Source organism: Micromonospora sp. NBC_01638, from assembly GCF_045209745.1.
Classification (GTDB): Bacteria; Actinomycetota; Actinomycetes; order Mycobacteriales; family Micromonosporaceae; genus Micromonospora.
This window is the reverse complement of record NZ_CP109273.1, coordinates 3657041-3772383: the sequence shown is the minus strand read 5'-3', so window position 1 is coordinate 3772383 and position 115343 is coordinate 3657041. Positions and strand designations below refer to the sequence as shown.

Sequence of the window (115343 nt, the reverse complement as noted above, 5' to 3'; positions counted from 1 at the left end):
GGCTCGCCGCCGAGGTCGAGGAGCGCACGGCCGCGCACTGGCGGGCAGCTCTGGCGTCCACCACCGGCGCCGACCGGGACCAGGCGCTGGCCGCCCTGGTCGAGTACGCCGTACGGGCCACCAGGTGGCGAAAGACGGGCGGGCTGACCCCGCTGACTGTCCCGTTTCCCGGTCGACCAGCCTGAACCGGTCCGCTCCGGTTGCGGTGCGCATACCAGGTATGCATACTCCCTTGCCATGTCCATCCGTCACGGGTTGCTCGCCCTGCTCGAACGCGGCCAGATGTACGGCTACCAGCTACGCGCCGCGTTCGAGGAGTCGACCGGCTCGACCTGGCCGCTGAACATCGGGCAGGTCTACACCACGCTGTCCCGGCTGGAACGGGACGGTCTGGTGCGCCCGCTGCCGGAGAGCGAGGCCGGACAGCGCCCGTACGAGATCACCGACGCGGGTCGGGCGGACCTGGCGCTGTGGTTCGCCACCCCGGTCAGCCGTACCGACCGGCCCCGCGACGAGCTGGCGATCAAGCTGGCGTTGGCGCTGACCACCCCCGGCGTGGACGTCCGCTCGGTGGTGCAGGCCCAGCGCAGCGCGACGATGCGGGCGCTGCAGGAGCTGACCCGGTTGAAGTACGGCAGCAACGGATCGGAGGACCTCCCCTGGCGTCTCGTGCTGGACTCGATGGTGTTCCAGGCCGAGGCGGAGGTGCGCTGGCTGGACCACTGCGAGACCAGTCTGGTGCGGCACCAGCCCAGCGGCCCGGCACCTCCCGCACCCCGACCGGATGACGCCGCCGCGCGTGACGCGGTGCGATGGACCGGCGAGGAGGCACGACGGTGAGCGGGTCGGACGACGCGGTGCTGGAGCTCCGCGCCGTCCGCCGCACCCATGGCGCAGGACCGGCGGCGGTGCACGCGCTGCGGGGCGTCAGCCTGGTCGTTCGGCCCGGCGAGCTGGTCGCCGTCATGGGCCCGTCCGGCTCTGGCAAGTCGACGTTGCTGGCCCTCGCAGGTGGGCTGGACCGCCCGACCGACGGCGAGATACGGGTCGAGGGGCAGACGCTCGGGGAACTGGACCGGCGCGGGCTGGCCCAGCTCCGCCGCCGCCGGATCGGTTACATCTTCCAGCAGCTCAACCTGCTGGGCAGCCTCAGCGCACTGGAGAACGTGGCGCTCCCGCTGGAACTCGACGGTGTCAGCGGACGCCGGGCCCGGGCGCTGGCCATGGCCGCGCTCACCGAGGTGGGCCTGCCCGCGCTGGGCGACCGCTTCCCCGACCAGCTCTCCGGCGGGCAGCAGCAGCGGGTGGCCATCGCCCGCGCGCTGGTGGGCGAGCGCCGACTGGTGCTCGCCGACGAGCCCACCGGGGCACTGGACTCGCAGACCGGTGAGGCGGTGCTGCACCTGCTGCGCCGCCGGATCGACGCGGGCGCCGCCGGGGTGCTGGTCACCCACGAGGCGCGGCACGCCGGCTGGGCCGACCGGGTGGTGTTCCTCCGCGACGGCGTGCTGGTCGACACGACGGCACCGCTGAGCAGCGTCGAGCAGCTGCTGTCCGGAAGCGACCGGTGATCATCCGCCGTGTCCTGCGGGCACCTGGCCGGGTCGACACCTCCCCGGCGCGGCCGGTCGCGTCACCCACCCACCTCGGCCGGCGGCGGCTCGCCGAGCTGACCGGCTCCTGGCGCACGGCGCTGCGGATCGCCCGACGGGAGTCACGCCGGGCCCGGCGACGGACCGCCCTGGTGCTCGCGATGATCGCCCTGCCGGTGGCTGTGCTGGCCTTCCTGGCGGCGAGCTACGACATGGCCGACCTGACCCCGCAGGAACGCGTCGAACGCCAGCTCGGCGTGGCCGACGCGGAGCTGCGCTGGGTCGCCGACAACCCGGTGGTGCAGGACGAGTGGGGTGACGGCTGGAGCACGCGGGGCGACGAGCACGTCCCCGCTGTCCGGGTCACCGCCGCACAGGTGACCGCACTGCTCGGGGCGGGCAGTCGGGTCACCGAGGTGCGCCCCCACGTCCCGCTGACGCTGCGGGGTCCACATCGCGACGAGGACGTGGATGGGCGGGTGCTGGACCTCACCGACCCGTTGGCCCGCGGGCTGGTGCGGTTCCGGGCCGGCCGGGCGCCGCAGCAGCCCGGCGAGGTCGCGGTGAGTCCGGTGGCGCTGCGCCGCCTGGACCTGCGCCTCGGCCACGCCGTGGCCGTCGCGGACGGGAGCAGGGCGTACACCGTGGTGGGGGTCGTCGAGTTCCCGGACGATCTCGGCGCGGTGGTGGCGCTGCACCCGGGGGCCGTGCCACCGACCGGTCCCGAGTCGGACAGCGTCTGGCTGGCGGACGTGCCCGGCGCCGTCGATGCCGCGCTGGTGTCCCGGCTCAACGATCGGGGGGTGGTGGTGGTCGCCCCGCGTTCTCCGGACGACTCGACGTCCGAACGGAAGCGGATGTACCTCGGCTCGATCGGCCCGAGCGGCGACCTGAGCACCGGCGTGCTGATCGCCGGTCTCGGGCTTCTGGAGGTCGTGCTGCTGGTCGGGCCGGCCTTCGCGGTCGGCATCCGTCGACGACGGCGGGATCTGGCGCTGGTCGCGGTGGCCGGCGGGGACGCCGCTCAGCTTCGCCGGGTCGTGCTGGCCGACGGCGTGGTGCTGGGTGTGCTGGGCGCCGCCGCCGGCCTGCTTGTCGGCGTCGGCGCGGCGTTCGCCGGTCGCCCGCTGGTGGAGCAGTACGTCTTCGGCGCCCGCTTCGGCGGCTACCGCTGCTGGCCGACCGCGCTGGTGCTGCTCGGTGGGGTCGCGGTGCTGGCCGGAGTGCTCGCCGCGCTGGCACCGGCCTGGACCGCCGCCCGGCAGGACGTCAGCGCCGGGCTCGCCGGCCGACGGACCCCACCCACGACCCGGGCCCGGTGGTTGGCCCTCGGGCTGGCGTTGGTGGCCGGCGGCGCGGGACTGGCGGCGTTCGGGGCCACGCAGACCTCCCCGGCGGTGATCCTCACCGGTCTGATCCTGGGCGAACTGGGCCTGGTGTGCTGCACACCCACGCTGATCGGCGCGCTCGCCCGCCTTGGCCGGGTGTTGCCGCTGGCGCCGCGGATCGCGCTGCGCGATGCCAGCCGCAATCGGGCCGCCGCGGCGCCGGCCATCTGCGCCGTGATGGCCGCTGTCGCCAGCAGCGTCGCGCTCGGTGCGTACCTGGCCAGTGACGGCGCGCGCGAGATGCGCGCCTACCGGCCGGCACTGCCGACCGGCCACGTGCTGGTCGACCCGAACGAGTCGACCCGGCATCCCACGCTGGCGCAGGTCGCCACCGCAGCCCGGGACCAGCTGGGTGTCGTCGGCGCGGTCGCCCCGGTGTACGCGGTGGGCTGCGGGCCGGCGGGCACCGACTACTGCGACGTCGCGCCGGTGCTCCCGCCGGAGCGGGTCTGCCCCTGGCTGCCGGAGGACGGCCTCTCCGCATCGCACCGCCGGCAGGCCCGGGCCGACCCGCGCTGCGGGATCCGTGAGGCGGACTACTTCGGCGGCTACGTGCAGACCGACGTGGACGACGGGACCGCGTTGCCACTCCTCACCGGCGTGGACCCGGCGACGACCGCCGCCGCGACGGCGGTGCTGCACGCCGGAGGCGTGGTGGTGACCGACCCGCGCTACCTGCACGACGGCCTGGTGACCGTACGCGTCAACCAGATGGACGCCGGGCTGGACCGGCCGCCCGCCACCCGCGACCTGCCCGGGTACGCGCTACCCGCGGCGGCCGGTCAGCCCCGCCTGCTGCTGTCCGCGTCGGCGGCCCGCCAGCTCGGTCTGCACCCGTCCCCGTCCCCGTCCGGCTGGGTGATCGGCACCACGACCCCGCCCGACGATGAGCAACTGAAGCGGTTCGCCGCCGCCCTGCGGCCCTTCGGGACGATCTCGCTGACCGTGGAATACGGCGGCGCACCCCGCGACGTCTCACCGCTGCTCCTGCTGCTCGCGGCGGCGGCCGGGCTGATCACGGTGGGGGCGGCCGGAATCGCCACCGCGCTCGCCGCCGCCGAGGGACGCGCCGAGCTGACCACCCTCGCGGCCGTCGGCGCGGCACCAGCGCTACGCCGGGTGCTGGCGATCTGCCAGGCCGGGGTCATCGCCGGTCTCGGCTCGGTGCTCGGCATCGTGGCCGGGCTCGGCACCGCCGCGATCGTGCTGTTCTCGGTCAACCGGCAGTACGCCACCGACTGGCCGGTACCCGATCCGTACCCGTTCCTGGTGCCGTGGCCCGTCCTCGGGGTCCTGGTGCTGGTGCCGGTGGTGGCGATGCTCGGGGCGGGCCTGTTCACCCGCGCCCGGCTGCCGATCGAACGACGGCTGGACTGACTCCGGTGGCGTAGCCACCGGGCTGGCAGCCGTTGGCCACACAGCGCGAGCCGGCCGGTTGACAATCCGGGCGCGTACGGAGGTGCCGCCGGGACCCGGCAGCCGGCAGACTGATCCGCGTGCCAGTGCTGGGAACTTTCACCCGTCGAGTCGGTCATCATCGCTGGTTCGGCGCCGCCGCACGCCTGCTGGTCCCCGCCGACCGGGTGGTCGGTCGACTCACCCGGGGCCGGGTGGTCGCGCTCGGCCTGATCCCGTCCCTGGTGATCACCACGACCGGCCGCCGCTCCGGCAAGCCACGCAGCAATCCGTTGCTCTACGTGCCGGACGGCGACGCGTACGTGGTGATCGGCTCCAACTGGGGGCAGACCCAGCACCCCGGTTGGGCGCTGAACCTGCTCGCCGATCCTGGCGCGGAGGTGTACGTGAAGGGTCTGCGGGTTCCGGTGCACGCGGATCCGGCCACCGGCGCCGAACGGGACCGGCTGTGGCAGCTGCTGGTCGCCGAGTGGCCCGCGTACCGCACGTACGTGCAGCGGGCCGGCGGCCGGGAGATCCGCATCTTCCGGCTGGTGCCGACCGGGCGCGGCGAGCCGGCCGGTCCGCCGCCGGCTGGCTAGGCTGACGCTCGGTAGCGGAGGCGTGGTGGTCCCGTGAGCGCGAGGAGCGCGCCGGGGTTGCGAGCCCCGCAGTCGCGAACAGTGGGGGCCGGGTGAGCGCGAGCAGCGAACAGGCCGGTGTCGACCGGGGCCTCGACGATCGACGGTGGACGGTCGCCCAGCGGGTCGCCAAGGCGGTCCGACGGCGGTTCCCGGCCGACGTGCTCACGGTCGCGGTGCACGGGCCCCTGGCCCACGGCGACGACGACGGCGGTGGGGACCGCGAGGCGGGAATGCTGGTGGTCACCTACCGGCCCGGCACCGGCCCGCCGCCAGCGACCCGGCGTGTGGACGGGGTGCTGGTCGATCTGACCGTGGCCGCCGCCGAGGACTACCTGGCTCAGGCGCGGGTGCTCTCCCCGCTCTGGCCGCTGACCGCCGACCGGTATGTCACCACCCAGGCGTTACACGATCCGACGGGCTGGTTGCGGACGCTGCGCGACGAGCATCTCGGCCGGCTGGCCCGGGCCCGGCCGGCGGAGTTCAGCACCGCGGCCCGGCAGGCCTGGTACCGCGGCAGCGCGGCGCACGCCCGGGCCGCCCGGCTCGCCGAGTGGTACGAGACCGATCAGGCCCTGCTGATGCTCGGCGAGGCCCGGCTGGCGGCGGCCACGGTGACCGGTTTGCTGAGCCGCACCTACTTCCGTGACCCGGGGGACGCGGTACGACGTACCGGGTTGGCCGGCGCGGACATGACCGAGGTGGGTGTGGTGCTGGCCCGGCAGGCCGAAGAGCTGGCCGCTCGTGGTCGTGCGGTCGACGGCACGATCGACGAGCTACTCACCGCCTGACCGGCGTCACAGCCCGCCCTGTACGCCGATCAGCGAGCCGATCAGGTAGGTGGCGGCGGCGGCCGCGGCACCCAGCAGCAACTGGCGCAGCCCGCCGGCCCACCAGGGCCGGTTGGTGAAGCGGGCCACCACCGCACCGGCGACGAACAGCCCGAGCCCGCCGACGGCGAGTGCCAGCCCCAGCTCGGTGGCGCCGAGCAGGTATGGCAGCAGCGGGACCAACGCGCCGACCGAGAAGAACAGGAAGGACGTGATCGCGGCGGTCCACGGGCTGGGCTGGTCGTCGGGGTCGACGCCCAACTCCTCGCGGACGTGCACCCGCAGCGCCTCTTCGGGGTCGCGGCGTACCGCTTCGGCGACCTGGGTGGCGAGATCCCGGGGAAGACCACGGGCCACCCACGCGTCGGCCAACTCCCGGGCCTCCGCCTCGGGGTGCCGTTCCAGCTCCCGTCGCTCCTTGGCCACCTCGGCGGCGACCTGCTCGTTGGCGGAGCGCACGCTGGTGTACTCGCCGAGCCCCATCGAGATCGCACCGGCCACCAGGCCGGCCGAGCCGGTCAGCACAATGCTGCGGGGTGACACCCCGCCGCCGCCGACACCGGCGATCAGGGCGATGTTGGTGACCAGACCGTCCATCGCGCCGAAGACGGCCGGGCGCAGCCAGCCGCCGGTGATGTCCGCGTGGTGCGCCTCGCGCAGGGCTGCTGGGGTGTCGGTCACGGCAGGGTCAGGATCTCGTGGCCGTCGTCGGTCACGACGATGGTGTGCTCGAACTGGGCCGTCCACCTGCGGTCCTTGGTGACCACGGTCCACCCGTCGTCCCACATGTCGTACTGGTAGGTGCCGAGCGTGATCATCGGCTCGATGGTGAACGTCATCCCGGGCTCCATGATGTCCGTGGGGCGCGGGCTGTCGTAGTGCGGCACGTAGAGCCCGCTGTGGAAGGACTCGCCGATGCCGTGGCCGGTGAAGTCGCGGACCACGCCGTAGCCGAACCGCTTGGCGTACGACTCGATGACCCGGCCCACCACGTTGATCTGGCGACCCGGCTTGACCGCGCGGATGCCGCGCATCATCGCCTCGTGGGTCCGCTCGACCAGCAGCCGGGCCTCTTCGCTGACCTCGCCGACGCAGAAGGTGGCATCGGTGTCACCGTGCACCCCACCGATGTACGCGGTCACGTCGACGTTGATGATGTCGCCGTCCTGCAGCACGGTGGAGTCCGGGATGCCGTGGCAGATGACCTCGTTGAGGCTGGTGCAGCAGGACTTCGGGAAGCCCTTGTAGCCCAGGGTCGACGGGTAGGCGCCGTGGTCGCAGAGGAACTCGTGCACCACCTTGTCGATCTCGTCGGTGGTCACACCGGGCTTGCTGTGCTCGCCTGCGAGCTGGGTCGCCTGGGCGGCGAGCCGGCTCGCGAGCCGCATCTTCTCAATGGTCTCCGGCGTCTGCACGTGCGAGCCGCGCCACTCCTGCGGGCGCTTCTTGCCCACGTACTCCGGTCGGGCGATCTGGGATGGCACCGGTCGCAGCGGGGAGAGCGTGCCGGGTGTCAGCGGCGGACGGACGGTCATACCTCAAGCCTATCGCCGGAGGCGCTGGTAACCCGCGCCACGGCTGCTCCGGGCCGGTTGTTGCCCTGCCTGGTCGGCTGTGCCATGGTGTCTGGCGTGGATCAAGGGGCAGCACCACCCGTCTTCTCCGCCAGCGCGGAGATCGACGGTGATCACCTCCACGTGGTGGTGGCCGGTGAGGTCGACATGGCGACCGCGGACATCATGCTCCAGACCGCGCTGCGCGAGCCCGCCGCGCAGATCACCCTCGATCTGAGCGCGGTCACGTTCTTCGACTCGGCCGCCATCCACGCCCTGGTCCGGCTCGCCCAGCAGTTTTCGGGCACGCTCACCGTCCTGCCGTCCCGGCAGGTCCGCCGGGTGCTGGAGATCTCCGGCCTGAGCGAGCAGAGCTGGCTCAGCCCGGCCTGAGTTACGTACGCGTGAGCCGTCAGGCACCGGACAGCGCGGGTGCAGGGCGTCGAGCAACGGTTGCCGAAGCCCCCGACGAGTCAGAAGACCGGCAGCCCGTCGATGCTCGCCGCGTTCCTGGTGGCCCGGTAGACCACCAGGTCGTCGCTGGTACGGCGAGATCGGCTGGGCCGCGAGGAAATCACGCAGTCGATCGTCGATCTCCGGATACACCTTGCCCATGCGCGGATCCTCCCACCGGCGACGTCAGCGGTCGGGGGCGACCTACGTCACTCTCACCGTCGACCCGCCGCCCGGCGGCCCGGACCAGCGCGGCGATCGAGCGGGGATCCGGCTCATTCTCCGGATGCCACTGCACGCCGAGCACGAACGGCAGGACCGGGTCCTCGACCGCCTCGACCACGCCGTCCTCCGCCCAACCGGTGACCGAGAGCCGGCCCGGATCGGCGACCGCCTGGTGGTGGTACGAGTTGACCTGGTCCACCCCGGCCAACACCGTCGCGGCCAGGCTTCCCGGCGCGAAGCGCACCGCGTGGGACCCGTAGACGCCCAGCGCCGGGCGGTGCGCCTCATGACCGACCACGTCGGGCAGGTGCTGGTGCAGGGTGCCGTCGTAGGCGACGGCCAGCAACTGCATTCCCCGGCACACCCCCAGCACCGGCAACTCGGCGGCGAGCGCCGCGGCCAACAGGACCAGCTCGCCGGCGTCCCGGTCCGGCCGGTCCTCGGTGCGCGGATCGGGCGGCTGCCCGTACCGCCCCGGGCCGATGTCCGCGCCACCGGCCAGCAGCAGCCCGTCGAGGACGGCCGACACGTCGCCGTCCACGTCGTCCGGCGGCAGGACCACCGCCCGGCCACCCGCGGCCGTCACCGCCTGCGCGTACGCCTCCGGCACCAGCACGGCCCGCACGTCCCGCCAGGCCGCCCAGTCGGCGGGCTCGACGTACGCGCTGATCCCGATCAACGGCCGCCGCCTTTTCATAGCGGGGTGACGTAGGCGCCCGTGATGCCGCCGTCGACCACGAACTGCGCGGCGGTCATGAACGAGGCGTCGTCGCTGGCCAGGAACGCCACCGCCGCCGCGATCTCCTCCGGTTGCCCGAAGCGGCCCATCGGCACATGCACCAGCCGGCGGGCAGCCCGCTCCGGGTCCGCGGCGAACAGCTCCAGCAGCAACGGGGTGGCCACCGGGCCGGGACACAGCGCGTTGACCCGGATGCCCTCGCGGGCGAACTGCACACCCAGCTCCCGGGTCATCGCCAGCACACCGCCCTTGCTCGCCGTGTACGCGATCTGCGACGTCGCCGCACCCATCAACGCCACGAACGAGGCGGTGTTGATGATCGACCCCTTGCCCTGTCGACGCATGTGCCCAATGGCGTACTTGCAGCAGAGGTAGATGCTCGTGGTGTTGACGCGCAGCACCCGCTCCCACGCGTCGAGGCCCGTGTCCAGGATGGAGTCGTCGTCCGGCGGTGAGATGCCGGCGTTGTTGAACGCGATGTCCACCCGGCCGTGCCGGTCCGCCACCCCGTCGAACAGATCGCGTACCGCCGACTCGTCGGCCACGTCGGTGGCCACGAACTCGCCTCCGCACTCCTCGGCCGCCTTTGCGCCGGTCGCCGCGTCGATGTCCACGCAGACCACCCGGGCCCCCTCGGCGGCGAACCGCCGAACGGTGGCCAACCCGATGCCGCTGCCCGCTCCGGTGACCACGGCCACCCGGTCCTGCAACCGTTTCTGCACTGTGTCACTCCTCTGTCGCGATGAACACGTTCTTGACGTCGGTGAAGGAGTGCAGCGCGTCCGGGCCCAGCTCACGGCCGAGCCCGGAACGCTTCATCCCGCCGAACGGGGTCCAGTAGCGCACCGAGGAGTGCGAGTTGACGCTGAGGTTGCCCGCCTCGACGGCGCGGGCCAGGCGGAGGGCGCGACCCACGTCCCGGGTCCAGATCGATCCGGAGAGGCCGTACTCCGTGTCGTTGGCGAGCCGGACCGCGTCGGCCTCGTCGTCGAACGGCAGCACCGACACCACCGGGCCGAAGATCTCCTCCCGCCAGTGCCGGTCGGCCGGTGAGTCGGCCAGCAGCACCGTGGGCGCGTGCCAGAACCCGGGGCCGTCGGGGCAGGAACCGGTGAAGGCGACCTTCGCCCCGGTCAGGTAGCCGGCGACCCGGTCCCGCTGAGCCGCGGAGATCAGGGGACCCATCTCGGCGGTGTCCCGGGACGGGTCCTGGACCCGCACCGCGCGTACCGCTGGTTCGAGCAGTTCCAGGAAGCGGTCGTACACCGGACGCTGGACCAGGATCCGCGACCGTGCGCAGCAGTCCTGGCCGGCGTTGTCGAAGACCGCGCCCGGCGCGGTCGCCGCGGCGCGTTCCAGGTCGGCGTCGGCGAACACGATGTTCGCGCTCTTGCCGCCCAACTCCAGGGTGAGTCGCTTCACCTGGGCGGCGCAGCCGGCCATGATCCGGGTGCCGACCTCCGTGGAGCCGGTGAAGCAGATCTTGCGGACCGCCGGGTGGCTGACGAACCGCTCCCCCACCACGCCGCCCGCACCGGGGATGACGGTGAACACGTCGTCGGGCAGGCCGGCCTCGCGGGCCAGCTCGGCCAGGCGCAGCGCGGTGAGCGGGGTCAGCTCGGCGGGTTTGAGCACCACGGTGTTGCCGGCGGCGAGGGCGGGGGCGAACCCCCAGGCGGCGATCGGCATCGGGAAGTTCCACGGCACGATCACCCCGACCACGCCGAGCGGTTCGTGAAAGGTGACGTCCAGGCCGCCGGGCACGGGGATCTGCCGTCCGGTCAGCCGCTCGGGCGCCCCGGCGTAGTAGTCCAGGACATCCCGGACGTTGCCCGCCTCCCACCGGGCGTTGCCGATGGTGTGACCGGAGTTGCGGACCTCCAGCGCGGCAAGCTCCTCCAGGTGCGCGTCCACGACCGCGGCGAACCGCCGCAGCAACCGAGCCCGATCCCCCGGAGCAACCTTCCGCCAGGTCAAAAACGCCGTCGCCGCACGCGAGACAAGAACATCAACCTCCCCCACCGAGGCCCCCGTAACCTCCCGAAACCCGACCCCGGACGCCGGATCCACAACAACAGTCACACCCCACCCCCTCGCCTGCGCGATCTTGCACTTGCTGCCCCGACAAAGACCACGATTCACCGCAGATCGACGACCCAAAGTGCAAGATCGCGGGGGACAAGGGGTCGTTAGAGGCGTTCGAAGCCACGGGTCAGCTCCCAGTCCGTTACCGCGGCGTCGAAAGCCTTCAGCTCCACTCTCGCCTGGTTGGCGTAGTGGGCCACCACCTCGGGGCCGAACGCATCCCGGGCCACCTCGGACTCCTCCCAGAGGGCCAGGGCGTCGCGCAGGGTGCCAGGGACGCGCTCGGCCTCCGGGTCGTCGTACGCGTTGCCGCTGCACTCCACGCCCAGCTCCAACTCCCGGCCGATGCCGTGCAGCGCCCCGGCGACAAGCCCGGCGATCGCCAGGTACGGGTTGACGTCGGCGCCGGGCACCCGGTTCTCCACCCGCATGCCCTGCCCGTGCCCGACCACCCGCAGCGCGCAGGTGCGGTTGTCGACTCCCCAGCGCAACGCCGTCGGGGCGAACGATCCCGGCTGGTAGCGCTTGTAGGAGTTGATGTTCGGGGCGAAGAGCAGGCTGAACTCCCGCATGGTGGCCAGCAGCCCGGCGAGCACCCGCTGCCCGGTCTGCGACAGGTGCGCCGGCCCGTCGCCGAGCATCGCCGAGCCACCGCTGCTGTCGCGCAGCGAGAAGTGGATGTGACAGGAGTTGCCCTCGCGCTCGTTCGGCTTGGCCATGAAGGTGATCGCCACGCCTTCCTGGGCGGCGATCTCCTTGGCGCCGGTCTTGTAGATCACGTGGTGGTCGGCGCAGGCGACCGCCTCGTCGTAGCGGAAGGCGATCTCGTGCTGCCCGAGGTTGCACTCGCCCTTGGCGCTCTCCGGTGTGAGCCCGGCGCCGGCCATCTCGGTGCGGATGCGGCGCAGCAACGGCTCCACCCGGGCGGTGCCGAGCAGCGAGTAGTCCACGTTGTACTGGTTGGCCGGGGTGAGGTCGCGGTAGCCGCGCCGCCAGGCGTCCTCGTACGAGTCGCGGAACAACACGAACTCCAACTCGGTGCCGGCGTACGCGGTCAGCCCGTGCTCGGCCAGTCGGTCCAGCTGGCGGCGCAGGATCTGCCGGGGCGAGGCGACCACGTCACCCGAGCCGTCGAGCCAGGTCAGGTCGGCCAGCAGCAACGCGGAGCCCGGCTGCCAGGGCATCCGACGCAACGTGTCGAAATCCGGCACCATCGCGAAGTCGCCGTAGCCGCGCTCCCAACTCGACATCGCGTACCCGTCGACGGTGTTCATGTCGACGTCCACGGCGAGCAGGTAGTTGCAGCCCTCGCTGCCGTTGGCCACCACCTGGTCGAGGAAGTAGGGCGCGTGGAACCGTTTGCCCTGCAAGCGGCCCTGCATGTCGACGAGGGCCAGCACCACCGTGTCGATCTCGCCATCGGCGACGGCGACCCGCAGTTGTTCCAGCGTGAGCGGCGCTTGCCTCATGTGCGGGCCTCCATCAACAAGGTCTACTGGCAAACCGGATCACCGTCAATGCCCCCGGCGGCGAGGGTGCCAAACCCGGCGGGACGGCAGCGGTGCCCGTCCCGCCGGGTGCGGGTCAGGCCGGGCCGTCGACCGGCGCCGGGTCGGCCACCGGCGCACGCTCCTCGACGGTACGGACCGGGCCGGTGAACCATGTGCGGGCTGAGGCGTACCACCAGACGGCGACCACCAGCAGGACCCCGCCGACGGCGAGCGGCGCGTAGTTCACCGCCGACCAGGTGAACCCGTCGTTGCCGGGCACCCCGGCGGGCACGATCGGCAGCACGAAGTAGACCGCGATGACCGCGATCTCGATCACCGCAATCCAGCCGAACAGCTTGTACCTGCGGCCGAGCGTCCACGGGCCGGGCACGAACCTGTCGCCCATCCGCAGCCGCAGGGCGATCGGGATGAGGAAGGACAGGTAGAGCCCGAGCACCGCGACCGAGACCACCGCGTAGAAGGCGATCGGGATGCCGGCCGAGCTCTCGTAGAGCGCCGGGAGGGTCAGCACCAGGCCCGCCAGGGTGGCACCGATGATCGCGTTGGCCGGGGTGCCGTTGCGGTCGACCTTCGACCAGAGCCGCCATCCCGGCACCGCCCGGTCGCGGCTGAACGCGTACGCCATGCGGCTCATCGACGTCACGCAGCTCATTCCGCAGAAGAACTGGCCGATGGTGGAGATGATGATGACGATCTTGAAGAAGACCGGGGTGAGCGCGGATTCGAAGATGGCACCGGAGAAGCCACCCGCGGCGTTGACCGCCTCGACGTCGGTGGCCGCGAAGAGGAACGCCAGCAGCAGGATCCAGCCGCCGACCGCCGAATAGAAGATCGACTGCCAGAGCCCGCGCGCGGCGGCCGTCGAGGCGCCCCGGGTCTCCTCGGAGACGTGCGCACAGGCGTCGAAACCGGTGATCGTGTACTGGGTCAGCAGGAAACCCAGAGGCAGCACGTAGAACCAGAACGTCAGCCCGCCGATGTCCCCGTCACCGAAGCCGGAGTTGTTGAACCGCTCGGTGAACACGAACTGGAAGCTCTGGTGGTTGTCGGGCACGAAGACCAGGATGGCCACCACGACGGCCGCGCCGGCCACGTGCCACCAGACCGAGACATTCTGGAGTACGTCGATGATCCGGTGCCCGAAGATGTTGATCAGGCCGTGCAGCACCAGGATGATCACGAAGAGGAAGAACGCCTGACGCAGCGTCCCGGCCCAGCCGTCGAAGAGCGCCGACAGGGTGAGGTTGAGAAACGTCGCGCAGCCGTAGTCGACCGAGGCTGTGACCGCCACCAGACCGATCAGGTTCAACCAGCCGGTGAACCAGCCGTGCACCGGGCGACCCATGGTGGCCGCCCACCAGTAGATCCCGCCCGCGGTCGGGTACGCCGACACCAGCTCCGCCATGCAGAAGCCGATGATGAGGATGAACAGCGAGATCAGCGGCCAGCCCCAGGAGATGGCGACCGGCCCGCCGTTGTTCCAGGCCTGACCGAAGGTGGTGAAGCAGCCGGCCAGGATCGAGATGATCGAGAACGAGATGGCGAAGTTGGAGAAGCCACTCCACTTGCGGCGCAACTCCTGTTTGTAGCCGAGTTCGGCGAGCCGTCGGGCGTCGTCGTCCATCGGTTGCTCGGCGGTTGGCACGGGGGTCGTTGCCACTGCACACCTCCCTGAGGTGGTTCCGCGTGCGAGTGCGCAAAGTGTCGTCCCGGCCGATCAAGGCGGTCAATACGTAGTCGGTGGGAATCTCACCGCCGTGGCGGCTAATTGTGTTGCCACCACGGCCACCCCGGCCGCATCCTTGAACCCGTGACCAGGCCCGATCCCGACGGGCCCACCACCGGGCGCTCGGACCGCCCGGCACCGCGGCGGCGCGGGGCACGTCACCTCTCTCACCGGTGCGGCCCCTTTCGCCGTACCCCGACACCCGCCCCGCGTCGCCGCCCCCACAACGAGCCCGCACGTCAAGCGGGCAGGTCGGCCACCAGGCCCGGTCGAGCCACACCGACCGGACCCCGGTACGCCCGCCGTGCCGCGGCGACCGCCGCGTCGGGTTCCGTGCCAGGCCGCGGGCCGCGGGTCACGTCAGCAGCAGGCCGGCCAGCCAGAGCGCGGCGATAACCACGCCGGCGGCGAACTCGACCAGCATCGACAGACCAGCGGCCTTGACCGCCTGCACTGTGGACGGCCAGGCCAACTGGTTGCTGCCCAGCCGCAGCCGCTCCGCCGCCCACACCCCGGCGACGAAGCCGAGCACCAGCCCCACGACCGGCACCACGAAGAACCCGACGATCCCGAGCACCCCACCGGCAAGCAGGGTGGACGTCGGCACGCCGGTGCGTTTGAGGTTGCGGCCCGGCCAGGCGTACTTGATCACGGTGCCGGCGGCGGCGACCAGCGTCGCGGCAGCGAACACCGCCCAGCCACCCGGGCCGGCGCCACCGAAGATCGCCCAGACCAGCACCCCACCCCAGCACAACGGCAGCGCCGGCAGGCCGGGCACGATCACTCCGGCCAGTCCGGCCAGGATGGCCAAACCGGCGAGCACGGTGACCACCGCGGAGGCGTCCGTCACGCTCACTGCGTCACCTCTCTGCCGCGCAGCCGCGCGGTGATCGCCTCGGCCGGGGCGGGGGCGCCGAAATAGCGCCCCTGACCCGTGTCGCAGCGCAGCGCCCGCAGCCGCTCCGCCTGCACCCCGGTCTCCACCGCCTCGGCGGTGACCCACAGCTCCAACGCGTGCGCCAACCGGACCAACGCGTCGACGATTCGTTCGTCGCGATGGTCGGCCTCGACATCGGACCCGTCGGCGCGGATGCCCTCGACGAACGGGCCGGCGAGCTTCAGGGAGTGGATCGGCAGCCGCCGCAGGTACGCCAGGTTCGAATACCCGGTGCCGAAATCGTCCACGGCCAACCGGACGCCGAGCGCGGCGAGTCGGTGCAGGCTGCGCAGGGGCTCACCGGCGCTGCCCATCACGGCGCTCTCGGTCAGCTCCAGCTGAAGCAGCTCCGCCGGCAGCCCGGTCGTGTGCAGTGCGTCGGCCACGGTGTCCACGATTGCCGGATCGTCGGCCTGCCGCGCGGCCAGGTTGACGCTGACCACCAGCTTGGCCTCGGGGAACTCCCGCCGCCACTGCTCGGCGTCGTGGCAGGCCCGTCGTAGCACCCACTCGCCGAGCTGGACGATCAAACCGGTCTCCTCGGCCAGGCCGATGAACCGGTCCGGCCCGATCAGGCCCAGCTCCGGGTGCTCCCACCGGACCAGCGCCTCCACCGCGAGCATGCTGCCCTCCAGCAGCGACACGATCGGCTGGTAGTGCAGCACGAACTCGCCCCGGTCCAGTGCGGCCGGCAGCCCGGCGACCAGCGCCGACCGGGCGATGTCCCGGGCGCTGCGCTCCGGGTCGTACACCGCCCACCGGCCCCGGCCCGCCCCCTTGGCCCAGTACAGCGTGGTGTCCGCGGCCTTCATCAGCTCGGACGCGGTGGTCTCCGCAACCGGGCACTGCACGATGCCCACACTGGCCGAGACGGCCAACTGGTGGTTGCCGACATGCACCGGGGCGGCGACGGCGGCCAGCGCGGCCTCCGCGACGACCACCGCGTCGTCGATGTCGTCCCCTCCGTCGACGAGGATCACGAACTCGTCGCCGCCCATCCGGGCGACCAGGTGGCCTCGGTCGGCCACGCAGGCGGCCAGCCTCCGGGCGATCACCACCAGCAGCCGGTCACCGAGGTCGTGGCCGAGGCTGTCGTTGATCGCCTTGAAGCCGTCCAGGTCGAGGAAGCACACCCCGACCCGCTGCCCGGCGCCCGCCGTGTCGAGGACCCGGCCCAGCGTCTCGAAGAACAGCGTCCGGTTGGGCAGACCGGTCAGCGGGTCGTGCAGCGCCTGGAATCGCAGCCGCTGCTGGAGTTCGTACCGCTGGGTGATGTCCTCGATCATCGCGACGGTGAATCGAGGCCGGCCGTCCTGTCGGATCAGCGAGACGGCCAGATCCGTCCAGACCACACTGCCGTCCTTGCGGTGGTAACGCTTCTCCACCCGGGCCGTGTCCTGCTTGCCGTCGGTCAGCTCCTGGTAGAGCTCCCACATCCCGGCGGCGTCGTCGGCGTGGAACAGCGCCGCCACGTTGGTATCCCGTAACTCCTCGATCGAATAGCCGAGCATGTCGGCGAACGCCTGGTTGACATCGATGATCCGACCGTCCACGCCGGCGATGCCGATCCCGATCGCGGCACCGGTGAAGACCGCCCGGAACCGGGCCTCGCTGTTGCGCAGCGCCTGTTCGACCTCGTCGCGCGCCTGCCAGGCGGATCGGGCGATCCGCTCCTGCTGGCTGAAGGTGCGGTCGCGCAGCGCGCGGGCGAACCCGGCGGCCAGCCCGCCCTGAACCGACGCGATCCGGTCGGCGAGGTCCGGCGGCCGGTCACCGGCGCCCAGCACCTGGCGCGGGAACGCCGCACCGAGGGCGTGCAGCGTCCAGTCCAGGGCCTCCGGCTCGGTGAGGTGCGCCTCCACCAACGCCCGCCCGACCTCCTCGGCAGGGCTGGCGGTGAATGGCTCCGCCCGCACCGCCTGCGCCAGCCGGATCGTGTGCACCAGCAGCAGCCGCTCGGTCTCGGCCGCGCTGAGCGGCACGAAACCGAGGCGGCGTACCGCGCGGGCCCAGTCGGCGGCGTACCCCTGGGCGTCGGCCCGGCCGGCGTCGACCCCGGCGGGATCCGGGACGGCGGCCACTCCGGTCAGCCGGCGGGCTGGTCGTACCGGGCGACGCCCCCGAAGGCGCCGAACCGCTCCGGGTGCTCGTCCACATCCGACGACGAGTCGGGTCGCCACAGCGGCATGTGCACCACGCCCGGTTCGAGGACCGTCCAATCGCCGAAAAAACCGGTGACCTGCGCGCGGGAGCGCAGGGTGATCTCGGTGTCCGTCCGTGCGGAGAGCCGCTGGGCATCCAGCATCTCCTGTGGCTGGTCCTCGAAGGTGGAGTGCGAGACGACCAGGAAGCTGCCCGGCGCGGCGGCGGCCCGCAGGGTGGCCAGGATCTCCTCAGGCCGGTCGCCGTCCGGGATGAAATGCACCACCCCGGCCAGCAGGATGCCCACCGGCCGACTGAAGTCGATCAGCCCGAGCTGCCGGGTCTCGGCGAGGATCCGAGCCGGCTCGCGCAGGTCAGCGTGGATGACCCCGGTCAACTCGTTGCCGGCGAGCAACTCCCGGCTGTGCGCGACCGCCACCGGGTCGATGTCGACGTACACCACCCGGGCCTTGGGGTTCAGCCCTTGCGCCACCTCGTGGACGTTGCCCACGGTGGGAATTCCGGAGCCGATGTCGAGGAACTGTTCGACGCCGGCGTCGAGCAGCACCCGGACGGCCCGACGCAGGAACTCACGGCCGGAGCGCATGGTGGCGGCGAGATTCGGGGTCATGCTGGCGATCTGCTCAGCCAACTGCCGGTCGATCTCGAAGTTGTGCGCCCCGCCCAGGAAGTAGTCGTACACCCGGGCCGCGCTCGGCCTGGTCAGATCGATCTCGGTCGGCAGTCCGTCCGGCATCAGCGTGCTCCCCAGTTCATCGCCGCGGCGCGGGACGGCACCGGCGCCGGGGCGTACCCGGGCACGCGCGAGCACCGGTCGACCCGCGGGGGTCGGGTGGTGTGGACCACTCTAAGCGGCGGACTCCAGAGTCGGGAGATTCGTTCAGGCTCTTTCCGCGCTCAGTCAGCCGACTCCAGCAGCAACGAGATGCCCTGTCCGACACCGATGCACATGGTGGCCAGAGCCCTGCGGCCTCCGCGACGGCGCAATTCCAGGGCGGCGGTCAGCGCCAGCCGCGCGCCGCTGGCACCGAGCGGGTGCCCCAGCGCGATGGCACCGCCGTTCGGGTTGACGTGTTCGGCGTCCACGGGCAGTCCCAGCTCACGCAGCACCGCCACGGACTGCGCGGCGAACGCCTCGTTCAGCTCCACCACGTCGACCGCGCCCACCTCGACGCCGACCCGGTCGAGCAACTTGCGGGTGGCCGGCACCGGGCCGATCCCCATGATCCGGGGCGGCACGCCGGCCGCCGCCGCACCGCCGATCAGGGCCAGCGGGGTCAGGCCGTACCGCTGCACCGCCGCCTCGCTGGCCACCAGCAGCGCGACCGCGCCGTCGTTGACGCCCGAGGAGTTGCCGGCGGTCACCGTGCCGCCCGCCCGGAACGGGGTGGGCAGCGCGGCCAGCTTCTCCAGCGACGTCTCCCGGGGGTGCTCGTCGACCTCGACAAGTCGGGTCTGGCGGCGACCGGCCGGCACGGACACCGCCACGATCTCCTCGGCGAATCGGCCGTCGGCCTGCGCCTTGGCCGCGCGCTGCTGTGAGCGGTACGCGAAGGCGTCCTGCTCGGCCCTGCTGACGCCGTACTCGGCGGCCACGTTCTCCGCCGTCTCGGGCATCGAGTCGACCCCCCACCCGTCCCGCATCAACGGGTTCACCAGCCGCCAGCCCAGGGTGGTGTCGTACACCTCGGCCGAGCGGGAGTACGCCGACGTCGCCTTCGGCATGACGAACGGCGCCCTGCTCATGCTCTCCACCCCGCCGGCGATCACCAGCTCCGCGTCCCCGGCCACGACGGACCGGGCGGCGGTGGCGAGGGCGTCCAGCCCAGAGCCGCAGAGCCGGTTGATCGTGGTGCCCGGCACCTCCTCGGGCAGGCCGGCCAGCAGCGCCGCCATCCGGGCCACGTTGCGGTTGTCCTCGCCGGCCTGGTTGGCGCAGCCGAGCACCACGTCGTCGACCCGCGCCCAGTCCACCGACGGGTGGCGGGCGACCAGCTCACGGATCACGTGCGCGGCCAGGTCGTCGGGGCGGACGCCGGCCAGCGCGCCCGCGTACCGGCCGATCGGGGTACGGACACCGGCCACTAGGTATGCCACGGTCATCGCGAGTCCTTAAGGGGGTGCAGACGGCGGGGGGTGGGGCATCCCACCGTGGTCAGGTGGGCTTCCGGGCGCCAGGATATCCGCGCGCGCAGCGGATAGGTTGACGGCATGACCCGGGCACAGTTCAGCGCAGAGACCAGCGGTGGTGGTGCGTTCGTCCGCCAGCCCAACCGGTTCACCGGCCGGGTCACCCCGGACTCGACCGCCCTGCCCGGCGGCGGCCCCGACGAGCAGGGCCGCTGGCCGCTGGAGGCCGGCCGGTACCGGCTGATCTGGTGCCGCGCCTGCCCGTGGGCGCACCGGGCGAGAATCGTGCGCGGCCTGCTCGGGCTGGACGACGCCATCTCGCTGGGCACCGTCGACCCGATCCGGGACGAGCGGGGCTGGGCGTTCGCCCTCGACCCGGACGGCTTCGACCCGGTCCTCGGCGTCAGCTTCCTCTCCGAGGCATATCTGGCCACCGACCCGGACTACACCGGCCGGGTGACCGTGCCGGCGCTGGTCGACAGCCTGACCGGCCAGGTCGTCACCAACGACTACCCGCAGCTCACCCTCGACTTCTCCACCGAGTGGCGGCGGCTGCACGCTCCGGACGCGCCGGATCTGTACCCGGTCGAACTGCGCCCCGAGATGGACACGCTGATGGCCGAGATCCACACCGACGTCAACAACGGCGTCTACCGGTGCGGGTTCGCGACCTCCCAGGAGGCGTACGACGAGGCGTTCCGGGCACTCTTCGCCCGGCTGGATGCGCTCTCCGAGCGGCTGGCCGGGCAGCGTTACCTGATGGGTGACGCTATCACCGAGGCCGACGTGCGGCTGTTCACCACGCTGGTCCGCTTCGACGCCGCGTACCACGGGCACTTCAAGTGCAACCGCAACAAACTGACCGAGATGCCGGTGCTCTGGGCGTACGCCCGGGACCTGTTCCAGACCCCGGGCTTCGGCGAGACGGTGGACTTCGACCACATCAAACGGCACTACTACGGCACCCACCGGGAGATCAACCCGAGCGGCATCGTGCCGCTCGGGCCTGACGAGTCCGGCTGGAGCACGCCACACGGGCGTGGCTGAGCCGGGTCGGCCCGGCACCACGACCGCGCCGAGGGCTGGCTCGGACGTCGCCCGCCGGGTCGCCGGGTCCGCCGCGGTCGGCTGCACGCTGGCCGGTGCGGTCGCGGTGACGGTCGCCGTGGTCGCCGGTCCCGGTCCAGGGCTCACCGGGTACGTCAGTGAGTCGGGCATCGCCGGCAGTGGCTACGCCGCGACGTACCGGATCGGGATCCTCGCCCTGGCCAGCGCGTTGCTGCTGGTCGGCGCGGCGCTGCCTCCCGGGGTGTGGGCGGCGGCCCCGGCGCTGCTCGCCACCGGTGCCGTGTTCACCGCGGTGTCCGGGGCGGTGACCTGCTCCGCCGGTTGCCCGCTGCCGCCGTTCGAGCGAGCCACGACGGCGGATCTGGTGCATGGCGGCGCGAGCATCGCGGCGACCGCGACGGTGGTCCTCGCCATGGTCACGCTCGCCGTGTCCGGGCCGGCGGGCCCGGTGGTGCGTCGGCTGGCCGGCGTGGCCGTCGCGCTGGCCCTACCGCTCGCTGCCGCGTTGGGGCTGGGGATGCTCCTCCTCGGCCGGGGCACGGTGGTGGGTGTGCTGGAGCGGCTGATCCTCGCGCTCGCCGTGTTGTGGGGCCTGGCCACCGCCACCGCCCTGGCCCTGGCCCGCCGCTAGGGCTGTAAGGAGCATCACGACCAGCATTCCTTTCACCTCGGAGAAGGGCCGGCGTAACGTGGCCCAGCGATGACCAACATCTGGGGCCTCACCGTCCGCCTGTATGTCGATCTCCGACTGCAGGCCAGCGGCATCTGTCCGGGCTAGCTGCGTTCCTACGCCTGCCCCGATCAGACCGGACAATTGGACACGTTCTCATGCCCTTCAGCCTGCGCAAGATTCCCTTCTCCGTGCAGATCCTGCTCGGCCTCGTGCTCGGCGTCGCGCTGGGCTTCCTGGCCCGCACCAACGACCTGAGCTGGCTGACCAGCACCCTGCACACCGTCGGTGGCCTCTTCATCCAGCTGCTCAAGCTGGCCGTGCCGCCGCTGGTCTTCACCGCCATCGTGGTCAGCGTGGTGAGCCTGCGCGGTGTGGCCAACGCCGCCCGGCTCGCGCTCAAGACCCTGATCTGGTTCGGCATCACCGCCCTGATCGCGGTGAGCATCGGCATCGGCCTCGGCCTGCTCGTCAACCCGGGCAAGGGAGTGACCCTCGACCTGGGTGGCGCGGCGCCGCCGAAGAACACCGGCTCGTGGACCGACTTCCTCACCGGCATCGTGCCCACCAACCCGGTCGGCGCCTTCGTCGAGGGCAACGTCCTTCAGATCGTCTTCCTCGCCATCGTGGTCGGTGCCGCGGCCCTGCTGGTCGGCGACGCCGCCGAGCCCTTCGTGGCGCTGAACCGCTCCCTGCTGGAGATCGTCCAGAAGGCGCTCTGGTGGGTCATCCGCCTCGCCCCGATCGGCACCCTCGGCCTGATCGGCAACGCCGTGGCCTCGTACGGCTGGGACCTGCTGGCCCCCCTCGCCACGTTCACCACCGCCGTCTACGTCGGCTGCGCCATCGTGCTGTTCGTGGTCTACCCGCTGGTGCTGGTCCTCGCCGGCCGCCTCAACCCGCTGCGCTTCTTCGCCGGCGCCTGGCCGGCGATCGAGCTGGCCTTCGTGTCCCGCTCCTCGGTCGGCACCATGCCCGTGACCCAGCGCTCCGTCGAGCGGCTCGGCGTGCCGCGCGAGTACGCCTCGTTCGCGGTGCCCTTCGGCGCCACCACGAAGATGGACGGTTGCGCCGCGATCTACCCGGCCCTCGCCGCGATCTTCGTGGCCCAGGTGTTCGGCGTGCAGCTCGGCGTCACCGACTACCTGCTGATCGCCTTCGTCTCGGTGGTCGGCTCGGCGGCCACCGCCGGCCTGACCGGCGCGATCGTGATGCTCACCCTGACCCTCAGCACGCTGGGCCTGCCGCTGGCCGGCGCCGGCCTGCTGCTGGCCATCGACCCGATCCTGGACATGATCCGCACCGCCACCAACGTTGCCGGGCAGGCCCTGGTGCCGACCGTGGTCGCTGCCCGCGAGGGCACCCTCGACCGGGTCGCCTACGAGTCCGCCGGTCGCCGCGACCTGACCGACCCGGACCCGATCGCGGAGACCCGACCGGACCGGAACGACGAACTGAGCCCTGTTCCCGCCTGACCAGGTTGACACCGACGGAGACGGGCCCCTGCCCCCGAGGGGTCCGTCTCCGTTTTCGAGAGGATGACCACATGAGCTCCCTGTTCGCACCGCTGGCCCTACGCGCGGTCAACCTGCCCAACCGGATCGCCATGGCGCCGATGTGCCAGTACTCGGCCGGCCCGGACGGTCTGCCCACCGACTGGCATCTGATCCACCTCGGCACCCGCGCGGTCGGCGGCGCCGGTCTGGTGCTGACCGAGGCGACCGCCGTACTGCCCGAGGGCCGGATCAGCCCGCAGGACACCGGGCTGTGGTCCGGCGCGCACGTCGACGCGTGGCGGCCGGTGACCGGGTTGCTCGCCGCCCACGGCGCGGTGCCGGCCGTGCAGCTCGCGCACGCCGGGTTCAAGGCCTCCACCTATCGGCCGTGGGCATCGGAACGCGGCGGTGTGCCGGACGCCAACGGTGGCTGGACGCCCGTCGCCCCCGGTGCGGAGCCGTTTACCGCCGGCTACCGGACGCCGAGCGCCCTCGACGAGGCCGGCATCGCCAGTGTCGTCGACGCGTTCGCGGCCGCCGCCGACCGTGCGCTGGCCGCCGGCTTTGCCGCCGTGGAGATCCACGCCGCCCACGGTTACCTGCTCAACGAGTTCCTCTCCCCGCTGACCAACCACCGCACCGACTCCTACGGCGGCGACCGGGCCGCCCGGATGCGGCTCACCCTGGAGGTGGCCCGCGCGGTGCGCGCCGCAGTCGGTGAGGACGTGCCGGTGCTGACCCGGATCTCCGCCACCGACTGGGTCGAGGGCGGCTGGACGATCGAGGACAGCGTGGTGCTCGCCGGCGAGCTGGCCGGCGTGGGCGTCGACCTGGTCGACGCTTCCTCCGGTGGCGTGAGCGTGGACCAGCGCGTCCCGCTCGGCCCCGGCTACCAGGTGCCGCTGGCCGCCCAGATCCGCCGCGAGGCCGGCGTACCGACCGGCGCGGTGGGCCTGATCGTCGAGCCCGAGCACGCCGAGCAGATCATCGCCAGCGGCGAGGCCGACCTGGTGCTACTCGGCCGGGAGTTGCTGCGCGACCCGTACTGGCCGCGCCGGGCCGCCGCCAAGCTCGGCGTCGCATACACCGGGCCCGCCCAGTACGCCCGCGCCTGATCCCGGGCCGGTCGGGCGGCTGCCGCACCGCGTAACCGTCCGACCGTCAACCCCGCCGTCCGACCGTCAACCAGCCAGGTGCGACCAGTCGCCCTCCAGGTCCTGCCAGGTGCCCTGGGCCGCCACCGTGCCACCGAGCAGCACCACCACGTGGTCGGCCCGGACCAACGCGGCGCGTTTCGCGGTCGAGCCGACCACGGTCACCCCATGTCCACGCAACGCCTGCCACAGCGCCAGCTCGGTGGTGACGTCCAGCGCCGACGACACGTCGTCCGCGACCAACAATTCGGTACGCGGGGCCAGCGCCCGGGCCAACGCCAACCGCTGCAACTGCCCGCCGGAGAGCCGGGTGCCCTTGTGCCCGATGAGCAGACCCAGCCCACCGCCAGCGGCGGCCAGATCATGGTCGAGCTGAGCGGTGCTGACCGCCCCGGCCGCGTCCACCTGGTGCCCGAGTGCGATGTTGTCGGCCACCGTGCCGGAGAGCACCCGAGGCAACTGGCCGACGTAGCCGACCTGATTGGGGCGCAGGAACAGCTCCGGCTCGGTGACCGGGTCGCCGTTCCAGGCCAGCTGGCCGGTGTGGTGCACGATCCCGGCCAGCGCCCGCAGCAACGAGGACTTGCCCGACCCCACCGGCCCGACAACCAGCACCAACTGCCCACGTTGCACGGTCAGGTCCACATCCCGGACGGCGACCGTACCGTCGGAGTGCAACACCCCGAAGCCCCGTAACTCCAGCCGGCGCAGCGGATGCCGGGGCGGTGGCGTCGGCGCGGGCGCCGTCCCGGCGGCCAGGTCGACCGCCGAAACCCCCGCGGAGTACGCGTTCACCCCGGTCATCGCCACCGTGCGTCGGGTCCAGACCCGCGCCGAGGGCAGCTGGGAGATCAACGACGCCGTTGTCCAGGCGAACCAGCGGGCCGCGCCCAGGGTGGAGACGGCCACCAGCACCGCCCCGGCGGAGATCCCGCCGTTCAGGTAGAGCGCCCACGCGCCGATCGGCAACAACCCGCTGGCCACCGACGGCGTGGAACGCGACCACACCTGCACCGAGATCTCCCGCCGCTGCCGGTCACTGCGCAGCACGTCCAGGTCGGCCAGGTGGCGTAGCACCGCCGTGGTCGCGCCGGCAAGCTTCACCGTCCGCGCTGCGGAGAGCGCGGAGACCAGCGCCGTGGCGAAGGCGGCCCGCGCCGTCACGGTCGCCCGGGCCGCACGCTCGAGCTTCGGCCCGAACATCGTCGCGGCCAGCCCGGAGACGACCATCGTGCCGAGGAAGAACAGCCCCGGTACGACGCTGCCGGTGACCGCCGTCATGGCGACCACCAGGACCAGCGCGACGGCCTGGTCCAGCACGTTGTCGGCGAGCTGGACCACCCGCTCGGTGTCGCCGCCCTGCGCCACCACCTCGGCCGGGGTGTGCGAGCTGACCCGGCGCGGCCCGGTCTGGCCGTGCACCAGGCGCAGGCCGATCCGCAGCATCTGCCGCACCCACCACTGGGGGAACCAGACGTGGGTGTAGTACGGCACCGGCAGGGTCACCAGCAGCCCGGCCACGATCCCCACCGCCGGCAGGTACGGATTACCCGTCCCGTCGACCAGGTCGGCCCAGAGCCAGGGCAGCACCGGCCCGTCCAGACCCAGCAGGCTGAGCCCGAGGAACAGCCCGACCGCGGCCAACCCGTACCGGGGATCGTTGGTGCAGAGTCGGACGATCTCCCGCAGCGTCCGGGCCGGCGGCACGGGCGGCAGGGGCGGCGGGTCGGCCCGGGTCGGCGCGACCGACCCGACCGGCGCGGGCGCCGGCTCGCTCGGCCAGGCGTCGCCCGGGTCGGGGCCGACCAGCAGGTCGGTGCCGACGCCGGTGCGGCCAACCGGCGCCGCCGCGGCGTACGCGGCGGCGTGACTTGTCGCCAGAAGTTCGGCGAAGCGCGTCGACGTCTCCAGCGGGCCGGCCTCGACCACCGCGCCGTCGGCCAGCACCACCACCTCGTCACAGCGACGCACGGAGGAGAGTCGGTGCGCGATGACGATGCCGATCCGGTCGCGCAGCAGTCGTTCGGTGGCCCGCTGCACCCGTGCCTCGGTGACCGGGTCCAGCCGCGCGGTGGCCTCGTCGAGGATCACCACATGCGGGTCACGGACCAGGATGCGGGCGAACGCCACCAGCTGCTCCTGACCGGCGGAGAGCACGTGCCCGCCCTCCCCCAGCCGGGTCGCCAACCCCTCCGGCAGCTCGGCGATCCAGCCGGCCAGGCCCAGCTCGTTCAGCGCCTGGGCTGCGGCGTCGAGCAACTCCGGGTCAAAGAGCGCGACGTTCTCGGCGAGCGTGCCGGCCAGGATCTCGGTGCGCTGCGGCACCAGCGCCACCCAACGGCGCAGCTGCTCGATGTCGAGGTCGCACAGGTCGGTGCCGCCGAGGAAGACCGTTCCCGGCGGCACGTCGACTGCCCTGGTGAGCACCTTCGCCAGAGTGGACTTGCCCGAACCGGTCCGCCCGATCAGCGCGTACGAGCGGCCGCGCGCGAAGGTGAGGCTGAGCCCACGCAGTGCGGCCCCTCGGCCACTCTCCGGGCCGCTCACCTGGTAGCCGAACGTCAGGTCGCGGATGCGCAGGTCACCCTCGGGCGGGCTGGCCCCGCCAACGGGCTCCTGCCGGGCCTGGTGAAGCAACTGCACCCGGGCCCACGCGCCGAGGGCCTCCTGGATCTCCGGCACCATCCGGCTGACGTGTTCCGCGGTGGCCCCGAAGGCCAGGGCGAGCAGCCAGATGGCGGTGAGCCGAGCGGCGTCGACCCGGTCGGTGGTGAACGCCCAGGCCCCGCCGAGCACCACCACGCCAATGCCAGCCCGGATCGTCGCGGTGGCGGCCGTGGCCACCCGGGCGGACATCACCCAGACCAGGTTGCCCCGGGACAACACGGTGGCGGCCCGCCGGGCGTACAGCCGCAGCACGTACGGCCGGGCCAGGCTGGTCCGTACGTCGTCCTGGCCGTGCACCGCCTCCTCCATCACCGCGGCCAGGTCGGACCACGCCTCCTCCTCAGCCATCCGAGCCGGGGCAATCCGCGCCGTGGGCCGGCGCAGCCCGGCCGCGAGCACCACCGTGAGCAGCAGCATCGCGATCCCGGCCGGCCACCACACGGCCAGCGCGACGACCATCGACAACAGGCCGACGCAGAGGCCCTGGGCGAGCCGGGTGCCCTGGTTACGGACCGCCGACGCCACCTGGTAGACGTCCCCGTCGATACGGTCGAGCAGCTCGCCCACCGGGGTGGTCTCCAGGGTGGGCAGGTCCTGCCCGAAAGCCACCTGACAGAGCCGGCGACGCACGTCGGCGGACCAGTCAGCGGTCAGACCGGCCATCAGCAGGCTCACCGCGAGGTCGGTGAGGACCACGGCGACCAGCGCCGCCGCCAGCACAGCGAAGAACCCGGCCGAGCGGTGCACCAGCACCGCGCCGGCCAGCGCCGACGCGCCCGCCTGACCGGCGGCGCCGAGCACGATCAGGACGGCCACGATCGTCATACGACGTGTCGAGGTGCCCCACAGATCTCGGAGCAGGCGCATGGAGAGTCCTCCGGACGTGGGGTGGCCGAGACCCCAGCCTGCCGGCGCCGACCCGTCAGCTCAACCGATTTTCCCGGCCCTGAGCAGGGCATCAGCCAAGTCTGACAGCCCGACCGCCCACTGCCGAGCAACCCCTGACGCACCTTCGATCGAACAATCGGGTTGGACGGCTCTCACCCCCGCCGTCAGCCCGCCCCCTCAGCCTTCCGCCCACGCCCACGCCCCGGGACACCCCCGGCCCGACCGAAAGGCGATCGCCCAAGCCGCGATGCATCACCCACGCCGGCCCCTGACTGGTCTTTTGTCCGCATTTGATACTCAGCGCCATGATCGGCATTCGATGATCAACTCGGTTTCGGTGATGTCGGGGTATCGCGCCGCCCCGAACACCCCGACATCAAGGACGTCGAGTGGATCATTGGGGATTGGGTGGCCTGAGGGCACGCTTGTTGGGCTATCTGGGCGGTTTGTTCGGCCGAGGGCGCCTTTGGGTTGTGACCGGTCGCACCCGTGGGCCGGAATCATGGCCGGCCCGCGGTCGTTACATACCCTGACGATCGCAGCACCACCGGCCCGCCACCCCACCCCCCGGGGCCCCCGGGGTTGGAATGCCGGGCCCCGCCCGGTCGTTGCAGTCCCCACGAACGACCACCCGGCCACCGCCTCCATGAGGGTGCCGATGGATGGGCCACCCCCGGAATGCCCCCGGCCCCCCGGTCGTTACACACGAACCCGGCGCCCACGAGCCCCCGCCCGTAGGCCGCCGACCCCGACGCCGAGCAACCGTAGGCGCCCACCCCGCAGACTTTCCCCCCTTGTATGTGCAGCGCCGGACGAGGTGCTCACACCCGCACCGCCGACCCCCATCGGTGAGCGGGTGTCCTTACCCCCGAAGGAGCTAACCCTCATGAACACGATCATTCGTAAGAGCGTGTTGTCTGTTGCTGGTCTCGCGTTCGCCGGTGGCGTCTTCGCCGGCCCGATCGCCGCCCACGCCGCCAACCCGGTCGAGGGCAAGCCCGCCGCCGTCGCGGTGCAGGCTGACAAGCCCGACACCAGCAAGCTGATCCCGCACGGCACCCAGGGTGAGCAGTCCCGGATCCCCCTCAACGACGAGCAGACCGCGAACGTCAAGGCGATCATCGCCGCCACGAAGAAGGCCGGTCTGCCCGAACGCGCCGCGGTCATCTCCATCGCGACGAGTTTCCAGGAGTCGAAGCTGGAGAACCTGGGCCACCTCGGCGACCGCAACGACCACGACTCGCTGGGCCTGTTCCAGCAGCGCCCGAGCTCGGGTTGGGGTACCCCGGAGCAGATCACCGACCCCGAGTACTCCACCACCGCGTTCCTCAAGGGCCTGAAGCAGGTTGACGGGTGGCAGGACATGCCCCTGACCAAGGCCGCGCAGACCGTCCAGGTCTCCGCCTACCCCGACGCCTACGCCCAGTGGGAGCAGCAGGCCGCCGACCTCGTCGCCCAGCACTGGAACAGCTGACCCACCGCACGACCCGCACGACACCGACCGCTGGCCGGCACCCCCACCCGGGATGCCGGCCAGCGGCGTTTCCGCGTCCGGTCACGAAGATCGTAAAGACCTTGGACAGTTTCCGTTACCCCTGAACGGTAAGTGTCCAAGATCTGCAGGTCCGCTGCGAAGCGGCCGGGTTCAGCGCTGGCAGGCAGCACGCGGCAGCGGGGCAGCGGGGCAACTGCGCCACGACCACCGGCACGCAGACCTCGCGCCCAGCAGCGAACAGCCTTCGCCCAGCGCCCCAGAGGTCAGCAGCCAAAGGCCCGCAGCCAACGCCAGCAGGCAACGGTCAGAAGAGGACCGTGGCGAGGGTGCCGATCGGCTGGAAACCGCAGCGTTCGTAGACCCTGCGGGCCGGGAGGTTGAAGTCGTTGACATAGAGGCTGACCGTGGGAGCGACCCGCAGCAGCGCGTCGCGGACCACGGCTGCCATGGCGGCGGTGGCTATCCCTCGGCCCCGCCACTCCGGTGCCACCCAGACGCCCTGGACCTGCGCCGTCCGCTTGGTCACCACGGCCAGCTCGGCCTTGAACACGACCTTGCCGTCGACGAAGCGGGCGTACGCCCGACCGGCTCGGACCAGGTCGTTGACCCGCCGGCGGTAGCTGCGCCCGGCGTCCTCGGCCAGTGGGGAGACGCCGACCTCCTCGGTGTACATGGCCACCGCCGCTGGGAAGAGCCGATCGACCTCGCCGGAGCGGACCTGGCGGACCTCCGGGTCGGCCGGTACGGACGGCAGGGTGTCGGCGGCGAGCAGTGGCTGGTTGGGGCGGACGTCTCGGGCTGGCCCCCAGGTGTCGGAGAGCCGGTCCCACAGCCCGAGGACGGCATCTGCCCGGCCGACGATGGAGGAGCAGAGCCGTTCCTCGCCGGCGAGGAGGTCGGCGAAGGCGGCCACCGCGGCGTCGGTCGCCAGCACCGGGGTCAGGTTGCCGCCGAGCCAGCAGAGCGATTCCAGATTGCGCCGAGTGCCGTACCCCAGGATCCTGCCCTCGGCCCGCCACCAGGAGAGTCCGCGCGCGGCGATGCGCTCGGCGACCTGCGCGCCCGCGAACGGGTCATGGTCGAGCAGTCGCTCGACCGCGCGGCGCTCCGATTCCCCCAGTTGTCGTACCGGCACCGTCAGCACGACCACCAGCCTGCCAGATCGACCCCCCGCTCCGCCGGTCGAGTGACGAGGCCGCTTTCAAACGGTCACCGGCTCTGCGGGCTCGCTGATCGGCCGGGTCCGTCCGGCCCACCGGACGACGGGGGGCACCAGGGCCCCGAGCAGGAGAAACAGGGCACCGAGCACAAGCCAGCCCGGTACGCCCCAGCCGAGCGCGAGGCTGGTGACCAGCACCGGCGCGAGCATCTTGCCCAGTTCGTAGCCCATGCCGTACGCCCCCTGGTACTGCCCCTGGGCGTTTGCTGGCGCCAGCCCGAAGGAGATCCCCCAGCCGGCGGCGGAGTGCCACAGCTCCCCGGTCACGTGGGCGAGCGACCCGCAGGCGAGCAGGCCGATGGCACCGGCCGTGGGCAGCGCGCCGCTGGCGGCGAAGAGTACGCAGGCCAGAGCGATGGCCACGCCCGCTCGACGGGCGGCGCGGGCGGCTCCGGGCAGGGTGGCGGCGCTACCCGCGGCGCGTACCTGGAGGAGCACCACCAGCACGGTGTTGACCAGCGTCAACGCGGAGATCATCCAGGCGGGTGCCCGGGTGTGCCCGGCAATCCACAGCGGCAGGGCGATGGTGAGCAGGCTGAAGTGCATGGACATCAGCCCGTCGACCAGGGTGAAAGCGAGGAAGGGGCGGTCCCGCAGGGCGATCAGCCGGGGGCCGTGCGTCGGGGCGGCGACCGGGGCGACGGTGGGCAGTCGGAGGAAGATCGCCGCTGCGGCCATTGACGCCGCCGCCGCGGCCAGGATCAGCGCGACGTACCCGGTGCGGGTGTCGGCGGCGATGGCGAAGCCGCCGAGGACGGCGCCGACGGAGATCCCGACGTTGGTGGTGGCCCGGAGGTAGGCGCGGGTGCGTACCCGCTGGTCGGCCGGGATCGCTCCGGCGATCAGCGCGCCCCGGGCGCCGCGCTCGATCGCGTCGGCGAGTGCCGTAGCGGCTCCCACCAGCACGAACGTGGGGAACGAGCGGACGGCGATCAGGCCGGTGGTCAACATCCCGGCGGCGAACAGCGCGCCGATCTGCACGCCGCGTGGGCCGACGCGGTCGGCCAGGTAGCCGCTCGGTGTGCTGGCCAGTACACCGACCAGCGCCGAGATGGTCAGCCCGATGCCCACCTGGGTCGCCGACAGGCCGATCGATCGGGTGAGGAAGAGCGCGCTGGCAACGAGCCACAGCCCACGCCCGACGGTTTTGACCAGGGTGCCGAGGGTGAGGACCCGGGCCGGGCCCGGCGGAGGAAGCAGGCGCATGATCGACACCCTAGCAAGACGTACGTACGGTTTATAAACAAGGGGGTTGTCGACGATGCATTGCCGATATATCGTCGATGCATCAGCGACAGTACGGCGAGAGGAGGAACCCGATGAGGTTCCATCGACAGCACCACCCGATGCACGAGGCCCGGATGCGTGGGTTCGGCTTCCCGCCGGTTCCGCCCGGTCCCCATGGCGGCCATGGCCACGAGCACGGACACGGCGGCCCCTGGGGCGGCCGAGGCCGTGGACGCGGTCGAGGTCGACGCCCCAACGTCCGGGGCGCCGTGCTGGCCCTGCTCACCGAGCGGCCGATGCACGGCTACGAGATGATCCAGGAGATCGACTCCCGCACCGGCGGTGCGTGGCGGCCGAGCCCGGGCTCGATCTACCCCACCCTCCAGCTACTGGAGGACGAGGGCGTGATCGTCGCCAGCACGGAGGAGTCCAGCGGTGGGCGGAAGCGGTTCACGGTCACCGAGGCAGGTCAGGCGGAGGCCACCGAGGCCGCGCAGACCCCGCCCTGGGCGGACGTCGCCCAGGGCACGGTGAGCAGCTGGCACGGCATCCGCGACTCCGGCGCCCAGGCGATGAACGCCCTGCGCCAGGTGATGACGAACGGCACCGACGACCAGCGCGAGCGCGCCGCCCAGGTGCTCGACGAGACCCGACGCAAGCTGTACGCGATTCTCGCCGAATCCGAGTGACGCCAGGCCGCACCGCACCGGCGGGCCGGGACACAACGAAAGCGGCCGTTCCCGTAGGGGAACGGCCGCTTTCACGTACGGAACAGGATCAGTGCACGGTGACGGTCGGGCCGGTGACCAGCCCGCGCAGCTCCTCGGGAAGCTCGGCGCCCATCTCGTCGGCGATCCGCAGTGCCTCCTCGATCAGCGTCTCCACGATCTGCGCCTCGGGCACCGTCTTGACGACCTTGCCCTTCACGAAGATCTGGCCCTTGCCGTTGCCGGAGGCGACACCGAGGTCGGCCTCGCGGGCCTCGCCCGGACCGTTGACGACGCAGCCCATCACGGCCACACGCAGCGGCACCGGCAGCCCTTCCAGACCGGCGGTGACCTCCTCGGCGAGCTTGTAGACGTCTACCTGGGCCCGCCCGCAGGACGGGCAGGAGACGATCTCCAGGCCCCGCTCGCGCAGGCCGAGCGACTCCAGGATCTGGTTGCCGACCTTGATCTCCTCGACCGGCGGGGCGGACAGCGACACCCGGATGGTGTCGCCGATCCCCTCGGCGAGCAGGGCACCGAAGGCGACCGCCGACTTGATGGTGCCCTGGAAGGCCGGGCCGGCCTCGGTGACGCCGAGATGCAGCGGGTAGTCGCACTGCTCGGCGAGCTGCCGGTACGCCCGGATCATCACGACCGGGTCGTTGTGCTTGACGGAAATTTTGATGTCGCGGAAGCCGTGCTCCTCGAACAGCGAGCACTCCCACAGCGCCGACTCGACGAGCGCCTCGGCGGTGGCCTTGCCGTGCTTGGCCAGCAGCCGCTTGTCCAGCGAGCCAGCGTTGACACCGATCCGGATCGGCGTACCGGTGGCGGAGGCCGCTGCCGCGATCTCCTTGACCTTGTCGTCGAACTGGCGGATGTTGCCCGGGTTGACCCGGACCGCCGCGCAGCCGGCGTCGATCGCGGCGAAGACGTACCTGGGCTGGAAGTGGATGTCCGCGATCACCGGGATCTGCGACTTCTTGGCGATCGCCGGCAGCGCCTCGACGTCGTCCTGGGACGGCACGGCCACCCGGACGATCTGGCAGCCGGACGCGGTCAGCTCGGCGATCTGCTGAAGGGTGGCGTTGACGTCGGAGGTGAGGGTCGTGGTCATCGACTGCACGGACACCGGCGCACCGCCACCGACCGGCACCGAACCAACCATGATCTGGCGGCTGGCCCGACGAGGAGCGAGCGGCGGGGGCGGCACGGCGGGCATACCGAGACTGATAGCGGTCACTTCAGGCACTCACCTTGAGAAGAGCGTGATGGGGTTGACGACGTCCGCGGCGATCGTCAGCAACGTGAACGCGCCACCGATCAGGATCACCACGTACGTGAAGGGCATCAGTTTGAGGTAGTCCACCCGGCCGGGGTCGGCCCGGCCGATCCGCGCGTACACCCAGGAGCGGGCCCGTTCGTACCAGGCGATGGCGATGTGGCCGCCGTCCACCGGGAGCAGCGGCAGCAGGTTGAACACGCCGATGAAGAAGTTCAGCGACACGAAGAGCATGAAGAAGACCAGCCAGGCGTTGTTCTCCACGGCCTCGCCGCCGAGTCGGCTGGCGCCGACCACGCTGATCGGGGTGTCGACGTCCCGCTCGCCGCCGGTGAGGGCGGTCCAGAGGGCGGGGACCTTCTGCGGGAGGCGCTGCAACGCCTGGGCGGTGCCGACGGCCAGCTGACCGGTGAAGTCGGCGGTGGCGCCGAAGGCGCCGATCGGCCCGTACGTCACGCGGGTGGGGGTGGTGGGCACGAGGCCGACGCCGAGGGCGGCCACCGGTGCGGCGGCGCCGGTCGGGTTGTCCAGCGGCGGACGCTGGGTCTGCGCGAGCACCGTGCTGGTGGTGCCCGGCTGCCCGTCGCGGACGTACGCGATCTGCGCGGTGTCGCCCGGCTTGAGCGCGCGCAGCGTGGTGAGCAGGTCGCCGTAGGAGCCGATCGGGGTGCCGTTGACCGAGGTGATCCGGTCACCGTTGTGCAGTTGCGCCTGGGCGGCCGGGCTGGCCGCGTCGGCGGACGTGCACGCGCGCACGGCATTTTCCGGCACCACGCACTGGCTGAGCTGGATGACCGCGGGCTCCTCGCGGGCCTGCGTGTCGGTCGTCGGGAAGTCCGGGTTGGGCAGGCCGGCGGAGACGGCGAGGATCCAGATCGTGACGAGGGCGAGCGTGAAGTGCGTGATCGACCCGGCGGCCATCACGATCGTTCGCTTCCAGACCGGGTAGCGCCACATCACCCGCGACTCGTCGCCCGGCTCGACGTCGTCGTCCTGCGGAGTCATCCCGACGATCTTGCAGAAGCCGCCGAGGGGGATTCCCTTGAGGCCGTACTCGGTCTCACCCCGCTTGAAGGACCAGATGGTGGGGCCGAAGCCGACGAAGTACTTCGTGACCTTCATCCCGAACGCCTTGGCGGTCAGCAGGTGACCCGCCTCGTGCAGGCTCACCGAGATGAGGATGGCCAGGGCGAAGAGGACCACCCCGAGCAGGTACGACATCAAGCTCCTTCCACCGAACCCGCGATGATCTCCTGCGCATGCGCACGCGCCCACGACTCGGCCGCGAGCACGTCCTCGACGGTACCTGGTTCGTCGAAGTCTGGAGCCTCCTCCAACACTCGTTCGAGGGTGTCGACGATGCCGAGGAACGGCAGCCGGCCCGCCACGAACGCCGCCACACACTCCTCGTTCGCCGCGTTGTAGATCGCCGGGCGGCAGCGCCCAGCCTCCCCGGCGGCCTTGGCCAGCGCGACGGCCGGGAACGCCTCGTCGTCGAGCGGCGCGAACTCCCAGGTGTGCGCGGCCGTCCAGTCGACGGCGGAGGCGGCCTCCGGCACCCGGTCCGGCCAGCCGATACCCAACGCGATCGGCAGCCGCATGTCCGGTGGGCTGGCCTGGGCGATCGTCGACCCGTCGACGAACTCGACCATCGAGTGGATCACCGACTGCGGGTGCACCATGACGGTGATGTCGGCGTACGGCACGTCGAACAGCTCGTGCGCCTCGATCACCTCAAGGGCCTTGTTGACCATCGTCGCCGAGTTGATCGTGACGACGGGCCCCATGTTCCAGGTCGGGTGCGCGAGGGCCTGCTCGGGTGTGACCTGCGTCAACTCGTCGCGCTGCCGACCCCGGAACGGGCCGCCGCTGGCCGTGACGATCAGCCGACGCACCTCGCCGCGCGTCCCGGAGCGCAGGCACTGGGCCAGCGCCGAGTGCTCCGAGTCGACCGGCACGATCTGCCCCGGCCGCGTCACCGCAGCCTTGACCAGCGGGCCGCCGGCCACGAGCGACTCCTTGTTGGCCAACGCGAGGGTACGACCAGCACCCAGCGCGGCCAGCGTAGGAGCGAGGCCCAGCGAGCCGACCACACCGTTGAGCACAACGTCGCACGGCCACTGGGCCAGCTCGGTCATCGCGTCCGGACCGGCCACGATCTTGGGAAGCTTGAAGTCGCCGGTGGCCCAGCCCCGCCGGCTCGCCTCCGCGTAGAACGCGAGCTGGAGATCCTGCGCGGCGGACGCCTTGGCCACCCCGACCGCCTCGACGCCCAACTCCAGGGCCTGCGCGGCGAGCAGCTCGACGTTGCCACCGCCCGCACCCACCGCGACCACCCGGAACCGGTCCGGATTGCGCCGGACGATGCCAATGGCCTGCGTGCCGATCGAACCGGTGGACCCGAGCAGGACGAGGTCGCGGGGGGAAGTCACGCGGCTATTCTCCCCCACCGTCACTGAACGCCCGCTGGGAGCCTCAGCCCTCGCCGTCGGCCTGCGGCTCTGTTGGCGCCTCCTCGTCCAGCAGCTCCGCCGGGTCGATGGCGAACTCGAACGGCTCGCGCATCGCGAAGGTGCTCCCGGCCGCTGCGGCGGCGAGCGGCCGGTACTCCGCGTCGACCAGCTCGAACAGGGCGATGGTCGGCACCCGGTTGCGCAAGTCCACACGAAGGAAGAACGGCACTCCGGCGGCGGCGTACTCCCTTGGCCGGTCGATCACGTCCTTGCGCCGATTACCCGGCGAAACAATCTCTCCCAGCAACACCGCCTCGGCGATGGGAACCGTAGTGCGGCCGCCACCCGAGTTACGCAGCACGGCGATATCCGGGATGAAAAGATCGTCCCCAGACAAGACGTTGATCTCCGGGTAGACCCAGAACCCAGCCTTCCGCGCAGCGCGGTGCAGCACGTACGGCAATTCCCGCTCGACCGACTGATGATCGATTCCCGCGTGTGGTGTCACGATCACGCTTCCGCTCAGGACCTCAACCTTGGGGCCGTTGGTCTCCGGCAACAGGTCGAGGGCGAGCTGCGCGGTCCACGGCTCGTCGTGCCACCGAAGCACGTCGAACGACGGCTCGGTGTGCTGCGGCGCCGGCTCCGGCGCGAACGCTGCCTGGGCCATCCGGGCTCACCCCCTCAGCGGACCATCCTGCTCAGGTCAGCCTAGCCACCGCAGCCCGCACGACGCGTCATCGCACACCCAGTCCGACGTGTTTGCCACCCATACCAGCAGCACTCCTGCCGCTGATCGGTCGATGAAGCAGCAACCCCGGGCGTAGCCAGATGGTCCATTCGATTGCGGATACCGCCAATGCGAGTTGGCTGGCCGTCCACCCATCTAACCTCATTGATCAGCCACCATCCCCCGAAGAATGGATCTTAACTTCTGATGATGAGCTCACTGTCACCAGCCGGAATTCCCCATGGATCGACAGGTTCGCCCCCGTGATGCGTCCTGACAACAAATGAGAGGCATGCAACGAAGCCCTCTTCGGGATCGGATGACAGCAACACTGCGATTACCCTGCCTGCACGGTCATCGACGCCCGAAAAGCTTAGGATTCTGCGCCGCTCAATCTCACTCGCTGAACTTAGCGTCAGGGGAGAGTACACGGACTTCAACTTCACCCCGAGAACTCCACAGAAGAGCGCTCGCGTTACCGCACCTCCACCGACATTGCCCCTGATCTCCAACTCAGAGTGGCTGACACTGTATCGCCACGGTCGGAATTTTCCGTCCAACACAACAGGCAGTCTCTCGTAGCGAGACGGTTCATTAGCCAAACGGATTCGCCACCTCTATGCCACGTCGATAGAAAGTTGTGCGAGACATCGCCGACTTACTGCTCATGATGAGATTCAGTTCCCAGGCAGTCGCAGGGCCATCGAGCGATCAAGCGCCGGCTCACACCGTGACCGTCGTGGTGCGGTGCCGCACGACGGTCAGCCAGACGGCCACACCGATGCAGGTGACGGCCAGCAGGGACAGCAGCACCAGGGCCGGGTTGACCCAGGCGGGCACCAAATCGTAGGTGGCGTTGCATCGATCGTGGAGGGGAAACCATCGCGACGACTCACGCCAGTGCGCGGCACGGTAGGCCCTGTCGTAGCTGACGCCGGCCTGTTGGCAGGACTCCTCCGAGCTCATGAAGGGACCCGCGAACGCCCCGAGGAACCACGTGACAGCGGTGGCGACGATCGAGAGCCCGGCCGTCGCGACGAACCAGCCCGGAGTCTTCCACCGGCCGGTGAGCAGAGGTCGACCCCACAACCAGAGCACGAGCAGAGCAGGTACGGCGAGGCAGAGCCCGGTCGTGACGACGCCCATCCTCGTTTGTCACCCTCCCGCCAGCGAGCCAGTGTTGATCATTGCACGGGCTGGCTCACCGCCGCGAACGTGACGAAGGCGGTCCAGGCCGAGGGGGTGAAGGTCAGCACGGGCCCGTGCCGGTCCTTGCTGTCGCGTACACCGACCGACTCGGCGAAGCCCGCCACCTCGACGCAGTCGCCGTCGCCACCCGATCGGGACGACTTGCGCCACACCCCGTCACGCTCCATCGGTCATCTCCTTCGCTATCGCCACAATCAGTTCGCGGGACTCGATCGGGGTCAACGCCCGCTCCCCGAGTGAGCGCCATACGGTCTCGTAGACCTCGATTTCGTGCGCCTTGTCAAGGTAGACCGCGCCGCAGGGACCGTCCATATAGATCGTGGTCGGCTCCGGCTCCCGCACGTCGGTCGGGAAGTCGAGCATGGTGAAGGTGCCAGACGATGCCCAGCGGAACAGCCCAGCGGCCAGCGGCAGCACTCGCAGGTTGATGTTGTGCCGCTCGCTCGTCACCACCAGGGCCTCCAGTTGCCGGACCATTGCCGATCGATCGCGCAGCGGCCGGCGCAGCACCGATTCGTTCAGGATCACGTCGAGATGCGGGGCGCGGGGCACCGCACGGGCCAGCAAGCGCTGCCGACGCAGCCGGATGTCCATCCGGGCCTTGCGCTCCGCCTCGCCGAGCTGCGGGTGGTCGGTGGCGATCACCTCGGTCATGTACTCGACCGTCTGCAACAGCCCGGGAATGAGATCTGCTTCGTACTTACGGATCCGCGTGGCGGCGGCTTCTAGGCCGACGTACAGCTTGAACCAGTCCTTGATCGCTTCGCCGTAGCTGTGCCACCAGCCGTGCGCCTTGGTCTCCCGGGCCAGCGCCCGCATCGTCTCGATCGTCTCCGGCGAAGCGCCGTAGACGCGGCACATGGCCGCCACGTCGTTCGGGTGCATGGGGACCTGACCGGTCTCGTACCGCCAGATCCGCGGTGCCGACCATTCCAATTCCTTGGCTGCCGCGGTAACCGTCACATAGGCATTTTCGCGAAGCTCTCTCAGATATCTCCCGAGCTGCCTCCGCGGGACCGTGCTGCCGGAGTCGTCCACGTCATCTCCCTGGCTGTCGTCGTGTAAGACACCTCGCCCCTTGGTCTGGATTCTGCCGCGAAAGATTGCGTTGGGCCAGCAGCGAAACGACCATCGTGGACAGGAAGACAACAGCTCGGGACGGTCACCGTGGTAAGCGATATACCTCAGAGTCATATTTATGCCTGTGAGGTACACCGCTCGTCGGGAGGTCCCGCCCGGACGGGAGGACCATGGGCCCTATCGATGATCTACCGCTGCCGCCCCACGTCACCACCGCGGACGTCGTGCTCGCGCTGAGGGCGGTCACCGTGCACGCCCCCGAACGGCCCAACGGTGAGCGTTGCCGCAAGGACGAGGCAGCACACCCCTGCCAGCTGCACCGCTGGGGCCGTCGCGTCCTGGAGCAGCGCGGCCTGACCGACGAGCAGGTGCAGAGGTTGATGGCTTGCGGAACGGTGGCATTGTGATGAGCCACCGCGGCCGGGGAGCACCCGACAACCGGGGGCCGCGATGACCGCGCCACGGTGGATCATCCACCTGCCGACCACCCTGACCAGCCTCGACGAGGTCACCGCCCTGGCCGTGGCGCTACGCGACTCACTCGGCCACCTCGCCGTCGTCGACTTCGGCGAGACCACGCTCAGCGAGGAGGACGCGCAGTTCCTGCGTACCCGAGTGTTCTGTGACGGCCTGCTCGGCGATGCCGGCCGTTGCCGGCGGCGCGACGCCCACGACGGACCCTGCGCCGCAGTGTTCGGCACGGACGTCGAGGTGTCCGCGTGCTGCGGACACCCCGACGTCGCTCAACCCGTGCCGATCAGGGAGTGATGACGAACTGCGAACCCGGCTGGATGACGATGTTGCCGTCGGCCGGGTTGGTGATCGCGACGTTCGGCATGTTGCCGCCGCCGTTCTTGATGACTCACCGGCATCACGCTTCTCAACGCGCTGGGCTCACCGCGCGGGCACGGGCGTACCCAGGTGTTCAGGCGGTCGGTGCAGCTCGGACAAAGGCCTCCAACTCCTCGCCGCCGTACCACTCGGTGCGCCGGCCCACGTAGTCCATGCCGAGTCGCCGGCAGACCGCCATCGACGGCTCGTTGCCCGGCGCCACGACCGCGTAGATCTCCGAGGTGCCGGCGGCGAACTCCCGGGCGATGAGCGCACGGGCGGCCTCGGTGGCGTAGCCGTGACCCCACGAATCCGGGTGCAGGTGCCAACCCACCTCGATGTCGTCGGTGCGCCGCGCCTCGTCCCGCCCCGGCAGCGGCTTGAGCAGCACCGTGCCCGCCACCAGGCCGGTGTCCCGCACCTCGATCGCCCAGGTGCCGTACCGGCCATCGTCGGCGGCGTGCCGGTCCCGCCACACTCGCAGCCGCTCGGCCGCCTGGGCCGGGTCGGTCATCGGCAGCCCCGGTGCCACAGCCAGCCATCGCGTGATCTCGGGGCGGGAGTAGATGTCGTAGATCCGGGCCAGGTCGGCCGGATCGGCGGTCCAATCGCGCAGGATCAGGCGTTCGGTGGTGAGAACAGTCATGACCGGCGATCTTAAGGAGTGACGGCCCCGACGACCGGAAAAGAGATCCCGATGGGCGACGGATGGCAACGGGCGAAGCGGATCACCAGCGCCGCGTTCCGCCCGGTGCGCGGGCGGGACCTGTCGTTGCACGCCGCCGCGATCACCTTCTACGGGGCGATCGCGGTGGTGCCGGTCGCCCTGCTGGCGATCTGGCTCACCGCACTGGTGGCCGGGGCCGACCGGGTACGCCGGCTCGCCTCGTACGCCGTGGAGGCCCTGCCCACCGCGATCGGCACGCCCCGGGCGGTGGGCGCGCTCGTCGACGCCGGGGTGGAGTTGACCCCGCTGCTGGCGCTGGTCTCACTGCTGCCCGCGTCGCTGTACGGCGAGGGTCTGCGTCGGGCCTTCGTCTCGGTGGCCGCGCCCCGCTCCGACGAGCACCTGGTCGGCTGGCGGGGCCGGCTGCTGCTGCTGCCGCTGCTCGCGCCGGCCCCCGCGCTGCTGCTGTCGATCCTGCTGGCGCTGCCGCTCACCACCCGTCTCGTACGGCAGGGCGGCTGGCTCGGCGTACTGGGCGTGGTGCTGTCGTTCCTGGCGGTCTGGCTGGTGCTCACGCCGGTGCTGATGTGGGTGTTCCGGGTGGTCGGGCCGGCCTCGCCGGACTGGCTCTCCACGCTCGCGATCGGGTCGTTCACCGCGGCGAACCTCTCCGGCTTCCTGCACGGCTTCGTGCTCTTCGCCTCGCTCCCGCTGAACCTGGGGGTGCCGTACGGTGGCTTCAGGGAGATCGGCGCCGGCGTGGCCGTACTCCTCTGGCTCTACCTGTTCCACGTGATCGTCCTGGCCGGCTACTCCGCCACCCTGGCCCTCTCCCGCTGGCGCACCCACCCCCGGCCCGCTGCGCGGACTAGGCTGCCACGGCATGAGCAGTGAGATTCCGACCCGCGCCGACGTCGTGATCGTCGGTGCCGGGCACAACGGCCTGGTCTCCGCAGTCCTGCTGGCCCGCGCCGGCCTGGACGTCCTGGTGCTGGAGGCCGCCGACGTGATCGGCGGCGCGACCCGCACCGAGAACCCGTTCCCGAAGGTGCCAGGGCTGCGTCACTCCACCGGCTCGTACCTGCTCGGGCTGATGCCGCCGGAGTTGCTCGCCACGCTCGACGTGCGGATCCCGGTGCTGCGCCGCGACCCGCACTACTTCCTACCCACACCGGGCGGCCTCGGCTCGCCGTACCTGCTCTTCGGCAGTGACACCGCCGCCACCCGGGCGCAGCTCGCCGAGTTCTTCTCCCCCGCTGACGTGGCCGCCGACGATGCCATGCAGGCCGAGTTGGCCGCGCTGCGCGAGGACCTCGCCCCGGCCTGGCTGGCGGAGCCGCTGAGCGTCCAGGAAACCGCCGAGCGGCACGTCCGGCCGGCGCTGCGGCAGGTCTTCGTCGACCTCGTCCAGGGCTCGGTAGCCGACTACCTGGCCCGGTTCGAGTTCCGCTCCGAACTGCTGGTCAGCATGTACGCGGTCACCGACGGGCTGTCCGGGCTCAACGCCGGCCCGGACGACCCCGGCACCGGCCACAACTTCCTGGTGCACAACATGTGCCGGCTACCTGGCTCGGGCGGCACCTGGATGATCGCCGAGGGCGGGATGGGCACCGTCTCGCGCACGTTCGCCGAGGCCGCACGCGCCACCGGGGCGACAATTCTGACCGGTACGCCGGTGCGCGCGGTGACCCTGGACGGCGGCGCGGCGAGCGGAGTGGTGCTGGCCGACGGGCGGCAGGTCGCCGCCCGGGTGGTGCTCGGCGCGTGTGACCCGTACCGGCTGATGGACCTGCTGCCCGACGGTGCGCTGCCGGCGCCGCTCGGCGAACGGATGGCGGCGGTCCGCCGCCCCGGCACCACCCTCAAGCTCAACCTGGCGCTCACCGGGCTGCCGCAGTTCTCCTGCCTGCCGGTCGGCACGCCGAGCCCGTTCGGCTCGACCATCCACCTGCTGCCCGGGTCCGCGTCGCTGGTCGGCGGTGAGGCAACGCCGCCGATGACCGCGCTGCGCGCGATGTGGGCGGATGTGCAGGCTGGGCTGCTGCCGGCGGAGCCCACCATCGAGTGGTACCTGCACACCACCGTCGACCCGTCGCTCTCCGACGCCGCCGGGCACCACTCGTCGGCGCTCTTCGTCCAGTCGGTCCCCTACGAGCTGGCCGGCACCACCTGGGACGCGGCGCTGCCCGGTTACGTCGACCGGCTCATCGAGATCGTCGAACGGTACGCCCCCGGCACCGGTGACCTGATCGCCGACGCGGTGCCACTGCCCCCGCCCGGCATCGAGGCCCACTTCGGCATCACCGGCGGGCACATCCACCACGTCGACAACACGGTCTCGTTCACCGACCGGATGCCGTACGCCACCGGAATCGACGGCGTGTACGCCGGCAGCGCCGGCTGCCACCCGGCCGGCAGCGTGATCGGCGCAGCCGGCCACAACGCCGCCCGCCGGATCCTCACGGACCTGGGTCGCTGACGCCCCCTCCCCCGCGATCTTGCACTTTCGGTCGCACTTTTGGGGCATATGCCAGTCTCGCCCCGGCAGAAAGTGCAAGATCGTGCAGGGGTTGGGGTTAACTCAGCGCGTCGCCCGCCGGGGCGGGGGCTTCCGCGTCTACCCGGTGGGCGCGGACCTTGTGACCGACGCTCGTCAGGCAGCGGCCAGACGGCAGGTCAAACTTCCAGCCGTGCAGCTGGCAGGTCAACTGGTCGCCGTCGACGATGCCGAACCGGGTCAGGTCCGCCTTCAGGTGCGGGCAGCGCCGCTGCACCACCCAGTCGCCCAGGGTGACATCCTCGGCGTCGGTGGAGCGCTCGTGCTCGTCGTACCAGCCCTCGGCGTACTGGAGTCGCTCCTCGGAAAGGCACTTGAAGAACGCGTAGACGAACTCGTTGTACTGGCCGATCCGGGCCGCCGAGAACCGGCAGGACAGGAAGAGCGAGTTGACCCAGTCGACCTCGTCGATGAAGAGGAGATGCTCGATCAACGACCGCTCGGTACGGAACCGGTAGCGCACCTTCTCGTCGGCGTACGGCCGGACCTCCTTGCCCGGGAAGTCCACCACGATCGACTCGACGCTCTCCCCGTCGTACCCCACCAGGTCGAAACGGACCGGGCCGCCGACACCCTTGGCCAGGTAGATCGACTCGTCGAGGAGCGGCTCGATCCGGCGCTTCATCTGGCCGAGCACGTCCACCTCGGGGTGCCGCCAGGACGCCTTCTCCGCCTCGATGACGGGGCGCTTACGCTCCCGCATCTCCTCCAGGTGCGCGACCTTGTTCGCGAAGAACTCGTCGACCGGCACCGGGTGGGTGGTGGTCGCGCCCTCGGTGGTGACCTCGGCGACGCTGCCCGGCAGCAGCACGATGCCGTTGGTGCCGCCGACCTTCGCGTACTCCGACAGGAAGACGGACTGGTCGGGGAAGATGTTGCCCTCGTCGCCGTGGATGTCGTTGAACTGCCACAGGGCGTCGTCGAGGAAGCACGGCGGGCCGGCGATCGGGAAGACGTGCGACGCCTTCAGGTCGTCGATGTAGCGCCAGGTCCGGTCGAACTGCCGGTCGCGCTTCTGCTTACCGAACGCGGTCTTCGCCGCCTGCGGCAGCTCGTAGACCATCGGATACCAGATCGCGCCGGAGAACTGGAGCAGGTGTGCGTGTACGTGCCCCAACTCGGCGAAGACGCCCAGGTCGGTGGGGCGGGCGTCGTTCTGGTTGAGCAGCCGCACCCCGTCGTACTCGACCCAGAGCGAGGAGTCGCCGATCGGCCCGTCGGTCGGGCTGGTCAACGCCTGAATCATGATCTTCAGGCCGCCGGGCAGCTCCACCACCTGCTCGTTGGGCGCCTTCAGGAACTTCGTGAAGCCCAACTCCCGGAACTCGTCCTCCATCTCCGAGGTGGGGAACTCCGGGAGCAGGACGGTGACGTCCTTGGAGACGAAGGCCCGCAGGTGCTTCGCGTCGAAGTGGTCCCGGTGCAGGTGGGAGACGTACAGGTAGTCGACCTGACCCAGCGTCTCCCAGTCGAGCAGGGAGTTGTCCGGAAAGGGGAACCACGACGCGAAGTAGGCCGGGTTGACCCACGGGTCGCACAGGATGCTGCCCGCGGCCGTGTCGATCCGCATGCTGGCGTGCCCGGTTCCGGTCACTCGCACCGCACAGTCCCCCTCAAACAGACAATCAGGTATACGCCAAACGCTACCGGAGAGAGTCTGACCGCCGCCCCGCGACGCCCGTAGTGCCGTTCGGCCCAGGTGGGCAGGGCCGACGGCCGGGAAACCGAAACCCCCACCCCGCCGCACCGAGCAGGAGGCGTGCCAGACTAACCAAAGATCCGATCGCGAGGGAAGGACCGACAGTGGCAGGAAGCGAGCCGGTAACGTCGCCAGACCAGCACAAGCCCGGGCACCGCAAGGCCGGGCAGATCGGCGCGGTGCTGACGGCACTGGCGCTGCTGGCGATGATCTGCGGCAACCACGAGGGCAGGGTCGAGGACATCTGGCTGATCGGCCTGGCCGCACTGCTGCTGATCATTGTGATCGGCGACGTCGTGCTGCGGCGCAGCGGTCTGCGCTCCTGACCCGAGCGACCGCCGGACGACCGGCCAACAACGCCGAGGGCCCGCCCCCACCAGGGGGACGGGCCCTCGTCCGTACGCGTCGGGATCAGCGCCCGAAGAGGATGTCCTGCACGTCCTTGAGCGCGGCGTCGACCTCAGCCTCGAAGTAGCCACCGGGCACCAGGCCGAACCGGAGCGTGTCCAGGTCCTTCGGGTCGACCGGCATCGGGTTGCGGCGCTGCATGCCGCCGAGCAGGGTGTCGAAGAACCGGTCCACCTGGTCGGGGTCGTACCCGCTGCCGAACCGACGCACCTGGAAGCTGCGGCGGATCTGGTCGACCCGGTACAGGTCACTGCCGGGCGGACCGGCCATCGGGGGGCCACCCATGGGAGGGCCACCCATCGGCGGGCCGGCCACAGCGGGCGGACCGGCCATCGGCGGGCCACCGATGCCCTGCTGCGGCGGCGGACCGGCCGGGCCACGGCGCATGTCGCGCTGGTCCCGCTCGGGCATCCGGATCTCGGCGGTCATGTCGGCGCGGCCGTGCCGCCCAGCCTCGAAGCCGTCGAAGCGCGGCTCCTCCGGCGGATAGCCGCCGGGCGAGCGCTGGTCGTCGGGGCCGTACCCACCGCGCTGGTCATCCGGGCCGTACCCACCGCGCTGGTCATCCGGGCCGTACCCACCAGGCGAGCGCTGGTCATCCGGGCCGTAACCCGTGGGGCCGGCCGGCAGGCCGCGCTGCGGAACACCGTGGCCACCCATCGGGCCGGGGCCCATCGGGCCGCCGGGACCCATCTGGCCAGGGCCACCCGGGCCTCGCGGCGCGTCGTAACCGCCGCGGGGAGCGTCGTACCCACCGGCGAAGGCACCGGTCGGCTCGTCGTAGCGGCCGTAGCGGTCGGCGGGCGGACCGGCCTGCGCGGGCATCGGCCGGGGCGGCATCGGCTGCGGAACCATGCCCCGGTCATCGCGCATCGGCGGCCCCATCCGGTCCGGTGGGCCCATCCGGTCAGCCATCCGGGGGTCGCCGCCCCGCCCGGCGCTGTTGCGCTCCTCCAGCTCGGCCAGCTGCCGCTCGACCCGGTCCAGGTGCAGGTCGACCTGCCATTCGTCGTAGCCGTTGAACCGGACCCGGAAGACGACGTCGTGGACCTCCTGGGAGGCCACCGGCGCGCCGACCTGTCGGCCGTCGAGCGTCGCCTCGACCCGGTCGAGGAAGGCATCCACCTCGTCGACCTTGTATCCCCGGCGGAGCGCCTTGCGCCGGAAACGCTGACCCTGACTCGCCACTATGTCTCCTGGTCTCGTTCGCCACGCCCGGTCACGCCGGTGCCTCTCCGGCGCGGTCGGTGTTGGTGTCGTTGTCCTGGGCGGCGGCGAGCTGGCCACACGCGCCGTCGATCTCACGACCTCGGGTGTCTCGTACTGTCGTGGACACCCCGGCATCGCGCAACCGCCGGACGAACTCCCGCTCAACCGGCTTCGGGCTCGCGTCCCAGCGGCTGCCCGGCGTCGGATTGAGCGGGATGAGGTTCACGTGGGCCAATCTGCCGGCCAGCAGCCGCCCAAGCAGGTCGGCTCGCCACGGCTGGTCGTTCACGTCCTTGATCATCGCGTACTCGATCGACACGCGACGGCCCGTCCGGGCGGCGTAGTCCCACGCTGCGTCCAGCACCTCGGCTACCTTCCAGCGCTGGTTTACCGGCACGAGTTCGTCGCGCAGATCATCATCAGGTGCGTGCAACGACAGCGCAAGAGTCACAGAGAGGTCTTCGCTGGCCAGTCGGCGGATGGCCGGCACCAGGCCGACCGTGGAAACGGTGATGTGCCGCTGGGACAGGCCGAGCCCTTCCGGAGCCGGGCTGACCAGGCGACGGATGGCTGCGATGACCCGGGAGTAGTTGGCGAGTGGCTCGCCCATGCCCATGAAGACGACGCGCGACAGCCGCGGCGGGGAGCCGGCGACCACGCCGGAGGCCGCCACCCCGGCCAGGTACACCGCCTGGTCGACGATCTCGGCCGTGGACAGGTTGCGGGTCAGCCCGGCCTGGCCGGTCGCACAGAACGGGCAGGCCATGCCACAGCCGGCCTGGCTGGAAATGCAGACGGTCACCCGATCCGGGTAGCCCATCAGCACACTCTCCACCAACGCACCGTCGTGCAGCCGCCACAGCGCCTTGCGGGTCGCGCCGTCGTCACACGCGAGCTCGCGCACCGGAGTGAGCAGCGTGGGGAGCAGCTGGCTGGACAGCCGTTCCCGGGTCGCCGCAGGCAGATCGGTCATGGCCTGCGGGTCGCGGACCAGCCGCCCGAAGTAGTGGTTCGAGACCTGCTTGGCACGGAATGCCGGCTCACCCAACTCGGTGACCAGCGCCTGGCGGCCGGCCAGGTCCAGGTCAGCGAGGTGCTGAGGGGGCATGGAGGCCCGGCGCGCGGCGGGGGCGACCGAGATGGCGGGGATCAAGGGCAGGCTCGTCATGGCTGCTCCAGTGTGTCACGCCGCCGACGGCAGGTGCCGGTCCGGAGGTGTTGAACGGGTCGCGACCGTCGGAGTCGGATGACCGGGACGCCGTGATTCATACCTCAGTTCACCACCGGCACGAAGATCGCCAGCAGCAGGTAGGCGGTCGGCACCGCGAACAGGATCGAGTCCAGTCGGTCCATCAGACCGCCGTGGCCGGGCAGCAGGTTGCTCATGTCCTTGACACCGAGATCCCGCTTGATCATCGACTCGGCCAGGTCTCCGAGGACCGCCGCACAGGAGACGGCCACCCCGAACAGCGCACCCCACCAGGGGGCCACCTCGAACATCAGCCACAGCAGCAGCGCGCTACCCAGGGCCGCCGCGGTGACCGAGCCGGCGAACCCCTCCCAGGACTTCTTCGGGCTGATCGACGGGGCCATCGGGTGTCGACCGAAGGTGACGCCGGCCGCGTACCCGCCGGTGTCGGAGAGGACCACCGCGATCAGGGTGGCCAGGATGCGTAGCCGGCCGTCGTCGGGGGACGCCGCCAGCAGCGCCGCGAACCCGCCGAGGAACGGCACGTAGACGGCGATCAGGGTGGCCGCGGTGAGATCCCGCTGGAAGCCGGCCGGACCGTCGCCCAGCCGCCAGATCATGGTGCCGAGCACGGTGACCAGCAGCCCCAGGCTGAGCGCGTCCGGGCCGGCGAACCAGGCCAGACCCACGGTCAGCACGCCACCGGCGATCAGCGGCACCAGCGGTGGGTGGGCCCCGCTGCGCCGGACCGCCCGGGCCATCTCCCAGATGCCGATCGCGATCGCGAGCGCGATCACCGGCAGGAACGCCAACGGGTAGACGACCAGCGGCACCACGATCAACGCGCCGAGGCCGAGCCCCACCCCGATCGCCGCCGGGAGGTTACGGCCGGCCCGTCCGTTGCCCAACTGCTGGGTGGCGGGTCGATCGGCGCTGGCCCGGCGTCGACCTCTCGGCCGTCGACCGGTCGTCGCCGCACCATCGTCCGGCGCCAACTCGGCCCGAACGGGCGCGAGCTGCTCGGTCGGATAACCGGGGTCGTCGAGGCGGGCCGGCAGGTCCAGGTCCGGGTGCTCCGGGCCCTCGAAACGGGCGGGCTCGTCAAAGCGCCCCCGGTCCGGGCCGTCGAAACGGGCCGGACCGTCGCCAGCGCCGGGCAGTCGGTCGGTGTACCGGTCGCCGCGACCCCGCTCGTCGTACGGGTCCGTCGGGAGCGGGTCGGCGTACGGCCGGACGTGCGGGTCGGCGTACAGCTCAGGGCCGGGGGCCGGACGGCGGCTCCACTGGCCGGCATCCAGGTCCTGATCGGGCCAGGGCAGCGTCACGGGGCTCTCCGGACGCTCCCAGCCGCGAGGCTCGTTGCCGTAGGGGTCGGGGTGGGACATCACGCACCGCGACGGGGCACGAGAACCACCACATGACGCAAGACCACAAGCATCCCCTACACGTACGATGTTCCTCCGATTGACCGCCCCGACGGTCGGTCGATTCCCGGTGTTCACCGTCCGGTGGCCGGGAATCCTGCCGAGCCTACTGCACCCGCCGCGCGGGCACGGCGGACGAGGCACGGCGACGGACGACGCCCTGGCCGCCGGCCCCTCGCGCAGCGATGCACACACATTCCGTGCTGAGGTACGGCACGAGGCCCGGCCCCCCGTGTGGGGGACGGGCCTCGGAGCATCTCACCCGCCGAGCGGGCGGACGATCACACCTCGAGCAGCTCGGTTTCCTTGTGCTTGACCAGGTCGTCGATGTTGGCCACGTAACGCTGGGTCAGGTCGTCGAGTTCCTTCTCGGCGCGGCGACCGTCGTCCTCGCCAGCCTCGCCGTCCTTGACGATCCGGTCCAGCTCTTCCTTGCCACGGCGGCGGACGTTACGGATCGCCACCTTGGCTTCCTCGCCCTTGTGCCGGGCCACCTTGATCATGTCGCGGCGGCGCTCCTCGGTCATCTGCGGGAGCAGGATGCGCAGCTGAGTGCCCTCGTTGTTCGGGTTCACCCCGAGGTCCGAGTCGCGGATCGCCTTCTCCATCGCATTGATCTGCGAGTTGTCGTACGGCTTGATGATGGCCATCCGCGGCTCAGGGATCGCGATGGACGCCATCTGCGTCAGCGGCGTGGGCGTGCCGTAGTAGTCGATGATGACCTTCGAGAACATGGCGGGGTTGGCGCGACCGGTGCGGATGGCGCCGAACTCCTCCTTGGCGTGCTCAACCGCACGATCCATCTTTTCCTCGGCCTCGAGGAGGGTGTCGTCGATCACCGGTCTCCTCGCCTCCTTCTGTGCTCGTCGTGGGCTCTGCTGAAAGTCGTCAGACCACCGCTGTCGTCGCCGTGGGCGGGACTCAGGCGGTGATCAGGGTGCCGATCTTGTCGCCAACCACCGCGCGAATGATGGTGTCGTCACCCTGCGCACCGAAGACCAGCATCGGCAGGCCGTTCTCCATGCAGAGGCTAAATGCCGCCGCGTCTGCCACCCGCAGGTTGCGGCGCAGCGCCTCGGAGAAGGTGATCGAGTCGAGCTTGCTGGCGGTGGGGTCGATCCGGGGGTCGGCGGTGTAGACGCCGTCCACGCCGTTCTTGCTCATCAGCACCACGTCGGCACGGATCTCCAGAGCCCGCTGGGCGGCCACCGTGTCGGTGGAGAAGTACGGCATGCCGGCGCCGGCGCCGAAGATGACCACACGGCCCTTCTCCAGGTGCCGGATCGCCCGCAGCGGAATGTACGGTTCGGCGACCTGAGCCATGGTGATGGCGCTCTGCACCCGGGTCTCGATGCCTTCCTTCTCCAGGAAGTCCTGAAGTGCGAGGCAGTTCATCACGGTGCCGAGCATGCCCATGTAGTCGGCGCGGGCCCGGTCCATTCCGCGCTTCTGCAGCTCCGCGCCGCGGAAGAAGTTGCCGCCGCCGACCACGACGGAGACCTGCACGCCGCGGCGGACCACGGTGGCGATCTGCCGGGCGATGGCCTGGACGACGTCCGGGTCGACGCCGATCGCGCCGCCACCGAACACTTCACCGGAGAGCTTCAGGACCACTCGCCGGGCCCGCCCCAGCGGCGGTGCCGTCGGATCGTCCATCGCCAGCGTCCGGTCACTCACAACCTGCGTCATCCGCCCCGCCCTTCCCCACGCGCACGCCCCGTGCGGCGCGTACCGCGAACCTGCCGCTGCCGACCCTATGTGACGAGGAGGCCGCGGTGCCTGTTACGTACACCGGCGGCCTCCTCATCGAAGTCTCCTGCCCACGGGCGCCCGCGGCGCCCGGTGGCGACTCAGGCCTGGCCGACCTCGAACCGCACGAAGCGGGTGACCTCGATGCCGGCCTCGGCCAGCAGCTGCTTCACCGACTTCTTGTTGTCGGACACGGACGACTGCTCGATCAGGACGTAGTCCTTGAAGAAGGAGTTCACCCGACCCTCGATGATCTTCGGCAGGGCCGCCTCGGGCTTGTTCTCCTCGCGGGCGGTCTGCTCGGCGATACGCCGCTCGGACTCGACGACCTCAGCCGGAACCTCATCCCGGGTGAGGTACTTCGGCCGCATCGCGGCGATCTGCATGGCCACACCACGGGCGTCGGCGTCGCCCGCCTCGTCGGTCTTGCCGGTGTACGACACCAGCACACCAACGGCCGGCGGAAGGTCCTGGGCCTTGCGGTGCAGGTAGACGGCGGTGGTGCCCTCGACCTTGGCGAACCGGTTGAGCACCAGCTTCTCGCCGATCTTGGCGGACTGCTCCTGGATCAGTTCCGCGACGACCTTGCCGTCGAGCTCGGTGACGAGCAGCTCCTCGGCGGTGTTCACGCCGGAACGCTCGCCGTGCTCGACCAGTTGCTGGCCCAGCGCGATGAAGGACTCGGTCTTGGCGACGAAGTCGGTCTCGCAGTTGAGCTCGAGCAGCGCCTTGCCGGAGTGGGCAACCAGGCCGTTGGCCGCCGTACGACCGGCCCGCTTGCCGACGTCCTTGGCGCCCTTGACGCGCAGGATCTCGATGGCCTTGTCGAAGTCGCCCTCGGCCTCGGTCAGCGCCTTCTTGCTGTCCATCATGCCGGCGCCGGTGAGGTCGCGGAGCTTCTTGACGTCCGCGGCGGTGATTTGGGACATGGCTCTCTCTTCGATGTTGAGACGGCGTGTGGATGGTCAGAGGTGCCGGTTACCCGGATCCGGGCGAAACGTGCCCAGAGTACCGCCGCTGCCCCCCGCTCGAAAAAACGAACGGCGGGGCAGCGACGGTGCAATCACTCCGCGGTAGCGGTCGCCGGCTGCTCGGTGGCGACCTGCGCCGGCTGCTCCGGGGCGGCGGGCTGCTCGGCGGCAGCGGCGGGCTGCTCGGCGGCGACAGCGGCAGGCTGCTCGGCCGGGGCAGCGGGCTCGTCGGCCTTCTTCGGCTCGAGCAGCTCACGCTCCCACTCGGTCAGCGGCTCGTCGCTCGCGACACCCTCGGGCTTCTCGTCGTTGCCACGACGACGGCCCGAACGCGCGATCAGACCATCCGCGACGGCGGCCGCGACGACCTTGGTCAGCAGCTCGGCCGACCGGATCGCGTCGTCGTTACCCGGGATCGGGAAGTCGACCTCGTCCGGGTCACAGTTGGTGTCCAGCACCGCGATCACCGGGATGCCCAGCTTGCGGGCCTCGTCGACGGCGATGTGCTCCTTCTTGGTGTCGACGATCCAGACCGCGGCGGGAAGCTTCTGCATGTCCCGCAGACCACCGAGGGTGCGGGTCAGCTTGATCTTCTCGCGGGAGAGCTGCAGGGTCTCCTTCTTGGTGTAACCGGCGGCGGTGCCGCTGAGGTCACCCAGGCCCTCCAGCTCCTTCATCCGCTGGAGCCGCTTGTACACCGTCTGGAAGTTGGTCAGCATGCCACCGAGCCAGCGGTGGTTGACGTACGGCTGGCCGACCCGGGTCGCCTGCTCGGCAATCGCCTCCTGGGCCTGCTTCTTGGTGCCGACGAACAGGATGCTGCCACCCTCGGCGACGGTCCCACGCACGAACTCGTACGCCTTCTCGATGTATTCGAGGGTCTGGCGCAGGTCGATGATGTAGATGCCGTTGCGCTCGGTCATGATGAAGCGCTTCATCTTCGGGTTCCAGCGCCGGGTCTGGTGCCCGAAGTGGACACCGCTCTCCAGCAGCTGACGCATGGTCACGACGGCCATGGTTGGGGTACTCCTCAAGGTCCCTGGTTGTCACGCCCGGCCGGTGGCCGGGCGTCCTGGCGCCTGATCGCCGGCCCATGGTGGACCCGATCAAGATCGGGACCAGGGAGGCCGTCGCTCCACGACGATTCGTGAAGAGGGCGCGCGAGGTCGACCGCGCAAGGCGGTCGCCAGTTGGCCAGTGTACGCCCCTCCCCCGTTCAGCTGCCCCGGGGTGCGGCGGTGCGCGTCAAGGCGCGGCCCGCGGCGGGCGGGGGGCGGCGGCGCGGCGGATCAGCCTGCGGCGAACGCGGCGGCGAGGAAGAGCACCAGACCGACGGTCAGGTAGGCCGTCGGTGGGCGCAGCCAGCCCCGTCCGCCGTCGGAAAGCGCCAAACCGCCGGTTCGTAGCCCATACAGCCCGGTCGCGACGATCGGCAGACCAGCGACCAACGCAATGCCCACCACCACGTTCCCGGCGTCCACCGGATCGCCGGTCGCGCCGGCCAGCAGCACCCGCAGCGCGGGGACCTCGAAGATCAACACCAGCAGGGCGAAGAGTACGGCCAACACAGGTCGACGGGTCCGGTAGACGCCGTCGGCGGCCGGTGGGTACACCGTCGGCTCCATCGCGGGCGGGTCCATGCGCGGGCCGATACCCGGCATCGGGCCGGTCGGCATCTCCAGCGGGTGCGGCATCTCGCCACCGCCTCGGGTCGGCTCGATGATCGGATATCCGCCGAGCACGGCGGGCCGGGTCTGGTCGGCGAGCACGCCAGCCGGCGGGTCGGCCGCCAGCGAGGCGTCGCGGGTGGCCTCCGACGCGCCAGTGGTCAGCGGGGAATCCGTCCCGGTCGACTCCCGGGCGGCCCGGCGTCCGGGCAGCTCACCGGAAATCTCCGACGGGTCCCGGTCCGCCCGCCGCGAACGCGTCGCCCGGTAACCGTCGACCTCCGGCCGGGCGTCACTCAAGGGATCCACCGCGCCGAACCGTCCCGAGTCGACCTCGCTCGCACCGAACCGGCCGGGCTGGGCGTCCAGGGCGCTGAAGCGACTGGAGTCCGACTCGGGCGCACCGAAGCGACCCGCGTCCACCGCGCTCAGGCGCCCGGAGTCAGACTCGGGCGTACCACCGAAGCGACCCGCGTCGACCGCGCCGAAGCGGCCGGAGTCCGGCTCCCGGCGTCGGCCAACGCCGGTGTCCTCGACGGAACGGCCCTCGTCGGCGCCACGCTGCTCGGGGATCTCCCCGTCCATGTACCGCGGGTCGCCCGCGCCACGCCACTCCGACTCGCCGTAACCGCGGCCCCGCTCGTCGGGATACCAGCGAGACTCCTGATCTTCCGGAAAGCTCCGTCGTCCGTCCACGTCAGGCACCGTATGCGACCGGCTGCGCCCGCGCCATTTCAGCACCGCCGACCGCCGTTGTTCACCACCCCGGCCCCGGCATGAGGGTGGCTGCCTGCCCGAGTTCCCGACCGAGTGGCGCGGTCGGCTCGACTCCGGCAGCGAACGCCGGCACCGACGCACGGTGGCTACCCGGGCCAGGTCTCGTCGCGCGCTTGGTGCGGCCGGTGAACCTTGATCCACGCCTGCACTGCCGCGCGGTCCCAAACTCGCACCTTGCCGCTGGCAACCGTGTCGATCGGTGCCGGAAAGTTGGCGTGGTTCGTGATCTCGGTGGCCCGGGTGCGCGACACCCCGCCGAGGCCAAGATCAGGCACCACAACCCCATGATCGACGGGGCCGGGCCGCCCCTTTCTCGCGATCTTGCACTTTCTGCCTCGACTTAGGGGGCATTCCACGCATCTCGGCGACCGGAACTGCAGATCGGCGGGCGGGGCGCTCTGGCGTGGTGAACCTGGGTGTCGGGAGTTCACCCGTGCCCCGTTGGCCCAGCAACCGGACGCTAAACAAGCAGCGGGCCACCATCTCAGAGCACGACGTGTACGGATCGTGCGAGCGCTGCCGGCCAGACGAGTACACGGAGCTGAGTTGGGCGCGCGACCGGGTGAAGGCGTACCGGCTGGTCGGCAACCAGGCGCAGCGCTACGAGGAGACCCCGCCAAAGCCGTCGGGCGACGCGCAGTGCGGGTAGCGGCAGCTCGCCGGGCCGGTGGGAGCCGACGGCTCAACGCCCGGGTGGATCGCCAGCACCGGCGCCGTTAGCACAGCGCGAGCTTGATCGTCTGGTTGTCCACAGCACGCCCGTTGTCCACAGGTGGGGGGTCGCCGGGGTCGCGGTGCTGGTGCGACGACGGGCACCGTGCCGGCCATGACGAAGCGGAATCAGGCGGTTGGCGCGTACGGCGAGCGGTGCGCCGCCCGGCACCTGACCGAGGCAGGGCTGCGCCCGATCGCCCGAAACTGGCGCTGCTCGGCCGGGGAGATCGACATCATCGCGTGGGACGGGCCGGTGCTCGCCTTTTGCGAAGTGAAGACCCGCCGGAGCGATGACTTCGGCACACCGGCCGAGGCTGTCGTACCGGCCAAGGCCCGTCGGCTGCGTGGGCTCGCCGCGCGGTGGCTGACCGAGACCGGCACGACCGCCGAGGAGGTGCGTTTCGACGTGCTGTCGGTGTGGCTGCCCGACGCGGGGCCGGCGCAGGTCGACCACCTCAAGGGCGCGTTCTGAATGTGCACTCGGAAGGGTCGGTGACGCGCCATGAGCTACGCGAAGGTGCTCTGCGTGGGCCTGGTCGGGGTCACCGGCCACCTGGTCGAGGTGGAGGCCGACCTGGCCGCCGGCCTACCGGCGGTGGTGATCTCCGGTCTGCCGGACACCGCCCTGCACGAGGCCCGCGACCGCGTCCGCGCCGCCGTGGTCAACTCCGGCCAGCGCTGGCCCAACCGGCGGATCACTCTCAACCTGCTGCCCGCCACGCTGCCGAAGTTCGGCTCGGCCTTCGACCTGGCCATCGCCGCAGCGCTGCTGGGCGGTTCGGGTGAGCTGCCGCTGCTCCCCCTGGACGGTGTGGTGGTCCTCGGCGAGTTGGGGCTGGACGGGACGGTCCGGCCGGTCCGGGGCGTGCTCCCGATGGTCGCCGCCGCAGCCCAGGCCGGCGTCGCGCGGGTGATCGTCCCGGTCGGCAACGCCGCCGAGGCCGCGGTCATCCCCGGGGTACGGGTGCGCGCGGTGGACACCCTGCACCGGCTGGTCGCCTTCGTTCGCGACGGCACCCCGCTGATCGAGCCGCCGGCCGCCACCCCGGCACCGGTGGTCGGTGGGCCGGATCTCGCCGAGGTCGCCGGGCAGCAGATGGGCCGGCGCGCGTTGGAGGTCGCCGCGGCCGGCGGGCACCACGTGGCACTGCTCGGCCCGCCGGGTGCCGGCAAGACGATGCTCGCCGAACGGCTGCCGTCGATCCTTCCCGAGCTGGACGACGACGCGGCGCTGGAGGTGACCGCCCTGCACTCGGTCGCCGGGCTGCTGCCGCCGGGCGGTCAACTGCTGCGTCGCCCACCGTTCCAGGCGCCGCACCACACCGCGACCGTGCCGTCGCTGGTCGGTGGCGGCTCGGGGCTGGCCCGACCGGGCGCGGTGTCGCTGGCGCACCGCGGCGTGCTCTTTCTGGATGAGGCCCCCGAATTCACCAAGGGGGCGTTGGAGGCGCTGCGCCAGCCACTGGAGCACGGCCGCATCCAGCTGAGTCGCAGCGGGGGCGGCACCGTTTACCCGGCCCGGACCCAGTTGGTGCTGGCCGCCAACCCGTGCCCGTGTGCCAAGCCGGCCGGCGACGCGCACTGCGAGTGCACCCCGCTGGCCCGCCGCCGCTACCTGGGCCGGCTCTCCGGGCCACTGCTCGACCGGATCGACGTGCAGGTGCGGCTGATGCCGGTGCGGGCGGCGGAGCTGATGGCACCCGACGGCGAGGCCGAGCCCTCGGCGACGGTCGCCGCCCGGGTGGCGGCGGCCCGGCAGGCGGCGGCCACCCGCTGGGCCGGTCTCGGCCGGCGGCTCAACGCCGAGGTGGACGGCCCGCACCTGCGCCGACCGCCGTGGCGGCTGCCCGCCCGGGTCACCGCCGAGCTGCGGGGCCGGCTCGACTCCGGCTCGCTGTCGGCGCGCGGCTTCGATCGGGTGATCCGGATGGCCTGGACCATCGCTGATCTGGACGGCCGGGACCGGCCAGACCTGAACGACGTCCGGGAAGCGATCCAACTACGAACGGGGGAGGCGACGTGAGCGCCGACGAGGAACGCAAACTGGCCCGGGTCGCCCTGACCTGGCTGGCCGAGCCGGGCACCCGCGCGGTGCACCACCTGGTCGAACGACTCGGCCCGGTGGCGACCCTGGACCTGCTGCTCGACGGCGGCAGCCCGGATGGCTGGCTGCACACCACGGTCGCCGCCCGGTCGGCGGCCGGCGACGCCCGGGCGGTGGCGGCGGAGGCGTTGGACCGGGCGGACCGGCTCGGTGCCCGGCTGGTCACGCCGGACGACGAGGAGTGGCCAGCCCGGGTGGCTGGCCTGGCCACGCTGCAACTGCCGGACGCCACCCGCCGGGTGGACGGTGAGACCGCCCCACCGCTCTGCTTCTGGGTACGCGGAAGCTGGCCGCTGGGCGAGGCTTTAGAGCGCTCGGTGGCCGTGGTCGGGGCGCGGGCGGCCACCGGCTACGGCCAGCACGTCGCCACCGAGCTGGGATACGGGCTGGCCGAGCGGGACTGGACAATCGTGTCCGGTGGCGCGTTCGGCATCGACGCTGCCGCCCACCGGGGTGCCCTGAACGCGGGCGGCCTGACCGTTGCCGTGCTCGCCTGTGGGCTGGACCGACCGTACCCGATGGGCAACGCCGCGCTCTTCGACCGGATCGCCGACACCGGGTTGCTGGTCAGCGAGTGGCCGCCCGGTGCCGAGCCGCTGCGGCCCCGGTTCCTGATCCGCAATCGGGTGATCGCCGGAGGCACCCTGGGCACCGTCGTGGTGGAGGCGTCAGCGCGCAGCGGCGCGACGCAGACCGCTCGGCGAGCCATCTACACCAATCGGGTGGCCATGGTGGTGCCGGGGCCGGTGACCTCGGCGATGTCGGTCGGCGCGCACGAGTTGCTCCGCGAGTTCCCCGCCAAGGCCCGGCTGGTCACCGGGGTGGCGCATGTGCTCGAGGAGGTGGGCCGCATCGGCGCTGACCTGGCCCCGCTGGCGCGAGGTCCACAGCGGCCCGCCGACGCGCTCGACGACGACGCGCGGTCGCTGCTGGAGGCGCTGCCCCGCCGGGGCGCGATGGGCGTGGACCGGCTCGCCGCCCGCGCCGGTGTCGACCTGCGAACCGCGCTGCGCAAGCTGTCCCTACTGGAGGAGCTGGCCATGGTGGTCCGTCGCGACGACGGCTACGCCCTCACCCCGCCCGCCAAACCGAAGCGGGAGACGCCGCCCCCGGCGGCGATGGAGGCGTCCGCCTCGGCCTGAGGCTGCAAGCCGATGTATCGGCGCGCGTTGGAAGGCGCTGCGGCCGATATTGGGAAGCCCAGTAATCAGACCTTGCCGATCCGGGAGGCCGGCCTCGAACAAACGGGTCGGCCTCCTGCATCTTCGGGGATGCCCGGACCGGATCGGGGCCGGGGCTCGCCGCGCAGAACCAGTGGAAGCGACCTACGTTGCGGTGCCGGTCGACCGCCGCGAGCGGACCCAGCCCAGGAACCGGCCGTACATCTCGACCGGGTCAGGTGGCATCCAGTAGAGGTCGGCTAGGTCCCGGGGGTCCGGTCCGACTGGGCACCCGCCTCCTGCGGGCTCAGGCCCAGCGGAGAGGGGGCGTGACTAATCCCAACCCGATTGACACTCTCTGTCAATGTTGGCGCGCTAATTCAAGCGCGCTCATGTTGACCTGATCGCTCCGGTCTACCTTCGTCGGCATGGGTGAGGGACCGGGCGAACTCGTCGCCGCAGGCGAGATCTTGGCCATGCTTGGTGTCGGACGGTCACGGTTCAGGCAGATCCAGCAACACCCCGCCTTCCCGCGCCCATACGCCGTCCTCACTGTCGGTTCGATCTGGCTCAAGGCCGACGTCGAGCGGTACATCGCCGAGCACCGTCGCCCCCGCCCCGCCGACGAGGACGAACAGCCCCGCCCGTCCGCGCGCTCCCGCGCCCCGTCCTGGACATCGAGCGACCCGCCCAGGTACGCACATGGAAGCTGCTCGGGACCCCGGCCAGCCGGGGATGCCGCTACTGTGCACGGTCATGGGTGCAATCAAGCCGTGGCACATCGCCACGCTGTGCTGTCTCGTCACGTCCGCCGCGCTCATCGCCGGCCTGGTCATCTTCCTGATCAAGAGGAACAACCGCCGCTAAGGGGCGATCGTGTCTACTCGCGTACGCCGACCGGCCGTAGGCTGGTGCCGTGTCAGCCGTCAGTGACGGGTACCGGGGCCGAGGAACCAGCCAGCACAATGGCGCGGCCACGATGAGCCGTCCTGACCGGGGCACCCGGGCCATGCACCAGGCACTACCGCCGGCGCTGCGCGACGCGGTCGACGACTTCGCCGAGCACCTGTCCCGGGTTCGTAACCGGTCGGAGCACACCGTCCGCGCGTACGTCACCGATCTCGTCTCCCTGCTCGACCACGCCGTACGGATGGGCTGCGTCGACCTGGCCGGCCTGGACCTGTCGGTGCTGCGCAGCTGGCTGGCGCGGCAGCGCACCACCGGTGCGGCCCGCACCTCGTTGGCCCGGCGGGCCGCGTCGGCGCGGGCGTTCAGCGCCTGGGCGCACCGGGCCGGGCTGCTCTCCGCCGACGTGGGTGCCGCGCTGGCCAGCCCTCGCGCGCACCGGGAACTGCCCAACGTTCTGCGCGCCGACCAGGCAGCCGCTCTGGTCGAGGCGCCGGCCCGGCAGCCACCGCCCGCAGACCCACCACCAACCCAACCGGCACCGGACGCGACGGAGGACGCCGAGGCGGTGCCGCTGCGCGACCGGGTGCTGCTCGAACTGCTCTACGCCACCGGCGTACGGGTCAGCGAGGCCTGCGGGTTGGACGTCGGCGACGTCGACCACGGCCGGCGGGTGATCCGGGTGTTCGGCAAAGGCGGACGGGAACGCTCGGTGCCGTACGGGGTGCCCGCACAGTGCTCGCTGGACGACTGGTTGCGCCGGGGCCGCCCGGCGCTGGTGGGCGCCCGCTCCGGCGACGCGCTGCTGCTCGGCGCCCGGGGTGGTCGGCTCAACCCGACGACCGCGCGTCAGATCGTCGGTGCGTACGCCGAGGCTGCTGGCCTGCCCCGGACCAGCCCACACGGTCTGCGCCACTCCGCGGCCACCCACCTCCTGGAGGGTGGTGCGGACCTGCGTGCGGTCCAGGAGTTACTGGGCCATTCGTCGCTGGCCAGCACACAGATCTACACACACGTCTCGGTGGAGCGGCTGCGCGCCGCCTACCGTCAGGCCCACCCGCGCGCCTGATCAAGGGCCGGAGGGCGGGGGACCCCGGCGGTTACGCTCATCGGGTGAGCGTCCCGCAGCCCCCTGAGCCGATCCCGGGCGCCCGCCTGCTCTTCTCACTGGACCAGGCGGTCAGCCACCTCAACCACGGCTCGTTCGGCGCGGTCCCGATCGGGGTGCAGCGAGCCCAGCAGCGGCTGCGCGACGAGATGGAGGCCAACCCCCTGCGGTTCTTCACCCAGGGGCTGGTCGACCGGATCGCGCACACCCGCCGGCACCTCGCCGGGTTCCTGGGCGCCGACCCCGACGGCAGCGCCCTGGTGGGTAACACCACCACCGGTGTCGCCGTGGTGCTTCAGTCGATGGGCCTGCAACCCGGCGACGAGGTGCTCAGCACCGACCATGGGTACGGGGCGGTGAACCTGGCCATTCAGCGGGAGTGCCGTCGTACCGGAGCGGTCAGCCGGGTCCTACCGATCCCGCTGGACGCGACCGACGAGCAGATCGTGCAGACCATCCGCACCGGCCTGCGCCCCGGGCAGACCCGGCTGCTCGTCGTCGATCAGCTCACCTCGGTCACCGCCAAGCTCTTCCCGACCGCCGCCATCGTCGGGGTCGCCCGCGAACACGGCGTGCCGGTCCTCGTGGACGCCGCGCACGCGCCGGGCATGCTGCCCGTCCCGGTGGCCAGCGTCGGCGCCGACTTCTGGGCGGGCAACCTGCACAAGTGGGCGTACGCCCCACGTGGCACCGCCCTGCTGGTGGTGGCACCGCAGTGGCGGGACCGGATCGAGCCGCTGGTGGTCTCCTGGGAACAGGAGTCGGGTTTCCCGGCCCGGATCGAGTGGCAGGCGACTCTCGACTACACCTCCTGGTTGGCCGCCCCGGCGGGCCTGTTCACGATGCGCAGTCTCGGCGTGGACCGGGTGCGGGCGCACAACGCCGCGCTCGCCGCGTACGGCCAGCGGGTGGTGGGGGACGCTCTGGGGGTGCCTCCCACCCAGCTGCCCGACCCCGGCGGGCCGGGGGTGTCTCTGCGTCTCATCCCGCTGCCGGCCGGCACGGCCACCACCATCGACGCGGCGCGGGCGTTGCAGACGCGGATCGGTGCGCGGCTCGCCGCCGAGGTGGCGGTGATCGGCTGGAACGGCCAGGGTTGGCTGCGGCTGACCGGTCAGGTCTACAACACCGCCGACGAGTACGAACGGTTGGCCGTGCGGCTGCCGGCACTGCTCGCCCAGCGCTGAGCCCACTCGTCCCACCGGCACCGGCCCCGCCACTGGGAACAGTCGCACCGGGCCGAGGCCAAGCAGTGCCAGCGGGTCCAGATATTCGGTGCCCCGGCGCAGGCCCCAGTGCAGGCACGCGTCGGCCGGGCAGCCCGGATGGCCGGGCAGCAGCTCGCCCAGTGGCGCGCCGGCGGCGACCGGCTGGCCGGGGCGTACGGCCGGTTGGACCGGCTCGTGGGTGGTCCGCAGCCCGTCGGCGTGCCCCACGGTGATCACCGGGCGGCCGGCCACCAGACCGGCGAAGAGCACGGTGCCCGAACCGGCGCTGCGGACCACCGCTCCGGCCGGGGCGGCCAGGTCGACACCCCGATGGCCGGGAAGCCACGGTTGGGGCGGTGGATCGAACCCGCGTACCGGACGAGGCGGCCCGTCGACCGGCCAGCGGAACCGTCCCGGCCCGGCCCCCGCCGGGCCTGGCGCCAGCACCGCTACCGGCACGGCCTGCGTCGGGGATTGGCCGGGCACCGCCGCGACCAGCACCGCCAGCCCGCAGAGCTGCACGGTCAGTGCGAGTGGGAACGCGGTGCAGAGCAGCACGGTACGGCGGATCGAGCCGAAACATGTGGCGGATGGCGGTCGCATGATGGCAGCCTCCGGCCGAGGCCGGCTCGCCCGCCAGCCCGGCCGACGGAGCTGTGGACAACCAGAGGTCCTGTGGACGACCACCCGAAGGCTTTGATGATCTGCTATGCCCGGGCTTGGGAGACGCTGTCTATGCTGGGCCGATGACCCGGGACTGGCTCTCCTGGCACGAGGACTACGACCAGCCAGGGTCGGCGTTGGCCGCCCGACTGACCGAGGTGCAGAGGCAGGTCCGGACTGCCCTGGACCAGGCGCCCGCCGGGCCGCTGCGGGTGGTCAGCGCCTGCGCCGGTCAGGGGCGGGATCTGATCCCGGTGCTCGCCACGCATCCCCGCCGCAGCGACGTGACCGCCCGCCTGGTCGAGTTGGACCCACGCAACGCCGCAGTGGCCGAGGACGCCGCACGGGCGGCCGGGCTGACCGGCGTGCAGGTGGTGGTGGGCGATGCCGCGTCGACCGACGCGTACGCCGATCTGGTCCCAGCCGACGTGGTGCTGCTCTGCGGGGTGTTCGGCAACGTGTCGGACGCCGACGTCAGGGCCACCGTCGGGCACTGCGCCGCGCTCTGCGCGAGCGGCGGCACGGTGATCTGGACGCGGCACCGGCGCGAGCCCGATCTGGTGCCCACCATCTGTGACTGGTTCGTGCAGGAGGGGTTCGCTCAGGTCGCGGTGGGCACCCCGGCCGATCAGGTTGGTGTCGGCGTGAACCGGTACCTCGGCCATCCCCGGCTGCTGCCTCCCGGGGTGACGATGTTCCACTTCCTCCCCAACTGATCCGGCCGTCCGAGACGCCGGGTACGCCCTTCGGCGTGCCCGGCGTCTACCAGACGACTCTCGGTCAGGTCACCACCACTGTTCGTTGGAACCGGTCTCGTAGTCGTACTCCTCGACGTGATCCCACTCCTTCCCGGTCACCTTCTGGTAGGCGTTGGACGGGACATCGAGAATCGATTCCGCATGCGCGGCCTCCACGGTGGTGAAGCGCTCGAACGCCGCGGCATCGGCCAGCACGGCATCGAACGCCGCTGGTCCCGCCACTACCACCGCGCAGCGCGCATACAGGAAGCCATCATCGGACAGCTCGTCCGCACCCGGTGGAACGGCCTGAGCGAGCACCCTGCGGTCCAACTGGTACAGCTTGAACGCGAGCGCCTCGGCGAAGTCGATGATCCGCTCCACCGGCTCTTCCCACAGCACGGAGGTCAACCGCTCGTACGGCCGGTCGTCCTGGACCTCGGGCTGACCGCCCAGCACCGCAACGAGCCGCCAGAATTCCTCATCCGCGAGCATTGAGATCCTCCGCCCATCATCGCTCGGTCGAGCTGGTGCCAGTTTCCACTTCCTCCCCCGCTGACCCCACCCAGCCGTCCCGCCGGGCCGTTTTCGGGCGGTCGCGGAGGGCCTAGGCTGGGCCGCGTACGGCGGGTGCCGCCGTTTGGACCGGGAGGCCCGTATGACCACTGTCGACGACCGGACGCCGCCCCCGAACGGGCCGACGGTGGCTGAGGTGAGCGGCCCGTCGCGGCTCGCGGAGCCGGACGAGGCGATCAGCGCCGAGGAGTTGCAACTCGCCGCCCGTAACCACGGCATCCCGTTGGAGGCGCTGCGCTACGACGTCACGCCGGCTGGGCTGCACTACCTGCTGATCCACTACGACATCCCGGAGCTCGACCCGGCGACGCACACGCTGACCATCGGCGGCGCGGTGGACCGGCCGCTGACGGTCACGCTTGCCGAGCTGCGCGAGCGGCCGCGGGTCACCCGCCAGGTGACGCTGGAGTGCGCCGGCAATGGTCGAGCCCTGCTGCACCCCCGGCCGGTCAGCCAGCCGTGGCTGGTCGAGGCGGTCGGCAACGCCGAGTGGACCGGCACCCCGCTGGCACCGCTGCTGCGTGCGGCGGGCCTCGGGCCGGACGCGGTGGACGTGGTCTTCACCGGCGCCGATCACGGTGTCGAGCGCGGGGTTGAGCAGGACTACCAGCGGGCGCTGCCGGTCGCCGACGCGCTGCGCGAGGAGGTGCTGCTGGCGTACGAGATGAACGGCGCTCCCCTGCTGCCACAGCACGGCGCGCCGCTGCGGCTGATCGTGCCGGGCTGGTACGGCATGGCGCACGTGAAGTGGGTGCACTCCATCGAAATCCGGACCGAACCGTTCGAGGGGTACCAGAACGCGGTGGCCTACCGGGTGCGCCGGGACGCCGACGACCCGGGCGTGCCGGTCACGCGGATCGAGCCGCGTGCGCTGGTCCGACCGCCCGGCTTTCCCGATTTCATGTCCCGTCGCCGGGTGTTGCGGCCGGGACCGTGCACCCTGGACGGTCGGGCCTGGTCGGGGCACGCGCCGGTGGTTGCCGTGGAGGTGACCACCGATGGCGGGGAGAGCTGGGCACCGGCCGCGCTGGACCCGGCGGAGGGTGGGGATTTCGCCTGGCGGCGCTGGCGACACGAGTGGGTCGCGACGCCCGGTCGGTACGTGCTCGGCGCGCGGGCGACCGACGCGTCCGGGCGGACCCAGCCGGTCGAGCAGCCGTGGAACCGGGGCGGCTTCGCCAACAACCTGGTGCAGCGGGTAGAGGTCGTGGTGCCGGCCGAATGATCGGCCGGCAGGTGCTACGCCACGGGTGGGGGGCCCGTGGTGCGGCTGGCCGGCACGGGTGCGGTCAGCCGCCGAAGCCGGAGTCGGCGGGCAGCGAGATGTCGGGCTTCTCCAGCTCCTCGACGTTGACGTCCTTGAAGGTCATCACCCGGACGTTCTTCACGAAGCGGGCAGGACGGTACATGTCCCACACCCAGGCGTCGTGCATCTCGACCTCGAAGTAGACCTCGCCGTCGGAGTTGCGCACGTGCAGGTCAACCTGGTTGGCCAGGTAGAACCGACGCTCCGTCTCCACCACGTACGAGAATTGGCGGACAATGTCGCGGTACTCCCGGTAGAGCTGCAGCTCCATCTCGGTCTCGTACTTCTCGAGATCTTCCGCGCTCATCGCACTCCGCCTTCCATGGCCACATCTTCCCCCACCGACGTCGGAGGCCGAGGCTGCTCGCCCAACGCCACGCCGACGGTACCCCCTGACGCCCACAAGCGCTCCATCGGCTCTTGTGGGCTGTGGCCGCCGGGCCGCCGGGCGCGCGGCGGCCGGCCGTCGCGGCCGGAGACCGCGGCGACATTGACGTACGAGAACCGGTGCTCCCGGCACGGCCCGTGCTCCCGCAGCGCCGCGGAGTGCTCCGGGGTGATGTAGCCCTTGTGCTCGGCGAAGCCGTACGCCGGAAACACCACGTCCATCTCCACCATCATCCGGTCCCGGGTGACCTTGGCGAGCACGCTGGCTGCGGCCACGCACGCGGCCACCCGGTCGCCCTTCCACACCGCCAGCCCGGGCACACCCAGGCCGTCCACACCGAAGCCGTCGGTCAGCACGTACTCCGGGCGCGTGGTGAGCGAGGCGAGCGCCCGGCGCAACGCCGCCAGGTTGCACACGTGCAGACCCCGGGCGTCGACCTCCCCCGCCGGGATGACCACCACGGCGTACGCGAGTGCGCGGTCCACCACCTCCGCGTACACCCGTTCCCGGCTCGCCGGGGTGAGCAGCTTCGAGTCGGCCAGGCCCTCGATTTCGCCACGCCGACCTTCGGGTAGCACCGCCGCGGCGGCGACCAGCGGACCGGCGCAGGCGCCCCGACCCGCCTCGTCGGCACCGGCGACGTGCCGGAAGCCGCGCCGTTGCAGCGCCCGTTCCAGGGCGTACAGCCCGGCCTCGCGGCGCACGACGGTACGCGGCGGGGTCAGCACGACGCCTCACCCCGCTCGGGTGCCCTCGACTGCCCCAGCCGGTTCAGCAGGGCGGGCAGTTCGGACGGGTAGAAGCGCTCACCGCTGGCCGCCAACTCGTCGGGCAGCCACCAGCGGTGACCGGCGATGCTGCGCTGCTCGACGTCGTTGAAGCCTGCGGTGTCCACCTGCCAGGTCTGCACCCGGAAGAGGAAGAAGTCCTGCTCCTGGCGGTACCACTTGCCGTCGAACGGGAACTCGGTCGCGTCGGACCAGACCGGCTCGCCCAGCTCGGCCGGGTCGAGTCGCAGGCCGGTCTCCTCGGCCAACTCTCGGACCGCGCCCGCCGCCGGGGACTCCCCCGGATCGAGCCCGCCGCCCGGGGTGAACCAGTAGCGGTGCCCGGGTCGTGCCGGGTCGAAGCCCTCGAACAGCAGGACCCGGCCGGCCGCGTCGACGAGCAGCACGCGAGCCGCGCGTCGAGGGGTGTAGACGGTCACCGCCCCAGCCTGCCAGACCGATGGCGGATCGCCCACGCCCCCGTCGGTCTACGGCTTGGGAATACCGTCGTACTGATCCGGCACGGTGAGCCAGGTGGCCCGGTTGACCGGCCAGAAGACGGTGAACGCCCGCCCGACCACGTCATCCTCGGGGATGGTGGCCTCGGTGATGTTCTGCCCGGACTGCTGCCAGTGCTCCAGCGAGTCACCGGAGGCCGAGCGGTGGTCGCCCATCACCCACAGCCGGCCCTTCGGCACGGTGATGTCGAACTCCTGGTCGGCCGGCTTGTCGCGGATCCCGTCCATCGAGAAGATGTACGGCTCGTCCAGCGACTTGCCGTTGATCATCAGCCGTTCCTGCGGGTCGCAGCAGACCACGTGGTCGCCGGGGATGCCGATGACCCGCTTGATGAAGTCCTCACCGTCGGGGTTGCCGCTCCACTCGATTGGAGCCTTGAACACGATCACCTCGCCGCGATGCGGCGATCGGAAGTCGTACACCAGCTTGTTGACCAACACCCGGTCATCGATCTTGAGAGTGTTTTCCATGGACGGGGAGGGGATGAAGAAGGTCTGCAGCACGAAGGCGCGGACCAGCACCGCGACCAGGATCGCCACACCCAGCAGGATCGGCAGCTCCTTCCAGAAGGAGCTGCGCGGCTTGTCGGTCTGCTCGTCAATCACGCCAAGGAGCCTACGTTGCCCGGCTGGATGGCACCGTCCGGAACGCGCGGTAACCCCGTAGTGCGGCTGCCAACGGGAGAATCAGCAGCGCACCGCCCTGCGGGGTGGGTCGCACCGGGGGTGCGCCGGAGGATGCCGTGGCCGGCCCGGACACGTCGTCGAACGTCGACGGCACCGACAGCGGATTCCACCGCGACGAGGGCCAGACCACCACGAAGGCCCGGCCGACCACGTTGTCGATCGGCACCGGGCCCTGGCAGCGTGCGTCCTGGGAGACCTCGCGGTGGTCACCCATCACGAAGATCTGACCGGGCGGTACGACGACCTCGTCGAAGCGCCGGGAGCGGCACTCCGACGGGTTGGGCGGCAGGTCCAGTGGAGAGTCCCGCAGGACGTACGGCTCGTTGAGCGGCGTGCCGTTGACGGTCACCCGACCCTGGCTGTCGCAGCACTTGACCCGGTCGCCGGGGAGGCCGATCACCCGCTTGATGAAGTCCTTCTCACCGGGGCGGCTCACGCCGACCAGGTCGCCGACGGTCCGGGTGAGCTTGCCGGCGAAGCCCGGCGCCGGCTGCTCGTCGACCTGCGGTGCCCAGCGGTCGGTGCCCCGGAAGACCACCACCTCGCCACGCACCGGGTCACGGACGTCGTAGACGACCTTGTTGACCAGCACCCGGTCCCCGATGAGGAGCGTGTCCTCCATCGAGCCGGACGGGATGAAGAACGCCTGAAGCAGGAACGTGCGAATCAGCACCGCTAGGCAGAACGCGACGACCAGCAGCAGCGGTAGCTCCTGCCAGAGGGGCATCTGCCGGCGGCCACGCCGGGCCCGACGGCGCCACGGATCGACGGTGCCGTCCTCATCAAGCGTCTGCACCACGCCACTCCCCGGTCCGCAGAAACACCACCGCCCGGGAGCCTCGTCGAGGCTCCACGGGCGGTAGTGGACAGCTGCCCACCACAGGGGTGGGCCCGCCGCCTCGCTGCGCCCGTACCGAACAGGGTAGTGCGGTCTGGTCGGTACGGCATACGCGCAGCTCGGGCGGCGTGGCGAGCGTGAAGTCAGCTGGGCTGCTTCTCCCGCTTCTCCTTGATCTTGGCCTTCTTGCCGCGCAGCTCGCGCAGGTAGTACAGCTTGGCGCGGCGCACCGCACCACGGGTCACGATCTCGATCCGGTCGATGCCCGGGCCGTTGATCGGGTAAGTCCGCTCAACGCCGACACCGAAGCTGAGCTTGCGGACCGAGAAGGTCTCGCGCAGACCGCCACCCTGGCGACGGATCACGACGCCCTGGAAGATCTGGACACGGGACCGGTTGCCCTCGACGACACGGGCGTGCACCTTGACGGTGTCACCGGCCCGGAAGTCGGGAAGGTCGGTCCGCTTCGACTGGGCGTCAAGGGCGTCCAGGATGTTCATCGCTGCGTCCTCGTAAGGCTCACGGCGCACCGTCATTCGGTGCGCGGGTGGGTGGTTCTGATCCCCGGGTGGTGCCGGCGGGCCGACCCCGGTCGGGAATCCTCGCAGCCGCCCGCGGGCGCGGACGGATGCGGCAACCTCCCTACTTTGCCACATCCCCCGCCGGTGGTTGAAATCCGGCCTGGTCCAGGGCAGCGATGTCCCGTTTGTCGAGCCGATCGGCGGGCAGTGCCGCGAGCAGGTCCGGACGTCGGACGGCAGTCCGCAGCAGACCCTCCTCGCGCCGCCAGCGAGCGATCTTGCCGTGGTCACCGGAGCGGAGCACCTCCGGCACGTCGTGCCCACGCCAGCTCGGCGGCTTGGTGTAGATCGGCGCCTCCAGCAGCCCGTGCGCGTGCGACTCCTCGTCCAGCGAGCCCGCGTTGCCCAGCACCCCCGGCAGCAGCCGGGTGACCGCCTCCAGCATCACCAGGACCGCGACCTCCCCGCCGAAGAGCACGTAGTCACCGAGCGAGACCTCGGTGACGGGCATCCGGGTGGCGGCGTGCGCCAGCACGCGTTGGTCGATCCCCTCGTAGCGCCCGCAGGCGAAGAGCAGATGCGACTCGGCGGCCAACTCGTACGCCATCGCCTGGGTGAACGGGGCACCGGACGGCGACGGCACCAGCAGCCGGGGCGGCGGAGCCTCGGCCGGCGCGAGCGCGTCCAGCGCCTCACCCCACGGCTCCGGGCGCATCACCATCCCCGGACCGCCGCCATAGGGGGTGTCGTCGACCGTGCGGTGCACGTCGTGGGTCCAGGTCCGCAGATCGTGCACGGCAAGCTGGAGTACGCCGTTGGCCCGCGCCCGCCCGATCAGCGACAGGTCCAGCGGGGCGAAGTACTCCGGAAAGATCGACACGATGTCGACGCGCATGGGGGTGGTCCTAAAGGTCGAGCAGTCCGGCTGGCGGGTCGACGATCACACGTCCACCGGCGAGGTCGACCTCCGGAACGATCGCCCGGACGAACGGGATCAACGCGGTACGCCCCTCGGGCCGCCGCAGCACCAGCAGGTCGGAAGAGGGTGCGTGGTCGATCCGGGCAACCTCGCCCAGCCGTTCGCCGGCCGGGGTCACCACGGCCAACCCGACCAGCTGGTGATCGTGGAACTCCTCCGGGTCGTCCGGCGGGGCCACGTCGGCGCTGTCCACCACGAGCAACGTCCCGCGCAGCGCCTCGGCGGTGTCACGATCCGGGACGCCGGCGAACGCAACCAACATCCGGCCCTGATGGAAGCGGGCTTCCTCGATGGTCAGCTCCGCCGGGACCCGGAACGGCACCCCGGGCTCATCCGCTGAGGCAGCCGGGGGCTCCGCTGGGGCAGTCGGGGGCGTCGCCCCCGGCTCAGTGCGCAGCACTGTGCCGGGGGCGAACCGTGCTTCGGGCTCGTCGGTCCGCACTTCCACGGTGACCTCACCGCGGATACCGTGCGGCTTGCCGATCCTGCCAACGACGAGCTGCATCAGTACGAGTCGACGATGTCGACGCGTACTCCGCGCCCGCCGATGGAGCCGATCACCTGGCGCAGCGCCTTGGCGGTCCGGCCGGACCGCCCGATCACAGTGCCGAGGTCCTCGGGGTGCACGCGGACTTCGAGCCGCTTGCCCCGACGGGAATCGACCATCCGCACCCGGACGTCATCCGGGTGGTCGACGATGCCCTTGACCAGGTGCTCCAACGCCGGACGCAGAGGCATGTCAGGCCTGCTCACCGGCGTCGGCAGCGGCGGCCGGAGCCTCAGCCTTCGGAGCCTCAGCCGGAGCCTCAGCCTTCGGAGCCTCAGCCGGAGCCTCGGTCTTCGGAGCCTCGGTCTTCGGAGCCTCAGCGGCCTTGGCGGCCTTCTTGGCCGGCTTGGCCGGGGTCTCCGGGGCGAGCCCGGCGGCGGCCTTCGCCTCAGCCTCGTACGCCGCCTTGCGGTCGGCCCGCTCGGGGGCGACCAGGAGCGGCGGCGGGGCCGGCAGGCCCTTGTACTTCTGCCAGTCACCGGTCAGCTCCAGCAGCCGCTGCACCGCCTCGCTCGGCTGAGCGCCGACGGACAGCCAGTACTGGACCCGCTCCGACTTGACCTCGATGATCGAAGGGTCTTCCTTGGGCTGGTAAACCCCGACGAACTCGATCGTCCGACCGTCACGCTTGGTGCGCGAATCGGCAATGACGATGCGGTACTGCGGGTTGCGGATCTTGCCCATCCGCAGGAGCCGGATCTTTACGGCCACAGTTGTTTCGCTCCTGTTGCGATCTCACCGGCCCGTACGGGCGGTGTGCATGGGTGAGCGCCGACCGGCACCGTGGGGTTGGGCCGGAGACAACTCGGTGGACTAGCGACGTGCCCGGGTTAGAGGGCGCCGGACGCGCGCCGGATACCAGCGACCTATTCTGCCAGATGCAGCGCCGATCACTCACACCGGAGCCCCGGGCCGGCTCACCCGATGCCACTACGTGACCGACATCACCCTGCCTCCGGTGTCGGCGGAGCCGGCGGGCCGGGGGTGGCCAGCCCAGCCAGCAGCTCGCGAGCCGGACCGGCGGGCACCACCCGCAACGCCTCTCGCGCCCGTCGGGCGTGCTCGGCGACCATGCCGAGCAGCCCGGCCACCCGAGGGTCGTCGCGCGCAAACGCCACGGGCTGCGCCGACCCACCCCACCGGGACGCCCCGGCCAGCTCCCGAAGCTGCTCGCCGAGGGCGTAGGCCGCGCCAACCTCACGACCGTACGTGGCCAGCGCGTTCACCACCGGCACCCGGGCGCCTCCGAGCCGGGCGCCGAGCCGACACGGCAGCTCGAACGCGATGGCGGCACGCCCGGCCAGGACGGCAGCACCGGCCACCCCGCCCGACGACGGGTCGTCGCGCAACTCCTGAGCCCGCCCCTCACAGGCCACCGTCAACGCCTCGGCGAACTCGGCGACCACCGGGCCACCGCCCTGCGCGGCGAGCTCGTACGCACGGGCCAACAGGAAGTCCGCGACCAGCACCGCGAACCGGTTGCCCCACGGCGTCGGTCGGGGCCCGGTCGATCGGGCCTCCTCCCGGGCGCTGTCCACCGCCAACCCGGCGAGCAGACCCAGGTCCACCGCCGCGGCGAGGGCGTGCCGAAGCGGATGCTCACGGCCCCCGACCGCCGCGGCGACCAGCAGCAGCACCGCCGGACGCAGCGAGAGGGTCGACAGGTCCTCGTCCACCCCGCCGAGCCGGACGAACATCGGCCAGTCCTCCCGAACGCAGCCGGCCAGCAGCTCGCCCACCGCCATGAGATCGCGCCGCAGGTCGCGGGCGAGTTCCGGAGCCGGCTGGGGCAGCGGGTCCAGCAGGACACCCGCGCGCGCCCCGTCCGGGAAGAGCGCCAGCCGGCGGCAGAGGGCGAACAGTGGGCGGTCGTCGTCGAAGGTGGCGTCGAGGACCCGCCAGGCGAGCAGGTAACGGCGCACGGAGTACCGGCCGGTCTCGAAATAGCCGGACTGCCGGGCGGCCAACTGCCGGGCGTACGGAGCTGGATCCACCGGTCCCGTCTCGGCGCGGCGAAGCGCCGTGTCGATCCGATCGGCGGCGAGCAGGCCCGACTCCAGGGCGAAGCTGATGCCCTCGCCGGTGAACGGGCTCACCAGCCCCGCCGCGTCGCCGACCAGCAGCAGCCCCGGCACACCGCACCTGGACGGGTCGAAGTCCAGTCGCAGCGGCGCACCGGTCATCGGTCCGGCCGGACGGGCCGCCCGGAACCGGTGGTCGGTCGCCGCCAACTCGGTGACGAAACGCTCGTACAGCAATCGGACGTTCTCCCGGTGGGCCGGGTCGAACAGGCCCACGCCGACGTTGGCCGTCCCGTCGCCCACCGGGAACACCCAGCCGTAGGAAGGCAGCACCCGCCGATCCGTGACGTCCGCCAGCGGGAGGTGGATCTCCAGCAACTCGTCGAGGTCCGTCACCTGAGTGAAGTAGCGCCGGGTGGCGAACCCGGTCCACTCCCGGTCCGGGCTACGCAACCCGGCCTGATGAGCCAGCCGAGAGGAGGCCCCATCGGCGGCGACCACAGCCGGGGCACGCAGCGGAAACCGGCGGCCCTCGTACTCGACCTGCACGCCGTGGACCCCGGCGGCGCCGCCGAGCAGCCGGGTGGCGCGTGCCCCGGTCCAGAGCACCGCACCGGCGCGCACCGCCCGCCGGCACAGCACCGCGTCCAGCTCCAGCCGGGGCACCACCATGCCGTACCCGGTGCCGTCGGGGTCCTCGTAGTGGAAGTCGCGGCTGCCCCGCCCGCGCATCCGGATCCGCACCCCGCCGACCCGCTGGGCACCCGTCAGCTCGTCGAGCACTCCCATGTCCGCGAGCAGACGCACGGCGCTGCGGGTCAGGCCGTCGCCGCAGCACTTGTCGCGGGGGAACTCGCGCCGGTCGATCAGCAGGACCCGGCGGCCCAGCACCGCCAGCCGGTAGGCTGCCGCCGCGCCGCCCGGGCCGGCGCCCACCACCACCGCGTCGAAGCCGTCGAGTCGGTCCGGGGCCATCGTCGGAGTCGGCGTGTCCGGCGTGACCACCTCAACCCGCCCTGGTGACGGCGTAGTCGGCGAGCCGGACCAGTGAGTCCCGGGCCGGGCCGGGCGGCAGCGGGTCCAGCCGCCGGGCAGCCTGGGCGGCCCGGCTCCGGGCCTCGGCGAGGACCTCGTCCACCGCACCCGAGGCGACGACCAGGTCCGCCACCTCGGCCAGCTCCGCCGGGGTGGGCTCGCGTACCTCCAGGAGGTCGCGTACCCGCCCGGCCGCCGGTGTGTCGCGGGCCAGCAGCCGCAGCACCGACATGGTGTAGACCCCTTCCCGCACGTCCGTCAGCGGCCGCTTGCCCAGTGCCGCGTAGCTGCCGCGCACGTCGAGCGCGTCGTCGGTGAGCTGGAAGGCGACTCCGAGGTCGTGGCCGTACCCGGCCAGCGCCTCGACGGTGGCCGGCGGCGCCCCGGCGAGCAGCGCGCCCAATCGGCAGGGCAGCTCGAACAGGGTCGCCGTCTTGCCAGCGATGATCTCCAGGTGCCTGGCCTCGGTCAGGCCGGTGTGGAACGCGTTCTCCGTCTCGCGCAGCTGGCCCGTGCAGAGCGCTACCAGCGCGGCGGCCGCCTCCCGGCCGTACCGGTCGTCGAAGGCGGCGAGCAGGGCGATCGCCCGGGCCACCAGGAAGGTCCCGGCGACCACGGCCGCCGGCTCGCCCCATTCGGCGTTGACGCTGGGGCCGTGCCGCCGGGTGGCGGCCCGGTCCATCACGTCGTCGTGGTAGAGCGAGGCGAGGTGCAGCAACTCCAACGCCGCGGCGGCGTCGAGCAGGTGTGCCGGACGGACGGTGCCGAATTCAGCCGCGACCAGCAGCAGCGCGGGACGGATCCGCTTGCCGCCACGGCGTTGCAGTGCCGTCGCCATCGCCCACAGCGCCGGGTCCGACGCGGCGACGGCCTCCCGCATCCGCTGGTCCAGGCCGGCCAGCGCCTCCCGGGTACGGGCGCTGGCCAGCCAGTCCGGGTCGGTTGCGGTGCCCACCGTCACCGCTTCGGCTTCGGCTTGGTGGGCTTTTCGGCGGACGGTTGGTTGGCGTCACCGCCGCTCCCACCGCCACCGCAGCCACAGCCACCGTCGCCGCGCCGCCCACTGCCCGGTGCAGACAGGAAGGGCACCCGCTCGACCAGCTCCTGTGCCTTCTGCAGCAGTTGCTCGTCGTCGAGCATCCGCAGGATCTCCACCGGAGTACGACCGACGGCGTCGTTCGCCAGCGCCAGCACCTCCTCGGCGGCGGAGATCTCCTCGGCGGTCAACCCGTCCGCGAAGCGGCGCAGCGTCTTGCGGGCCTCGTCGAGGTGCTCGGTGGTGAGCGTCGCCTCGGAACGCTGCGGCTGGAGCAGTGCCGCGCGGGCCGTCTCGGCGTAGGTGTCGTAGAGCTTCTGCAGGTGCCGCCGGTCGGCGTCGGAGAGCTTCGTCGCCCGGGCCCGGGCCACCAGCCGGTCCTCGTTGGCGAAGTAGGTGTCGACAGCGAACCGGCCGACCCGGGTCTGCTGCAGGTAGCGCTGCCGGAACTCCTTCTCGACCGCCACGTCGAGGTCGACGTCCCGGTCCAGGACCCGGCGGGCGGTGCTGCTGGAGGCGCAACCGCAGGCGCTTTCGTTGCCACCCTCGCCGCCCAGGTAGACCACCGATCCGGAGTCGCCACCCTCGGACAGGTGGGCCGTGGCGATCTGGCCGTCGAAGGTGGCCACGCCGACGCCGGGGCCGTAGTCGATGCTCGCGCTGACGTCCAACTCGGTCACCGTGGAGGTGGTGTACTCCGTGGTCCGGCCGACCTTCTCCACGTTGCTGCCGATGTCGACGCCGGCGATGGCACCCGCGCCGCCCGGGAAGGTCACGTCGAGCTGGCGCAGCACCTCGTCGATGGGGTTGATCAGGGTCCGGTTGCACGAGCCGGCGAAGAGCAGACCAATCGCCGGATGGTCGCTGTTGGCCACCGGGAAGATGTCGTCCTTGACCTGGTCGATCACGTCGTTGGGCTGGGAGACCTGGCCGATCGCGCAGTCCACCCGGTTGCCGGCCGGGTTGATCATGACGAATCGTTTGAGCGTGGCGATGGTGTCGGCCGGCGCGGTGCCGCCGTCGTACGGGCCGGGCTGCACGATCGCGTCGCCGATCGCCCCGGCGTTGGCATTTGCCAGCACGTGGTTGTTGCTCAGGATGCAGAGCGAACCATCGGTGTTGTCGGTGACCAGCGCGCCAAGCGTGCCGGCCGTGACGTCGATGTGCGCGATGCTCACCCCGTTGGGCGCCGGACGGTCCCGGGCGGTGAACTCCTGGGCGAAGAACGGGCCGGTCTCCACCACGTCGACCTCGACGAAGTCGGGCCCGAAGTAGACCCGCCGCGGCAGCAGCCGGGTGGTCGGTAGGAACTGCCTCGGCACCTTGCGTACCACGTACACCACCAGGGCCGGCTCGTCGGTTCGGCGGCCGCTGACCTCCCGCCGACCGTAGGCGAGCCCGCTGACGTTCGGGTCGCCGAGCAGCCCAGCCAGTGGTCCGCCACGGGCCGCCCGGGCCAACGCCCGGGCCTTGACGTAGCTGTCGTCGTTCGGATTGGACATGGCCGCCTCCTGCCAATGCAACGGGGTGATGGATCAGGTTCGGCGGGCCTCGAACGGCCCGGTGAGCACGAAGCGCAGCGCGACACCGTCGACGCGCTCGCTGGTGAGGGCCACCAACCCGGGGTCGGTGACGTAGACGGTGATGACGTGGGGGCCGGACGGGTCGGGCCGACCGATGCCGGTGCCGACGGCGTCGAATCGTCGGGTGAGGTCAGCCCGGTGCGCGGCCAGCACGGCACGGACGGCGTCGAGCGAGCCCGGTTCAGCCACAGCAGCCACCACGAATCGGCGGGTCGGACCGGCGCGTCGGGCCGGTGACACCGGGGTCGATCGGAACGGGGTGCGACGTGGGGACGCCGGGTTCGTCGGCGGAGTCGTCGTCCGGTCCGGTGTCGTCGGCGTACTCGGCGCAGAGCCGGACCAGCAGCCCCTCCGCCGACCGCCCGACGATCCGGACGGCGACGATGCCGGGACCGGTCAGGGTCACCGTCGCCGGGCCCGGTGGCGAGTTCGCCGGCACCTCGACGCGGTCGAGTGGCGCACCGTCGTCGTCGAGCGCGGTCAGCTCGACCGGTTCGCCGCCCCGATTGGCCAGGGTGACGAGGACCCGGTCCGCCGGGTGTGGCAGTTCGACCTGAACGCCGGCGCCGAGTTGAAGGGCCGCACCGCCGGTGGGCGGCCCGACCGCAACGACCACCCGGCCTGCGCCGTCCAGGGAACGGATGAGGAACCCGTGGTCCGTCCACTCTGCCGGGTACTGCGTGCCGGGCTGGCGGCCCGCGAAGTCGAGGCAGTCGCGCGGCCTTGGCGGCGGCGGTTCCGGCGGGCAGTACGGCTGCACGGCCAGCAGGTCCACGTCGTCGAACCACACCCGTCCGCCGACCCTTCGGGGTTCACGCCCGTCGGCCACCGCCTCCAGGAAGACGGTCACTGCGGCAGCCTGGGCGGCGACGCGTACCGTCAGCGGGCTCCACCGCTGGGCTGTCGTGCCGTCGCTCCAGACGACGGCGGCGGAGGTCGGGTCGGTGCCGCCGGTGGGGTCGACGCCGAGCCGCGCCGTCGCGGGGTCGGCCTGGTCGAGGTCGTACCAGGCGGTGAGCTGGTAGGCCCAGCCCGGGTTGGCCCCGATCTGCTGCCGGACGCCGACCCGCTGCTGCGGACCAGGCACGAGCCCCTGGGCCCGGCGACCACCGTGCACCACGAAGTTGCTCGCGGTGTGTTGGCCGGTGCCGCCGGACGTCGAGCCGGCCAGCACGTACGGCTCCCAGCCGTTGGCGACCCGTCCGGTGGTGCGCTGGGCGAACCCGTCCTCGAAATGCCGGTTGACGACGTCGACGGCTCGGACCACCACCTCGTCGAACCCTGTCCCGCCGTCGTCGTCGATCACCGTGCACCGGGTCAGGAACGTCCCGCAGTCCGGGTAGCGGTGGGACACCACGGCAATTCCCCGGCCGGCCGGCGGCTCGTGCGTCTCGGTGACCACGGCCGGCAGCGGCGGGGTGCAGTCGCCGAAATCCCAGACCGCGGTGTGCGTGTCGCACCAGCCGGGATCGGTGAACCGGGCGGTGAGGGTGAGGACCGTGCAGGGGTAGGTGAACAGATCGGGGCCGGCGTCGACCACCGGTGGGACGTTGCGCACCGTCACGGTCCGGGTGTCGGTCGCCATCCCACCGTTCTGGTCCCGGACCCGCAGGGTCACCTCGTACACACCGTTGTCGCACCAGGCGTGCTGGACCGTGCTGGTGCCCTCCGCCCGCGGCGGGGTGTTGGTCTCCACGACCGTGCCCGGCTCGGTGGGTTGGGCGTCGCCGAAGTTCCAGGTGGTCTCGTGGGTGTCGGCGTACTCGACGTCGGTGAACCGGCCAACCAGCGTGACCACCTCACCCTCGTCGACGGTGAGGTCCGGGCCGGCGTCGACCGTGGGTGGCACGTTGGCGACGTACACCAACGCGAAGTGGCGACTGGTGGCGCCGCCGGGCTGGTTGATCGTCAACGAGTGCGCCGCCAGGTAGGTGCCGCTGGCGGCGTAGACGTGGTTGACGTCCGCGGTGGCGGCCGGTGCCGCGCCGTCGCCGGTCAGCCAGGTGTAGCCGGCCGCGGCGCTGGTGTGTCCGGCGGCCAACAGCAGGGCCGACTGGGCCGTACCCGTGTATGGCCCGCTGCTGCGGGCGGCGAGCACCTCGGTGCTCTCGCAGGAGCTGAGCACCTCCAGGTCACCGGCGAGAACGAGCCCGTCGGCGTTGATCACGATCGGGTCGAAGAAGACGGCCCTGACCCGCCCGATCCGGGCCAGCTCGGGCGGCCAGCCGGTGATGCCGCTGACCGCTCCGGTGATCGGGTCGACAAGTCGCGACCCGCCGATGTTGTTGACCACGGCCGTGATCACCGCGGCGACCACGATGATGATGATCCCGATCAGGATGCTCCCGGCGCCGAAGCTGATGATCGCCAGGATGACGGCGATGACCCAGAACAGAACCGACTCCTCGGGGTCGACGTCCGGTTCGCCGATCAGGTGGTTGTCCATCCGCTGGACGCCGTCGGGATTGAGGTCGCCGCTCGGGGTCCAGTGCAGTCCCACGTCGGCCCGGAAGCTGGCGTCGACGTCGATGCTGCCGAGGATCGCGTCGATGACGGTCAGCTCACCGGTCATCCGGATCGACCCGTCGCGGAGTACGACGTCCAACTCGCGGACGTCCGCCTTGTCGTCGCCCTGGTCGACGCGGCGCGGCAGGTCGCTGTCCGCCCAACCGTTGGTGCCCCGGGCCGAGTCGATGTTCTGCTGCACGATCGTCCCGTCGAGCAGGATGGCGAAGTCCCGACCGGCCGGTACGACGTTGGTCATCGCCCCGATGTCGGCGCCCTCGCCGGCGTTGATCGCGATCACCAGCAGATCGGCGAAGACCCGGGTGGCGACGTTGTCGGCCTCGAACACCTCGCCACCGACCTCCGGCGTCCACAGGGCCAGGAAGCCCCGCCCGGCCAGGTCACCGAAGAGCAGGTCGCCGATGGCCGTCTCGATCTGCGCCACAGTGGGCACCACGACGCTCTGCGCCCCGAAGCCGTGCACCAGCGCCGCCCCCTGCTGGTTCAGCTGGGCTTGCAGCGCGTTGTCGAGGAACCCGAAGAGGGTGGCGTTGTTGGTGGTGAAGTGGGTGCCCTCGATGCCGGGCGCCGGGTTGATCGGCCCCGCGACCACGGTCGCGGTGTCGAACCGCAACGTGTACGCCCCCGGCGGGGTCTCCAACGCCACCGTGATGGCGAGGCGGGTTTCCACCCCCATCGGGTCGGCCAGCGCGGGTGCCGCGCCACTGCCCACGATGTGAAACAACCGCAGGTAGATCGGCATGCTGATGAGGATGTGCCCTGGATCGGGCTGACTGACGTCGATCCGGTGGGCGGGGTCGGCCTGGTCGTCGTAGATCTCCAGGTGGGTGTCGAGGGTGTAGCTGCCGACGCCGAGACCCAGGACCAAGCCGGCGTCGTTCTGCTCGTGCGGGATCGCCGGGATCCCGGGATGCAGCACCCCCCCGGCGCCGCCGTTCTCGTACGCGAAGTGGATGTATTCCCCGAGGATCTGGACGAGCTTCGGGGCGAGAGGGTCGCCGCTGGTCAGGGTCGTGGTGACCGCGCTGCGGGGCAGGCCGTCGAAGCGCAGCCCCACGTTCTTCGAGTCGGGCAGCACCCCGATCGGCACGGCGGCGTGCGCGGTGGCGGTGAGGTCCAGCAGTTGCGCGGATGGCACCGGCGGGTCGGCGACGGTCACCTGGATGACCAGGCCGAAGGTGAGTTCGCAGCCGTCGATGTCGGGTCGTGGGGTGGCGTCCAACTGGTCCCGGGGGATCTCCACCTGGCCGCCGGCCGTGGTGAACCCGCCGATGCCGAGGCCGGCCGGGACCGGCAGATACTGCGGGATACGTCCCTCGTCGGTGCTGGTGTCGCCGCACTCGGCCGACTTCCAGGCGCCTTGCAGGGCCTTGCGGAGAACGGGCGGAGTCGCCTCGATGACGACCTCGAAGCCATGGGTGTCGGCCATTGGTCCCCCTTCGGGGCCGGTGTGGTGGAGGCCGGAGGGTGTGGACGCCGGACGCCGGTGCCGGGCCGGACGTCAGGAGGTGTTCGGGGCCGGTCGCCGCGCGACGGGCCACCCGTTGGTCAGTGGGGGTGGGCGTCGGGTTCCGGGTTCGGCGGTGGCGACTGGAGCCGGCCACTCACGGCCGTCAACGGTGTGGTCACCGCACCGCGGAGGATCGCGGCGAATGCCTGCGGGGGCGCGAACCTCGGCCGGCGGGCGGAAATCCTCCGGTATTCCAGCAGCGGATCCATTACCGCGTGCCGGTCCCGGAACGGTTCCAGCGGGTCGGGGCCGGCACCGCCGGGGCGCCAGCGCGGCGGGTCGGTGTCCGGCTCATCGCCGTCGGAGCAGGGCGGGAGCACGCCCAGGTCGGTCAGGAGCCGGCGGACGGCTAAGCCGTCGTCGGGGTCGACCTGGCGATCGACCAGCCGGGCGATCGTGGTACGCAGACCGGCGAGCTTCTCGGCTGCAGTCGGCCCGAGTCGGATGCGGTCGCCGATGCCGGTACGGGTGTCGGGGTTGAACTCGTAACCGAGGTGCTCGACGGCCAGCAGCGGATTCGTGGCTGCCGCGATCGCGACGGCGGGAGCAGCACTCAGCCGGTCGAGGATCACGCCGGCGCGGGCCTGTAGGTCGGAGAAGGTGTTGATCTGGTCGGCCATCGGGCCTCCCACCACTGGTGGTGACGTTGCCTGAACCCTAGGCCACCACGCCGCTCGCGCACGCTCTATGTCCGCAGGACGACACAGGGTAATCGATGCAGGTCAGCGGGCTGGTGGGCGGTCCCAACCGGCGGGCAGCTCATCCGGTACGCCCCAGTCCGGCGGTGGGGCGAAGTCACACCAGGTGCCGTCGAACGGGAATTCGCCGGCCTCGGCGAGCGCGATCACCCGCTCCCCCTCGGCGCGGACCGCCTTCTCGTCGGTCACCCAGTAGTCGGCACCGAAGGCGAGCCGCTCGACGAACTCGTCCTCGTCCTTCCAGTCCCAGCTGAGATCGGGGCGCACCACCACGTCGAGGTCCTGGTCAACCACGTCGACGCCAGCCACCGGGCCGTCGTCCCAGCGGACACCGGGCTCCTCGAGGTTGACGTACCAGTTGGCGAACCGGCCCTGCGCGTCCCGGAACCACCAGACGGAGTGCGCCGCCCCGGTGGGCAGGAACTTCAGCAGCGGCGGGCCGTCCCAGCGCCCGACGGCCAGCCGGTACGTCGACGAGATCCACTGGGCGAACGGCATCGCCCGCATCCCCAGCCCCGCCTCGGTCACCTCGTGGGCCACCGGCGAGTCCCGGGCAATCCAGATCAGCAGGCCCCGGTCGTCGTCGCTGACCACGCGGCCCGCCCGGGCCCACCCGATTCGACCGTGCCGCACGTTCCGGTGCAGGATCAGCCGACCGGGTGCGAACCGGTCGACCGGACCGTTCGGGAGCACCTCAGTAGGCGCGGGCGAGGATGGCGACCAGATCGGGCTCGTCCTCGGAGTCCGGCACCGAGCCATCGGCGCGCAGCAGGCAGCGCACCGTGACGCCCTGGCCGTTCGCCTCGGCCTCGCCGGCCACGCCGACCGCCGACCACGGCACCCGCGCCCAGCCGGTCGCAGCGGCCTCGATCGCCTCGGCGAGGGTGGCCACCTCCACCGTGCGCGACTCGCGGTTGGCCAGCGCCTGGTCGTGCAGCACCTGCTGGTCGGTCTCCAGCGCGGCCAGCACCGCGCCAACCACGTCGGCAACCGGCGTGGGGGTCTTCGACCCGTCGGTGCGGCGCACCACCACCGCGTTGCCGGTGGCCAGGTCACGGGGGCCGACCTCGACGCGTACCGGATAGCCGCGCAGCTCGGCGTCGACGGCCCGGCGGCCGAACGGGGTGTCGGTCCGGTCGTCGAGCGCGACCCGGACACCGGCGTCGCGCAGGCCGTCGCGCAGCTTGGCCGCCGCCTCGGCGACACCCTCGCCATCCTTGACCACCATGACGTACGCCTGGATCGGCGCCAGCTTCGGCGGCACGCGCAGGCCGTTGTCGTCGCCGTGCGCCATGATCAGGCCACCGAGCATCCGGGTCGACGTGCCCCAGGAGGTGGTCCAGGCGTGCTCCCGGCCACCCTCGGCCGAGGAGTAGCTGATGTCGAACGCCTTGGCGAAGTTCTGACCCAGCTCGTGGCTGGTGCCCAACTGGAGGGCCTTGCCGTCGCCCATCATGCCTTCGCAGGTGTACGTGGCCGTCGCGCCGGCGAACCGCTCGCGCGCCGTCTTCAGGCCCACCACGACCGGGATGCCGATCACGTTGACCATCAGGTCCTCGTACGCCTCGTGCAGGATCCGCCGCGCGTACGCCCGGGCGTCCTCGCGGGTGGCGTGCGCGGTGTGCCCCTCCTGCCAGAGGAACTCGCTGGTACGCAGGAAGATCCGTGGGCGCAGCTCCCACCGGACCACGTTCGCCCACTGGTTGAGCAGCAGCGGCAGGTCCCGGTACGAGTCGATCCACTTGGCCATGAACTCGCCGATCACCGTCTCGCTGGTGGGGCGCACCACCACCGGCTCGGCGAGGGGCTTGCCGCCACCGTGCGTGACGACCGCCAGCTCCGGCGAGAAGCCCTCGACGTGCTGCGCCTCGCGCTTGAGGTAGCTCTCCGGGATGAACAACGGGAAGTACGCGTTCTCGGCTCCCGCCGCCTTGATCCGGGCGTCCATCTCGAGCTGCATACGCTCCCAGATGGCATAGCCGGCCGGTCGGATGACCATCGTGCCGCGAACCGGGCCGTTGTCGGCCAGCTTTGCCTTGGCGATCAGGTCCTGGTACCAGCGGGGGAAATCCTCCGCACGGGGAGTGAGCACGCGTGCCATGACCGCACATCCTATGCGGCACGCGGGAGGACACCGCGTCCGGGAGTCGCCGCGCCGTGTCGCCCGCTTCGCGGGCGGGGGCGTGGCGGGTCAGCGGACGATGCGGCCGCGGAGGATCGTGCGGGAGGGTGCGCGGACGACGCGCAGGTCGCGGCGGGGGTCCTCGGGGTAGACGGTCAGGTCGGCGAGGCCGCCCTCGACCAGGCCGGGGAAGCCGAGCCACTCCCGGGCGCCCCAGGAGGCGGCGGCGAGCACATCGATCGGCGCCATGCCGGCCTGCTCGTGCAGCAGCAGCATCTCCTCGGCGGCCAGCCCGTGGTCGATGCCGCCACCGGCGTCGGTGCCCACGTAGATCGGCACACCCGCCTCGTGGGCGGAGCGCACCACCTCGGGGAAACCGTCGCGCAGCGCGAGCATGTGCTCGGCATACCCAGGGAACTTGGCCCGCGCCTGCTCGGCGATACCCCCGAAGGTGGCGATGTTGATCATCGTGGGGACCAGCGCGGTGCCCTGGCGGGCCATCTCGTCGATCAGGTCGAGGCTCAACCCGGTGCCGTGCTCCACCGAGTCGACCCCGGCCCGCACCATGATCTCGACAGCCGACTCGGAGAAGGTGTGCACCGCGGCGCGTACCCCGGCGTCGTGCGCGGCCCGGACGGCGGCGGTGAGGGTGTCCGCGTCCCAGGCCGGCGCCAGGTCACCCACGCCCCGGTCGATCCAGTCGCCGACCAGCTTGACCCAGCCGTTGCCGGCCCGCGCCTGCGCGGCCACCGTGGACGCCACCTCGGCCGCGTCGACCTCCACGCCGATGTCCCGCAGGTAGCGCTTCGGCGGCGCGACGTGTCGGCCGGCGCGGGCCAGTCGCGGCAGGTCCGGATCGTCGTCCAGTTCGGGGTACGGGTACGGCGAACCGGCGTCGCGGATCGCCAGCACCCCGGCGTCCCGGTCGACGTGGGCCAACTCGCGGGCCTGGTCGAGGGAGGTGATCGGGGCGCCACCACGGGCGATGCCGAGGTGGCAGTGCGCGTCGACCAGCCCCGGCAGGACGAAACCACCGTCGACGACCGTTTCCGCACCGGGCACCGGGGTGAACGTCACCCGGTCGCCGACCAGCCAGAGATCCCGAACCTCGTCGTCGGGGAGCAGCACACCGCGCACATGAAGAGCCATGCGCACAGTCCTACCGGATCACTCCCCGTCGGGGGCGAGCAGGTCGTTCTTCCGGGAGGTCAGGGCCGGCAGGTCCACGGAGACCTTCCACGGCCGCTCGGTGACGAACAGGTCCTCGGTGTGCGCGACCTGCTCGTACTCACGGGTCGACCCGAGGGTGTACTCGGTGAGCGTGATGCGCTCCTGGAGCGGGTCCACCACCCAGTAGGACCGGATCCCGGCGTGCGCGTAGACCTTCGCCTTGTCGTACATGTCGCGGAAGGTGGAGGTCGGCGAGACGACCTCCACGGCGAGCAGGGCGTCCTCGACCGGGACGGGTGACCGGCCGGCGTGCGTCCGGCGGATGACCACCACGTCGGGGCGAGGCTCGTTGCGCCGGTCGACCCGCATCGACAGGTCGAAACTGACCAGGTATTCCGGCGGGCAGTTGACTTCGACGGCAAGCAGCACTCGGACGCAGAGATCCTGGTGCACGGCAGTTGGCGACGGCACGATCAACCTTCCGTTGATCAACTCGTACGGAAGGTCCTTCGGCAGATCACCGAGGTCGTCGACCGTCCACTCGTGCCGTTCCGGCAGGATCGGGGCCGCGGTCATGACATCTCCTTCCACGGGGGCGACATCACCCTAAGAGAAGGCAATGTCGCCCGCCGTCACCGACACGCGTCAGCGGGGGCGCTTGTCGCCGCCCTTGCCGAGCTTGTTGAAGTCGATCTTCGGAAGCTTGAAGCCGGGCGGCAGGCCCTGGCCACCAGCGAGGTCGTTCGGGTCCATCCCCGGCGGGAGCTGCGGCATTCCGCCCGGGAAACCGCCCGGCAGCCCGGCGCCGGCCCCGGTACGCGGCCGACCGCCACCCTTGGTGCCCTTGCGCTTGTTCTTGGGGCTCTTGGTCGCCTTGCGTCGGCCGCCGCCGGGCAGACCCATCATGCCGCCCATCTGCTTCATCATCTTCTGCGCGTCGGCGAAGCGGTTGAGCAGTTGGTTGACGTCCATCACGGTGACCCCGGAGCCGTTGGCGATACGCGCCCGGCGGGAGCCGTTGATGATCTTCGGGTTGGTCCGCTCACCCGGGGTCATCGACCGGATGATCGCGGTGACCCGGTCGAAGTGGGTGTCATCCAGGTCGGCGAGCTGGTCCTTCATCTGCCCCATACCGGGCATCATGGCCAGCACGTTGGCGATCGGGCCCATCCGCCGCACCGCGATGAGCTGGTCGAGGAAGTCCTCCAGGGTGAACTGCTCACCGCCCATCAGCTTGGCGGTCATCTTCTCCTTCTGATCGGAGTCGAAGGCCTGCTCGGCCTGCTCGATCAGAGTGAGGACGTCGCCCATGCCGAGGATCCGACTGGCCATCCGGTCGGGGTGGAAGACGTCGAAGTCCTCCAACTTTTCACCGGTGGAGGCGAACAGGATCGGCTGTCCGGTCACCTCGCGTACCGACAGCGCGGCACCACCGCGGGCGTCGCCGTCGAGCTTGGAGAGCACCACGCCGGTGATCCCGACGCCGTCGCGGAACGCCTCGGCGGTGCGGACGGCGTCCTGACCGACCATCGCGTCGATGACGAAGATGACCTCGTCCGGCTGGACCGCGTCACGGATGTCGGCGGCCTGCTGCATCATCTCGGCGTCGATGCCGAGCCGGCCGGCGGTGTCGACGATGACGATGTCGCGGGCCGCCCGCTTCGCGTGCTCGATCGATGCCCGCGCCACCTGCACCGGGTCACCGGTGCCGTTGCCGGGCTCCGGGGCGTACACCTCGACGCCGGCCCGGCCACCGAGCACCTGGAGCTGCCCGACGGCGTTGGGGCGCTGGAGGTCGGCGGCGACGAGCAGCGGCTGGTGCCCCTGGCCCTTGAGCCAGCGGGCCAGCTTGCCGGCGAGGGTCGTCTTACCGGAACCCTGGAGGCCGGCCAGCATGATCACTGTCGGCGGCTGCTTGGCGAACTGGAGCCGTCGCCCCTCACCGCCGAGCACGTTGATCAGCTCTTCGTTGACGATCTTGATGATCTGCTGGGCCGGGTTCAGCGCCTCGGAGACCTCGGAGCTGCGCGCCCGCTCCTTGACGGCCGCGATGAAGCCCTTGACCACCGGCAGCGCGACGTCCGCCTCCAGCAGCGCGAGGCGGATCTCGCGCGCGGTGGCGTCGATGTCGGCGTCGGTGAGCCGCCCCTTGCCGCGGAGCTTGGTGAAGATCCCGGACAGGCGGTCACTCAAGGTGTCAAACACGCGAACATCCCGTTTGTCAGTGTTCCGGCGGGCACAACGCGACCGGCACTGCGGAGTCCGGCCACCGCAAGGGTAACCGCCCCGCCGCAGGGCCGCTGTCGCCCGGCCCGGCCCGCCGAAGCGGTCAACCCGATACCAACCCCGACTGGTACGCGAAGACGACGAGCTGGGCCCGGTCCCGGGCTCCCAGCTTGCCCATCGCCCGGCTGACATGGGTCCGGGCGGTCGCCGGGCTGACCACCAACCGTACGGCGATCTCCTCGTTGTTCAGGCCCTCGCCGACCAGGCCGACGACCTGGCGCTCCCGGTCGGTCAGCGCCTCCAGACGGGGGTGCGGACGAAGCACCCGCGGCGGCCGGGTGGCGAACTCCCGCACCACCCGACGGGTAACCGACGGCGACAGCAGCGCCTCCCCCTCGGCGACCAGCCGGATCGCGCGCAGCAGCTCGGCCGGTCGGGTGTCCTTGGTGAGGAACCCGCTCGCGCCGTGCCGCAGCGCGTCGAAGACGTACTCGTTCAGCTCGAAGGTGGTGAGCACCACCACCCGCGTACCGGTCAGGTCCGGGTCCGCGACGATCCGTCGGGTCGCCTCGATGCCGTCGATGCCGGGCATCCGGATGTCCATCAGCACCACGTCCGGACGTTCCCGACGCGCCAGCTCGACCGCCCGCAGCCCGTCGGCAGCCTCGCCGGCCAGCACCAGGTCGTCCTCGCTCTCCACCAGCGCGCGCAGACCGAGCCGGACCAGGTCCTGGTCGTCGGCGATCAGCACCCGGATCACGTGACCGGCTCCACGGGCAGCCGGGCGTACACCCGGAACCCGCCGTCGGCGCGCGGCCCGATGGCCAACTGGCCACCCAGCGCGGCCACCCGTTCCCGCATCCCGGCCAGGCCGTGCCCGGCCGTCTCGTCGCCGGCCGAATCCAGCCCGCCCCGGGCGGCGCGGCTGCCCCGGTCGACGATTTCGACGGTCACCTCGCCGGCGCGGTAGTCGACGGTCACCTCGGCGCTGGCCACCCCGGCATGGCGCAGCACGTTGGTCAACGCCTCCTGCACCACCCGGTACGCGGCAAGGTCCACCGGCACCGGCAACTCTCGGCGATCGCCGGACACCCGCAGCTCCACGGCGAGCCCGGCCCCGGCCAGCCGATCGCGCAGCGCGGGAAGCCGGGCCAGACCGGGCACCGGGCCCCGGTCCGCACCGCGCCGCACCGCGCCCAGGGTGACCCGCAGCTCGTCCAGCGCCTCCCGGCTGGTCCGACTGATGGCGGTCAGCGCGGTCTCCGCCTGCTCCGGCCGTTTCGGCAGCAGGTGCAGGGCGATCTCCGCCTGCATGCTGATCGCGGCCAGCCCGTGCCCCACCACGTCGTGCACCTCCTGCGCGATGCGCAACCGCTCCTCGTCGGCCTGGCGCCGGGCCTGCTCGACACGGTCACGGGCGGCAGCCTCCCGGTTGACCCGCACCACCACCGCCACCGCGAACGGTACGACCGCCCAGGCCGACGCGGGCAGCACTCCCGTCCACCCGGGGGCCGGGCCGCGGGAGAAGAAGACGTGCGGCAACAACAGGACGAACGCCCCGGCGGTGGCGAGCGCCGCCGGGCCCACCGGCAGCCGTGCGGCAACGGTGTACACCGCGATCAGGAACGTGAGCAGGATCGGCCCGTACGGGTACCCGAGCACCAGGTACGTCGAGGTGGCCACGGTGACCACGGCGAGGGTGGCGACCGGGGCGCGTCGCCGGACCAGCAGGGCGAGCGCGGCGACCGCGATCAGCACCCGGCAGGTGGCGTCCACCGGCCTCGACCCTGGCTGGTTGTTCCCGGCCAGACCGGTGGCGAGCAGCCCGAACCCGAGCAGCACCAGGGCGAGCGCGACGTCCGCCGCCGCCCCCTGCCAGCCCCGCTGTCCGCTGCGCCACATGGCCGTCATTCTGCCCGCGCCGACGCGCCCCGGCGTGCGTCCACGAGCGTGACCGCACCTACGCCCCCGGACGTACCCGCCGCCCTCAACCACGGCCCGCGCTCTACCGGCCCGCGCTCTACCGGCGTCCGCCTTACCGGCCCGCGCTCTACCGGCCGTGGCTTCGAGGCGGGGCTCAAGCGCCGGCGAGGGGAGCTGCCAGGGCTCCGGCGCGGGGCGGTCGGCGGCGGACACCTCCGTGAGCGTGATGACTGTGCGGCATATTTATGCCGCACAGTCATCACGCTCGTAATGGACAGAGGGCTCGCGCGGACACCGCTCCCACCGTGGGTCAGACTGCGGCGGGGACTGCGGCGAGGACTGCGGCCTCCAGACGTGCTCTGGCGTCGTCGTCCGGCCAACCGCCCACCAGGTAGAAGGCGTCCACCACGTCGGCGCCGAGAGTGGAGATGCGGGCCGCGCGGACCAGGGCACCCGCCTCGTCGAGCGCGCAGGCGACCCGGTAGAGCAACCCGGCGGCGTCCGCCGCGCGCAACTCCAGCAGCACCGCGTCGGTGGCCGCCTCGCGGTGCCAGACCACCCGGGGAGCAGCACCGCCGCCACGGGCGGCAAGCGCACGGCCGCGTAGCCGTTGGGTGACCGACACGTCACCGCCGACCGCCCGACGCAGGTCCGCGCGGAGCGGGACCGGGTCCGGCTCGAGGCCGTAGCGGGGTTGCACCCGGCACTCGACCAGGGCTCGGCCGTCGACCACGGAGGCATCCGCGGAGATCACTTCCAGCCGGTGCAGGGCCAGGCAGCCGGCAACCGTGGCGAGCAGGCCCCGCCGGTCGGCCGCGGCGACCGACACCCGGTCCCCGGTCAGGTGGACGACCGGCAGTGGCCCAGCCAGCAGCGCCGGGTCCGGGACGGGCGGTTCGGGCAGTACGCCGGTGTCCAGTGCGGTGCGGACCCGGGCGACAAGCTCGGCGACGAGTCGGCCCTTCCAGTCCGACCAGGCCGCCGGCCCGGTCGCCGCCGCGTCGGCGCGGACCAGCGCGTGCAGCACGTCGAGGGTGCCAGTGTCACCGACCGCCTCGGCCACCGAGGCAATGGTGACCGGGTCGGACAGGTCCCGGCGGGTGGCCACGTCGGGCAGCAGCAGGTGCAACCGGACCAGCGTGCCGATCAGCTCGACTTCGGCGGGCGGCAGACCGACCCGGGTCGCCACCGCCTGGGCCAGTGGCACCCCGACGGTGCTGTGATCACCGGTGAGGCCCTTGCCGATGTCGTGCAGGAGAGCACCGAGGAGCAGCAGGTCGGGGCGTTCCACCTCGCGGGCGTGTCGGCTGGCCTCGTGGGCGGTCTGCACGAGGTGCCGGTCGAGGGTGTAGCGGTGCACCGGGTTGTGCTGGGGCAGGCTGCGCAGCCGGGTCCACTCGGGCAGCCAGCCGTCGACCAGCCCGTACCGGTCGCAGGTCTCCCAGGCGGGCACCAGACCGGGACCGGCGCCGAGCAGGGTGGTGAGCGCGGCCCGGGCCTCAGCCGGCCAGGGCGCGGGCAGTGGCGGGCAGTAGGCCGCCAGCCACTCGCAGGTGGCCCGGGCGATCGGGAGTCGGGTCGTGGCCGCCGCGGCGGCCACCCGCAGCGAGAGGCTCGGGTCGGGGCGTGCCCCGATCGCCGTCCGGGCCAGCACGAGCTCGCCGTCGTGCTCGACCACGTCGCGGGCCACCGGGCGGCGCGCGGGGCGACCGTTGCCGCCTCGGGACCGGCCGGAGCGCAACCGGTCGGCGGCACGAAACGCGTCATCCAGAGCGTGGCTGACCGTGCGGGCAGCACCGGCGACCCGGCGCAGGAGGGCGTCGCCGTCGTCCACGACGAGCAGGGCGGCAACCCCGTCGCGCTCCTGGGCGACCAACCGGTCGACCCGTCGGCCGACCTGCTGGTGCAGGGCGTCCCGGGTGTCCAGCAGGCGTAGGTGGGCGGCGTGCACGGCCGGTCGCAGCGCGTCGGTGATGCCGGCGGCGGAGATCGCCCGCAGCAGACCCACGTCGCGCAGGCCACCGGCCGCCTCCTTGAGGTCGCCCTCCAGCAGGAACGCCAGCTCACCGTGGGTTTGCCAGCGGGCTTCGGTGACCTCCCGCAGGCCGGGCAGGTGACGTACGGCGGTGCGCCGCCAATGATCGGCGGCGGTGCGGATCAGCGCGTCGGCCAGCGCCTGGTCGCCCACGACAAGCCGGGCGTCGAGCAGCCCGAGGGCGACCTTGACGTCGTCCTGGGCCACCGAGAGCGCCTCGGCGACGGTGCGTACCGAATGGTCGAGCCGCAGGCCCGCGTCCCAGATCGGATACCAGATCGAGGCGGCCAACTCGTCCGTGCCCGGCACCCCCGCGTGCAGCAGAACCAGGTCGAGATCGCTGTACGGGGCGCACTGCCGCCGGCCCAACCCCCCGACGGCAACCAGTGCCACGCCGTCCTGCGCAGGCAGCAGCCCCCGCAAAAAGGCGTCGTAAGCGGCAGCCCGTGCCAACCGAGCCGGCTCGCCGATCCCCCCGGGAACGCCGACGACCTCATTGATCAAGAGGTTCGCGTCGCCGTCAGCGGCGTGTCCTGACGCGTTCTTCTTGATCAACGAGGTCATGTCAGTCGTCGTCCAGGTCAGAGTGCGTCGAGGCCGCGCTCGCCGGTACGTACCCGGACGACCTCTTCGACACCGGTGACCCAGACCTTGCCGTCGCCGATCTTGCCCGTACGGGCTGCCCCGACGATGGCGTCCACGACCTTGTCCACGTCGATCTCGTCGGTGAGCACCTCAACCCGGATCTTGGGCAGGAACTCGACCGTGTACTCGGCACCCCGGTAGACCTCGGTGTGCCCCTTCTGCCGCCCGTACCCCTGAACCTCGCTGACGGTCAGCCCGGCCACCCCGAGGGCGTGCAGGGCCTCCTTCACCGCGTCCAGTTGGTACGGCTTGATGACCGCGGTCACCAGCTTCATGTCCAACCCCTCCATCCCAGGAACGTTAACCGGCGACCTTCGCGCTGACCGGCTCGGCGGAGTCCGCCTCCGGCTTGGCACCGCTCGTCGTGCTGCCACCGGGGGTGCCGATGCCGGCCATCGCGAACGCGCCGCCCGTGCCGCCGCCCGCCGGGGACAGGTCGTAGCTGCTCTCGGCGTGTTCGGCGATGTCGATGCCCTCGACCTCGGCCTCACCCTTGACGCGGAAGCCGATCGTCTTTTCGATGACGAAGGCGAGCACCCAGGCCACGCCGAACGACCATACGGTGACGATCAGGCCGGCGAGGGCCTGCCGCCCGAGCTGGGTGAGGCCGCCGCCGTAGAAGAGACCGTCGGAGGCACCGACCACGTCGGTGATCGCCGCGTTGACCGAGTTGGTGGCGAAGAGGCCGAGCCAGAGCGAGCCGATCCAGCCGCCGACGAAGTGCACGCCGACCACGTCGAGGGAGTCGTCATAGCCGAACCTGTACTTGAGGCTGACGGCGAGTGCGCAGACGATGCCGGCGACGATGCCGAGCAGGACCGCGGCCCAGGGTGCGATGAAACCACAGGCCGGGGTGATGGCGACCAGCCCGGCAACCGCGCCGGACGAGGCACCGACCATGGTCGGCTTGCGCGACTTGATCCACTCGACCGCGATCCAGCCGAGCACCGCCGCCGCCGTGGCGAGCTGGGTGTTGATGAAGGCGAGGCCGGCGACCGAGTCGACGGTCAGCTCCGAGCCGGCGTTGAACCCGAACCAGCCGAACCACAGCAGACCCGCACCGAGCGCGACCAGCGGGATGTTGTGCGGCTTCATGCCCTCCCGCGGCCAACCGAGCCGCTTACCGAGCACCAGCGCCACGGCCAGGGCCGCCGCACCGGCGTTGATGTGCACCGCGGTGCCGCCGGCGAAGTCCAGTGCGTGGATGTCGGCGCCGATGATCCCGCCGCCCCACACCCAGTGGGCGACCGGAAAGTAGACCAGGGTGGCCCAGCCGAAGGCGAACAGCAGCCAGCCGGCGAACCTGGCCCGGTCGGCGATGGCACCACTGATCAGCGCGACGGTGATCACCGCGAAGACCATCTGGAAGGCCATGAACACGTAGAGCGGAATCCCGATGCCGCTGGGGTTCTCCGCCGTGGCACCCCACAGATCGGTCTCGGCGAGAAAGGTCCTGGTGCCGAGGTATGCGCCCGGGTCACCCCAGAAGCCGTTCACGTCGGCCCCGAAGGCGACGCTGAAACCGTAGAACCACCACAGAATAGAGATGAGCCCGATAGCGGAAAAGCTCATCATCATCATGTTGAGTACGCCCTTGGCCCGGTTGAGGCCGCCATAGAACAGCGCCAGTCCGGGGGTCATGAGCAGCACGAGCGCGGTCGAAACCAGCAGCCAAACGGTATTGGCGCCGTCGATCGTCGGAGCTTCAGGCACGCTGGCCTCCTAAAGGTGAAGTCCTCCTTCGCGGCTTTCCAGGGCTGCGTCGCCCGTAGGCCGGTTGCGCGGAAGCTTCGCGGCCGGCTGTTTCACCCAGGGGCCCGTGCGGGTTTCCGTTCCGTGACGGGTTGTTTCGCACGTGTCACGAACTTTGCACAGGGAGTGGCATGGACAGGGGTGGATCGCCCAGACCGGTCCGCGCCTCAGCGGAGGGAGTTCTCCAGGGCGTGCCGCTCGTAGTCGAGCAGCCGCAGGTCGCGCATCGGTCGGCGCAGGTGGCCCTTGTGCACGATCCGGACGAACGCCGGCTCACCGGCGGCGGCCATTCGGCGGATCCCCTCCACGTGGTCCACGATCCGTTTGCGGATGGTCCGGATCAGCCGGTGCCGGTCCCGGGGGATCAGCCCGTACGCGTCGGCGAAGAGCCGTAGCCGGCGCGGCCGGTCCGGGTGCTTCCAGCCGAGCGTGATCGAGTCCCGGTCCGCGAAGATCGGCACCCACGTCCAGGCCGCGTACGCCACGTCGTAGATCCGCGCCCCCGGCGAGGCGAGGTCGAAGTCGATCAGCCCGAGGGTGCCGTCCGGCCGCCAGATCACGTTGTGCGGCGCGGCGTCGTGGTGGCAGATCACCTCGGTGTCCGGTGGTGGGGGTCCGAACGAACGCCAGACCGCCCCCTGGGCCGGGGTGAAGCCGTACTGCGCGTCGTGGAACATCCGCAGCATGGTGGCGACGGTCACCAGCGCCTCGTCAGTCACCCAGTGCGCAGCGAGCGGATATTCTCCGCACTCCCCCTCCAGGTACGACAGCACCTCACGGTTGCGCTCGTCCATGCCGAGCGCTCGTGGGGCGCCGGTGAACCCGACGTACTCCAGGTGCCGCAGCAGGGCGTGCACGGACGGTGTCCACGGCCCGGCGTTGCGGCGGACCGTGTCACCGACACGGACAACGGTGCTCACGTTGCCGCCGTGCAGCGGGATCTCCTGCGAAGTCACGTACGGTCTCCCGAGGCGCTGCGAAGGGTGGCCGGGCTCACGCCAGCCCGCGTACGCGCGGTTGTCACTGGTCACCCGAGACTACGCGTCCCGTCCGGTGGCCTCGGTCCCCAGCAACGCGTCAACGAACTGCGCCGGGTCGAACGGGGCCAGGTCGTCCTTGCCTTCGCCGAGGCCGACCAGCTTCACGGGGATGCCGAGCTTGCGCTGCACAGCGATCACGATGCCGCCCTTGGCGGTGCCGTCGAGCTTGGTCAGCACCACGCCGGTCACGTTGACCACCTCGGTGAAGACCCGGGCCTGTTCCAGGCCGTTCTGCCCTGTTGTGGCGTCCAGGATGAGCAGTGTCTCGTCAATCGGGCCCTGCTTCTCCACGACGCGCTTGACCTTGCCCAGCTCGTCCATCAGGCCGACCTTGTTCTGCAGGCGGCCGGCGGTGTCGATGAGCACGGTGTCCACGCCGGTGTCGATGCCGCGCTTGACGGCGTCGAAGGCGACGCTGGCCGGGTCGGCGGCCTCGAGCCCACGGACGGTCTCCGCACCGACGCGCGAGCCCCAGGTCTCCAGCTGGTCGGCGGCGGCGGCCCGGAAGGTGTCCGCCGCGCCGAGCAGCACGCTACGGCCGTCAGCCACCAGCACCCGGGCGATCTTGCCGCAGGTGGTGGTCTTGCCGGCGCCGTTGACGCCGACGACCAGGAGCACCGCCGGCACGCCGTCCTTCGGGGCGGTCCGCAACGACCGGTCCAGGCTCGGGTCGAGCGCGTTGACCAACTCGGCGGCGAGCAGTGCCCGCAGCTCGGAGGCCGAGCGGGTGCCGAGCACCCTGGTGCGCTCGCGGAGCCGGTCGACGATGTCCCGGGTGGCGTCGACGCCGACGTCGGCGGTGATCAGGCTGTCTTCGATCTCCTCCCAGACGTCCTCGTCGAGGTGGTCGCGGGCGAGCAGACCGAGCAGGCCCTTGCCGAAGACGTTCTGCGAGCGGGACAGCCGCGAGCGGAGCCGGACCAGCCGCCCGGCGGTCGGCTCGGGCACCTCCACGGCGGGCGCCTCGATCACCGGCGGCGGCTCGACCAGGACGCCGGTGGACAGATCGGACTCCGTTGCCTCGACCGGCGGGCCGGCGAGATCTTCCTCAGCCCTGGTGTCGACCTCGGTGCGTGGCAGCGGGGGCTCGGGCCGCCGCCGCAATCGCGGCACGACCAGCCCGACTGTGCCGGCGATCAGCACACCGAGCAGGACCAATACGAGGACGAGATATTCGGCCATGCCGGAATCCTGTCAGATGCGGGTGGCGGCGTCCCAGCCACCGCACCCGGCCGGTGCCAGGAACCGGCGGTAGGCTCGGCCGCATGCCCGCCGCACACCTGCTCATCGGCCCACTCCTGCGGCGAGTGGTGGACACCCGGGCGACCGTCTGGGTGGAGACGGCAGCGCCCGCCGTGGTCACCGTCCGCACCGCCAGCGGCGCCACCGGCACCGCGCCCACCTTCTCGGCGTACGACCACCACTACGCCCTCGTGCTGGTGAAGGGGCTCACTGCGGACAGCGAGACCACCTACGAGGTGCTGGTTGACGACGAGTTGGTCTGGCCGGTGCCGAGCAGCGGCTTCCCGCCGAGCGTGATCCGCACCCGGGCCGCCGACGACCGGGACCAGCCGGTCAGCCTGATCTTCGGCTCGTGCCGGGAGACCACCCAGCACTCCACCACCCGGAAGCTGCCGCCCGACGCGCTGGACGCGTACGCCCGGCGGTTGATGGCCGACCCGGAGTCGAACCCGCTGCCTGACCTGCTGGTGCTGCTGGGTGACCAGGTCTACGCCGACGTCACCTCGCCCACGGTGCGGCGGCTGCTGCGTCGGCGCCATCGGCGTCCGAAGGGCGCCCCGGCCGACCAGGTGGTGAGCTTCGACGAGTACACCAAGCTCTACCTGGAGTCCTGGCGTGACCCGGAGATCCGCTGGCTGCTCTCCACCGTGCCAAGCGTGATGATCTTCGACGACCACGAGATCATCGACGACTGGAACACCTCCGCGGCGTGGCGTGCCGAGGTACGCGAACAGCCCTGGTGGCAGGAGCGGATCGGCAGCGGACTCGCCTCGTACTGGGTCTACCAGCACCTGGGCAACCTCTCCCCCGACGAGATCGCCGCCGACCCGGTCTTCGCCAAGGTCGCCGCCGCCGAGGACGCCACCGGCGTGTTGCGCGAGTTCGGGCACCGGGTCGACCAGGAGTCGGACCTGGCGCACGACACCGAACGCTGGCGGGCCGTGCAATATCAGTGGAGCTACGCACTGGACCTGGGCCGGACCCGGCTGGTCATGCTGGACAACCGGTGCAGCCGGGTCCTGGAGCCGGGTCGACGGGCAATGTTGCCGCCGGGTGAGTGGTCCTGGTTCCTCGACCAGGCGCACGGGGTCTACGACCACCTGGTGGTCGGTGCCTCGCTGCCCTGGCTGTTGCCGCAGGGCATCCATCACATCGAGGCGTGGAACGAGAAGCTCGCCGAATCGCGCCGCCCCTGGGTGGCACGCGGGGCGGAGAAGCTGCGCCGCGCTCTGGACCTGGAGCACTGGGCGGCGTTCCGGCGCTCCTTCGAGGCACTCGCGGAGACCTTCGCCCGGATCGGCACCGGCACCCCGCGGCAGTCCGGCGCGCGGGTCGGCGCTGGTCCGGCGTACGCCCCGCCGGCGTCGATCAGTGTGCTCTCCGGGGACGTGCACCACTCGTACGTGGCCCGGGCCCGGTTCGCCGACCCGGCGGTGGTCACTCCCGTGCACCAGCTCACCTGCTCGCCGATCCACAACCAGGTGCCGGCCGGCATCCGTCCGCTGATGCGGCTGGGCTGGTCGTCCGGGCCGGCCGGTGCCACCCGGGCGCTGGCTCGCTCCGCGGGGGTACGCCGGCCGGGGGTGCGCTGGCGCAAGCTGGCGGGCCCTTACTTCGGCAACGCGGTCGCCACCCTGACCCACGAGGGGCGCCGGGCCGACGTGACCATCGAGGGCACCACCAGGGACGGCCACCTACGCCCGGTGATGCGGCGCCGACTCTCGGGCGTCGGCAAACCGGCCTCGCCGTAGTCTCTACGCGTGGATGAGCACCTGCCGGAACCGATCCGGGCGGTCGAGCACGAGTTGACCGCTCTGCTGCGTCGTGGGCGGGCGGTTTCGTGGGAGATCGCCAGGGAGGTGCACCCGAACCTTGAGCCGAACACCTACGGGTTGTTGCTCTGGTTGCGGCGCAGTGGGTCGATCCGGTTGACCGAGCTGGCGGCGCGGCTCGGCGTGGGCAAGGGGACGCTGAGCCGGCAGATCAACGCGCTGGAGGTCCTCGGCCTGGTCCACCGTGACCCTGATCCGAGCGACCGGCGGGCCGCGCAGATCAGCCTCACCGAGGCGGGCCAGCGTCGGTTCGACGTTGCCCGGGCCGCGCGGCTGGGCGAGTTCGTACGCGCACTGGACGGCTGGCCGGACCGGGACATTGAGGAGTTCGCCCGGCTGCTCGGCCGGTTCAACGACTCCTGGCAGTGACGCCCCACGACGGGGAAGACGATAACCCGTCGCGGAGTGTCCGGGGTGCCGGGCAGGATGCGCGGCATGACCTGGATCGCACCGGAGATCACCCGGACCCCCGAACCGTACGTCGGCGACGAGCGCACCATGCTCGACGGCTGGCTCGACTACCACCGACAGACCCTGCTGCTCAAGTGCGCCGGCCTGACCGACGAGCAGTTGCGGACCCCGAGCGTGGAACCGTCCGGGCTGACCCTGCTCGGCCTGGTCCGGCACCTGGCCGAGGTCGAGGCCTGGTGGTTCCGGGAGAACTTCGCTGGCGAGCCTGTCGACTACCCGTACTTCACCCCGGAGACCCCGGACGCCGACCACGACGTCAGCGCCGCCGACGCCGAGGCCGACTTCGCCACCTTCCATCGCGAGGTGGCGCTGGCCCGCGAGGCCGCCGCGGGCCACTCGCTCGACGAGACGTTCACCGAGGTCGGCGCGAAGAAGCGCACGTTCAACCTGCGCTGGGTGTACGTGCACATGATCGAGGAGTACGCCCGGCACAACGGTCACGCCGACCTGATCCGGGAACGCATCGACGGCGTCACCGGCGAGTGACGAGCGCTCAGTAGTCCAGGGCCGCCCGCAGGTACCGAAGGTCGGCGTGTCCGCCCCAGCGGTGCGCGGACAGCCCGGCGGACCGGGCACCCCGCACGGCCCAGTCCTCGTCGTCGACGAAGAGGACCCGGGCCGGCGGGGTGGCCAGAGCCACGCAGGCGGCCTGGAAGTATTCCGGGGCGGGCTTGTGCACCCCGACCGCCGACGAGTTGACCACCACGTCCAGCTCGTCGGCCAGCCCGAGCACGGCCAGGTCGGCGTCGAGCAGGTCGGTGGCGTTGGTGCCCAGTCCAACCCTGATCCCGGCGGCGCGTACCTCCCGGACGAAGTCGAGCACCTCGGTGTCCACCTCGCCCCGGTAGCTCTGCCACTGCTCCACCGCCGCACGGGCCCGGTCCGGGCCACCGGCCGGCTCAGCGAGCGCGTCCGCCACGCTGCTCACCCACTCGGCGTGGCTGACCTGGCCGGTGAGCACCGGCTGAAGCCGGCCCCACTGCATGGCGATCTCGCCGAGCACCCCCTCGGACAGGCCGTACTCCCGCTCGACACCGGCGGCCACCGCCGGATCCCACCGGCGCAGTACGCCGTCGAAGTCCAGCAGGAGCGCCGTCGCGCGTTCCCGAGCCACTACTCGTTCTCCTCGCCGCGGCCTTGCCGCTGGTCGTCCTCGTCGGCCCGGTTGAGCCGTTGGCTGATCACCTGGGTGACCCCGCTGCGCATGGTGACGCCGTAGAGCGCGTCGGCGATCTCCATCGTCCGCTTCTGGTGCGTGATGACGATCAGCTGACTCTTCTCCCGCAACTGTGCCAGCAACGTGATCAGCCGGCCCAGGTTGACGTCGTCCAGGGCCGCCTCCACCTCGTCCATGATGTAGAACGGGCTGGGCCGGGCGCGGAAGATCGCCACCAGCATGGCCACCGCGGTCAGCGACCGCTCGCCACCGGAGAGCAGCGACAGCCGCTTGATCTTCTTGCCCGGTGGGCGGGCCTCCACCTCGACCCCGGTGGTGAGCAGGTCCTCCGGGTCGGTGAGGATCAGCCGCCCCTCACCGCCGGGGAAAAGCACTGTGAACACCTGCTCGAACTCCCGCGCGGTGTCCTCGAAGGCGCTGGCGAAGACCTCCAGGATCCGCTCATCCACGTCCTTGACCACGGTGAGCAGGTCCCGACGGGTGGCCTTGAGGTCCTCCAACTGCTCGGAGAGGAACTTGTAGCGCTCCTCCAGCGCGGCGAACTCCTCCAGCGCGAGCGGGTTGACCTTGCCCAGCAGGGTCAGTTCGCGTTCCGCCTTCGCGGCTCGCTTCTCCTGCACCGGCCGCTCGTAGCGCACCGGCTCGGGCACGGGCAGGCCGTCGCGTTCGGCCTCCGCGACGTCGACCTGGGTCGGCGGGACGGGCTGGGTGGGGCCGTACTCGGCGACCAGGGTCTCCACGTCCAACCCGAAGTCCTCGGCGGCCTTCGCCTCCAACTGTTCGATGCGCAGCCGTTGCTCGGCGCGGGCCACCTCATCGCGGTGCACCTGGCTGGTCAGCCGCTCCAACTCCGCGCCGAGACGCTTGGCTGCCCCGCGTACCTCCTGCAACTCTGCTTCGCGCGCGGCGCGTTCCAGGGCGACCGCGTCGCGGTGCTCCTCGGCCGTCGCGATCGAGGTGGTGAGCCGGGTGAGTGCCTCCCGGGCGCCACCGGCGACGGCCCGGGCGATGCCCGCGCCCCGGGTGCGCGCAGCCCGCCGGGCTGCGGCGCGTTCCCGGGCGGCCCGCTCCGCGCTGGCCTGCCGAGCCAGCGAGTCGGCCCGGCCGGCGATCGAGGAGACCCGCTCCTCGGCGGTACGCACCGCGAGCCGAACCTCCATCTCGTTCTGCCGGGCCTGCGGCACCATCGCGGCGAGCTGGTCCCGCTCCTCGGCGGAGGGCTCGGCGTCGACCGGGGTCTCCTCGGCCAGCCGCAGCCGCTCCTCCAACTCGTCGAGCGTGGTGAGGTCCCGCTGCCGGGCCGCCTCGGCGCGGGCTCGGGAGTCACCGAGGCGGTCGGTCTCCGCCTTCGCGGAGCGGGCCGCCGCGCCCAGCTCGGCCAGCCGGCGGGCGGCGGCGTTGCGGTGGCTCTCCGCCTCGCGCTTCTCGGCGGCGGCGTGCTGCACAGCCTCCTTGGCGGCGGCCACCTCGGCGCGCGCCTCGACGAGCTGGTCCCGCAGCTCCGCGCCGGAGCGCTCGGCGGCGAGCCGGTTGGTGCGGGCCTCCTCGACGGCCGCCTGCACCTCGATGTAGCTGGGGGCCTTGGCCGACCCGCCGGCAGCCGCGTACGCCCCGACCACGTCACCGTCCGGGGTGACCGCCCGCAGCTCGGGGTTGCTGGCGACCAACTCGGCCGCGGCGGCGAGATCATCGACGAGCGCCACGTCCCGCAGTGCCCGGTGCACCGCCGGACGCAGCTCGGCGCTGCACTCCACCAGGTCTGGGGCCCACCGGGCCTCGTCGGGCAACTTCGGGCGCAGCGCGTCGGCGGAGCCGGTCATGCCGGGTCCCGCCGGGCTGCCGACGAGCAGGCCGGCCCGGCCGGCGTCGGAGATCTTCAGCAGCCGCATCGCCTCGACGGCCTCGTCCACCCCGCTGACAGCGACCGCGTCGGCGAGGCCACCGAGCGCGGCGGCCAGCGCGGCCTCGTGGCCCGGCGCGACGGTGAGCAGCCCGGCGAGGCTGCCGAGCAGGCCGGGCACGTCGCCGGCACGGGCGAGCAGCGCGCCCGTGCCGTCCTTGCGCCGCAGACCCAGTGCGAGCGCCTCCTCCCGGGCCTTCCAGGTGGCGGCGTCCTTCTCGGTCGCCCGCTCGGCGTCGGCCAGCGATCGTACGGTGGCCTGCGCCCGCTCCTGCACGGCGACCGCCTCGGCGTGCCGGGCGTCCAGGTCCGCGTTGTCCCGGTCGGCCTCGGTGGACTGGGCGGCGACCGCGTCCAGGTCAGCCTGCGCCTGCTCGGCGCGGCCAAGCGCGTCGGCGTGCGCGACGGCGAGCCGTTCGATCTCCTCGCTGGCGCTGGTGGTCCGGGTCCGGGCCGAGTTGACCTGGCCGGTGAGCCGGGCCATCCCCTCCCGCCGGTCCGCGATGGCCTTGGCCGCGGCGACCAACTCCCGCTCGGCGGCGGCGAGCTGCCGCTCCAGCTCCTGACGGTGCTCGACCGCCTCGGCCAGCCGGATCTGGTCGTCGGTGAGCGCCCCGCGCAGCTCCTCCTCCTGCTCGCGGACCCGTTCCGCCTCGGCTTCCAGCTGCTCCGGGTCGCGGCCGGGCCGCTCGTCATCGCCACTGGCGCTGAGGTGCCGCAGCCGCTCCCGGGCCAACTGCTCGATCGAGCGGAAGCGTTCCTGCAGGGCGGACAGCTTGTACCAGGTGTCCTGGGCGGCGGCGAGCAGCGGAGCGTCCTCGGCCAGCGCCGCCTCCAGCTCGCCGAGCCGGCCCTGCACCTCGGCGTGCCCGCCCTCGATCTGCTCGCGCCGCTCCCGCAGTGCCGTCTCGTCGGCGATCTCCCGGTCGAGGGTGTTCCGCAGGGTGGCCAGGTCGTCAGCGAGCAGGCGCAGCCGGGCGTCGCGCAGGTTGGCCTGGATGGCGGCGGCACGTCGGGCCACCTCCGCCTGCCGGCCCAGCGGCTTGAGCTGCCGGCGCAGCTCGGCGGTGAGGTCGGTGAGGCGGTTGAGGTTGATCTGCATCGCGTCGAGCTTGCGCAGCGCCTTTTCCTTGCGCTTGCGGTGCTTGAGGACGCCGGCCGCCTCCTCGATGAACGCCCGGCGGTCCTCCGGCTTGGCGTGCAGCATGCCGTCGAGGCGGCCCTGTCCGACGATGATGTGCATCTCCCGGCCGATGCCGGAGTCGGACAGGAGCTCCTGGATGTCGAGCAACCGGCAGGAGTTGCCGTTGATCTCGTACTCGCTCTCGCCGGAGCGGAACATCCGGCGGGTGATGGAGACCTCGGTGTACTCGATCGGCAGCGCGCCGTCGGTGTTGTCGATGGTGAGGGTGACCTCGGCGCGTCCCAGCGGCGCCCGGCCGGCGGTGCCGGCGAAGATGACGTCCTCCATCTTGCCGCCGCGCAGTGCCTTGGCGCCCTGCTCGCCGAGGACCCAGGCGATGGCGTCGACGACGTTGGACTTGCCCGAGCCGTTGGGGCCCACCACGCAGGTGATCCCGGGCTCCAGCTTCAACGTCGTGGCGGAGGCGAAGGATTTGAACCCTCGCACCGTCAGGCTCTTGAGATACACCTTCTCAATCCTCGTCCGGTGGCCGCCGTACCGTCGCCGGCTGTGGGGACCTGGGTGAGCTCGCAGACTAACCCGGTGGTGGGAGCGGGCCGGCATGCGACCCGCCCCGGGTCGCGTGCGTCGAGGGCGCGAGAGGCGACCGCACTGGTGTTCTGCCGGCCGCGACGAGACAAGCGTCGTTCATGATCGGCTTATCGGTCGGCGCGCTATTCGGATACCACAGGCCGGTTCCCGCGCTACCGATTGCAAGATCACAAATCGTCGGCGCCGAAAGGGGCCGGACAGTGTTGCGCGCCGGCACAGGCGTGTCGGCGCGCATTTTTGCGATGGTGCGATTCAGTTTTTTTGCTGCGTGCGGAGATCAGGTCAGCGCCGGCTCGGCCAGACGGAGAAGATCGTCCGCCTCCGCCGCAGCCGCCGCGAGCCGATCATTGTCGGCACGCAGACGCGTGATCTCGAACTCCAGTGCCTGAACCCTGGCACGCAGTCGGGTGACCTCGTCGAGCAGACGCCGGTCGGGCGCTGCACCTACGTGGCCGTAGAGGGCCTTCGCCATGCTGACTCCTTGATATGCGCTGCCGGAAAGGCCGGCCAACGCGCGCCCATTTGTACGCGGCTGTCATTCCAGGCTGTATCTGGACATGACCGGGCGCGACTGGCGACACCTATATATTGAGCCGCAAACCCCTCCTTCGTCAAGTTCTCGCAGGCCGTAGATCATCTCCACGTCGACCTGTCCACTTTTCGGGGGGCTGCCGCAAGGCACGGACACGCTCTGTCCGGACGCCTTTACTGTACGCCCGGATCCACGGAAGTTCGCACCCTGACGTCCGGCTTCCCCTTAACTCTTCCTTAGCCACATTGCCGCACGTCGCGGACGCGCCGTAGCGTCAGCCCGGCCCGCAACCGACCCGTGGAGGCATAGGCGTGTACGGCTGGAGCGACCCGATGGACCCGAGCGGCGCCCCCCGGCGCGCCGAGCGGCCGACCGACGAGCCGACCTGGCTGCACGACCGCCCGGAGCCCCGCTCGACCTACCTGTTCGGTGACGACCCCGACCAGCCCGGCGACGAGTGGCACCGGGAGCAGCCCACCGGCCGGCAGTCGGACCCGACAGGCCCTGCTGCCTCGACCGACGCCCACACCGCCGCCTGGCCGGCCCATCAGCCGGACGGCGAGAACAGCCGCCCGGTCGAGAACACCACCGGCGGCTGGCACACCGACGCCGACCCCGAGACGACCGATGGCTGGCACGCCGGTGCCGGCGTCACCGGCCGACCCGGCGAGGGTCGGCACCGCTCCCCGCGCCGCTGGCGCCGGCCACTGATGATCGGTGGCGCCGCCGCGGCGGCCACTCTCGTGGTGAGCTTCGGCGTCGGCGCGCTCGCGCTGCCCGGCGGTGACGACGGGGCCGGTCAGCCGACGGCCGTCGACGACAACTTCGACGCGTCGGCGGTGCCGACCGAACAGCCGACCCTCGACACCCTCGCCGCTCCCTCCCCGTCCGCCACGCCCACCCCGGCGCGGCCGAGCCCCTCGCCGAGCAAGGTCGTCAAGCCCACCCCGGTGTCATCGCGGACCAATGCCGCGTCCCGACGCAGCGTCGAGCGCAGCAACGCACCGAGCACGACCACCAGCTCCAACGGCTCCAACGGCTCCAACGGCTCCAACGGCTCCAACGGCGCCGTCAGCGCCCAGGCCCGCGAGGTGGTGGACCTGGTCAACGCCGAGCGAGCCAAGGCCGGCTGCACGGCGCTGGGCATCGACGACAAGCTGATGACCGCCGCCCAGCGGCACAGCCAGGACCAGGCCGACCACCAGAACATGTCGCACACCGGCAGCGACGGCAGCAACAGCGGTGTCCGGTTGGACCGCGTCGGCTACGCCTGGCGCACCTACGGCGAGAACGTGGCCTGGAACCAGAAGACCCCGGCCGCGGTGATGGACGCCTGGATGAACAGCTCCGGCCACCGGGCCAACATCCTGAACTGCGCGTTCACCGAGATCGGCGTCGGCATCGCCAGCAGCAACGGACCGTACTGGACGCAGGTCTTCGCGGCGCCGCGCTGACCGCGCGTCGTGCACGCCCCCGCGCTCGTTGACCCGGTGAGGTACGTCGGGCCGGAGCGTGAGGGCGGCGTACCGGTGAGGGCGGCGACGGGCCGTCCGGGACCCGGGAGCTGCCGATGCGGAACCGGCCGCGGAGACGCGCCGCCGTACGCCCACTGCGCCGCGTCCTGTCGACCGGCGTCGCACTCGTCCTGTTGGTGCCGGCGTACGGGTGCCGACCCGAGCTGACCCCGCCCGGCGCGCCCACCGCGTGGCCGACCGCCCAGGCTCGCCACTGGCAGTGGCAATGGCAGCTCAGCGGCCCCCTCGACGCGGCGGCGGACGCGGACGTCTTCCTGCTCGACCCCGTGGCCACCACCGCCGCGCAGACCGCCGAGCTGCGCTCCCGGGACCGCCGGCTGATCTGCCAGGTGCACGTCGGGTCGGTCCGCGCCGCCGACCCGGACGCCAGCCGGATCCCGGCCGTCGTACAGGGCTCGGCCGGGCGCCGACCCGACAGCCGGTGGCTGGACGTCCGGGGCTGGGACGCGCTCGAGCCGGTGCTGGCCGACCGGTTCCGGCTCTGCCGGGGCAAGGGCTTCGGCGCGGTCGCGTTCGCCGACGCCGACGGGTACGCGTCTCGCACCGGCTTCCCGCTCGACTTCGACGACCAACTGCTGTTCAACCGCCGGCTGGCCGAGCTGGCCCGCTCCTTGAGCCTCTCCCCCGGGCTGGTCAACGACGTGCCGCAGCTCGCCGCGCTGGCCCCGGATTTCGACTTCGCGGTCAACGAGGAGTGCGTCCGGCTGAACCAGTGCGCCAAGCTGCTGCCGTTCGCCGATGCCGGCAAGCCGGTCTTCCACGTCGAGTACGTCGGGTCGACCGACGACTTCTGCGTGACCACCGTCGGCTACGGCTTCGCGTCGATCCGCAAGGACCGCACGTTGGATGCGTGGCGAAAAGCCTGCCCCCTCCCCTGACCCCACCCCCGCAGGCGTCGATCTAGGGAAAATCATCGTGGATGGAGATCCACTAGCGACGATTCTCCCTAGATCGGCGCGGGCTAGGCCCGCAGGCGGGCGGCGCGGTAGCGCAGGTCAGGACACCGACACCAACTCCGGAGCGGGTGCGGGCGGATCGGTGGGGGCGGGTGCCGGGCGGGGGCGCAAAAAGCGCGGGGCCCACCAGTTGGCGTCACCGAGCAGGGTCATCAGCGCCGGCAACACCACACCCCGGATGATCGTGGCATCCAACAGGATCGCCGCCGCCAGGCCGATGCCGAGCTGCTTCATGTCAATCGTGCTCAGCGTGGCGAAGATCGAGAAGACACCGACCATCACGACCGCCGCGCTGGTCACCACCCCGGCCGACGAGGTGATCCCGTACGACACGGCGTCGCGGTTGGGCATGCCGGCCCGGATCCCCTCCCGGATCCGACTGACCACGAAGACGTGGTAATCCATCGACAGGCCGAAGAGCACCACGAAGAGGAACAGCGGCAGCCAGGACACGATCGCGCCCATCGACGTGAAGCCGAGCAGCCCCTCGGCCCACTCGCCCTGAAAGACCAGCACCAGCAACCCGTACGCGGCGCCGGCGGAGAGCAGATTCAGCGCGATCGAGCTCGCCGCGATCACCACCGACCGGAAGGTGAGCACCATGACCAGGAAGGTCAGCACCAGCACGAAGCCCATCACCAGCGGCAACTTGTCCCGGACGTGCTGCGCGTAGTCCGCACTGTCGGCCACGCTGCCGCCGACCGCGTACTCGATGCCGGGGATGCCGCGCAGCTCGGCCGGGACCAGGTCCCCGCGCAGCCTCTCCAGCGACTGCACCGACCGGTCGTCCCGACTGGCGTACGGGGTGGCGACGTCCAACACCGACACCCGCCGGTCGGCCGACACCTCGATCTTCGGGCCGTCCGCCTCGGTCGGGGCGAACAACGGATCGCCGGCGGCCCGGGTGGACAGGTCGGTGAGGGCGGCGTGCACCCGTTCGGCCTGCTCGGCCGGCGCCTGGACGGCCACCACGTGATTGGTGCCGGTGCTCGGGAAGGCGGCGGTGAGCCGGTCGTACGCCTGCATGGCCGGGGTGGTGCGCGGCAGGTCCTCCATGCCGGGGAACTTCAACTTCATGCCGAGCGCGGGCGCGGCCAGCGCGAGCAGCAGCCCGACCGAGATGACCAGCGTCGCCACCGGGGCGCGCAGCGCGGGCCGGAGCACCGCCGGCCAGAGCCGGGGCGGGCGTGGGCCGCCGTGCTGGCCGGTGCGCGGCGCGGTCAGCCGCCAGAGCAGCGGCACCCGCGGCCGGTCGACCCAGCGGCCGAGCTTGGCCAGCAGGGCGGGCAGCACGGTCAGCGAACCGGTCACCGCGACGGCGACCACGAGGATCGAGCCGACCGCGAGGGACGAGAAGACCACGTCGCCGGCGAGCAGCAGCCCGGCCATCGAGATCATCACCGCGAGGCCGGAGACCACCACGGCGTGTCCGGAGGTCTCCGCGGCGATCTCCACCGCAGCGAGGCCGGATCGCCCCTTGGCGCGTTCCTCCCGCTCTCGACGGATGTAGAACAGCGAGTAGTCGACCCCGACCGCCATGCCGATCAGCAGGATCACCGGGGCTGTGGTGTCGGTGGCCGGCACCAGGTGCGAGGCGAGGGTGGACAGACCCATCGCGGCGGCGACCGAGGACAACGCCAGCAGCACCGGCACGCTGGCCGCGATCAGCGCGCCGAACGCGAGGATCAGGATCGCCAGGGTGACCGGCAGGCTGAGCAGTTCGGCGCGCTTGAAGTCCTTGCCCAGGGTGTCGTCGAGGGCCTGGCCGATCGACGGCCCGCCGACCTGCTCGACCCGCAACTGCGGGTGTGCGGCCTGCACGCTGGCGGTGACGTCGCGCAACGGCTGCACCCGGTCCGAGGCGGACTCCGGGTCGCCGGACATGGTGACCGGCAGCAGCAGCGCCGAGCCGTCCCGGGCGGTCACCGGCTGGCCCACCTCGGCGACCCCGACGACCGTACGCAGCCGGGCCGCCGCGTCGTCGGCCGCAGCCTTCGCCGCCGCCTGGTCCAACGCACCGCCGCGGGAGGTGATGAGGACGTTGTCCACGGCCGGGTCGTTGAAGTCGCCGGCGTCCACGATCAGGCTGGCGCGCCCCGCCTCGCCGATCGCCTGGTCGCCGCTGGTGGCCTCGTTGAGGCCGGCGGCGTTGCCGCCCACGAAGCACACCGCCACGAACACGGCCCACAGTGCGATCGCCCGCCACGGGTGCTCGGCGCTCCACCGCGCCAGCCGCACCGTCACCGGTCTTGTCCCCATCTCGGGTCCCCCTGTCACGTCAACCCCCTGTCAACGGTGCTGACGCTAGGTGCATGACGAGACGGTCACATCGGGGATGGGCCCCGGCCCGCCCCGGAATCGCCGCATCGGGTGCGGGGGTCCGTTCGGCGGGCATCAACCCCCGTTCGGGCGTATGCCGGGGTCCATCCCGGAGCGGCCGGCCGCGACCCGCCGGCACCACCCCGGAGCCGACTCCGGGTCATCCCCGAAGGGAACCCCGGGGTCGGGGCTGACAGTGCGGGCAGCTGTACGAGGACCGGTTCATGAACGCCTCGCGGCGGATCGGCGCGCCGCACCGACGGCACGGCTCGCCCTCGCGGCCGTAGGCGTTCAGCGCCCGGTCGAAGTAGCCGCTCTCCCCGTTGACGTTGACGTAGAGGGCATCGAAGCTGGTTCCGCCAACCTTGATCGCCTCGGCGAGCACGTCACGGACGTGGCCGAGCAGGCGCTGCGCGGCCGGGCCGGTCAGCGCGTCGGTGGGTCGGCCGCCGTGCAGCCCGGCGCGCCAGAGTGCCTCGTCGGCGTAGATGTTGCCCACCCCGGAGATCAGGGTCTGGTCGAGCAGGGCCCGCTTCACCTCGGTGTGCCGGCGGCGCAGCGCGGCGACGAACGCCGCGTCGGAGAACTCCGGGTCCATCGGGTCACGGGCGATGTGCGCGATCTCGTCCGGCAGCTCGGCGCCGCCCTCGCTCACCGACAGCCCGCCGAATGTGCGCTGGTCGACGAAGCGCAGCTCCGGTCCGTCGTCGCCGAACCGGAACCGGACCCGCAGATGGGTCTCGTCCAAGGTGCCGGGTGGTTGGAGCAGCAGCTGACCAGACATACCGAGATGCCCGATGATCGCGTCGCCGCTGTCCAGCGGCAGCCACAGGTACTTACCGCGACGGCGGACGTCCAGCACGGTCCGGCCGGCGAGCACGTCGGCGAAGTGCACGCCACCCGGGATGTGCCGGCGAACCGCGCGCGGGTGCCGGACCTCGACCGAGGTGATCCGGCGGCCGACGACCCACTGGGCCAGCCCCTGCCGGACGGTCTCCACCTCGGGTAGCTCAGGCACGCCGCAACCCCGTCTCGTGGCCGTCGGCACCCCAGGCCGGCACGGCCTGCGCCAGGTGGTCGGCCTGCTCGGCCTGGGCCGCCCGCTCGGCGCGCTCCAGCGGCCCGAACGGATCATTCCGGTCAGTCGCGCCGTCCCGGTCAGTCGGCTGGTCCTGGCGGTCGTCGCCGCTCTGGCTAATCTGGCCGCCGTCTGCGGCCCGCCCGTTCTGCTCGGCGAGCGTCCGCCAGGCGGCCTCGGCGGCCCGCTGCTCGGCCTCCTTCTTGCTGCGCCCCTCGGCGCCGCCGTACCGGTTGCCGGCCACCACCACCCAGGCGGTGAACGTCTTGAGATGGTCCGGGCCGGTGCCCTCGATCCGGTACTCCGGGACGCCGAGCCCGAGCGCCGCCGTCAACTCCTGCAGGCTGGTCTTCCAGTCCAGTGCGGCACCCCGACCAGCCGACTCGGCCATCAGCGGGTCGAAGAGCCGGTGGATGACGATCCCCGTGGTGTCCAACCCGTACTGGAGGTAGATCGCGCCGAGCAGCGCCTCGAGCGTGTCGGCGAGGATGCTCGCCTTGTCCCGACCACCGGTGGTCTCCTCGCCCTTACCGAGCAGCAGGTACGCGCCGAGGCCGTCCGGGCCCAGGCCACGGGCCACATCGGCGAGCGCCCGCATGTTGACCACGCTGGCGCGCAGCTTGGCCAACTGTCCCTCGGGCAGGTCCGGGTGGTTGTGGAAGAGCGCCGTGGTGATCACCACGCCGAGCACCGAGTCGCCGAGGAACTCCAGCCGCTCGTTGGTGGGCAGCCCGCCGTTCTCGTACGCGTACGAGCGGTGGGTCAGCGCGCGCTGCAGCAGCTCGGGTTCCAGGCTCACGCCGAACGCGGCTTCCAGGTGACCGACGGACGCCCGCCGCCGCTTGTCGTTGCTCATGATGTGCGTACCTCGGTGTCGGTGGGGCGGTCGGTGCGGTCCGTCGCGGCGTTGCCGTCCAGCAACGCGGAGACCAGAACGGTGGCGTGCCGCCGCCACAGGTGGGCGGCGAGGGCTATGCCGGAGGCGACGTCGGCGGGGCGGGCGGAACCGTGGCAGACAACCACCGTCCCCGCAACGCCCAGCAGGGCGGCCGCGCGGGGCGCGCCACCCTCGGCGGGTGGGCCGCCAGCTATCGCGTACGCGCCCTCGACGGCCTTGAGCAGCACGTTACCGGTGAAGCCGTCGGTGACGACCACATCGGCGCGCGCGCCGTGGGTCACGTCGTACCCCTCGACCAGGCCGACGTAGCGCGCCCCAGCGGGCAGCGGCTCGACGGCGAGCAACGGGTCGGCGGCCCGGCGGACCCGGTCGCCCTTGCCGGCCTCGGTGCCGACCGAGAGCAGCCCGACGCGCGGCGCGGCGATCGAGTGCGCCACCGCGGCGTACGCGGCGCCGAGCACGGCATGGCGGGCGAGAGTGGCCGGGCGGGGTTCCAGGGAGCCGCCCACGTCGAGCAGGACGATCGGCCCGGCTACGGCGGGCAGGGTGGCGACCAGGGCGGGTTGGCGGATCTCCGGCCAGCGGCCGAGGCCGAGTACGGCCGCGGTGACGGTGGCACCGGTGGCACCGGCGGAGACCAGGGCGTCGGCGCTCCCGTCGCGGACGGCGGTGACCGCGGCCCGGACGGTGCTCTCCGCGCGGGCGGCGCTGGGATGGTCGGCCATGCCGACGACGTCGCGGACGGGCCGCACCGTGATCCGGGCGCGTTGCGCCGGATCCAGGGCAGCGATCAACTCGTCGGCGACCTCGGTCGGGCCGACGAGGAGCAGGTGCAGGTCAGGGTCGGCGCGCATGGCCCGCAGAGCGCCGTCAACCACGACGGCGGGAGCGTCGTCCCCGCCGAGGAGGTCAACGGCGATCCGCGCGGTGCCCGGCTCCACCGGAACGCCGGCCGGCGTGGGCCGGACGGCGTCGGAAGGAGCCGGAGCACCGGGCGAATGCCAGGGTGCGCGCGCCGCCCGACCTGAGGTCGGGGGCGTCACTGGGCGTTCAGGTCAGACCTCGAGAACCTGGCGGCCGTTGTAGGTGCCGCAGACGGAGCAGGCGGCGTGCGGCAGCTTCGGGGACTTGCACTGCGGGCACGCGACGGTCGCGACCACGGTCGCCTTCCAGTTCGCCCGGCGGGACCGGGTGTTGCTGCGCGACATCTTGCGCTTCGGGACGGCCACGGTTCTTACTCCTCTGTAACGGTCAGTTGCGACAGGCCCGCCCAACGCGGGTCGATCTGCTGGTGACTGTGGTCGGCCGGCAGATCGTCCCAGTGGGCCCCGCATTCGGGGCACAACCCTGGGCAGTCCTCCCGGCAGAGCGGGTTGGTCGGCAGCGTGAGCACCAACGCGTCCCGCAGCGCCGGCTCCAGGTCGATCAGATCGCCCTGCATCCGGCCCACCTCGTCCTCGTCGGTCGTGGCGTCCGTGGTGCTGTCCTCATACGCGTACAGCTCCTGGATCGTCACGCCCATCGAGTCGTTGATCTCGCGCAGGCAACGACCGCACTCGCCCCGGACGGGACCGGTGATGGTCCCGGAGACGAGCACGCCCTCGGACACCGACTGCAACCTCAGATCGAGGTCGAGGTCCGCGCCCGCCGGCACGCCGATCAACTCCAAGCCGAGGTCCGCCGGTGCCGGCACGACCCGCTGGACTTCACGCAACACGCCAGGTCGACGCGGCAGGTCCCTCGTGTCGAGGACCAGCGGCGACCTGGGGTTGAGTGTCGATGGCGAGTGCTTGGGCATAGTCAGACTCCGGCCGGTGAGAGGCCGACAAAAAAGGTTACCTGGGCGACCGCCGGACCGTCGAACCGGGGGCGACCCCCGCCCGAGAATGTCGGCTGGTGAGGTGCCGCTCAGAAGGGTAGCGGGCGTTCCGCCTCATCCCCAGCGAAGGTGCCAATCTCCCGCAGTGCGTGCATCTTGTCCCGGCCGCGCTCTATCGAGGCCAGCGCCCGGGTGAGGAACTGCTCGAAGTTGGCCAGCGCGGTGTCGACGTAGTCGTCGACCTCCTCACGCAGGCGCTGCGCCTCGGCTCGGGCCTCACCGATGATCCGGGCACCCTCGTGCTCGGCCGACACGGTGATCTCGTTCACGGAGACAAGGCGGGCGTGTTCTGCCTCACCCTCACTGATGATCCGGTCGGCCTCGCGCTTGCCGGCATCCATGATCTTGTCGCGCTCCTCGAGGAGTGCGGCAGCGCGACGCAGGTCGGCGGGAAGGTCGGCGCGCATCTCGTCGAGGGCCGCGATCATCTCACCCCGGTCGACCATGCAGTTGTTGCGCGACATCGGGACGGAGCGGGCCTGCTCCACCATGGCGATCAGTTCGTCGATGCGATCGAGCGGGTCCACCGGTACCTCACTCCTGTCGTTCGTCGGCCGACCTCCATGATGCGGGCTACGGCCGTTCCCCGCGCCACCAATCATGTCGTGCTCGCCCCACACCCGCCCCATCCACCCCGACCCGGCGCGTCGCGACATCGTCACTCCGCGCCGATCTTGCACATCCTGCCGTGACAAACCCGCACAAGAGAGGCGATCGAACGACCGCAACTGCAAGATCGCGGGGGAAAGGGCGCGTCAGGGGCGGGGGCCGAGCCGCACCTGGAGGGCTTCGCGGACCGGGTCGGGAACGTGGGCGGAGATGTCGCCGCCCCACTTGGCCACATCCTTGACCAGGCTTGAGGAGAGGAACGAGTAGAGCGGGTTGGTCGGCATGAACAGCGTCTCGACGCCGGCCAGCCCGATGTTCATCTGAGCCATCTGCAACTCGTAGTCGAAGTCGCTGACCGCCCGCAGACCCTTGATCAGCACACTCGCCTGCTGCGCTCGGCAGAAGTCCACCAGCAGCCCTCGAAACGACTCGACTCGCACATTCCCGTACGAGGAGGTCACCTCGCGGAGCATGTCGATCCGCTCCTCGACAGTGAACAGGCCACTCTTCGACTGGTTTATCAGCACGCCGACAATCACCTCGTCGAAGAGCCGACTGGCCCGCCCGATGATGTCGAGGTGTCCGTTGGTGACCGGGTCGAACGAGCCGGGGCACACCGCACGTCTCATGATCGGCGACCGTACCAAAGGGTGGTTTCGCCGTAACGGCGACTGCGCTCGGCGGTGATCCCCTCCACCCAGTCGAACTGCCTCGTGCGAGTGGACCGCTCCACCACCACCAGCGCGTCGGGCACCAGCCAGCCGCCGTCCACCAGCGCGGCCAGCAGCGCGGTGATCTCCGCGTCCGGCACCGCGTACGGCGGGTCGGCGAAGACCACGTCGTAGGGCCCGTCGTCCGGGCCGGCGGCCAGCACCGTCGCCACCTTGCCGGTGACCAGGCGGGCCGCCGGGCCGGCGCGCAGGGCGGTCACGTTCTCCCGGATCACCCGGGCCGCCCGCGGGTCGGACTCGACCAGCAGCACGTGCCGGGCCCCCCGGGAGAGCGCCTCCAGCCCGACCGCGCCGGAGCCGGCGTACAGGTCGGCGAAGCGGGCGCCGTCGAGATCGACCTCGGCCTGGACGGCACTGAACAGCGCCTCGCGGACCCGGTCGGAGGTGGGTCGGGTGCCGGCGCCGGGAGGCGCGGCGATCCGCCGGCCACCGAGCGTCCCGGCCACGATCCGGGTCACCGTCTCCTCCTGCTCATGCCCGCGACGCTACGCGATGGGGCGCGGCCCCGGTCACCACGGCGCGTATCCGAGGAGCCTGCCGGCTGACGGTGGCACGGTGGCTCCGCTCGCTCCGGGTCAGGTGCCGGGTGCCGCCGCCGGAAGCACGCCGCCACGCTGGTCCACTGAGGGCGTGAGCAGCCCCGACGGCTTCAGATCCACTGTGGTTCCTCCGAGGATCGATCGCCAGCAGTGACTGAACTGACGCCTTGGGTTGATCAAAGATCACGAATCGACTACATTGCCCGATGGCAATGATCTGAACTCCCCTCATTAACCACCCATCAGTACAGTCACCCCCTGTCCCCGCTTTCGCTGCGGGAACACCACCGCGTCGCGCGACACCCCGGTGAGCAGGCGACCCCCCGGTCGCGATGGCTCCCGGCCTCCCGCCACGCGATCCGTACCCCCTCACCAGGAGCAGGCGTGAACCCTCCCAAGTCTCCGTTCCGGCGCCTCGCGGCCATCGCCGCGGGCGCGCTGATCGGCCTCGCCGGCGTCGGCGCCGTGGCGTCCCCCGCGAGCGCCCACCACCCCGAGCCCTCCGGCACCTACTGCCTGGCCTCTGACGGTCAGGTCACGGTGACCTGGAAGGTCGGCAACAGCGAGAACATTGATGCGACGATCACCAAGCTCGTGTCAACCGTCCCGACCGAATTCAGCGGCGGCGACTTGGCGAAGGACGCCACCCTCCCGGCGAAGGGCAAGGGTGTCCTCACCTCCACCCAGACCCACCGTTTCACCGAGCAGCAGCCGAAGATCGAGCTGACCGTCGAGGCGAGGTGGGAGCGCCCCAACCGGATCGTGACCGAGGAGCGGACGGTGGCCGCCACCCCGGCGGAAACCTGCGCGGTGGAGCCCTCGCCCTCGCCGACCAGTCCGACGCCGACCGCCACTCCGACGGCGTCCCCGACCCCCAGCGCCTCTCCGTCGCCGAGTCAGCCTCCGGCCCAGAGCCCGACCCCGACCCCGACTGCCACCTCGGCTCCGGCCGAGCCGGTGGGCACCGTCGAGTCGACCTGCGACAAGCTCACCTTCACCATCGAGAACCCCGCGGACGGTGAGACCGTCACCCTCACGCTGACCCCGAACAAGGGCGAGGCGAAGACGCTGACCGTCAAGCCGGGCGAGACCGGATCCGTCTCCTTCGCCGCGACGAAGGGTCTCACCGTCACGCCGGCCGCCGAGGGCCTTGACGACACCACGCCGATCGCCTGGGAGCAGCCGGCCGATTGCGACAAGGACAAGCCGGCCCTGCCGCTGACCGGTGCTGCCACCGGCGGCATCATCGCCGGTGCCGCACTGCTGCTCGCGGCCGGTGCTGCCCTGTTCGTGATGGCCCGCCGTCGTCGGGTGCGCTTCACCGCCTGAGACAACCCGCTCTGACAACTGAGGGCGCGTCGACCATTCCGGTCGGCGCGCCCTCGGCCCATTGCGCCGGAAGCCGAGAACAGAACTCCTGATGCTCAGGGACGAACCCGGGCTCAACCCTTTTCCAGGTACTCCGCGCGTTCCTCGTCGACCAGGGCGGCTACCGAGGCGGCCAGCGCCGGCTGCTGGGCCAGCTCCGGGTCCTCCTCGACCACGGCTATCGCCTCGGCGCGGGCGTCGCGGATCAGGTCGGCGTCGCGGAGCAGTGACAGCAGCCGCAGGTGCGAGCGACGTCCGGACTGGGTGGCGCCCAGCACGTCGCCCTCGCGGCGCTGCTCCAGATCCAGCTCGGCGAGCGTGAAACCGTCGCTCGTGGACGCCACCGCGTCCAACCGTTCCCGCGCCGACGAGCCCTCGGCGGCCTCGCTCACCAGCAGGCAGAGCCCGGCGGCGGCACCCCGGCCGACCCGGCCCCGCAACTGGTGCAGTTGGGAGACACCGAAGCGGTCGGCGTCCAGCACGATCATCACGGTCGCGTTCGGCACGTCCACACCGACCTCGACCACGGTGGTCGCCACCAGGACGTCCAGGTCACCGGCCGCAAAGGAGCGCATGACCGCGTCCTTCTCGTCGGCCGGCAGGCGACCGTGCAACACCCCGATCCGCAGCCCGTGCAACGGCCCCTCGGCCAGCAGCGGGGCCACCTCGGTCACCGCAAGCGGCGGGCGACGGCCGTTGTCGTCCACCGCTGGCGGCTCCTCTTCCGACGCCGGACCGCCACCGATACGCGGACACACCACGTACGCCTGATGGCCGGCGGCCACGTCCTCGCGCAGCCGACGCCAGGCCCGGTCGAGGTAGGCCGGCTTCTCGGCGGCCGGCACCACGTGCGAGGCGATCGGTGATCGGCCCCGGGGCAGCTGGGAGAGCGTGGAGACCTCCAGGTCGCCGTAGACGGTCATCGCCACCGTGCGCGGGATCGGGGTGGCCGTCATCACCAGCACGTGCGGCGGCTGGTCGGCCTTGGCCCGCAGAGCGTCGCGCTGCTCGACGCCGAAGCGGTGCTGCTCGTCGACGACCACGAGGCCGAGATCGGCGAAGTCGACCCCCTCGTAGAGCAGGGCATGGGTGCCGAGCACGATGCCGGCGGCGCCGCTGGCCACCTCGCCGAGCGCCCGCCGCCGGGCCGCCGCGCCCAGCGAGCCGGTGACCAGCTCGACCCGGGTGGCGTGCTCGGCGGAACCCAGCTCGCCGGCCCGCCCCAGCGGCCCGAGCAGGTCGAGCATGCCGCGGTGGTGCTGGGCGGCCAGCACCTCGGTGGGCGCCAGCAGCGCAGCCTGCCCGCCCGCGTCGACCACCTGGAGCATCGCCCGCAACGCCACCACCGTCTTGCCCGAGCCCACCTCACCCTGCAACAACCGGTGCATCGGGTGTGGGGCGGCCAGGTCGGCGGCGATCTCCACGCCGACGTCGCGCTGACCGGCCGTCAGCTCGTACGGGAGTCGGGCGTCGAAGGCGTCCAGCAGCCCGCCCGGGCGCGCCGGGCGGGGCCGGGCCGGCCAGTCGGCCGCCCGGCGCTTGCGCTGCACCAGAGTCAACTGGACGGCGAACGCCTCGTCCCACTTGAGTCGCCGCCGCGCCCGGTACAGCTCCTCCTTGCTGGACGGCCGG

General features: G+C 71.6%; 105 protein-coding genes and 1 pseudogene (2 of these 106 running past the window's edge). 32 read left to right on the top strand and 74 right to left on the bottom strand.

What is annotated here, in order from left to right; genetic code table 11:
* The 6 genes from OG811_RS17860 to OG811_RS17835 all read left to right on the top strand — a co-directional run.
* Positions 1-185, top strand: the end of a protein-coding gene (locus OG811_RS17860) for a ferritin-like domain-containing protein (protein WP_406067235.1). The gene continues 253 nt to the left of window position 1, outside the view; the window shows 185 of its 438 coding nt (coding positions 254-438); the start codon falls outside the window, past its left edge; it ends in the stop codon at positions 183-185.
* A 52-nt stretch (positions 186-237) separates the two neighbouring features.
* On the top strand, positions 238-840 hold the full coding sequence (locus OG811_RS17855; RefSeq protein ID WP_406067233.1) for a PadR family transcriptional regulator: 603 nt from the start codon (positions 238-240) through the stop codon (positions 838-840).
* Positions 837-1571 carry an ABC transporter ATP-binding protein gene (locus OG811_RS17850; protein WP_406067231.1) on the top strand — a complete coding sequence of 245 codons (735 nt, stop codon included), beginning with the start codon at positions 837-839 and terminating at the stop codon, positions 1569-1571. The genes OG811_RS17855 and OG811_RS17850 overlap by 4 nt, the downstream gene beginning before the upstream one ends.
* Entirely contained in the window at positions 1568-4357 is a 2790-nt protein-coding gene (locus OG811_RS17845; RefSeq protein ID WP_406067230.1) for an FtsX-like permease family protein, read from the top strand. The genes OG811_RS17850 and OG811_RS17845 overlap by 4 nt, the downstream gene beginning before the upstream one ends.
* A 119-nt stretch (positions 4358-4476) precedes the next feature.
* Entirely contained in the window at positions 4477-4977 is a 501-nt protein-coding gene (locus OG811_RS17840; protein ID WP_406067229.1) for a nitroreductase family deazaflavin-dependent oxidoreductase, read from the top strand.
* Between the two features lie 92 nt (positions 4978-5069).
* Complete coding sequence (locus OG811_RS17835) at positions 5070-5807, top strand: nucleotidyltransferase domain-containing protein (RefSeq protein ID WP_406067227.1); 738 nt, start codon at positions 5070-5072, stop codon at positions 5805-5807.
* Between the two features lie 6 nt (positions 5808-5813).
* Here the strand turns inward: OG811_RS17835 and OG811_RS17830 are convergent, their stop codons facing one another.
* Together OG811_RS17830 and map are read right to left on the bottom strand one after the other, a co-directional pair.
* Positions 5814-6527, bottom strand: a complete 714-nt coding sequence (locus OG811_RS17830; RefSeq protein WP_406067225.1) for a VIT1/CCC1 transporter family protein — start codon at positions 6525-6527, stop codon at positions 5814-5816.
* Positions 6524-7381 (bottom strand): type I methionyl aminopeptidase, encoded by an 858-nt coding sequence (gene map, locus OG811_RS17825; RefSeq protein ID WP_406067223.1) that lies wholly within the window; start codon positions 7379-7381, stop codon positions 6524-6526. Before map ends, OG811_RS17830 begins: the two co-directional genes overlap by 4 nt.
* 96 nt (positions 7382-7477) lie before the next feature.
* On the opposite strand from map, the gene OG811_RS17820 reads away from it, so the two are divergent.
* Positions 7478-7792 carry an STAS domain-containing protein gene (locus OG811_RS17820; RefSeq protein ID WP_406067222.1) on the top strand — a complete coding sequence of 105 codons (315 nt, stop codon included), beginning with the start codon at positions 7478-7480 and terminating at the stop codon, positions 7790-7792.
* A gap of 181 nt (positions 7793-7973) precedes the next feature.
* Here the strand turns inward: OG811_RS17820 and OG811_RS17815 are convergent, their stop codons facing one another.
* The 9 genes from OG811_RS17815 to pcaF all read right to left on the bottom strand — a co-directional run bounded on the left by OG811_RS17815 (position 7974) and on the right by pcaF (position 19341).
* Entirely contained in the window at positions 7974-8774 is an 801-nt protein-coding gene (locus OG811_RS17815) for a gamma-glutamyl-gamma-aminobutyrate hydrolase family protein (protein ID WP_406067220.1), read from the bottom strand.
* Entirely contained in the window at positions 8771-9538 is a 768-nt protein-coding gene (locus OG811_RS17810) for a 3-oxoacyl-ACP reductase (protein ID WP_406067218.1), read from the bottom strand. The genes OG811_RS17815 and OG811_RS17810 overlap by 4 nt, the downstream gene beginning before the upstream one ends.
* A 4-nt stretch (positions 9539-9542) precedes the next feature.
* Positions 9543-10898: an aldehyde dehydrogenase family protein gene (locus OG811_RS17805; protein WP_406067216.1), complete on the bottom strand. Its 1356-nt coding sequence runs from the start codon at positions 10896-10898 to the stop codon at positions 9543-9545.
* 107 nt (positions 10899-11005) lie between these two features.
* The gene (locus tag OG811_RS17800) at positions 11006-12370 is read right to left on the bottom strand and encodes a glutamine synthetase family protein (protein WP_406067215.1); all 1365 of its coding nucleotides are present in this window, start codon (positions 12368-12370) and stop codon (positions 11006-11008) included.
* Positions 12371-12485: 115 nt separating this feature from the next.
* Complete coding sequence (locus OG811_RS17795) at positions 12486-14072, bottom strand: amino acid permease (protein ID WP_406067213.1); 1587 nt, start codon at positions 14070-14072, stop codon at positions 12486-12488.
* A 421-nt stretch (positions 14073-14493) separates the two neighbouring features.
* Complete coding sequence (locus OG811_RS17790; protein WP_406067212.1) at positions 14494-14994, bottom strand: DUF456 domain-containing protein; 501 nt, start codon at positions 14992-14994, stop codon at positions 14494-14496.
* Positions 14991-17156: a putative bifunctional diguanylate cyclase/phosphodiesterase gene (locus OG811_RS17785; RefSeq protein ID WP_406067210.1), complete on the bottom strand. Its 2166-nt coding sequence runs from the start codon at positions 17154-17156 to the stop codon at positions 14991-14993. The genes OG811_RS17790 and OG811_RS17785 overlap by 4 nt, the downstream gene beginning before the upstream one ends.
* A gap of 5 nt (positions 17157-17161) precedes the next feature.
* Positions 17162-17974: an SAM-dependent methyltransferase gene (locus OG811_RS17780; protein WP_406067208.1), complete on the bottom strand. Its 813-nt coding sequence runs from the start codon at positions 17972-17974 to the stop codon at positions 17162-17164.
* A 161-nt stretch (positions 17975-18135) separates the two neighbouring features.
* The gene (gene pcaF / locus OG811_RS17775; RefSeq protein WP_406067206.1) at positions 18136-19341 is read right to left on the bottom strand and encodes a 3-oxoadipyl-CoA thiolase; all 1206 of its coding nucleotides are present in this window, start codon (positions 19339-19341) and stop codon (positions 18136-18138) included.
* Between the two features lie 108 nt (positions 19342-19449).
* Between pcaF and OG811_RS17770 the strand changes: the two genes are divergently transcribed.
* The 4 genes from OG811_RS17770 to OG811_RS17755 all read left to right on the top strand — a co-directional run bounded on the left by OG811_RS17770 (position 19450) and on the right by OG811_RS17755 (position 23717).
* Positions 19450-20415 carry a glutathione S-transferase family protein gene (locus tag OG811_RS17770; RefSeq protein ID WP_406067204.1) on the top strand — a complete coding sequence of 322 codons (966 nt, stop codon included), beginning with the start codon at positions 19450-19452 and terminating at the stop codon, positions 20413-20415.
* Positions 20408-21067: a DUF998 domain-containing protein gene (locus tag OG811_RS17765; RefSeq protein WP_406067202.1), complete on the top strand. Its 660-nt coding sequence runs from the start codon at positions 20408-20410 to the stop codon at positions 21065-21067. The genes OG811_RS17770 and OG811_RS17765 overlap by 8 nt, the downstream gene beginning before the upstream one ends.
* 209 nt (positions 21068-21276) lie before the next feature.
* Positions 21277-22581 (top strand): dicarboxylate/amino acid:cation symporter, encoded by a 1305-nt coding sequence (locus OG811_RS17760; RefSeq protein ID WP_406075776.1) that lies wholly within the window; start codon positions 21277-21279, stop codon positions 22579-22581.
* A 71-nt stretch (positions 22582-22652) separates the two neighbouring features.
* The gene (locus OG811_RS17755) at positions 22653-23717 is read left to right on the top strand and encodes an NADH:flavin oxidoreductase/NADH oxidase (RefSeq protein ID WP_406067201.1); all 1065 of its coding nucleotides are present in this window, start codon (positions 22653-22655) and stop codon (positions 23715-23717) included.
* Positions 23718-23783: 66 nt separating this feature from the next.
* Here OG811_RS17755 and OG811_RS17750 read toward each other — a convergent pair whose 3' ends face one another.
* Positions 23784-27290: an ATP-binding cassette domain-containing protein gene (locus OG811_RS17750; RefSeq protein ID WP_406067200.1), complete on the bottom strand. Its 3507-nt coding sequence runs from the start codon at positions 27288-27290 to the stop codon at positions 23784-23786.
* Positions 27291-28197: 907 nt separating this feature from the next.
* On the opposite strand from OG811_RS17750, the gene OG811_RS17745 reads away from it, so the two are divergent.
* A complete protein-coding gene (locus OG811_RS17745) occupies positions 28198-28785 on the top strand; it encodes a hypothetical protein (RefSeq protein WP_406067198.1) in 588 nt (195 codons plus the stop codon).
* A gap of 325 nt (positions 28786-29110) precedes the next feature.
* Here OG811_RS17745 and OG811_RS17740 read toward each other — a convergent pair whose 3' ends face one another.
* Positions 29111-29950, bottom strand: a complete 840-nt coding sequence (locus tag OG811_RS17740; protein WP_354993180.1) for a GNAT family N-acetyltransferase — start codon at positions 29948-29950, stop codon at positions 29111-29113.
* Positions 29951-30007: 57 nt separating this feature from the next.
* On the bottom strand, positions 30008-31231 hold the full coding sequence (locus tag OG811_RS17735; protein WP_406067196.1) for an MFS transporter: 1224 nt from the start codon (positions 31229-31231) through the stop codon (positions 30008-30010).
* A 113-nt stretch (positions 31232-31344) separates the two neighbouring features.
* On the opposite strand from OG811_RS17735, the gene OG811_RS17730 reads away from it, so the two are divergent.
* Complete coding sequence (locus OG811_RS17730) at positions 31345-31941, top strand: PadR family transcriptional regulator (RefSeq protein WP_406067194.1); 597 nt, start codon at positions 31345-31347, stop codon at positions 31939-31941.
* Positions 31942-32029: 88 nt separating this feature from the next.
* Here OG811_RS17730 and ispG read toward each other — a convergent pair whose 3' ends face one another.
* The 7 genes from ispG to OG811_RS17695 all read right to left on the bottom strand — a co-directional run bounded on the left by ispG (position 32030) and on the right by OG811_RS17695 (position 38671).
* A complete protein-coding gene (ispG, locus tag OG811_RS17725; protein ID WP_406067192.1) occupies positions 32030-33202 on the bottom strand; it encodes a flavodoxin-dependent (E)-4-hydroxy-3-methylbut-2-enyl-diphosphate synthase in 1173 nt (390 codons plus the stop codon).
* 9 nt (positions 33203-33211) lie between these two features.
* Complete coding sequence (locus tag OG811_RS17720) at positions 33212-34462, bottom strand: M50 family metallopeptidase (RefSeq protein ID WP_406067190.1); 1251 nt, start codon at positions 34460-34462, stop codon at positions 33212-33214.
* On the bottom strand, positions 34462-35673 hold the full coding sequence (gene dxr / locus OG811_RS17715) for a 1-deoxy-D-xylulose-5-phosphate reductoisomerase (protein WP_406067188.1): 1212 nt from the start codon (positions 35671-35673) through the stop codon (positions 34462-34464). The genes OG811_RS17720 and dxr overlap by 1 nt, the downstream gene beginning before the upstream one ends.
* A 43-nt stretch (positions 35674-35716) precedes the next feature.
* A complete protein-coding gene (locus OG811_RS17710; RefSeq protein WP_406067187.1) occupies positions 35717-36364 on the bottom strand; it encodes a Uma2 family endonuclease in 648 nt (215 codons plus the stop codon).
* A gap of 783 nt (positions 36365-37147) precedes the next feature.
* On the bottom strand, positions 37148-37570 hold the full coding sequence (locus OG811_RS17705; RefSeq protein ID WP_406067186.1) for a hypothetical protein: 423 nt from the start codon (positions 37568-37570) through the stop codon (positions 37148-37150).
* 38 nt (positions 37571-37608) lie between these two features.
* On the bottom strand, positions 37609-37785 hold the full coding sequence (locus OG811_RS17700; protein WP_406075774.1) for a DUF397 domain-containing protein: 177 nt from the start codon (positions 37783-37785) through the stop codon (positions 37609-37611).
* 4 nt (positions 37786-37789) lie between these two features.
* Positions 37790-38671, bottom strand: coding sequence for a helix-turn-helix domain-containing protein (locus tag OG811_RS17695; protein ID WP_406067184.1), 882 nt, complete (start codon positions 38669-38671; stop codon positions 37790-37792).
* Between the two features lie 212 nt (positions 38672-38883).
* Between OG811_RS17695 and OG811_RS17690 the strand changes: the two genes are divergently transcribed.
* Together OG811_RS17690 and OG811_RS17685 are read left to right on the top strand one after the other, a co-directional pair.
* Positions 38884-39120 (top strand): hypothetical protein, encoded by a 237-nt coding sequence (locus tag OG811_RS17690; protein ID WP_406067182.1) that lies wholly within the window; start codon positions 38884-38886, stop codon positions 39118-39120.
* A 43-nt stretch (positions 39121-39163) separates the two neighbouring features.
* Entirely contained in the window at positions 39164-39481 is a 318-nt protein-coding gene (locus OG811_RS17685; RefSeq protein WP_406067180.1) for a hypothetical protein, read from the top strand.
* Between the two features lie 157 nt (positions 39482-39638).
* On the opposite strand, the gene OG811_RS17680 is transcribed toward OG811_RS17685, so the two are convergent.
* Entirely contained in the window at positions 39639-40190 is a 552-nt protein-coding gene (locus tag OG811_RS17680) for a GNAT family N-acetyltransferase (protein WP_406067179.1), read from the bottom strand.
* Positions 40191-40241: 51 nt separating this feature from the next.
* On the opposite strand from OG811_RS17680, the gene OG811_RS17675 reads away from it, so the two are divergent.
* Both OG811_RS17675 and OG811_RS17670 read left to right on the top strand, forming a co-directional pair.
* The gene (locus OG811_RS17675) at positions 40242-41105 is read left to right on the top strand and encodes a YihY/virulence factor BrkB family protein (RefSeq protein WP_406067177.1); all 864 of its coding nucleotides are present in this window, start codon (positions 40242-40244) and stop codon (positions 41103-41105) included.
* A complete protein-coding gene (locus OG811_RS17670; RefSeq protein ID WP_406067176.1) occupies positions 41095-42690 on the top strand; it encodes a phytoene desaturase family protein in 1596 nt (531 codons plus the stop codon). The genes OG811_RS17675 and OG811_RS17670 overlap by 11 nt, the downstream gene beginning before the upstream one ends.
* Positions 42691-42787: 97 nt before the next feature.
* Here the strand turns inward: OG811_RS17670 and OG811_RS17665 are convergent, their stop codons facing one another.
* On the bottom strand, positions 42788-44368 hold the full coding sequence (locus tag OG811_RS17665; protein ID WP_406067174.1) for a Rieske 2Fe-2S domain-containing protein: 1581 nt from the start codon (positions 44366-44368) through the stop codon (positions 42788-42790).
* Between the two features lie 203 nt (positions 44369-44571).
* Here OG811_RS17665 and OG811_RS17660 point away from each other — a divergent pair, with 203 nt between their 5' ends.
* Positions 44572-44793, top strand: coding sequence for a DUF2631 domain-containing protein (locus OG811_RS17660; protein WP_406067173.1), 222 nt, complete (start codon positions 44572-44574; stop codon positions 44791-44793).
* 85 nt (positions 44794-44878) lie between these two features.
* On the opposite strand, the gene OG811_RS17655 is transcribed toward OG811_RS17660, so the two are convergent.
* The 8 genes from OG811_RS17655 to OG811_RS17620 all read right to left on the bottom strand — a co-directional run bounded on the left by OG811_RS17655 (position 44879) and on the right by OG811_RS17620 (position 53780).
* Positions 44879-46063, bottom strand: coding sequence for a DivIVA domain-containing protein (locus OG811_RS17655; protein WP_406067172.1), 1185 nt, complete (start codon positions 46061-46063; stop codon positions 44879-44881).
* 31 nt (positions 46064-46094) lie between these two features.
* Entirely contained in the window at positions 46095-47252 is a 1158-nt protein-coding gene (rlmN, locus tag OG811_RS17650; protein ID WP_406067171.1) for a 23S rRNA (adenine(2503)-C(2))-methyltransferase RlmN, read from the bottom strand.
* Positions 47253-47356: 104 nt separating this feature from the next.
* Positions 47357-48658, bottom strand: a complete 1302-nt coding sequence (locus OG811_RS17645; RefSeq protein WP_406067169.1) for a phosphatidate cytidylyltransferase — start codon at positions 48656-48658, stop codon at positions 47357-47359.
* Positions 48659-48978: 320 nt separating this feature from the next.
* Positions 48979-49536 carry a ribosome recycling factor gene (gene frr, locus OG811_RS17640; RefSeq protein ID WP_406067167.1) on the bottom strand — a complete coding sequence of 186 codons (558 nt, stop codon included), beginning with the start codon at positions 49534-49536 and terminating at the stop codon, positions 48979-48981.
* Between the two features lie 82 nt (positions 49537-49618).
* The gene (gene pyrH / locus OG811_RS17635; protein ID WP_406067165.1) at positions 49619-50386 is read right to left on the bottom strand and encodes a UMP kinase; all 768 of its coding nucleotides are present in this window, start codon (positions 50384-50386) and stop codon (positions 49619-49621) included.
* A gap of 161 nt (positions 50387-50547) precedes the next feature.
* Entirely contained in the window at positions 50548-51375 is an 828-nt protein-coding gene (gene tsf, locus OG811_RS17630) for a translation elongation factor Ts (protein WP_406067163.1), read from the bottom strand.
* Positions 51376-51509: 134 nt separating this feature from the next.
* The gene (gene rpsB, locus OG811_RS17625; protein WP_406067161.1) at positions 51510-52433 is read right to left on the bottom strand and encodes a 30S ribosomal protein S2; all 924 of its coding nucleotides are present in this window, start codon (positions 52431-52433) and stop codon (positions 51510-51512) included.
* Between the two features lie 273 nt (positions 52434-52706).
* Positions 52707-53780 (bottom strand): hypothetical protein, encoded by a 1074-nt coding sequence (locus OG811_RS17620; RefSeq protein ID WP_406067159.1) that lies wholly within the window; start codon positions 53778-53780, stop codon positions 52707-52709.
* Between the two features lie 514 nt (positions 53781-54294).
* Here OG811_RS17620 and OG811_RS17615 point away from each other — a divergent pair.
* The 6 genes from OG811_RS17615 to OG811_RS17590 all read left to right on the top strand — a co-directional run bounded on the left by OG811_RS17615 (position 54295) and on the right by OG811_RS17590 (position 61040).
* Positions 54295-54510: a hypothetical protein gene (locus OG811_RS17615; protein WP_406067157.1), complete on the top strand. Its 216-nt coding sequence runs from the start codon at positions 54295-54297 to the stop codon at positions 54508-54510.
* Between the two features lie 177 nt (positions 54511-54687).
* Positions 54688-55047 (top strand): YraN family protein, encoded by a 360-nt coding sequence (locus tag OG811_RS17610; protein ID WP_406067156.1) that lies wholly within the window; start codon positions 54688-54690, stop codon positions 55045-55047.
* Between the two features lie 30 nt (positions 55048-55077).
* Complete coding sequence (locus OG811_RS17605; RefSeq protein ID WP_406067155.1) at positions 55078-56598, top strand: YifB family Mg chelatase-like AAA ATPase; 1521 nt, start codon at positions 55078-55080, stop codon at positions 56596-56598.
* Positions 56595-57821, top strand: a complete 1227-nt coding sequence (gene dprA / locus OG811_RS17600) for a DNA-processing protein DprA (protein WP_406067154.1) — start codon at positions 56595-56597, stop codon at positions 57819-57821. Before OG811_RS17605 ends, dprA begins: the two co-directional genes overlap by 4 nt.
* A gap of 997 nt (positions 57822-58818) precedes the next feature.
* Positions 58819-59814: a tyrosine recombinase XerC gene (locus tag OG811_RS17595; RefSeq protein ID WP_406067152.1), complete on the top strand. Its 996-nt coding sequence runs from the start codon at positions 58819-58821 to the stop codon at positions 59812-59814.
* A gap of 44 nt (positions 59815-59858) precedes the next feature.
* Positions 59859-61040, top strand: a complete 1182-nt coding sequence (locus tag OG811_RS17590; protein ID WP_406067150.1) for an aminotransferase class V-fold PLP-dependent enzyme — start codon at positions 59859-59861, stop codon at positions 61038-61040.
* Positions 61041-61064: 24 nt separating this feature from the next.
* Here OG811_RS17590 and OG811_RS17585 read toward each other — a convergent pair.
* Positions 61065-61664 (bottom strand): annotated as a pseudogene (locus OG811_RS17585) (murein hydrolase activator EnvC family protein); the annotation flags it as partial.
* A gap of 143 nt (positions 61665-61807) precedes the next feature.
* Here OG811_RS17585 and OG811_RS17580 point away from each other — a divergent pair.
* Positions 61808-62440, top strand: coding sequence for a class I SAM-dependent methyltransferase family protein (locus OG811_RS17580; RefSeq protein WP_406067148.1), 633 nt, complete (start codon positions 61808-61810; stop codon positions 62438-62440).
* Between the two features lie 69 nt (positions 62441-62509).
* Here OG811_RS17580 and OG811_RS17575 read toward each other — a convergent pair whose 3' ends face one another.
* On the bottom strand, positions 62510-62956 hold the full coding sequence (locus OG811_RS17575) for a DUF4240 domain-containing protein (RefSeq protein ID WP_406067146.1): 447 nt from the start codon (positions 62954-62956) through the stop codon (positions 62510-62512).
* Positions 62957-63119: 163 nt separating this feature from the next.
* Here OG811_RS17575 and OG811_RS17570 point away from each other — a divergent pair, with 163 nt between their 5' ends.
* Positions 63120-64262 carry a sulfite oxidase gene (locus OG811_RS17570; RefSeq protein ID WP_406067144.1) on the top strand — a complete coding sequence of 381 codons (1143 nt, stop codon included), beginning with the start codon at positions 63120-63122 and terminating at the stop codon, positions 64260-64262.
* A gap of 64 nt (positions 64263-64326) precedes the next feature.
* Here the strand turns inward: OG811_RS17570 and OG811_RS17565 are convergent, their stop codons facing one another.
* The 28 genes from OG811_RS17565 to ftsY all read right to left on the bottom strand — a co-directional run bounded on the left by OG811_RS17565 (position 64327) and on the right by ftsY (position 94092).
* Complete coding sequence (locus tag OG811_RS17565; protein ID WP_007075222.1) at positions 64327-64650, bottom strand: DUF2469 domain-containing protein; 324 nt, start codon at positions 64648-64650, stop codon at positions 64327-64329.
* Complete coding sequence (locus tag OG811_RS17560) at positions 64647-65459, bottom strand: ribonuclease HII (protein ID WP_406067142.1); 813 nt, start codon at positions 65457-65459, stop codon at positions 64647-64649. Before OG811_RS17560 ends, OG811_RS17565 begins: the two co-directional genes overlap by 4 nt.
* Positions 65453-65938: an NUDIX hydrolase gene (locus tag OG811_RS17555; protein ID WP_406067140.1), complete on the bottom strand. Its 486-nt coding sequence runs from the start codon at positions 65936-65938 to the stop codon at positions 65453-65455. Before OG811_RS17555 ends, OG811_RS17560 begins: the two co-directional genes overlap by 7 nt.
* Positions 65939-65986: 48 nt before the next feature.
* Entirely contained in the window at positions 65987-66622 is a 636-nt protein-coding gene (gene lepB / locus OG811_RS17550; protein WP_406067138.1) for a signal peptidase I, read from the bottom strand.
* Between the two features lie 10 nt (positions 66623-66632).
* Entirely contained in the window at positions 66633-67502 is an 870-nt protein-coding gene (gene lepB / locus OG811_RS17545; protein ID WP_406067136.1) for a signal peptidase I, read from the bottom strand.
* Positions 67503-67684: 182 nt separating this feature from the next.
* Positions 67685-68041: a 50S ribosomal protein L19 gene (gene rplS / locus OG811_RS17540; protein ID WP_406067134.1), complete on the bottom strand. Its 357-nt coding sequence runs from the start codon at positions 68039-68041 to the stop codon at positions 67685-67687.
* A gap of 142 nt (positions 68042-68183) precedes the next feature.
* On the bottom strand, positions 68184-68957 hold the full coding sequence (gene trmD / locus OG811_RS17535; RefSeq protein ID WP_406067132.1) for a tRNA (guanosine(37)-N1)-methyltransferase TrmD: 774 nt from the start codon (positions 68955-68957) through the stop codon (positions 68184-68186).
* A 10-nt stretch (positions 68958-68967) separates the two neighbouring features.
* Positions 68968-69546: a ribosome maturation factor RimM gene (gene rimM, locus OG811_RS17530; RefSeq protein WP_406067130.1), complete on the bottom strand. Its 579-nt coding sequence runs from the start codon at positions 69544-69546 to the stop codon at positions 68968-68970.
* On the bottom strand, positions 69546-69806 hold the full coding sequence (locus tag OG811_RS17525) for an RNA-binding protein (RefSeq protein ID WP_172862164.1): 261 nt from the start codon (positions 69804-69806) through the stop codon (positions 69546-69548). The genes rimM and OG811_RS17525 overlap by 1 nt, the downstream gene beginning before the upstream one ends.
* Positions 69781-70299, bottom strand: coding sequence for a 30S ribosomal protein S16 (gene rpsP, locus OG811_RS17520; protein ID WP_406067129.1), 519 nt, complete (start codon positions 70297-70299; stop codon positions 69781-69783). Before rpsP ends, OG811_RS17525 begins: the two co-directional genes overlap by 26 nt.
* 233 nt (positions 70300-70532) lie before the next feature.
* Positions 70533-72584, bottom strand: coding sequence for a geranylgeranyl reductase family protein (locus tag OG811_RS17515; RefSeq protein WP_406067127.1), 2052 nt, complete (start codon positions 72582-72584; stop codon positions 70533-70535).
* Between the two features lie 31 nt (positions 72585-72615).
* Positions 72616-73599, bottom strand: a complete 984-nt coding sequence (locus OG811_RS17510; RefSeq protein WP_406067125.1) for a polyprenyl synthetase family protein — start codon at positions 73597-73599, stop codon at positions 72616-72618.
* A gap of 2 nt (positions 73600-73601) precedes the next feature.
* Positions 73602-75182 (bottom strand): hypothetical protein, encoded by a 1581-nt coding sequence (locus tag OG811_RS17505; RefSeq protein WP_406067124.1) that lies wholly within the window; start codon positions 75180-75182, stop codon positions 73602-73604.
* Between the two features lie 33 nt (positions 75183-75215).
* Positions 75216-75452 (bottom strand): hypothetical protein, encoded by a 237-nt coding sequence (locus tag OG811_RS17500; RefSeq protein WP_406067123.1) that lies wholly within the window; start codon positions 75450-75452, stop codon positions 75216-75218.
* A complete protein-coding gene (locus tag OG811_RS17495) occupies positions 75445-79218 on the bottom strand; it encodes a PKD domain-containing protein (RefSeq protein ID WP_406067122.1) in 3774 nt (1257 codons plus the stop codon). Before OG811_RS17495 ends, OG811_RS17500 begins: the two co-directional genes overlap by 8 nt.
* A 119-nt stretch (positions 79219-79337) precedes the next feature.
* The gene (locus tag OG811_RS17490) at positions 79338-79919 is read right to left on the bottom strand and encodes a hypothetical protein (RefSeq protein ID WP_406067120.1); all 582 of its coding nucleotides are present in this window, start codon (positions 79917-79919) and stop codon (positions 79338-79340) included.
* A gap of 102 nt (positions 79920-80021) precedes the next feature.
* Positions 80022-80690: a DUF402 domain-containing protein gene (locus OG811_RS17485; RefSeq protein ID WP_406067118.1), complete on the bottom strand. Its 669-nt coding sequence runs from the start codon at positions 80688-80690 to the stop codon at positions 80022-80024.
* Position 80691: 1 nt separating this feature from the next.
* Positions 80692-82098, bottom strand: a complete 1407-nt coding sequence (proS, locus tag OG811_RS17480) for a proline--tRNA ligase (protein ID WP_406067116.1) — start codon at positions 82096-82098, stop codon at positions 80692-80694.
* Between the two features lie 90 nt (positions 82099-82188).
* Positions 82189-83268 (bottom strand): amidohydrolase family protein, encoded by a 1080-nt coding sequence (locus OG811_RS17475; RefSeq protein ID WP_406067114.1) that lies wholly within the window; start codon positions 83266-83268, stop codon positions 82189-82191.
* 18 nt (positions 83269-83286) lie between these two features.
* On the bottom strand, positions 83287-83865 hold the full coding sequence (locus tag OG811_RS17470; RefSeq protein ID WP_406067112.1) for a Uma2 family endonuclease: 579 nt from the start codon (positions 83863-83865) through the stop codon (positions 83287-83289).
* A 69-nt stretch (positions 83866-83934) separates the two neighbouring features.
* The gene (gene ffh / locus OG811_RS17465; RefSeq protein ID WP_406067110.1) at positions 83935-85494 is read right to left on the bottom strand and encodes a signal recognition particle protein; all 1560 of its coding nucleotides are present in this window, start codon (positions 85492-85494) and stop codon (positions 83935-83937) included.
* Between the two features lie 124 nt (positions 85495-85618).
* Positions 85619-86275, bottom strand: a complete 657-nt coding sequence (locus OG811_RS17460; RefSeq protein ID WP_406067108.1) for a response regulator — start codon at positions 86273-86275, stop codon at positions 85619-85621.
* Entirely contained in the window at positions 86272-87417 is a 1146-nt protein-coding gene (locus tag OG811_RS17455; protein WP_406067106.1) for a sensor histidine kinase, read from the bottom strand. Before OG811_RS17455 ends, OG811_RS17460 begins: the two co-directional genes overlap by 4 nt.
* Positions 87418-87748: 331 nt before the next feature.
* Positions 87749-90037: a [protein-PII] uridylyltransferase gene (locus tag OG811_RS17450; RefSeq protein WP_406067104.1), complete on the bottom strand. Its 2289-nt coding sequence runs from the start codon at positions 90035-90037 to the stop codon at positions 87749-87751.
* Positions 90038-90054: 17 nt separating this feature from the next.
* A complete protein-coding gene (locus tag OG811_RS17445; protein ID WP_172862163.1) occupies positions 90055-90393 on the bottom strand; it encodes a P-II family nitrogen regulator in 339 nt (112 codons plus the stop codon).
* A 25-nt stretch (positions 90394-90418) separates the two neighbouring features.
* Positions 90419-91831: an ammonium transporter gene (locus OG811_RS17440; RefSeq protein ID WP_406067103.1), complete on the bottom strand. Its 1413-nt coding sequence runs from the start codon at positions 91829-91831 to the stop codon at positions 90419-90421.
* 206 nt (positions 91832-92037) lie between these two features.
* Positions 92038-92901 carry a phosphotransferase gene (locus OG811_RS17435; RefSeq protein ID WP_406067101.1) on the bottom strand — a complete coding sequence of 288 codons (864 nt, stop codon included), beginning with the start codon at positions 92899-92901 and terminating at the stop codon, positions 92038-92040.
* Positions 92902-92907: 6 nt separating this feature from the next.
* Positions 92908-94092 (bottom strand): signal recognition particle-docking protein FtsY, encoded by a 1185-nt coding sequence (ftsY, locus tag OG811_RS17430; protein ID WP_406067100.1) that lies wholly within the window; start codon positions 94090-94092, stop codon positions 92908-92910.
* An 83-nt stretch (positions 94093-94175) separates the two neighbouring features.
* Here ftsY and OG811_RS17425 point away from each other — a divergent pair, with 83 nt between their 5' ends.
* The 3 genes from OG811_RS17425 to OG811_RS17415 all read left to right on the top strand — a co-directional run bounded on the left by OG811_RS17425 (position 94176) and on the right by OG811_RS17415 (position 96941).
* Positions 94176-95903, top strand: a complete 1728-nt coding sequence (locus OG811_RS17425; RefSeq protein ID WP_406067099.1) for an alkaline phosphatase D family protein — start codon at positions 94176-94178, stop codon at positions 95901-95903.
* 9 nt (positions 95904-95912) lie between these two features.
* Positions 95913-96353 (top strand): MarR family winged helix-turn-helix transcriptional regulator, encoded by a 441-nt coding sequence (locus tag OG811_RS17420; protein ID WP_406067098.1) that lies wholly within the window; start codon positions 95913-95915, stop codon positions 96351-96353.
* A gap of 66 nt (positions 96354-96419) precedes the next feature.
* Positions 96420-96941, top strand: coding sequence for a DinB family protein (locus OG811_RS17415; protein WP_406067097.1), 522 nt, complete (start codon positions 96420-96422; stop codon positions 96939-96941).
* Between the two features lie 7 nt (positions 96942-96948).
* Here OG811_RS17415 and OG811_RS17410 read toward each other — a convergent pair whose 3' ends face one another.
* The 3 genes from OG811_RS17410 to OG811_RS17400 all read right to left on the bottom strand — a co-directional run bounded on the left by OG811_RS17410 (position 96949) and on the right by OG811_RS17400 (position 101739).
* Positions 96949-97569, bottom strand: a complete 621-nt coding sequence (locus tag OG811_RS17410) for an HAD family hydrolase (protein WP_406067096.1) — start codon at positions 97567-97569, stop codon at positions 96949-96951.
* On the bottom strand, positions 97569-101183 hold the full coding sequence (gene smc, locus OG811_RS17405; RefSeq protein ID WP_406067095.1) for a chromosome segregation protein SMC: 3615 nt from the start codon (positions 101181-101183) through the stop codon (positions 97569-97571). The genes OG811_RS17410 and smc overlap by 1 nt, the downstream gene beginning before the upstream one ends.
* 361 nt (positions 101184-101544) lie before the next feature.
* Positions 101545-101739 carry a hypothetical protein gene (locus tag OG811_RS17400; RefSeq protein WP_007456482.1) on the bottom strand — a complete coding sequence of 65 codons (195 nt, stop codon included), beginning with the start codon at positions 101737-101739 and terminating at the stop codon, positions 101545-101547.
* Positions 101740-102110: 371 nt separating this feature from the next.
* Here OG811_RS17400 and OG811_RS17395 point away from each other — a divergent pair, with 371 nt between their 5' ends.
* On the top strand, positions 102111-103253 hold the full coding sequence (locus OG811_RS17395) for a CAP domain-containing protein (protein ID WP_406067094.1): 1143 nt from the start codon (positions 102111-102113) through the stop codon (positions 103251-103253).
* 116 nt (positions 103254-103369) lie between these two features.
* Positions 103370-104212: an endo alpha-1,4 polygalactosaminidase gene (locus OG811_RS17390; protein WP_406067093.1), complete on the top strand. Its 843-nt coding sequence runs from the start codon at positions 103370-103372 to the stop codon at positions 104210-104212.
* Between the two features lie 117 nt (positions 104213-104329).
* Here OG811_RS17390 and OG811_RS17385 read toward each other — a convergent pair whose 3' ends face one another.
* The 9 genes from OG811_RS17385 to rsmD all read right to left on the bottom strand — a co-directional run bounded on the left by OG811_RS17385 (position 104330) and on the right by rsmD (position 112262).
* Entirely contained in the window at positions 104330-106549 is a 2220-nt protein-coding gene (locus tag OG811_RS17385) for an MMPL family transporter (RefSeq protein ID WP_406067092.1), read from the bottom strand.
* A 220-nt stretch (positions 106550-106769) separates the two neighbouring features.
* Positions 106770-107627 carry a bifunctional DNA-formamidopyrimidine glycosylase/DNA-(apurinic or apyrimidinic site) lyase gene (gene mutM, locus OG811_RS17380; RefSeq protein WP_406067091.1) on the bottom strand — a complete coding sequence of 286 codons (858 nt, stop codon included), beginning with the start codon at positions 107625-107627 and terminating at the stop codon, positions 106770-106772.
* A complete protein-coding gene (gene rnc / locus OG811_RS17375) occupies positions 107620-108543 on the bottom strand; it encodes a ribonuclease III (protein ID WP_406067090.1) in 924 nt (307 codons plus the stop codon). The genes mutM and rnc overlap by 8 nt, the downstream gene beginning before the upstream one ends.
* The gene (locus OG811_RS17370) at positions 108540-109526 is read right to left on the bottom strand and encodes a phosphate acyltransferase PlsX (protein ID WP_406067089.1); all 987 of its coding nucleotides are present in this window, start codon (positions 109524-109526) and stop codon (positions 108540-108542) included. Before OG811_RS17370 ends, rnc begins: the two co-directional genes overlap by 4 nt.
* 114 nt (positions 109527-109640) lie before the next feature.
* On the bottom strand, positions 109641-109814 hold the full coding sequence (gene rpmF, locus OG811_RS17365; RefSeq protein ID WP_030335284.1) for a 50S ribosomal protein L32: 174 nt from the start codon (positions 109812-109814) through the stop codon (positions 109641-109643).
* Positions 109815-109819: 5 nt separating this feature from the next.
* Positions 109820-110383, bottom strand: coding sequence for a YceD family protein (locus OG811_RS17360; RefSeq protein WP_406067088.1), 564 nt, complete (start codon positions 110381-110383; stop codon positions 109820-109822).
* Between the two features lie 110 nt (positions 110384-110493).
* Positions 110494-110991 (bottom strand): hypothetical protein, encoded by a 498-nt coding sequence (locus OG811_RS17355; RefSeq protein WP_406067087.1) that lies wholly within the window; start codon positions 110989-110991, stop codon positions 110494-110496.
* Positions 110992-111219: 228 nt separating this feature from the next.
* A complete protein-coding gene (gene coaD, locus OG811_RS17350) occupies positions 111220-111702 on the bottom strand; it encodes a pantetheine-phosphate adenylyltransferase (protein ID WP_406067086.1) in 483 nt (160 codons plus the stop codon).
* On the bottom strand, positions 111699-112262 hold the full coding sequence (gene rsmD, locus OG811_RS17345; protein ID WP_406067085.1) for a 16S rRNA (guanine(966)-N(2))-methyltransferase RsmD: 564 nt from the start codon (positions 112260-112262) through the stop codon (positions 111699-111701). The genes coaD and rsmD overlap by 4 nt, the downstream gene beginning before the upstream one ends.
* 465 nt (positions 112263-112727) lie before the next feature.
* Here rsmD and OG811_RS17340 point away from each other — a divergent pair, with 465 nt between their 5' ends.
* Positions 112728-113672, top strand: a complete 945-nt coding sequence (locus OG811_RS17340) for an LPXTG cell wall anchor domain-containing protein (RefSeq protein WP_406067084.1) — start codon at positions 112728-112730, stop codon at positions 113670-113672.
* Between the two features lie 113 nt (positions 113673-113785).
* Here the strand turns inward: OG811_RS17340 and recG are convergent, their stop codons facing one another.
* Positions 113786-115343: the 3' portion of an ATP-dependent DNA helicase RecG gene (gene recG, locus OG811_RS17335; RefSeq protein ID WP_406067083.1), read on the bottom strand. It continues 641 nt past the right edge of the window; only the last 1558 of its 2199 coding nucleotides appear in the window; its start codon lies beyond the right edge, outside the window; its stop codon occupies positions 113786-113788.

Coding starts and splice junctions, on each gene's coding strand:
- OG811_RS17855 (WP_406067233.1), top strand. CDS start 238: ATGTCCATCCGTCACGGGTTGCTCGCCCTGCTCGAACGCGGCCAGATG.
- map (WP_406067223.1), bottom strand. CDS start 7,381: ATGACCGTCCGTCCGCCGCTGACACCCGGCACGCTCTCCCCGCTGCGA.
- OG811_RS17815 (WP_406067220.1), bottom strand. CDS start 8,774: ATGAAAAGGCGGCGGCCGTTGATCGGGATCAGCGCGTACGTCGAGCCC.
- OG811_RS17800 (WP_406067215.1), bottom strand. CDS start 12,370: ATGAGGCAAGCGCCGCTCACGCTGGAACAACTGCGGGTCGCCGTCGCC.
- OG811_RS17780 (WP_406067208.1), bottom strand. CDS start 17,974: ATGCCGGACGGACTGCCGACCGAGATCGATCTGACCAGGCCGAGCGCG.
- pcaF (WP_406067206.1), bottom strand. CDS start 19,341: ATGACCGTGGCATACCTAGTGGCCGGTGTCCGTACCCCGATCGGCCGG.
- OG811_RS17770 (WP_406067204.1), top strand. CDS start 19,450: ATGACCCGGGCACAGTTCAGCGCAGAGACCAGCGGTGGTGGTGCGTTC.
- OG811_RS17755 (WP_406067201.1), top strand. CDS start 22,653: ATGAGCTCCCTGTTCGCACCGCTGGCCCTACGCGCGGTCAACCTGCCC.
- OG811_RS17750 (WP_406067200.1), bottom strand. CDS start 27,290: ATGCGCCTGCTCCGAGATCTGTGGGGCACCTCGACACGTCGTATGACG.
- OG811_RS17745 (WP_406067198.1), top strand. CDS start 28,198: ATGAACACGATCATTCGTAAGAGCGTGTTGTCTGTTGCTGGTCTCGCG.
- OG811_RS17735 (WP_406067196.1), bottom strand. CDS start 31,231: ATGCGCCTGCTTCCTCCGCCGGGCCCGGCCCGGGTCCTCACCCTCGGC.
- OG811_RS17730 (WP_406067194.1), top strand. CDS start 31,345: ATGAGGTTCCATCGACAGCACCACCCGATGCACGAGGCCCGGATGCGT.
- OG811_RS17720 (WP_406067190.1), bottom strand. CDS start 34,462: ATGTCGTACCTGCTCGGGGTGGTCCTCTTCGCCCTGGCCATCCTCATC.
- OG811_RS17710 (WP_406067187.1), bottom strand. CDS start 36,364: ATGGCCCAGGCAGCGTTCGCGCCGGAGCCGGCGCCGCAGCACACCGAG.
- OG811_RS17705 (WP_406067186.1), bottom strand. CDS start 37,570: ATGGGCGTCGTCACGACCGGGCTCTGCCTCGCCGTACCTGCTCTGCTC.
- OG811_RS17690 (WP_406067182.1), top strand. CDS start 38,884: ATGGGCCCTATCGATGATCTACCGCTGCCGCCCCACGTCACCACCGCG.
- OG811_RS17685 (WP_406067180.1), top strand. CDS start 39,164: ATGACCGCGCCACGGTGGATCATCCACCTGCCGACCACCCTGACCAGC.
- OG811_RS17680 (WP_406067179.1), bottom strand. CDS start 40,190: ATGACTGTTCTCACCACCGAACGCCTGATCCTGCGCGATTGGACCGCC.
- OG811_RS17675 (WP_406067177.1), top strand. CDS start 40,242: ATGGGCGACGGATGGCAACGGGCGAAGCGGATCACCAGCGCCGCGTTC.
- OG811_RS17670 (WP_406067176.1), top strand. CDS start 41,095: ATGAGCAGTGAGATTCCGACCCGCGCCGACGTCGTGATCGTCGGTGCC.
- rlmN (WP_406067171.1), bottom strand. CDS start 47,252: ATGACGAGCCTGCCCTTGATCCCCGCCATCTCGGTCGCCCCCGCCGCG.
- OG811_RS17645 (WP_406067169.1), bottom strand. CDS start 48,658: ATGTCCCACCCCGACCCCTACGGCAACGAGCCTCGCGGCTGGGAGCGT.
- pyrH (WP_406067165.1), bottom strand. CDS start 50,386: ATGACGCAGGTTGTGAGTGACCGGACGCTGGCGATGGACGATCCGACG.
- tsf (WP_406067163.1), bottom strand. CDS start 51,375: ATGTCCCAAATCACCGCCGCGGACGTCAAGAAGCTCCGCGACCTCACC.
- rpsB (WP_406067161.1), bottom strand. CDS start 52,433: ATGGCCGTCGTGACCATGCGTCAGCTGCTGGAGAGCGGTGTCCACTTC.
- OG811_RS17610 (WP_406067156.1), top strand. CDS start 54,688: ATGACGAAGCGGAATCAGGCGGTTGGCGCGTACGGCGAGCGGTGCGCC.
- OG811_RS17605 (WP_406067155.1), top strand. CDS start 55,078: ATGAGCTACGCGAAGGTGCTCTGCGTGGGCCTGGTCGGGGTCACCGGC.
- OG811_RS17595 (WP_406067152.1), top strand. CDS start 58,819: ATGAGCCGTCCTGACCGGGGCACCCGGGCCATGCACCAGGCACTACCG.
- OG811_RS17580 (WP_406067148.1), top strand. CDS start 61,808: ATGACCCGGGACTGGCTCTCCTGGCACGAGGACTACGACCAGCCAGGG.
- OG811_RS17575 (WP_406067146.1), bottom strand. CDS start 62,956: ATGCTCGCGGATGAGGAATTCTGGCGGCTCGTTGCGGTGCTGGGCGGT.
- OG811_RS17570 (WP_406067144.1), top strand. CDS start 63,120: ATGACCACTGTCGACGACCGGACGCCGCCCCCGAACGGGCCGACGGTG.
- OG811_RS17565 (WP_007075222.1), bottom strand. CDS start 64,650: ATGAGCGCGGAAGATCTCGAGAAGTACGAGACCGAGATGGAGCTGCAG.
- rplS (WP_406067134.1), bottom strand. CDS start 68,041: ATGAACATCCTGGACGCCCTTGACGCCCAGTCGAAGCGGACCGACCTT.
- trmD (WP_406067132.1), bottom strand. CDS start 68,957: ATGCGCGTCGACATCGTGTCGATCTTTCCGGAGTACTTCGCCCCGCTG.
- rimM (WP_406067130.1), bottom strand. CDS start 69,546: ATGCAGCTCGTCGTTGGCAGGATCGGCAAGCCGCACGGTATCCGCGGT.
- OG811_RS17515 (WP_406067127.1), bottom strand. CDS start 72,584: ATGGCCCCGGACCGACTCGACGGCTTCGACGCGGTGGTGGTGGGCGCC.
- OG811_RS17505 (WP_406067124.1), bottom strand. CDS start 75,182: ATGTCCAATCCGAACGACGACAGCTACGTCAAGGCCCGGGCGTTGGCC.
- OG811_RS17495 (WP_406067122.1), bottom strand. CDS start 79,218: ATGGCCGACACCCATGGCTTCGAGGTCGTCATCGAGGCGACTCCGCCC.
- OG811_RS17490 (WP_406067120.1), bottom strand. CDS start 79,919: ATGGCCGACCAGATCAACACCTTCTCCGACCTACAGGCCCGCGCCGGC.
- proS (WP_406067116.1), bottom strand. CDS start 82,098: ATGGCACGCGTGCTCACTCCCCGTGCGGAGGATTTCCCCCGCTGGTAC.
- OG811_RS17475 (WP_406067114.1), bottom strand. CDS start 83,268: ATGGCTCTTCATGTGCGCGGTGTGCTGCTCCCCGACGACGAGGTTCGG.
- OG811_RS17470 (WP_406067112.1), bottom strand. CDS start 83,865: ATGACCGCGGCCCCGATCCTGCCGGAACGGCACGAGTGGACGGTCGAC.
- OG811_RS17455 (WP_406067106.1), bottom strand. CDS start 87,417: ATGTGGCGCAGCGGACAGCGGGGCTGGCAGGGGGCGGCGGCGGACGTC.
- OG811_RS17450 (WP_406067104.1), bottom strand. CDS start 90,037: ATGACCTCGTTGATCAAGAAGAACGCGTCAGGACACGCCGCTGACGGC.
- OG811_RS17445 (WP_172862163.1), bottom strand. CDS start 90,393: ATGAAGCTGGTGACCGCGGTCATCAAGCCGTACCAACTGGACGCGGTG.
- ftsY (WP_406067100.1), bottom strand. CDS start 94,092: ATGGCCGAATATCTCGTCCTCGTATTGGTCCTGCTCGGTGTGCTGATC.
- OG811_RS17425 (WP_406067099.1), top strand. CDS start 94,176: ATGCCCGCCGCACACCTGCTCATCGGCCCACTCCTGCGGCGAGTGGTG.
- OG811_RS17415 (WP_406067097.1), top strand. CDS start 96,420: ATGACCTGGATCGCACCGGAGATCACCCGGACCCCCGAACCGTACGTC.
- OG811_RS17400 (WP_007456482.1), bottom strand. CDS start 101,739: ATGGCGAAGGCCCTCTACGGCCACGTAGGTGCAGCGCCCGACCGGCGT.
- OG811_RS17390 (WP_406067093.1), top strand. CDS start 103,370: ATGCGGAACCGGCCGCGGAGACGCGCCGCCGTACGCCCACTGCGCCGC.
- OG811_RS17385 (WP_406067092.1), bottom strand. CDS start 106,549: ATGGGGACAAGACCGGTGACGGTGCGGCTGGCGCGGTGGAGCGCCGAG.
- rnc (WP_406067090.1), bottom strand. CDS start 108,543: ATGAGCAACGACAAGCGGCGGCGGGCGTCCGTCGGTCACCTGGAAGCC.
- OG811_RS17360 (WP_406067088.1), bottom strand. CDS start 110,383: ATGCCCAAGCACTCGCCATCGACACTCAACCCCAGGTCGCCGCTGGTC.
- coaD (WP_406067086.1), bottom strand. CDS start 111,702: ATGAGACGTGCGGTGTGCCCCGGCTCGTTCGACCCGGTCACCAACGGA.